This window comes from Aestuariimicrobium ganziense (genome assembly GCF_015352975.1).
Classification (GTDB): domain Bacteria; phylum Actinomycetota; class Actinomycetes; order Propionibacteriales; family Propionibacteriaceae; genus Aestuariimicrobium; species Aestuariimicrobium ganziense.
Genome location: NZ_JACYIZ010000002.1, coordinates 115344 through 229060 on the forward strand (window position 1 = coordinate 115344; position 113717 = coordinate 229060).

Annotated in this window: 108 protein-coding genes, 3 tRNA genes and 5 pseudogenes (2 of these 116 cut by a window edge); 48 read left to right on the plus strand and 68 right to left on the minus strand. The window is 68.5% G+C overall.

The genetic code is table 11. The features are described from left to right. The 3 genes in view from IE660_RS04155 to IE660_RS04165 are tightly spaced (at most 26 nt apart) and all read right to left on the minus strand, a layout consistent with a single transcriptional unit that may run on beyond the window. Positions 1-66: the 5' end (the start) of a VWA domain-containing protein gene (locus IE660_RS04155; RefSeq protein ID WP_407928995.1), read on the minus strand. The gene continues 912 nt to the left of window position 1, outside the view; 66 of the gene's 978 nt are visible here — the first part of the coding sequence; the start codon lies at positions 64-66; its stop codon lies beyond the left edge, outside the window. A 26-nt stretch (positions 67-92) separates the two neighbouring features. After that, the gene (locus tag IE660_RS04160) at positions 93-1178 is read right to left on the minus strand and encodes a DUF58 domain-containing protein (RefSeq protein WP_203567092.1); all 1086 of its coding nucleotides are present in this window, start codon (positions 1176-1178) and stop codon (positions 93-95) included. Between the two features lie 5 nt (positions 1179-1183). Continuing rightward, the gene (locus IE660_RS04165; protein ID WP_407928991.1) at positions 1184-2248 is read right to left on the minus strand and encodes an AAA family ATPase; all 1065 of its coding nucleotides are present in this window, start codon (positions 2246-2248) and stop codon (positions 1184-1186) included. A gap of 155 nt (positions 2249-2403) precedes the next feature. On the opposite strand from IE660_RS04165, the gene IE660_RS04170 reads away from it, so the two are divergent. The 6 genes from IE660_RS04170 to IE660_RS04195 all read left to right on the plus strand — a co-directional run bounded on the left by IE660_RS04170 (position 2404) and on the right by IE660_RS04195 (position 7881). Further along, positions 2404-3411: a hypothetical protein gene (locus tag IE660_RS04170; protein WP_407928996.1), complete on the plus strand. Its 1008-nt coding sequence runs from the start codon at positions 2404-2406 to the stop codon at positions 3409-3411. Then, positions 3411-4214, plus strand: coding sequence for an HAD family hydrolase (locus IE660_RS04175; RefSeq protein WP_203567094.1), 804 nt, complete (start codon positions 3411-3413; stop codon positions 4212-4214). The genes IE660_RS04170 and IE660_RS04175 overlap by 1 nt, the downstream gene beginning before the upstream one ends. Positions 4215-4226: 12 nt before the next feature. Then, positions 4227-4303: transfer RNA gene (locus IE660_RS04180), tRNA-Ile, on the plus strand. Positions 4304-4615: 312 nt separating this feature from the next. Then, positions 4616-5698 carry a Gfo/Idh/MocA family protein gene (locus IE660_RS04185; protein WP_203567095.1) on the plus strand — a complete coding sequence of 361 codons (1083 nt, stop codon included), beginning with the start codon at positions 4616-4618 and terminating at the stop codon, positions 5696-5698. A gap of 170 nt (positions 5699-5868) precedes the next feature. Further along, on the plus strand, positions 5869-7299 hold the full coding sequence (locus IE660_RS04190; protein WP_203567096.1) for an FG-GAP-like repeat-containing protein: 1431 nt from the start codon (positions 5869-5871) through the stop codon (positions 7297-7299). Between the two features lie 39 nt (positions 7300-7338). Next, the gene (locus IE660_RS04195; protein WP_203567097.1) at positions 7339-7881 is read left to right on the plus strand and encodes a MogA/MoaB family molybdenum cofactor biosynthesis protein; all 543 of its coding nucleotides are present in this window, start codon (positions 7339-7341) and stop codon (positions 7879-7881) included. On the opposite strand, the gene moaC is transcribed toward IE660_RS04195, so the two are convergent. The 4 genes from moaC to IE660_RS04215 are packed head-to-tail and all read right to left on the minus strand — an operon-like array spanning position 7840 to position 10716. After that, on the minus strand, positions 7840-8316 hold the full coding sequence (moaC, locus tag IE660_RS04200) for a cyclic pyranopterin monophosphate synthase MoaC (protein WP_203567098.1): 477 nt from the start codon (positions 8314-8316) through the stop codon (positions 7840-7842). The genes IE660_RS04195 and moaC overlap by 42 nt on opposite strands. Continuing rightward, a complete protein-coding gene (locus tag IE660_RS04205) occupies positions 8313-9539 on the minus strand; it encodes a molybdopterin molybdotransferase MoeA (protein ID WP_203567099.1) in 1227 nt (408 codons plus the stop codon). The genes moaC and IE660_RS04205 overlap by 4 nt, the downstream gene beginning before the upstream one ends. Beyond that, entirely contained in the window at positions 9536-10297 is a 762-nt protein-coding gene (locus IE660_RS04210; RefSeq protein WP_203567100.1) for a HesA/MoeB/ThiF family protein, read from the minus strand. Before IE660_RS04210 ends, IE660_RS04205 begins: the two co-directional genes overlap by 4 nt. Further along, entirely contained in the window at positions 10294-10716 is a 423-nt protein-coding gene (locus IE660_RS04215; protein ID WP_328701831.1) for a molybdenum cofactor biosynthesis protein MoaE, read from the minus strand. The genes IE660_RS04210 and IE660_RS04215 overlap by 4 nt, the downstream gene beginning before the upstream one ends. A 46-nt stretch (positions 10717-10762) precedes the next feature. Between IE660_RS04215 and IE660_RS16520 the strand changes: the two are divergent. The 3 genes and pseudogenes from IE660_RS16520 to IE660_RS04230 all read left to right on the plus strand — a co-directional run. Then, positions 10763-10846, plus strand: a pseudogene (locus IE660_RS16520) (NTP transferase domain-containing protein); the annotation flags it as partial. Between the two features lie 20 nt (positions 10847-10866). Beyond that, the gene (locus IE660_RS04225) at positions 10867-11373 is read left to right on the plus strand and encodes an NTP transferase domain-containing protein (protein WP_203567101.1); all 507 of its coding nucleotides are present in this window, start codon (positions 10867-10869) and stop codon (positions 11371-11373) included. Then, complete coding sequence (locus tag IE660_RS04230) at positions 11286-12218, plus strand: NAD-dependent epimerase/dehydratase family protein (protein ID WP_203567102.1); 933 nt, start codon at positions 11286-11288, stop codon at positions 12216-12218. The genes IE660_RS04225 and IE660_RS04230 overlap by 88 nt, the downstream gene beginning before the upstream one ends. Before the next feature lie 2 nt (positions 12219-12220). On the opposite strand, the gene IE660_RS04235 is transcribed toward IE660_RS04230, so the two are convergent. Together IE660_RS04235 and moaA are read right to left on the minus strand one after the other, a co-directional pair. After that, complete coding sequence (locus tag IE660_RS04235) at positions 12221-12463, minus strand: MoaD/ThiS family protein (RefSeq protein ID WP_203567103.1); 243 nt, start codon at positions 12461-12463, stop codon at positions 12221-12223. A 17-nt stretch (positions 12464-12480) separates the two neighbouring features. Beyond that, positions 12481-13524, minus strand: coding sequence for a GTP 3',8-cyclase MoaA (moaA, locus tag IE660_RS04240; protein WP_203567104.1), 1044 nt, complete (start codon positions 13522-13524; stop codon positions 12481-12483). A gap of 50 nt (positions 13525-13574) precedes the next feature. On the opposite strand from moaA, the gene IE660_RS04245 reads away from it, so the two are divergent. Continuing rightward, entirely contained in the window at positions 13575-14237 is a 663-nt protein-coding gene (locus tag IE660_RS04245) for a helix-turn-helix transcriptional regulator (RefSeq protein ID WP_203567105.1), read from the plus strand. A 5-nt stretch (positions 14238-14242) separates the two neighbouring features. Here IE660_RS04245 and IE660_RS04250 read toward each other — a convergent pair. From IE660_RS04250 to IE660_RS04270, 5 genes are all read right to left on the minus strand, one after another. Next, positions 14243-14318 (minus strand) — tRNA-Asn (locus IE660_RS04250). Positions 14319-14363: 45 nt separating this feature from the next. Then, positions 14364-14873, minus strand: a complete 510-nt coding sequence (locus tag IE660_RS04255; RefSeq protein ID WP_203567106.1) for a hypothetical protein — start codon at positions 14871-14873, stop codon at positions 14364-14366. Beyond that, a complete protein-coding gene (locus IE660_RS04260) occupies positions 14870-15523 on the minus strand; it encodes a sigma-70 family RNA polymerase sigma factor (protein WP_203567107.1) in 654 nt (217 codons plus the stop codon). The genes IE660_RS04255 and IE660_RS04260 overlap by 4 nt, the downstream gene beginning before the upstream one ends. Positions 15524-15599: 76 nt before the next feature. Continuing rightward, the gene (gene dnaG / locus IE660_RS04265) at positions 15600-17474 is read right to left on the minus strand and encodes a DNA primase (protein WP_203567108.1); all 1875 of its coding nucleotides are present in this window, start codon (positions 17472-17474) and stop codon (positions 15600-15602) included. A 454-nt stretch (positions 17475-17928) separates the two neighbouring features. Continuing rightward, entirely contained in the window at positions 17929-18576 is a 648-nt protein-coding gene (locus IE660_RS04270; protein ID WP_203567109.1) for a hypothetical protein, read from the minus strand. A gap of 194 nt (positions 18577-18770) precedes the next feature. Here IE660_RS04270 and IE660_RS04275 point away from each other — a divergent pair, with 194 nt between their 5' ends. Further along, positions 18771-19529, plus strand: a complete 759-nt coding sequence (locus tag IE660_RS04275) for an ABC transporter permease (protein ID WP_203567110.1) — start codon at positions 18771-18773, stop codon at positions 19527-19529. On the opposite strand, the gene IE660_RS04280 is transcribed toward IE660_RS04275, so the two are convergent. Further along, entirely contained in the window at positions 19526-20647 is a 1122-nt protein-coding gene (locus IE660_RS04280; protein WP_407928992.1) for an HD domain-containing protein, read from the minus strand. The two genes, IE660_RS04275 and IE660_RS04280, sit on opposite strands and share 4 nt — an antisense overlap. 76 nt (positions 20648-20723) lie before the next feature. Between IE660_RS04280 and IE660_RS04285 the strand changes: the two genes are divergently transcribed. Beyond that, a complete protein-coding gene (locus IE660_RS04285) occupies positions 20724-21377 on the plus strand; it encodes a hypothetical protein (protein WP_203567112.1) in 654 nt (217 codons plus the stop codon). A gap of 19 nt (positions 21378-21396) precedes the next feature. On the opposite strand, the gene dusB is transcribed toward IE660_RS04285, so the two are convergent. Further along, entirely contained in the window at positions 21397-22545 is a 1149-nt protein-coding gene (gene dusB / locus IE660_RS04290) for a tRNA dihydrouridine synthase DusB (RefSeq protein ID WP_328701832.1), read from the minus strand. 9 nt (positions 22546-22554) lie between these two features. Next, the gene (locus tag IE660_RS04295) at positions 22555-22863 is read right to left on the minus strand and encodes an antibiotic biosynthesis monooxygenase family protein (RefSeq protein WP_203567113.1); all 309 of its coding nucleotides are present in this window, start codon (positions 22861-22863) and stop codon (positions 22555-22557) included. 36 nt (positions 22864-22899) lie between these two features. Between IE660_RS04295 and IE660_RS04300 the strand changes: the two genes are divergently transcribed. Beyond that, positions 22900-23304, plus strand: coding sequence for a Fur family transcriptional regulator (locus IE660_RS04300; protein ID WP_203567114.1), 405 nt, complete (start codon positions 22900-22902; stop codon positions 23302-23304). A gap of 27 nt (positions 23305-23331) precedes the next feature. Here IE660_RS04300 and recO read toward each other — a convergent pair whose 3' ends face one another. Further along, entirely contained in the window at positions 23332-24075 is a 744-nt protein-coding gene (recO, locus tag IE660_RS04305) for a DNA repair protein RecO (RefSeq protein WP_203567115.1), read from the minus strand. Positions 24076-24110: 35 nt separating this feature from the next. Between recO and IE660_RS04310 the strand changes: the two genes are divergently transcribed. From IE660_RS04310 to IE660_RS04320, 3 genes are read left to right on the plus strand one after another with little or no spacing between them, the layout of a single operon-like run. Next, positions 24111-25223, plus strand: a complete 1113-nt coding sequence (locus IE660_RS04310; protein WP_203567116.1) for a substrate-binding domain-containing protein — start codon at positions 24111-24113, stop codon at positions 25221-25223. 29 nt (positions 25224-25252) lie between these two features. Beyond that, the gene (locus IE660_RS04315; RefSeq protein ID WP_203567117.1) at positions 25253-25741 is read left to right on the plus strand and encodes a glutathione peroxidase; all 489 of its coding nucleotides are present in this window, start codon (positions 25253-25255) and stop codon (positions 25739-25741) included. Then, positions 25738-26514: an isoprenyl transferase gene (locus IE660_RS04320; protein ID WP_203567118.1), complete on the plus strand. Its 777-nt coding sequence runs from the start codon at positions 25738-25740 to the stop codon at positions 26512-26514. Before IE660_RS04315 ends, IE660_RS04320 begins: the two co-directional genes overlap by 4 nt. A gap of 4 nt (positions 26515-26518) precedes the next feature. Here the strand turns inward: IE660_RS04320 and IE660_RS04325 are convergent, their stop codons facing one another. Both IE660_RS04325 and leuA read right to left on the minus strand, forming a co-directional pair. Beyond that, the gene (locus IE660_RS04325; protein ID WP_203567119.1) at positions 26519-26869 is read right to left on the minus strand and encodes a hypothetical protein; all 351 of its coding nucleotides are present in this window, start codon (positions 26867-26869) and stop codon (positions 26519-26521) included. Further along, positions 26862-28598, minus strand: a complete 1737-nt coding sequence (gene leuA, locus IE660_RS04330; protein WP_203567120.1) for a 2-isopropylmalate synthase — start codon at positions 28596-28598, stop codon at positions 26862-26864. Before leuA ends, IE660_RS04325 begins: the two co-directional genes overlap by 8 nt. A 365-nt stretch (positions 28599-28963) precedes the next feature. Between leuA and IE660_RS04335 the strand changes: the two genes are divergently transcribed. From IE660_RS04335 to IE660_RS04350, 4 genes are read left to right on the plus strand one after another with little or no spacing between them, the layout of a single operon-like run. Next, positions 28964-29842 carry an LCP family protein gene (locus IE660_RS04335; protein WP_203567121.1) on the plus strand — a complete coding sequence of 293 codons (879 nt, stop codon included), beginning with the start codon at positions 28964-28966 and terminating at the stop codon, positions 29840-29842. Positions 29843-29900: 58 nt separating this feature from the next. Further along, the gene (locus IE660_RS04340; RefSeq protein ID WP_203567122.1) at positions 29901-31403 is read left to right on the plus strand and encodes an amidohydrolase; all 1503 of its coding nucleotides are present in this window, start codon (positions 29901-29903) and stop codon (positions 31401-31403) included. A 32-nt stretch (positions 31404-31435) separates the two neighbouring features. After that, positions 31436-32470: an ATP-dependent DNA ligase gene (locus tag IE660_RS04345; protein ID WP_235997025.1), complete on the plus strand. Its 1035-nt coding sequence runs from the start codon at positions 31436-31438 to the stop codon at positions 32468-32470. Further along, positions 32454-33296 carry a sugar phosphate isomerase/epimerase family protein gene (locus tag IE660_RS04350; RefSeq protein WP_203567124.1) on the plus strand — a complete coding sequence of 281 codons (843 nt, stop codon included), beginning with the start codon at positions 32454-32456 and terminating at the stop codon, positions 33294-33296. Before IE660_RS04345 ends, IE660_RS04350 begins: the two co-directional genes overlap by 17 nt. Here IE660_RS04350 and era read toward each other — a convergent pair. Genes era through IE660_RS04370 form a run of 4 tightly spaced genes read right to left on the minus strand, consistent with a single transcriptional unit; the run spans position 33293 to position 37058 of the window. Beyond that, the gene (gene era / locus IE660_RS04355; RefSeq protein WP_203567125.1) at positions 33293-34231 is read right to left on the minus strand and encodes a GTPase Era; all 939 of its coding nucleotides are present in this window, start codon (positions 34229-34231) and stop codon (positions 33293-33295) included. The two genes, IE660_RS04350 and era, sit on opposite strands and share 4 nt — an antisense overlap. Continuing rightward, positions 34224-35528 (minus strand): hemolysin family protein, encoded by a 1305-nt coding sequence (locus IE660_RS04360; RefSeq protein WP_235997026.1) that lies wholly within the window; start codon positions 35526-35528, stop codon positions 34224-34226. The genes era and IE660_RS04360 overlap by 8 nt, the downstream gene beginning before the upstream one ends. A gap of 2 nt (positions 35529-35530) precedes the next feature. Then, positions 35531-35989: an rRNA maturation RNase YbeY gene (gene ybeY / locus IE660_RS04365; protein ID WP_203567126.1), complete on the minus strand. Its 459-nt coding sequence runs from the start codon at positions 35987-35989 to the stop codon at positions 35531-35533. 10 nt (positions 35990-35999) lie between these two features. Beyond that, on the minus strand, positions 36000-37058 hold the full coding sequence (locus tag IE660_RS04370; RefSeq protein ID WP_203567127.1) for a PhoH family protein: 1059 nt from the start codon (positions 37056-37058) through the stop codon (positions 36000-36002). A 90-nt stretch (positions 37059-37148) separates the two neighbouring features. Between IE660_RS04370 and IE660_RS04375 the strand changes: the two genes are divergently transcribed. After that, on the plus strand, positions 37149-38426 hold the full coding sequence (locus IE660_RS04375; protein ID WP_328701833.1) for an MFS transporter: 1278 nt from the start codon (positions 37149-37151) through the stop codon (positions 38424-38426). A gap of 1 nt (position 38427) precedes the next feature. On the opposite strand, the gene IE660_RS04380 is transcribed toward IE660_RS04375, so the two are convergent. After that, positions 38428-38877 carry a DUF5709 domain-containing protein gene (locus IE660_RS04380; RefSeq protein ID WP_203567128.1) on the minus strand — a complete coding sequence of 150 codons (450 nt, stop codon included), beginning with the start codon at positions 38875-38877 and terminating at the stop codon, positions 38428-38430. A 142-nt stretch (positions 38878-39019) separates the two neighbouring features. Beyond that, complete coding sequence (locus IE660_RS04385; RefSeq protein WP_203567129.1) at positions 39020-39466, minus strand: hypothetical protein; 447 nt, start codon at positions 39464-39466, stop codon at positions 39020-39022. A gap of 23 nt (positions 39467-39489) precedes the next feature. On the opposite strand from IE660_RS04385, the gene IE660_RS04390 reads away from it, so the two are divergent. Continuing rightward, complete coding sequence (locus tag IE660_RS04390) at positions 39490-40185, plus strand: queuosine precursor transporter (protein WP_328701834.1); 696 nt, start codon at positions 39490-39492, stop codon at positions 40183-40185. Then, positions 40182-41351, plus strand: a complete 1170-nt coding sequence (locus tag IE660_RS04395) for a pyridoxal phosphate-dependent aminotransferase (protein WP_203567130.1) — start codon at positions 40182-40184, stop codon at positions 41349-41351. The genes IE660_RS04390 and IE660_RS04395 overlap by 4 nt, the downstream gene beginning before the upstream one ends. Here IE660_RS04395 and IE660_RS04400 read toward each other — a convergent pair whose 3' ends face one another. Next, entirely contained in the window at positions 41352-41777 is a 426-nt protein-coding gene (locus IE660_RS04400; RefSeq protein ID WP_203567131.1) for a hypothetical protein, read from the minus strand. It abuts the gene before it with no gap. A 102-nt stretch (positions 41778-41879) separates the two neighbouring features. Here IE660_RS04400 and IE660_RS15650 point away from each other — a divergent pair. Beyond that, positions 41880-43039, plus strand: a pseudogene (locus IE660_RS15650) (SulP family inorganic anion transporter); the annotation flags it as partial. 147 nt (positions 43040-43186) lie between these two features. Then, positions 43187-43609 (plus strand): STAS domain-containing protein, encoded by a 423-nt coding sequence (locus tag IE660_RS15655; RefSeq protein WP_235997066.1) that lies wholly within the window; start codon positions 43187-43189, stop codon positions 43607-43609. On the opposite strand, the gene IE660_RS04415 is transcribed toward IE660_RS15655, so the two are convergent. The 5 genes from IE660_RS04415 to hrcA form a co-directional block, all read right to left on the minus strand. Then, on the minus strand, positions 43610-45652 hold the full coding sequence (locus IE660_RS04415) for an NPCBM/NEW2 domain-containing protein (RefSeq protein WP_203567134.1): 2043 nt from the start codon (positions 45650-45652) through the stop codon (positions 43610-43612). It abuts the gene before it with no gap. A gap of 170 nt (positions 45653-45822) precedes the next feature. Next, positions 45823-47040: a tRNA guanosine(34) transglycosylase Tgt gene (gene tgt / locus IE660_RS04420; RefSeq protein ID WP_203567135.1), complete on the minus strand. Its 1218-nt coding sequence runs from the start codon at positions 47038-47040 to the stop codon at positions 45823-45825. Further along, entirely contained in the window at positions 47037-47774 is a 738-nt protein-coding gene (locus IE660_RS04425; protein WP_203567136.1) for a 16S rRNA (uracil(1498)-N(3))-methyltransferase, read from the minus strand. Before IE660_RS04425 ends, tgt begins: the two co-directional genes overlap by 4 nt. Continuing rightward, positions 47771-48955, minus strand: coding sequence for a molecular chaperone DnaJ (gene dnaJ, locus IE660_RS04430; RefSeq protein WP_203567137.1), 1185 nt, complete (start codon positions 48953-48955; stop codon positions 47771-47773). The genes IE660_RS04425 and dnaJ overlap by 4 nt, the downstream gene beginning before the upstream one ends. A 12-nt stretch (positions 48956-48967) precedes the next feature. After that, positions 48968-49981: a heat-inducible transcriptional repressor HrcA gene (hrcA, locus tag IE660_RS04435; RefSeq protein WP_203567138.1), complete on the minus strand. Its 1014-nt coding sequence runs from the start codon at positions 49979-49981 to the stop codon at positions 48968-48970. Positions 49982-50081: 100 nt separating this feature from the next. Here hrcA and IE660_RS04440 point away from each other — a divergent pair, with 100 nt between their 5' ends. Next, positions 50082-50990: an MBL fold metallo-hydrolase gene (locus tag IE660_RS04440; RefSeq protein ID WP_203567139.1), complete on the plus strand. Its 909-nt coding sequence runs from the start codon at positions 50082-50084 to the stop codon at positions 50988-50990. 3 nt (positions 50991-50993) lie between these two features. On the opposite strand, the gene IE660_RS04445 is transcribed toward IE660_RS04440, so the two are convergent. Together IE660_RS04445 and IE660_RS04450 are read right to left on the minus strand one after the other, a co-directional pair. Then, positions 50994-51779 carry an inositol monophosphatase family protein gene (locus IE660_RS04445; protein ID WP_203567140.1) on the minus strand — a complete coding sequence of 262 codons (786 nt, stop codon included), beginning with the start codon at positions 51777-51779 and terminating at the stop codon, positions 50994-50996. Next, on the minus strand, positions 51779-52636 hold the full coding sequence (locus IE660_RS04450) for a DUF3097 domain-containing protein (protein ID WP_203567141.1): 858 nt from the start codon (positions 52634-52636) through the stop codon (positions 51779-51781). Before IE660_RS04450 ends, IE660_RS04445 begins: the two co-directional genes overlap by 1 nt. 89 nt (positions 52637-52725) lie before the next feature. Here IE660_RS04450 and IE660_RS04455 point away from each other — a divergent pair, with 89 nt between their 5' ends. Next, positions 52726-56265, plus strand: a complete 3540-nt coding sequence (locus tag IE660_RS04455) for an ATP-binding cassette domain-containing protein (RefSeq protein WP_203567142.1) — start codon at positions 52726-52728, stop codon at positions 56263-56265. Positions 56266-56269: 4 nt separating this feature from the next. Continuing rightward, entirely contained in the window at positions 56270-56848 is a 579-nt protein-coding gene (locus tag IE660_RS04460; protein WP_203567143.1) for a GNAT family N-acetyltransferase, read from the plus strand. Here the strand turns inward: IE660_RS04460 and IE660_RS04465 are convergent. From IE660_RS04465 to hemW, 3 genes are all read right to left on the minus strand, one after another. Beyond that, a complete protein-coding gene (locus IE660_RS04465) occupies positions 56814-58484 on the minus strand; it encodes a DUF222 domain-containing protein (RefSeq protein WP_203567144.1) in 1671 nt (556 codons plus the stop codon). The genes IE660_RS04460 and IE660_RS04465 overlap by 35 nt on opposite strands. Positions 58485-58575: 91 nt before the next feature. Beyond that, on the minus strand, positions 58576-59001 hold the full coding sequence (locus tag IE660_RS04470) for a GNAT family N-acetyltransferase (protein WP_203567145.1): 426 nt from the start codon (positions 58999-59001) through the stop codon (positions 58576-58578). Positions 59002-59100: 99 nt separating this feature from the next. Beyond that, complete coding sequence (gene hemW / locus IE660_RS04475) at positions 59101-60318, minus strand: radical SAM family heme chaperone HemW (RefSeq protein WP_203567146.1); 1218 nt, start codon at positions 60316-60318, stop codon at positions 59101-59103. A gap of 58 nt (positions 60319-60376) precedes the next feature. Here hemW and IE660_RS04480 point away from each other — a divergent pair, with 58 nt between their 5' ends. The 3 genes from IE660_RS04480 to IE660_RS04490 are packed head-to-tail and all read left to right on the plus strand — an operon-like array spanning position 60377 to position 63524. Next, positions 60377-61690 carry an ABC transporter substrate-binding protein gene (locus IE660_RS04480; protein WP_203567147.1) on the plus strand — a complete coding sequence of 438 codons (1314 nt, stop codon included), beginning with the start codon at positions 60377-60379 and terminating at the stop codon, positions 61688-61690. An 11-nt stretch (positions 61691-61701) separates the two neighbouring features. After that, the gene (locus tag IE660_RS04485; RefSeq protein ID WP_407928993.1) at positions 61702-62688 is read left to right on the plus strand and encodes a carbohydrate ABC transporter permease; all 987 of its coding nucleotides are present in this window, start codon (positions 61702-61704) and stop codon (positions 62686-62688) included. Further along, positions 62685-63524 (plus strand): carbohydrate ABC transporter permease, encoded by an 840-nt coding sequence (locus IE660_RS04490; RefSeq protein WP_235997027.1) that lies wholly within the window; start codon positions 62685-62687, stop codon positions 63522-63524. Before IE660_RS04485 ends, IE660_RS04490 begins: the two co-directional genes overlap by 4 nt. Positions 63525-63530: 6 nt before the next feature. Here IE660_RS04490 and IE660_RS04495 read toward each other — a convergent pair whose 3' ends face one another. After that, positions 63531-63950 carry a hypothetical protein gene (locus tag IE660_RS04495; RefSeq protein ID WP_203567148.1) on the minus strand — a complete coding sequence of 140 codons (420 nt, stop codon included), beginning with the start codon at positions 63948-63950 and terminating at the stop codon, positions 63531-63533. 45 nt (positions 63951-63995) lie between these two features. Continuing rightward, positions 63996-65834: a translation elongation factor 4 gene (gene lepA / locus IE660_RS04500; protein WP_203567149.1), complete on the minus strand. Its 1839-nt coding sequence runs from the start codon at positions 65832-65834 to the stop codon at positions 63996-63998. 241 nt (positions 65835-66075) lie between these two features. On the opposite strand from lepA, the gene rpsT reads away from it, so the two are divergent. After that, a complete protein-coding gene (gene rpsT, locus IE660_RS04505; protein ID WP_203567150.1) occupies positions 66076-66342 on the plus strand; it encodes a 30S ribosomal protein S20 in 267 nt (88 codons plus the stop codon). A 114-nt stretch (positions 66343-66456) separates the two neighbouring features. Here the strand turns inward: rpsT and holA are convergent, their stop codons facing one another. The 6 genes from holA to IE660_RS04535 form a co-directional block, all read right to left on the minus strand. Further along, on the minus strand, positions 66457-67449 hold the full coding sequence (gene holA, locus IE660_RS04510; RefSeq protein ID WP_203567151.1) for a DNA polymerase III subunit delta: 993 nt from the start codon (positions 67447-67449) through the stop codon (positions 66457-66459). 37 nt (positions 67450-67486) lie between these two features. After that, complete coding sequence (locus IE660_RS04515; protein ID WP_203567152.1) at positions 67487-68125, minus strand: hypothetical protein; 639 nt, start codon at positions 68123-68125, stop codon at positions 67487-67489. Positions 68126-68153: 28 nt separating this feature from the next. After that, the gene (locus IE660_RS04520; RefSeq protein ID WP_203567153.1) at positions 68154-70499 is read right to left on the minus strand and encodes a ComEC/Rec2 family competence protein; all 2346 of its coding nucleotides are present in this window, start codon (positions 70497-70499) and stop codon (positions 68154-68156) included. Then, positions 70486-70914, minus strand: coding sequence for a helix-hairpin-helix domain-containing protein (locus IE660_RS04525; RefSeq protein WP_203567154.1), 429 nt, complete (start codon positions 70912-70914; stop codon positions 70486-70488). The genes IE660_RS04520 and IE660_RS04525 overlap by 14 nt, the downstream gene beginning before the upstream one ends. 409 nt (positions 70915-71323) lie before the next feature. Further along, on the minus strand, positions 71324-73810 hold the full coding sequence (gene leuS, locus IE660_RS04530; RefSeq protein ID WP_203567155.1) for a leucine--tRNA ligase: 2487 nt from the start codon (positions 73808-73810) through the stop codon (positions 71324-71326). Positions 73811-73923: 113 nt separating this feature from the next. After that, the gene (locus IE660_RS04535; RefSeq protein ID WP_203567156.1) at positions 73924-74889 is read right to left on the minus strand and encodes a DUF4192 domain-containing protein; all 966 of its coding nucleotides are present in this window, start codon (positions 74887-74889) and stop codon (positions 73924-73926) included. A 311-nt stretch (positions 74890-75200) separates the two neighbouring features. Here IE660_RS04535 and IE660_RS04540 point away from each other — a divergent pair, with 311 nt between their 5' ends. Continuing rightward, positions 75201-75746: a hypothetical protein gene (locus tag IE660_RS04540; protein WP_203567157.1), complete on the plus strand. Its 546-nt coding sequence runs from the start codon at positions 75201-75203 to the stop codon at positions 75744-75746. Positions 75747-75805: 59 nt separating this feature from the next. Here the strand turns inward: IE660_RS04540 and IE660_RS04545 are convergent, their stop codons facing one another. Next, positions 75806-76954 (minus strand): L,D-transpeptidase family protein, encoded by a 1149-nt coding sequence (locus tag IE660_RS04545; RefSeq protein ID WP_235997028.1) that lies wholly within the window; start codon positions 76952-76954, stop codon positions 75806-75808. A 262-nt stretch (positions 76955-77216) separates the two neighbouring features. On the opposite strand from IE660_RS04545, the gene IE660_RS04550 reads away from it, so the two are divergent. Continuing rightward, a complete protein-coding gene (locus tag IE660_RS04550) occupies positions 77217-77735 on the plus strand; it encodes a DUF1707 SHOCT-like domain-containing protein (protein WP_203567158.1) in 519 nt (172 codons plus the stop codon). 234 nt (positions 77736-77969) lie between these two features. Here the strand turns inward: IE660_RS04550 and IE660_RS04555 are convergent, their stop codons facing one another. Continuing rightward, entirely contained in the window at positions 77970-78851 is an 882-nt protein-coding gene (locus IE660_RS04555; protein ID WP_328701835.1) for a 3-methyladenine DNA glycosylase, read from the minus strand. Between the two features lie 92 nt (positions 78852-78943). Between IE660_RS04555 and ald the strand changes: the two genes are divergently transcribed. Next, positions 78944-80065, plus strand: a complete 1122-nt coding sequence (ald, locus tag IE660_RS04560) for an alanine dehydrogenase (protein ID WP_203567159.1) — start codon at positions 78944-78946, stop codon at positions 80063-80065. Here the strand turns inward: ald and IE660_RS04565 are convergent. Beyond that, the gene (locus IE660_RS04565) at positions 80052-80252 is read right to left on the minus strand and encodes a hypothetical protein (protein WP_203567160.1); all 201 of its coding nucleotides are present in this window, start codon (positions 80250-80252) and stop codon (positions 80052-80054) included. The genes ald and IE660_RS04565 overlap by 14 nt on opposite strands. 171 nt (positions 80253-80423) lie before the next feature. Between IE660_RS04565 and IE660_RS04570 the strand changes: the two genes are divergently transcribed. Together IE660_RS04570 and IE660_RS04575 are read left to right on the plus strand one after the other, a co-directional pair. Next, the gene (locus IE660_RS04570; RefSeq protein WP_203567161.1) at positions 80424-81050 is read left to right on the plus strand and encodes a carbohydrate kinase family protein; all 627 of its coding nucleotides are present in this window, start codon (positions 80424-80426) and stop codon (positions 81048-81050) included. Between the two features lie 32 nt (positions 81051-81082). Continuing rightward, positions 81083-82060, plus strand: a complete 978-nt coding sequence (locus tag IE660_RS04575; protein ID WP_203567162.1) for a class I mannose-6-phosphate isomerase — start codon at positions 81083-81085, stop codon at positions 82058-82060. Here IE660_RS04575 and IE660_RS04580 read toward each other — a convergent pair. From IE660_RS04580 to IE660_RS04585, 3 genes and pseudogenes are all read right to left on the minus strand, one after another. Further along, positions 82009-82797 (minus strand): IS3 family transposase, encoded by a 789-nt coding sequence (locus tag IE660_RS04580; RefSeq protein ID WP_328701836.1) that lies wholly within the window; start codon positions 82795-82797, stop codon positions 82009-82011. The genes IE660_RS04575 and IE660_RS04580 overlap by 52 nt on opposite strands. A 132-nt stretch (positions 82798-82929) precedes the next feature. Then, positions 82930-83190: pseudogene (locus IE660_RS16525) on the minus strand (transposase); the annotation flags it as partial. 89 nt (positions 83191-83279) lie between these two features. Then, positions 83280-86372 carry a hypothetical protein gene (locus IE660_RS04585; protein WP_203567164.1) on the minus strand — a complete coding sequence of 1031 codons (3093 nt, stop codon included), beginning with the start codon at positions 86370-86372 and terminating at the stop codon, positions 83280-83282. A 364-nt stretch (positions 86373-86736) separates the two neighbouring features. Between IE660_RS04585 and IE660_RS16115 the strand changes: the two genes are divergently transcribed. The 4 genes and pseudogenes from IE660_RS16115 (at position 86737) to IE660_RS04605 (ending at position 94739) form a co-directional block, all read left to right on the plus strand. Beyond that, positions 86737-93087, plus strand: a complete 6351-nt coding sequence (locus tag IE660_RS16115) for an RHS repeat domain-containing protein (protein ID WP_203567165.1) — start codon at positions 86737-86739, stop codon at positions 93085-93087. A gap of 568 nt (positions 93088-93655) precedes the next feature. Continuing rightward, positions 93656-93874, plus strand: coding sequence for a transposase (locus IE660_RS04595; RefSeq protein WP_203567166.1), 219 nt, complete (start codon positions 93656-93658; stop codon positions 93872-93874). Between the two features lie 146 nt (positions 93875-94020). Beyond that, positions 94021-94164: pseudogene (locus tag IE660_RS16530) on the plus strand (transposase); the annotation flags it as partial. An 89-nt stretch (positions 94165-94253) separates the two neighbouring features. Continuing rightward, positions 94254-94739 (plus strand): IS3 family transposase, encoded by a 486-nt coding sequence (locus IE660_RS04605; RefSeq protein ID WP_328701837.1) that lies wholly within the window; start codon positions 94254-94256, stop codon positions 94737-94739. A gap of 1163 nt (positions 94740-95902) precedes the next feature. On the opposite strand, the gene IE660_RS04610 is transcribed toward IE660_RS04605, so the two are convergent. The 4 genes from IE660_RS04610 to IE660_RS04625 all read right to left on the minus strand — a co-directional run bounded on the left by IE660_RS04610 (position 95903) and on the right by IE660_RS04625 (position 100553). Then, on the minus strand, positions 95903-96658 hold the full coding sequence (locus tag IE660_RS04610) for a TatD family hydrolase (protein ID WP_203567168.1): 756 nt from the start codon (positions 96656-96658) through the stop codon (positions 95903-95905). Next, positions 96655-97935, minus strand: coding sequence for a hypothetical protein (locus IE660_RS04615; protein WP_203567169.1), 1281 nt, complete (start codon positions 97933-97935; stop codon positions 96655-96657). Before IE660_RS04615 ends, IE660_RS04610 begins: the two co-directional genes overlap by 4 nt. A gap of 8 nt (positions 97936-97943) precedes the next feature. Then, on the minus strand, positions 97944-98297 hold the full coding sequence (locus IE660_RS04620) for a hypothetical protein (RefSeq protein ID WP_203567170.1): 354 nt from the start codon (positions 98295-98297) through the stop codon (positions 97944-97946). A 501-nt stretch (positions 98298-98798) separates the two neighbouring features. Next, the gene (locus IE660_RS04625) at positions 98799-100553 is read right to left on the minus strand and encodes a KAP family P-loop NTPase fold protein (RefSeq protein ID WP_203567171.1); all 1755 of its coding nucleotides are present in this window, start codon (positions 100551-100553) and stop codon (positions 98799-98801) included. Positions 100554-100861: 308 nt separating this feature from the next. Here IE660_RS04625 and IE660_RS04630 point away from each other — a divergent pair, with 308 nt between their 5' ends. The 5 genes and pseudogenes from IE660_RS04630 (at position 100862) to IE660_RS04645 (ending at position 103399) form a co-directional block, all read left to right on the plus strand. Continuing rightward, positions 100862-101140, plus strand: coding sequence for a sulfate permease (locus tag IE660_RS04630; RefSeq protein ID WP_235997031.1), 279 nt, complete (start codon positions 100862-100864; stop codon positions 101138-101140). Between the two features lie 135 nt (positions 101141-101275). Then, a complete protein-coding gene (locus IE660_RS04635; RefSeq protein WP_203567172.1) occupies positions 101276-101959 on the plus strand; it encodes a DNA-processing protein DprA in 684 nt (227 codons plus the stop codon). 293 nt (positions 101960-102252) lie between these two features. Beyond that, a pseudogene (locus tag IE660_RS15675) lies at positions 102253-102510 on the plus strand (M23 family metallopeptidase); the annotation flags it as partial. Between the two features lie 424 nt (positions 102511-102934). Next, a complete protein-coding gene (locus IE660_RS15680) occupies positions 102935-103126 on the plus strand; it encodes a hypothetical protein (RefSeq protein WP_235997032.1) in 192 nt (63 codons plus the stop codon). A gap of 6 nt (positions 103127-103132) precedes the next feature. Continuing rightward, positions 103133-103399 (plus strand): DUF6112 family protein, encoded by a 267-nt coding sequence (locus IE660_RS04645; RefSeq protein WP_203567173.1) that lies wholly within the window; start codon positions 103133-103135, stop codon positions 103397-103399. Positions 103400-103706: 307 nt separating this feature from the next. Here IE660_RS04645 and IE660_RS04650 read toward each other — a convergent pair whose 3' ends face one another. The 5 genes from IE660_RS04650 to IE660_RS04670 all read right to left on the minus strand — a co-directional run bounded on the left by IE660_RS04650 (position 103707) and on the right by IE660_RS04670 (position 106894). Beyond that, positions 103707-104129: a hypothetical protein gene (locus tag IE660_RS04650; protein ID WP_203567174.1), complete on the minus strand. Its 423-nt coding sequence runs from the start codon at positions 104127-104129 to the stop codon at positions 103707-103709. A 63-nt stretch (positions 104130-104192) separates the two neighbouring features. Continuing rightward, positions 104193-105278 carry a hypothetical protein gene (locus tag IE660_RS04655; RefSeq protein ID WP_203567175.1) on the minus strand — a complete coding sequence of 362 codons (1086 nt, stop codon included), beginning with the start codon at positions 105276-105278 and terminating at the stop codon, positions 104193-104195. 58 nt (positions 105279-105336) lie between these two features. Beyond that, positions 105337-105897, minus strand: a complete 561-nt coding sequence (locus IE660_RS04660; protein WP_203567176.1) for an NADPH-dependent FMN reductase — start codon at positions 105895-105897, stop codon at positions 105337-105339. Next, positions 105810-106487 carry a dihydrofolate reductase family protein gene (locus IE660_RS04665; protein ID WP_203567177.1) on the minus strand — a complete coding sequence of 226 codons (678 nt, stop codon included), beginning with the start codon at positions 106485-106487 and terminating at the stop codon, positions 105810-105812. Before IE660_RS04665 ends, IE660_RS04660 begins: the two co-directional genes overlap by 88 nt. Beyond that, a complete protein-coding gene (locus IE660_RS04670; protein ID WP_203567178.1) occupies positions 106484-106894 on the minus strand; it encodes a hypothetical protein in 411 nt (136 codons plus the stop codon). Before IE660_RS04670 ends, IE660_RS04665 begins: the two co-directional genes overlap by 4 nt. Positions 106895-107565: 671 nt before the next feature. Between IE660_RS04670 and IE660_RS04675 the strand changes: the two genes are divergently transcribed. Both IE660_RS04675 and IE660_RS04680 read left to right on the plus strand, forming a co-directional pair. Then, complete coding sequence (locus IE660_RS04675; RefSeq protein WP_328701838.1) at positions 107566-107856, plus strand: DUF6112 family protein; 291 nt, start codon at positions 107566-107568, stop codon at positions 107854-107856. Positions 107857-107918: 62 nt separating this feature from the next. Further along, positions 107919-108125 carry a hypothetical protein gene (locus IE660_RS04680; RefSeq protein WP_203567179.1) on the plus strand — a complete coding sequence of 69 codons (207 nt, stop codon included), beginning with the start codon at positions 107919-107921 and terminating at the stop codon, positions 108123-108125. 47 nt (positions 108126-108172) lie between these two features. Here the strand turns inward: IE660_RS04680 and IE660_RS04685 are convergent. From IE660_RS04685 to proB, 8 genes are all read right to left on the minus strand, one after another. Then, positions 108173-108245 (minus strand) — tRNA-Ala (locus IE660_RS04685). Positions 108246-108386: 141 nt separating this feature from the next. Next, positions 108387-109019, minus strand: coding sequence for a histidine phosphatase family protein (locus tag IE660_RS04690; protein ID WP_203567180.1), 633 nt, complete (start codon positions 109017-109019; stop codon positions 108387-108389). Next, positions 109016-109405, minus strand: coding sequence for a ribosome silencing factor (gene rsfS, locus IE660_RS04695; protein WP_203567181.1), 390 nt, complete (start codon positions 109403-109405; stop codon positions 109016-109018). Before rsfS ends, IE660_RS04690 begins: the two co-directional genes overlap by 4 nt. After that, a complete protein-coding gene (gene nadD / locus IE660_RS04700) occupies positions 109402-110112 on the minus strand; it encodes a nicotinate-nucleotide adenylyltransferase (RefSeq protein ID WP_203567182.1) in 711 nt (236 codons plus the stop codon). Before nadD ends, rsfS begins: the two co-directional genes overlap by 4 nt. 144 nt (positions 110113-110256) lie before the next feature. Then, positions 110257-111498, minus strand: coding sequence for a glutamate-5-semialdehyde dehydrogenase (locus IE660_RS04705; RefSeq protein WP_203567183.1), 1242 nt, complete (start codon positions 111496-111498; stop codon positions 110257-110259). Positions 111499-111522: 24 nt separating this feature from the next. Continuing rightward, entirely contained in the window at positions 111523-112185 is a 663-nt protein-coding gene (locus tag IE660_RS04710; protein ID WP_203567184.1) for a PQ-loop repeat-containing protein, read from the minus strand. Positions 112186-112244: 59 nt separating this feature from the next. After that, a complete protein-coding gene (locus IE660_RS04715) occupies positions 112245-113117 on the minus strand; it encodes an exodeoxyribonuclease III (RefSeq protein WP_203567185.1) in 873 nt (290 codons plus the stop codon). A 10-nt stretch (positions 113118-113127) separates the two neighbouring features. Next, positions 113128-113717 carry the 3' portion of a glutamate 5-kinase gene (proB, locus tag IE660_RS04720; RefSeq protein ID WP_203567186.1) on the minus strand. The gene runs 571 nt beyond the window's last position, so only the last 590 of its 1161 coding nucleotides appear in the window; the start codon falls outside the window, past its right edge; its stop codon occupies positions 113128-113130.

Consider the following 113717-nt stretch of genomic DNA (forward strand, 5'->3'; position numbering starts at 1 on the left):
CAGCAGCGTCCACAGCCTCTGCTCGTCGCTGAACGACGGCAGGAAGCCCAGGATCATCGGGTGCAGGGTCAGCGGGTGCAGCGTGGTCGACGTCATCGGCTCACTCCCTGGGGCGGGGCGTGAAGCATGCTGGCCACCCGCCGGTACCCCAAGACGAATCGGGCAATGTCCTGCACCCAGTCTCTGTCGGTGCGCAACTGGATGTGTCCGCAGCCCGAGCGGCGCAGGGCGATCTTGATGCGTTCGCGCTGCGCGGTGGTGGCCGCGTTCATCCGTTCCCGGGCGGCGTTGTCACTGGTGTTGACGTAGCGGGCGAAGTCGGTCTCGGGGTCCTTGATCAGCATCTCGCCGACATCGGGGAAGTCGAGTTCGTGGGAGTCGACGACCTCGATGCACAGCACCTGGTTGCGCACCGCGAGCCGGCGCAGTGGCCGCTCCCACTCGGTCTCGACGTTGGGGTCGAGTTCGTCCTCGCCGGGGGTGAGGAAGTCCGAGACCACCACGCGCATTCCGCGTCGGCGCTGGGTGCGCACCAACTGCTCGATGCCTGCGGCCAACGTCATCGACCCGGGCGCGTGGTCGGGGACGATCGGCTCGTCCAGCATGGTGCGCAGCAACCCGTACAGCGCGGTCCGACCCGATCGGGCGGGCAGGCGCCGGATGGAGTCCTGGCGCATGATCATGCCGCCGAAGCGGTCGCCCATCTTCTGGGACAGGAAGCCGATGGTGGCGATGGCGGCGATGCCCAGGTCACGCTTGGTGACGCCCTCGGTGCCCCAGTTCATCGAGGGGGTGGCGTCGAGCAGGGCCCAGACCTCGAGTTCGCGGTCGGCGATCGTGTCTCGCACGTGCGGGACGGTCGTCCTCGCCGTCACCGCCCAGTCCATCCGACGCACGTCGTCCTGGCCGGGTTGGTACTGGCGGGCGTCGTTGGTGTCGGATCCGGGGCCGGGCAGCAGACCCATGTGGTCGCCGTGCAGGAACCCCTCGAGGCGTCGGACGACGGTCAGTTCGAGCCGACGCAGCGCCGCCTCGGGCGCCAGCTTGCTGAGCGGCACCGAGGGCCCGGTCGGGGGCCTGAGCACGGTCTCGGCGACGCCGACGTCAGGCCGGGCACGCCCCAGGAACCCCTGCTGCTGGCCCGTCGGTGGGGCGAAGTCGGGTGGGGGTTGTGTCATGGCACTCAGTTGCGGAACTCGGGGCTGTGCCGGTGCTGGCCGTGCTGGGCCTGGCGCTGCTGGGCGTTCCACACCGGTGTGGGCGGGGGCACCATGGCCAGGATGCGCTCGACCACCTGCGCGGGCTGGATGTTGTCGGCCACGGCGTCGAAGCCGAGCACCAGGCGGTGGGCCATCACGTCCTTGGCGACAGCCTGCACGTCGGTGGGCAGCACGTAGTCGCGGCCGTGGATCAGGGCGAGCGCCCGGGCGGCCGAGACCAGGCCGAGGGTGGCGCGCGGGGAGTTGCCGATCTGGATGACCGAGGTGAGGTCGGGCATGCCGAACTCACCGGGGGTGCGGGTGGCCAGCACCAGGCGGACGATGTACTCGGCGACCAGGTTGTGCACGAACACGTTCGAGGCCATGTCCTGCAGCGCGATCACCACGTCGGGGTTGAGCACCGGCTGCGCTTCCGGCGGCCGCACGCTCATCCGGCGCAGGATCTCGAACTCCTCGTTGCCGCGCGGGTAGGGCACGTCGACCTTGAGCAGGAAGCGGTCACGCTGGGCCTCGGGCAGCGGGTAGACGCCCTCGGACTCGACCGGGTTCTGGGTGGCGATCACGATGAACGGCTTGTGCGCGGGATAGGTGACGCCGGCGATCGAGACCTGCTTCTCGGCCATCAGCTCGAGCATGGCCGACTGCACCTTCGCAGGCGCACGGTTGATCTCGTCGGCCAGCACGAAGTTCACGAACACCGGGCCGAGCTCGATGTCGAACTCCTCCTTGGTGGCCGAGTAGATCCGGGTGCCGACGATGTCGGAGGGCACCAGGTCGGGGGTGAACTGCACGCGCGAGAAGGTGCCGCCGACCACGGTGGCGAACGAGCGCACCGCGAGGGTCTTGGCGACGCCGGGCACACCCTCGAGCAGGATGTGGCCCTTGGCCAGCAGGCCGACCATCAGCTGCTCGACCATGTGCTCCTGGCCGACGATGACCCGCTGCACCTGGCCGATCGCCTCACCCAGCAGCCTGGCTGCGTCCTGGGTGGTGGTCGGGGCCTGGGGGTTCGCCGCGGTTGTGCTCACTCGAGTACTCCTGGTCAGGGGCCGGTGGTGTCGCCACCACACGGTGACAGACCTGTTTTCAACCTTAGCGCCCCCGGTGGCCACCGGCCCCGGCGTCGTCGCGCGGTCGGGTGGCGACACTCTTGGTCTGGGCTGGCGATGTGGTGAGATGGACAGTGATGTCCGATCCCACGCCACCAGTTGTGCCGCCGATGGGCGGCCCGGCGGTCTTCCCGGTCCCCCTGACCACCGACGACCCGCCGCGCATCGGTGACTTCTGGTTGGACGCGCGCCTGGTGGCCGGCCCCAGCGGGGTCGGCTACCTGGGCCATGACCCGGACGACACCCCGGTGATGCTGCTGCACCTCAACGACGGTGCTGCCCGCGACGCCGCCGCCCGTGACCGTCTGGCCGGTGAGGTGAACAAGTTGCACCTCGACACCGTCGTCGCCCGCGGTGGGCAGGGTCAGGACGAGGGGCGACTGGCGGCCCTGTACCGCAGCGAGGACGACGACCCGGTGGGGCCGGACGCGCAGCCGTTGGCCCCGTGGGTGGCCCTGGCCTACGACGGGTCGCCGGCCGCGGTGGCCGAGGCGGAGCGGATCCTGCGTGAGGTCGACCTGTCGCGGTTGGGTCCGCTGGGTGCGCCGAAGGGCCCTGCCTACGAGATGCACTGGTACACCTCGACCAAGCCGGGCACCAGCCGGTTGTGGCCCTTGCCGTGGCCGGGACGAAGGGACCGGGCGGGGTGGGTGACCATCCTCGCCTCCGGAGTGCTGATGATCCTGATGACGTTGGTCGCGCTGCTGATCGTCGTCCTGATCTTCCAGAACAGTCCACCGCAGCCACCGCCCCCGCCGGTGCCGACCGACGGCAGCGGGACTCCCCCGCCCAGCCAGCAGTCACAGAGCCAGAGCCAATCCCAGAGCCAGTCGCAGTCTCAGAGCCAGAGCCAATCCCAGAGCCAGTCGCAGTCTCAGAGCCAGAGCCAATCCCAGAGCCAATCCCAGAGCCAGTCGCAGTCTCAGAGCCCGAGCCCGTCACAGAGTGGTTCTGAGTCCGAGAGCCCGTCTCCCAGCGATGGGGACGCCTCGCCGACGAAGACGCCCAGCATGGAGAGCCCCGACCCGTCGGGCACCGACTCGGGCGGTGGAGGCTCGCCCACACCCAACCGGAGGTTGTGATGGCACGTCCCCGGCTGCTGGCCACCGACCTCGACGGCACCTTCCTCGACAGTCGGGGCCGGATCTCGTCCGAGAACGAGGCCGCCTTCCGTCGTGCGGCCGACGAGGGTGTCCACCTGGTGGTGGCCACCGGGCGTCCGTGGCGGTGGTTGAGCGTGCTCGAACCGTTGCACGACCTCGACCTGCACGTGCTGGCGAGCAATGGTGCGGTCCGCTACGACCTCGCCGACGACAGGGTGACCAGCCACGATCCGATGGACGTCGAGGTGATCCGTGAGGTGGTCGACGACCTGCGCGGGGCGGTACCGGGACTGGGTTTCGCCCTGGAGCACGTCGACGGCTGGTCGTGCGACGAGGCCTACACCGTCGACCACCACGAGGTGGAGCCGGTGCCCTTCGTCGGCCCGATCGAGGAAGGGCTGCAACGAGCGCCCGCGGTGAAGCTGCTGGTGCGCAGCCAGACCATCGCCAGCGACGCCCTCGCCGACCTGATCACGCCGGTGGTCGGTGACCGGCTGAACCCGACCTGGTCGTTCGTGGTGGCCAAGGGCCTGATCGAGATCAGCAGCCCCGGCATCAGCAAGGCCAGTGGGTTGCGCCGACTGATGGACGACCTGTCGGTCTCGCCCGACGACTCGGCGGCCTTCGGTGACATGCCCAACGACATCGCGATGCTGCAGATGGTGGGCAGGCCCTTCGCGATGGCCAATGCGCACCCCTCGGTGCTCGACCTCGGCTTCCCGGTGGCCGGCCACCACGACGAGTCGGGGGTGGGCAGGACGGTCCAGGCCCTGCTCGACTAGGCTGCCCGACTGGGGGCGTTAGCTCAGCAGGTCAGAGCAGAGGACTCATAATCCTTCGGTCGCGGGTTCGAGCCCCGCACGCCCCACCAACTCCCGCTGGGAAAGCGTGTTCCGCGCCACTCCGTGGGAGGTCTCGCCCAAAGCCGTGGGGTCCGTTACGGTCGGGTGGATGAACGGTCACTACATCCCCAGTTCGCCCTGCACCGACGGCTGCACCTACTGCCAGCTGCTCAAGGAGTCACCGCAGGTGCCCTGAGCCGCTCCGGCACGACGCCGTGCCAACGTGAACGAACGCTCAGAAACGGCCGATCCGCCGCGCGGCGGAGCCCACTGCTGTGGCAGGCTAGTCGGAGCGTGCGACACGCTCCACAGACCACCCACTTCTGCCAGGGGAACACACCATGAAGCACTCGGTCCTCATCGTCGGTTACGGCACGATGGGCATCGTCCACACCAAGAAGCTCTCGGCCATGCCGGACGTCACCGTCAAGGGAGCGGTCGACATCGACCCGCGGGCCCTTGACGAGGTGCGCGCCGCTGGAATGGTGGCCTACGAGAGCCTGGAAGAGGGTCTGGCCGACCCCGAGATCGACCTGGTGGTCATCTCGACCCCCAACGAGGCCCACAAGCCGATCGCCCTGGCCGCGCTGGCTGCCGGCAAGAACGTGATGACCGAGAAGCCGGCCATGCTCGACTCGGCCGAACTGGAAGAGGTCATCGAGGCTGCCAAGGCGTCCGGCAAGGTCTTCACCGTGCACCAGAACCGTCGCTGGGACGAGGACTACCTGGTGATGAAGAAGCTCTACGACGAGCAGACCATGGGCCCGGTGACCTACATCGAGTCGCGGATCGACGGTTCGCGCGGCATCCCCGGTGACTGGCGTCGCGATCCCGAGCGCGGCGGTGGCATGGTGCTGGACTGGGGCGTGCACCTGGTCGACCGCCTGCTGCTGATGGTGCCCTCGCCCGTGACCCGGGTGTTCGCCCGCTACTCCTACGCCAAGGGCCTGCCCGTCGAGGACGGCTTCCGCATCCAGATGTCGTACGCCAATGGCGTCGAGGCGCTCGCCGTGTGCACCACCAACAACTTCATCGGCCTGCCCAAGTTCCACATGGAGGCCGTGCACGGCACCGCCCAGATCGAGGACTGGCAGATGAACGGCAAGATCGTGCGCCTGTTCGACAAGGAGAACGACGCCGACGCCACGCCGATCCTGGCCGGCCAGGGCATGACCAAGACCATGGCCCCCCGCCTGATCGACTACGCCGAGCGCGCCAAGGTGCAGGACAACGTCGAGATCCTGTCGATCCCGCGCATCGAGACCGGCATGGACGAGTTCTACGACAACCTGATCGCCTCGATCGAGGGGCGCGAGGAGCCGGTCGTCCAGGTCGACAGCGTGCTGCGCTGCCTGCGCGTGCTCGAGGCCGCCCGCCAGTCGCACGAGACCGGCGAGGCGATCGCCTTCGAGTCCGCCGACTGACCCACTGCGCAGAAACACCGACTGTGGCCCGTCCCTGAGGGACGGGCCACATTTCGTTACTTCTCTCAGGACAAGGGTCACGTGTGTCGTGACAACCGGAAACCCTCGCTTGACGTGTCATGGACAAACGTCGCCCAGCCCGGTCGGGCTGCGAGGAGAGAAGGCCCGCCATGCGTCCGGTCAAAGTCTGTGCCCGCGTGCTCGTCGCGCTGGCCATCGCCCTCACCGGCCTGGGGTTCGCCCCAGCGAACATCGCCCACGCCTACGACCAACTGCGTGGCGCCAACACCTCGTCGCGCATCGTGCTCAGCTATGACGACTGCCCGAACTCGCTGGCCGCCTTCAAGGCCACCGTGCTCGCCGCCGAGAGCCTCGACATCGGTCTGGCGCTGTTCCCGACCGGTCAGTGCCTGGTGCAGGGCAGGTTCGACGCCGCGTTCGCCCGCGCCCACGGTCACCACGTCTTCAACCACTCCGTCACCCACCCCGACCTGCGCACCCTGAGCTACTCACGCATCCTCACCGAGCTGAGCGCACCAGGTGTGGTGACCAGCTACGGTCGTCCCCCGTTCGGGGCACTGAACTCGACCGTGACAGCGGCCTATGCCGCCAAGGGCATGAAGATCTGGCTGTGGAACCTCGACACCCTGGACTGGCAGAGCAAGTCACAGGCGAGCGTGGTCAACCACGTCGTGGCGAACGCTCGGGCCGGCGACACGGTGCTGATGCACATGCAGTGGAACGCCTTCAACGGTACCGCCCTCGGCCAGATGAAGTCAGGACTGGCTGCCCGGGGGCTGGGGGTCTGCCGCAACTACGTGGGCACCGCTCCGGTGGCCCCTGCGAGCATGAACTGCAACCCGACGGCCGCCCCGCCTGCCGCTCCCGCCGCCCGACTGCTGTCGGTCAACACCGCCGGCCAGTTGGTGCGCCACCCGTTCACGAGTGCTCGAACCTTGGGGACCCCGATCACGGTCGGCAGCGGATGGCACCGCATGACCTGGATCGGCCAGGTGCCCGACCTCGACGGCGATCGGCGCCCCGACGTGCTGGCCCGCCGCGACGACGGGACGCTGTGGCGCTACCTGAGCACGAGCACCAATGGTCTGGGCCACGCCACGCAGGTGGGCCATGGATGGAACTCGATGTCACTGATGACGGTCATGCCCGATGCCGACCGAGACGGTGCACCGGAACTCATCGCCCGGTCCAGTGATGGGTCCCTCCACCGGTACCGGATCAACCCGAGCAGCGTGTGGAAGGAGGCGCGGATCGGCAGCGGCTGGGGCAGTGTCACCCACCTGACCTGGATCGGTGACCACGACCGCAACGGCACCCCTGACCTCGGGGCGATCATGACCGATGGTGCGCTGCGCCGCTACGGGTTCAACACCTCGGGGTCGATCTCGAGCAGCGTGCAGATCGGACGAGGCTGGTCGGGCACCGAAGCCCTGGTCGGCATCGACATCAACGGCGACGGCGCGATCGACCTGGTCCGCAAGACCTCCAGCGGCGCCCTGACCGGCTACCAGAACAGTTCAGGCAGGTGGCAGGGTCCGTGGACCGTGGGTTCGGGGACAGCCATGCGGCTGCTGGCATGAGGACGCCACCCTGTGACCGGCTCGGGTTAGTCTGGCCGGGTGATCGAGTTCGCTGTCGTCACCGTGTCGGACCGTGCGTCGTCCGGCGTCTACGAGGATCGCTCGGGTCCGGCTGCCGTGGCTGCCCTCACCGAGGCAGGCCACCGGGTGGTGCACACCGCCGTGGTGCCCGACGACACCACCCAGATCCAGCAGGCCGTGGCGCAGGCACTCAGCTCTGGGGCCAGGGTGGTGCTGACCACCGGCGGCACCGGCATCACCCGCCGCGACGTCACCCCGACAGCGGTCGAACAGATGTGCCAGGTGCTGGTGCCGGGGATCTGTGAGGAGATCCGGCGTCGTTCGGTGCCGACCGTGCCGACGGCCATGCTGTCGCGGTCCGTGGCCGGCGTGGTCGAGGTGGAGGCCCGCCGCGCGTTCGTGCTGACCTGTCCCGGCTCGACCGGTGGGGTGCGTGACTCGATCGCGGTGCTGCTCGAGGTGGCCGACCACCTGGTCGCCCAGTTGGACGATGGCGACCACCCCACCCCGCCGGACGGCTCAGTCGGCAGGCCTGGTCCAGTCCCCCGACCGACCGCCTGACTTCGCCACCACGCGACAGTCGACGATCCTCGCGCCGCGGTCTCGTCCCTTGACCATGTCGACCACAGCGAGGGCTGCCACCGTCACCGCGGTCAGCGCCTCCATCTCGACGCCGGTACGGTCGGCGGTGCTCACCTCGGCCTCGATCAGCACACCGTCATCGACCACCTCGAGGTCGACCCGGACGCCGTGAACGCCGATGACGTGGGCCAGCGGCAGCAGGTCGGGCACCTTCTTGGCCGCTGCGATGCCAGCGATCCGGGCGACCGCGAGCACGTCACCCTTGGGCATCGACTCGTCACGCAGGGCCGCCACCACCTCGGCGCTGACCGCGACGCGCCCACGGGCAGTGGCGCGTCGCACCGTCGGCTGCTTGGCCGTGACATCAACCATGCGGGCCTGACCCCGCTCGTCAAGGTGGGTGAACTCACTCATTGCTGCCCCCTCACGTCGATGACCTCGACCTCGTCGCCCTCGCCGACCATGTCGACCTCGGCGTCGACCACGGCCAGCACCTCGGCCCGGTGCAGGGCTGCCACCAGGTGCGATCCCGAGCCGAGCCGATGGGCGGGGTGCACACGGCCGTCCTGGACGACCGCCGGCAGGTACTGGCGTCGTGCCGGCGGGGTGCGCCAGGCCTCTCCCGCCGGCAGGCGACGGGTGGGCAGGTCGGTGGGTCGTCCCGCCATGACGGCCAACAGCGGACGGACGAACAGCCAGGCCGACACGAACACGCTCACCGGGTTGCCGGGCAGTGCCAGCATCGCCACGGTGCGACCGGCGACGTCGACGGTGCCCGCCCCCTGGGGCTTGCCGGGCTGCATCGCCACCTCGCTGAACTCCACCGTGCCGGCGGTCACCTCGCGCACCACCTCGAAGGCGCCAGCGCTGACGCCACCGGTGGTGACCACCAGGTCGACCTCAGGCCCCTGCCGGAGCGCCCCAGCGAATCCCTCGAGGTCGTCGGTCACCCGGTCGACGGCCACGACCTCGGCCCCGAACTGCTCGAGCAGACCGGCCAGCAGCAGTCCGTTGGAGTCAGGGATCATGCCCGGCGACAGGTCAGCACCGGGATCGACCAGTTCACTGCCCGACGAGATCACCCAGACCCGGGGTCTGGGCACCACACTCAGAGTGCCGTGCCCCACGCTGACCGCCGACGACAGCAGCGCCGGGGTGACCAGGCTACCGGCCCGTGCCACCAGGTCACCCGGGGCGGTGTCGTCGCCGGCCCGGCGCAGGAAGCGACCCGGCTCGGTGGACGCCCGCACCTCGACCCGGTCGGGCAGGGCGGCCGCACCGCGCGGCTGGTCGGTGTCCTCGACCGGGACGATGGCATCCGCGCCGGAGGGCATCGGTGCACCGGTCATGATCCGCACCGCGGTTCCCGGTGCCACGGCCACCTCGACTGCTGGACCCGCGGGCTGGTCGCCGACCACCGCCAACACGACCGGGGCGTCCGGACTGGCCCCGGCGACGTCGGCAGCGCGCACCGCGTAGCCGTCCATCGAGGAGTTGTCGAAGGCGGGCACGGCGAGTCGTGCCGTCAGGTCGTCGGCGAGCACGAGGCCCAGGCATGCCCTGCCTGATGCCTGCACCGGGGCCAGGCGGCGCCCCTGTGACAGCACGGCCGTCAGGTGTTCCTCCACGGTCCTCATCGGCCCACCCTCACCTCGATCACGTCGTAACGGCTGCGGGCCCCGTCGATCAGCAGCAGTCGCCCGATCAGAGGGTCACCCCACCCGGTGACCAGCTTGATCACCTCGGTGGCCTGGGCGGTGCCGACCTGGCCCACCACCGAGCCCAGCACCCCGAGTTCCACGGCACGTGGGTAGTCCTCGGGTGCTGGCTCCTCGGGCACGAGGTCGCGCAGGTGGATCGGCTCGGTGCGCTCGGAGGCGATCCCGAAGACGCTGCACTGTCCCTGGGTCGAGACCGCGGTCGCCCAGACCAGGGGCACCCCGGTGCGTTGAGCGGCGTCGCTGAGCACGTACTTCGCGGCGAAGGTGTCGGTGCAGTCGACCACCAGGTCGTGGCGGACGAACAACTCGTCACACGCCTGCGGGTCGAGCATCGTGGTGATCGCCTCGAACGTGACGTCGGGGTTGAGCAGTCGCAGCCGCTCGACGGCCGAGAGCGCCTTGTTGTGGCCGAGTTCGTGGTGCAGCACCTGGCGTTGCATGTTCTTCAACTCGACCGCATCACCGTCGGCGATCGTGATCGCCCCGATCCCTGCGGCGGTCAGGTACGGCAGCACGGCCGAACCCAGGCCCCCGGCTCCGACCACCAGCACCCGCGCGTTGAGCAGGCGGCGCTGCCCCAGCTCGCCGATGCCGGGCACGTCGATGTTGCGCTGGTAGCGCTCGCGCTGCAGCTCGGTCAGCGCCGGACCGGCTTCGACCAAGGAAATGGTCACGGGCAGTTGCTCCACTCGTCGGTGCCGTCGGTGAAGACCTGGCGCTTCCACACCGGCAGTTCCTGCTTGATCCGGTCGACCAGGGCCGAGGCGGTGGCGAAGGCCTCAGCCCGGTGGGACGAGGTGACGGCCAGGCTGAGCGCGACGTCGCCCACCTCGAGATGCCCCACGCGGTGCACCACCGCGAGGGCATGCACCCCGTCGGCCTCGGCGAACTCGTGGGACACCCGGGCCACCACGTCAGCCGCACTGGGATGGCCGACGTACTCGATCGAGGTCACCGCTCGTCCGTGGTCGTGGTTGCGCACCACGCCGCTGAACGTCACGGTGGCGCCACCTCGGGCATCTGCCACGGCCGCGACCACAGCAGCTTCGTCAATGGGTTCGCTGGACACTGTCGCCAGCTCGATCCGGGTCACCGGGCTGAGACTACCTGCTTGGAGTCGGCGCCTGGACTCGCCCACCATGGGCGAGCACGCGATCATCCTGGCCGGCGGCCGATCGAACAGGATGGGTACCGACAAGACCATGCTGGTACTGCGGGGACGCACCCTGCTGAGCGTGCCGTGGTGGCCAGCGCCGATCGGGAGCGTGTGGTCGTGGTGGGACCCGACTCCCCCATCGACATGGGCCGAGACGTCGAGTTCGTGCTCGAGGACCCGCCCTTCGGTGGCCCGGTGGCGGCCGTGGCTGCTGGGGTGGCCGCCCTGGACGATGCCGACCCCGAGGGCACCGTGCTGGTGCTGGCCTGTGACCTGCCGCAGGTCGCGGAGGTCGTCGAGTTGCTGTCGTCGGCCGATCTGGGCGCCGACGGGGTGGTGCTGGTCGATGACCGCGACCAGCCCCAATACCTTGCCGGGCGCTACCGACTGGCTGCGCTCCGTCATCGACTGGGCAATCTGGCCGACGCCGACGGCAACGGCGGACGACCTGCTGCGTCGTGTCATGGCTGCCGCGGCGACCCATCCGCCGAAGTAGCGTGGGCGGCATGCGCGTCCTGGTCATCGGTGGCACCGGTCACATCGGCACCTACCTCGTCCCCTCACTCGTGCGAGCCGGCCACGAGACGGTGGTGATCTCGCGAGGGCAGCGTTCGCCCTACCATCTGGACCCAGCTTGGGACGACGTCGAGATGATCACCTGCGATCGTGAAGCGGCAGAGGCCGACGGCAGCTTCGCCGGGGTGGTCAGCGCCACCCGGCCCGAAGCGGTCGTCGACCTGACCTGCTTCAGTCCGCAACAGGCCGAGCACTTGGTGTCAGCCCTGGACGGCCAGCACCTCATCCACACCGGCACGATCTGGTCGTACGGGCCGAGCGAACTCGTCCCGACCCGCGAGGACGCCCCCAAGCACCCGTTCGGTGACTACGGCACCAACAAGCTGTCCATCGAGCGCTACCTCGGTGAGCAGCACCGGGTGCCCTTCTCGGTGGTGCACCCGGGCCACATCAGTGCCCCGGGGTGGCTGCCGATCGGCCCGGCCGGCAACTTCGACGAGACCGTGATCACCCAGCTGCGCGACGACGGCAGTTGCGTCCTGCCCGACCGCGGCGGTGAGACCCTGCACCACGTGCACGCCGACGACGTGGCCGGACTCCATCAGGCCTGCCTGGAGAACCCCCAACAGGCGGCGGGCGAGAGCTTCAACAGCGTCTGCACCGAGGCCCTCACGCTGCGTGGGTATGCGCACCTGGTCGCGCGCCACTTCGGCCACGAGCCCAAGGTGTCGTACCTGCCCTGGGACGAGTTCGCGGCCCGCGTCGGCGACAAGCACGCGGGAGTCAGCATGGAGCACATCTCGCGCTCACCGCTGTTCTCGATGGACAAGGCGCGCGACGTGCTCGGCTTCGTGCCCAGGCACAGCATCACCGCCACCGTGCTCGAGGCGATCGACGCGTTCCTGGAGACCGGGCGACGCTGAGCTCAGCCCCCGGCGAACGGCGGCAGCACGTCGACCTGTGCGGTGTCTGCGACGGCCTGCCCGCGATTGATCACCCGGACCCCGTCGGCGAGCAGCGCCGAGACCCGCAACACCTTGGCCAGGTGCTCGTTGCCGTCGGCGAGCTGCGACTCGAGGTCGGCGAAGGTCGCGTCGTCGGCGAGCTCGATGCTGCGCTGGTCGACGCCTGCGGCCGCTGCGGCCCCGGCGAAGAATCGGACGATCATGGCTGACTCCTCGTCTCTCATCCGCCGATGGCGCTCATCGGGCGGTCGGGCTGGTGGAAGCCCGGCAGGTCGATGCCGTGCCCGGGACCCTTGGTGAGATGGCTGCCTCGCCAGGCCAGGGCCAGCTCGTCGTCGGTGGCGCCGCGTCGCAGCAGGCCGCGCAGGTCGGTCTCGACTTGGCTGAACAGGCAGTTGCGCACCTGTCCGTCGCTGGTGATCCGGGTGCGGTCGCAGCTGCCGCAGAACGGGGCGCTGACGCTGGCGATCACGCCGATGATCCCGCCGGGAGTCTGCTCGGTGGGATGCACCTGCCAGAGCTCGGCCGGGGCCGCCCCGCGCGGCTCGTCCAACGGGGTGAGTGTGAAGTGCTCGCCCAGCGCTTCGAGGATTTCGGCGGCGGTGACCATCTGGCGCCGGTCCCAGGAGTGCTTCGGGCCCAGTGGCATCTGCTCGATGTAGCGCAGTTGGTAGCCGCGTTCGAGGGCGAAGGTGGCCAGCGGGACGATGTCGTCGGTGTTGACCTCACGCATGATCACGGCGTTGACCTTGATCGGGGTCAGCCCGGCCTGTTCGACCGCCCGCAACGAAGCGAGCACGTCGGGCAGTCGGTCGCGACGGGTCAGTGCTGCGTAACGCTGCCGGTCGAGTGAGTCCAGTGAGACGTTGACCCGGTCGAGGCCGGCAGCGACCAGGCCCGACAGCCGCTTGTCGAGCCCCAGGCCGTTGGTGGTCAGGGTGATCTCCGGTGGGCGGCCCTCGTGGGTGACCAACTGGTGGGCGCCTGCGACCAGGCGTTCGAGCGAGGCCCGCAGCAGCGGCTCTCCCCCGGTGAATCGCAGCTTGCGCACACCCAGTCGTTCGACCGCCACAGCGAGCAGCCGCAGCACCTCGTCATCGGTCAGGGTCTGCTCGTCCGGCAGCCATGGCAGGCCCTCGGCGGGCATGCAGTAGCTGCAGCGCAGGTTGCAGCGGTCAGTCAGCGACACGCGCAGGTCGCGGGCTGTTCTACCGAACGAGTCGGTCAACAGCCCGGTCTCGGTGTCCACCTCGCTCGCCGGCATGCGGGCCACTGTAGTCGAAGCCCTTGAAGGGTCCGTGACACACTGGTGGGGTGAGTGTCGACGGGGCTGGCCACGGACTGGGACCCACCAAGGCCAGGGTGATGGAGGTCCTGCTGACCGATGGCGTCCCGGTGGACTGCGAGACCGTTGCCGAGCGGGTCGGCCTGCACACCAACAGCGCCCGCTTCCACCTGGACGGCCTGATCGCCGCCGGATTCGTGCAGAAGTCGTTCGAGAAACGGGTCGGCAAGGGTCGTCCCCGCGCGCTCTACATGGCCACGCAGCAGGCTCCGCAGGTGAGCGAGGCGCACTGGTCGTCGCTGACCAGGGCGATGATCATCCACCTGGTCAACCAGCAGCCTGATCCGCTGACCAAGGCCAAGTCGGCCGGACGACGCTGGGGCGAGTCGATCGCGGTGGGGTCGAGGAAGGGTCAGGAGGCCATGGTCGGCCTCGCCGACCACCTCAAGCGAGCCGGATTCGCGAGCACCGTCGACACCGACGACAAGCGGGTGATGTTCACCCACTGTGCCTTCCAGACCTGGGACAGTGCCGAGCAGGACCCCGTCTGCATGATGCACCTGGCCATGATCGAGGGCTACCTGGAGGCGGCGGATGCGCCGCTGGAGGTCGAGGTGCTCACCAGGCAACCGAGGATCTGCGTCGCGAAGTTGCGGCAGCGGACGGCCGGCCACGATGCGCCGCTGACCTGAGCCTGTGGCTCCCCCACCTGGACTCGAACCAGGAACACACGGATTAACAGTCCGATGCTCTGCCAATTGAGCTATGGGGGATGAACTCCCTCGCGGGAGCACTACGAGAAGTTAGCAGATCCCGACTCAGAACCCGTAATCGGCCCGGAGCCTGGCGGTCGTGTCGAGGACGAACTCGCGTACCTGGGGATCGGAGAGCTTCGCTCCCCCCTGCGTGACCGCCTGCCAGACCGGCTCCTGGTCGCCACGACCCGGGACGAGGCTGCGCCGCCCGGCGATCATCACCCGTCCGCCGCCAGGGGCGTCGTAGGTCTGCTGGATGATGATCGAGGCGTTCACCCGCTCCTGGAAGGTCTCTGGCACCCGACCCGGCTCGCTGAGCTCGACCCGGTCGCGACTCTGGTCGGCGAGCCGCCACTCCAGCCGGCCTCGCTCGGCCCGCCAGCCACCGCTCTGGACGAGGTGCCACTCGATGATGGTCCAGTGCCCGTCGCGTTGCACAGCCAGGGCCTCGACCAGCGTCAACACCTCGACGCCGGGACCAGTTCCGCGCGCCAACACGCGGGGCCTGCGACCCAGATGGGTGGCCAGGTCGTCGGTCAGCGCCGTCGGGGGCTTGGAGCGAAAGAGTCTCACCCGGCCATTGTGGCCCAGCGGCGGGCGCGCTCGACTGCCTGACGCTCCAGCCTGCGCACCGAACTGACGCTGGTCCCCAGGTCGTCGGCGACCTGGGGCGCCGGGGTGGGCTCGACCCCGTGGCGGCGAAGCAGCACGTCACGCTCGCTGGGGCTCAACCGTTCGAACCAGGCGGGCAGCACCTGGCTCAGGCAGTGCTCGACGTCCTCCTCTGCGGCCGGGTCAACCATCTCGGGAACCGCCCCGTAGCGCGACAGCTCATTGCGTTCACGACGTTGGGCCTTGGTGGTCGCCTCGAGCTGCCAGCCGATCCAGCGCCACGCATGGGTCGAGAGCCTCGTTCCCCGGGTGTGGTCCCAGCGCATCAGGGCCTGAGCGAGCGCCACCTGCGCGTCCTGCCCCAGGTCGTCGAGGCTGCCTCCGAAGCGGCGGTGGGCGCGTCTGGCCAGCCACCACGCCAGCCGGACGTTCGCCTGCCACAGTCGCTGCCAGGCCAGCTCGCCACAGGCGGCCAGGGCCTGCAGCTCCGCGTCGGTGGCCTCGACGTCGTGGGGCGTGGTGTCGTCCAGCAGAGCACGGGCGAACAGGCCGGCCTCGATCTCGATGGCCAGGTCGATCTCCTGCTGGGCGGTCAAGGTGTCGGTGTCCATGCACGACAGCCAACTGGGGCGTCGGCTCGTGGGTCACGGGTTCACAGGCCGCGGGCAACACCCGGGCAACACCGGCTCAGTCCAGTGGCCCGATGGACTGGTGCTGCAGCGCCTTGCGCTGGGTCTCGAGGGTGAGCAGCGTCGAGAACATCTGGTTGTACTCGCTGGTGTGCTCGACCGGGTTGGTGCGCTGCAGCCTCGACTTGAGTTGGGCGATGTCGTGGGTGACCCGCAGCAGCCGCAACCGGGCAGCGTGGGCGTCGGCGTAGTGCTCGTCCGGTTCGCGCAACAGCGACTCGACCAGCAACTCGGTCTCGAGTCCGCGCACCTGGTCGTCGGTGGTGAGTTGGCGCACCCCCTCGGCCCACCGCTGGCTGCCGTCGAACGGGTGGGCCAGGATCGCCTCGAACACCGCGCGGTAGGCCGGGTGAGAGAAGTCGTCGGGACGCACCTGGTTCCAGTCAGCGGTGAACAGCGTGGGGTGCTGCAGCATCAGCTTCAGGGTCGAACGCTCCACGAGCAGCCCGCGGTCATTGGGATCGGGCAACGCGATGCCACTGACCAGCGCGGGGGCGTCGTCATCGTCGGGTGGTGGGGCCACGGCGCGGGCCTGCACCGGCTCGCTGATCCTGCGACGACCGACCCGCTGCACCTCGGCGCGCACCTCGTCCACGTCCATGCCCAGCATCGAGGCGAGTTCGCGCACGTAGCCGCTGACCAGCGAGGTGTCGCGGATGCTGCTGATCAGCGGGGCGGCCTGCCGCAGCGCGGCCAGGCGACCGTCGACCCGGTCGAGGTCGTGGCCGTCGAGCACGTTGCCCATCACGAAGCGGTACAGCGGCACCCGTCGTCCGACCAGTTCGCGGACGGCGGCATCGCCGTGCTGCAGGCGCAGGTCGCAGGGGTCGAGGCCGTTGGGCTCGACCGCCACGTAGGTCTGGGCGATGAAGTTCTGGTCGCCGGAGAAGACCTTGAGGGCCGCCTTCTGACCGGCCTCGTCGCCGTCGAAGGTGAAGACCACCTCGCCGTTGAAGGCGTCGTGGTTGCCCATCAGGCGTTGCAGCAACCGGGCGTGGTCGTCGCCGAAGGCGGTGCCGCAGCTGGCCACCGCGGTGTCGATGCCGGCCAGGTGGGCCGCCATCACGTCGGTGTAGCCCTCGACCACCACCGCCTGGGACTTGCGTCCGATCGGCTGACGGGCCAGGTCGAGCCCGTAGAGGACGGTCGACTTCTTGTAGACCGGCGTCTCGGGGGTGTTGACGTACTTGGCCGGCATCCGGTCGTCGTCGTGCAGCCGCCGGGCGCCGAACCCGAGGGTGGAGTTGGCAGCGTCTCGGATCGGCCACAGCAGCCGGCCCTGGAAGAAGTCGTAGCCGGCCTCGCGCACCAGGCCCGCCTTGACCAGCAGGTCGTCGCGGAAGCCGGCACGGTTGAGGTGGTGGCGCAGTTCTCGTCCCCCACGTGGGGCGTAGCCGACGCCGAAGTGTTCGGAGGCGGTGCGGTCGAAACCTCGTCCGTCGAGGAACTGGCGCGCGGCCAGCGCGTCCGGGCTCATCAGCTGGGCGGCGAAGTACTCGGCGGCAGCGGCGTTGGCGTCCAGGATGCGGCTGCGCAGCCCTGGCTCGATGCGCGGGCCGGTGCCGTCGTCACTGATCCGCAGTTGGACGCCAGCTCGGTCGGCCAGTTGCTGCACGGCCTCGACGAAGCTGAGGTTGCCGATCTTCTGCAGGAAGCTGATGGCGTCGCCGCCCTCGCCACAGCCGAAGCAGTGGAAGTACCCGCGCGACGGTGTCACGTGGAAGCTGGGGGTCTTCTCGTCGTGGAAGGGACACAGGCCCTTCAGCGATCCCCCACCGGCGGGGCGCAGGTGCACATGGGCCGAGACCACGTCGTCGATCCGGGTGCGTTCACGGACCAGCGCGATGTCGTCGTCGTTGATCCGCCCGGCCATGGCCGTGAGTCTACTGAGCCGTCCCCAGCCAGGAGCACACCTCGACCTGCAGCCTCGCCTCGGTGATCGAGTCGTGCCGGAACGTGCCCTCGGGGCCCGTGCTGTAGCAGTAGCCCAGCGGACTTCGCCAGGTGTGGCGGCCCGGGTGGGGCATCTCGAGGGCCCACTGCTGGCGGGTCTTGGCGCGATGGGGGCGTCTTGACAGCGGGGTCAGCCTGTCGCTCGCGGTCTGGCCCGGTGGGCCCGTGTGCCGGTACTCCGGTGACGTGGTCGAGGTCGCACGCTCCAGCCCGACGAACCCCGAAGGGGAAGGCGTCGTGGGTGGTGCGGGTGGTCACCGCCCGGCGGATGCGGTCGGGGATCTCGTAGCTGTCGACCGCGAGGGTGTCGTTGAGGTCGACGACCGGCCGGACGACGACCTTGGAGTTGGCCAGCAGCGCGGTCAGCTCGGCGGTCACGACCGGTCCGAGGCCGTCGATGCGTGCCACGGTGCCTTCAGGCTGCTTGGCAGCCTCAGGCGAGAGGTGCACGACCAGGGTCGCGGTGTCGGCACCGCGGCGGGCGGGTTCGCCGTCGTGCAGGAACGCGGCGGCACGCAGAGCCCTTTGACCAGCGACATCACCCGTCCGAACGGCAGGCGCTCGACGTGCGGGGTGATCTGCCGGTCGACCCACCGGGCCGCATCGAGGTCGAGGCAGGCGGCCGAGGTGGCCATGGTGATCCTGTCGGCCTGCCACAGGCGCACCCGACCTGCCCGCACCTGGGCCAGGAGCTCGGGGTGACGGTGGACGAGGTCGAGGGCTCGCCAGAGCTTGGAGGCGGCCGCCTCGGGAGAGATGCCCAGGATCGCGCCCAGTTCGAGGCACAGGAACTCCGAGACGCCGGGCGTCCCGTCGGAACCGGAGCGCACGACCTGCTCCATCAGTGGCCCGAAGTCATCGCTGTCGACCCGGTCGTACAGCCCGCACAGTCGGATGGTGGCCTCGAGTTGGGCGATCTCGGCCTTGGTCTGGGCAGCGACGGCGTCGCGCAGCGCGGTGAACTCGGCCCGGCGCAGGTCGTCACGCGACTGCTCCTGGACTGCTCCACCACTCTCGTTCATGTGTTCTATTCCAGTGGCTGTCAACTCCGTTTGACAAGGAGAGACGAGACATTCCTTCAACTCTGTGACATCTGTCACTCACGTCACAACTCCATGCGTTCCAGGGGTGCCAACTTGGGCCGCGGAGCCTCCCGCGAGGGCCTCCAGAGACGCCGCCGCGACGACGTGTTCAGCGCGGCGCTAGATTCACCTGCGTGAACATCGAACCGACCTGGCAGCTCGCGGTGGCGCTGGTCGTCCTGGTGGCGATCGCGGTCGCGATGTCGGGCGTGGGTGGCCTTCGGCTGGGACGGTCCCTGCTGGTCGCGGCCGTGCGTGCACTGCTGCAACTGGCCGCCGTGGCCGGCATCGTGGTCGCAGCCATCGGACACCTGTGGAGCGCGGCGCTGTTCGCCCTGGCGATGTTCGTCATCGGGGTCTGGACCACCACCGGACGCACCGGCACCCGCCGGGCCTGGCCATGGGTGGTGGTGGCGATGGCCGCGGGGGTGCTGCCGGTCCTGGCAGTGATCTTCGGGCTGGGTGTGGTCCCGCTGAACGGGGCGGCGCTGATCCCGCTCGCCGGCATCATCACCGGCAACGTGATGACCGCCCACACCCTGACCGGGCGCCGGTTGTTCGACGAACTGCGCAGCAACGTCCCGACCTACGAGGCCGGGTTGTCGATCGGACTCCTTCGTCGCGACGCGATCGCCGAGGTGACCTCCCCGCGGATCGCCGAGGCACTCTACCCCGCGCTCGACCAGACTCGCACCGTTGGCCTGGTCACCCTGCCGGGAGCGTTCATCGGCGTGCTGCTGGGCGGTGGCACTCCCCTGCAGGCCGGAGCGGCCCAGGTGCTGGTGCTGATCTCGGTGCTGTGCGCGCAGACCATCACGATCGTGGTCGCGCACCTGTTCGTCCGGCAGGCCCGGTTGTTGCCGGACGACCTGACGGACAGGCTTCGTCCCTAGGCGCCTCGTCCGATGCCCTTGGGCAGACGGGTCTCGACCCAGCCCAGCCTGGCGGCGGCCTGTTCGAAGGCGAACCGGTCGGTCATGCCGGCCACATAGGTGACCGCCCCGCGGGTGAGGTCGGCATGACGGTACTCCTCGGGCATCTGGTCGGGGTTTCGCCGGTAGTACTCGACCAGGTCCTGAAGCACCTCGACCACCGCGTGCGACTGCGCCACCGACTCCGGCCGGGTGTAGATCCGCTCGTAGTTGAACGCCCGCAGCCGCCCCAGGGCAGCGGCGGTGTCGGCGTCCATGCCCACGGTGCCGGTCTCACAGGTGGTCGTGACCACGGCCTTGATGAAGCTCGCCAACTGCGGACGACGGCTTCGTCCGACCACCTCGGTGATCTCGGGCGGCAGGTCGGCGGGGTGCACGATCCCGGCGTGGATGGCGTCCTCGAGGTCGTGGGCACAGTAGGCGATCCGGTCCGACCACGACACGATCTCGCCCTCCAGCGTGCTCGGCGCCGGACGAGACCAGGAGTGGTTGCGCACACCGTCAAGGGTCTGGGAACACAGGTTCAGGCTGGTCAGCACGACATCAGCCCCCCAAGGGCCGTGGTCGTAGCCCTCGGGCAGGAAGGCATCGAAGGCGTCCTCGGAGGCGTGACCTCCGGGGCCGTGCCCGCAGTCGTGGCCCAGCGCGATCGCCTCGGCGAGGGTCACGTTGGCCCCGACTCCGCGCGCGATCGAGGTCGCCACCTGCGCCACCTCCAGCGCGTGGGTGAGACGGGTGCGCTGGTGGTCTCGTGGATAGACCACGACCTGGGTCTTGCCGGCCAGCCGCCGGAAGGCGGTGGAGTGGATGATGCGGTCGCGATCACGCTCGAAGCAGGTGCGCTCGGGGTCGGGCTCCTCGGGAATGGCCCGGTCGCCGGCGCCAACCGCCAGCGAAGCACCCTCGCGCAACGAGGCGTGTTCGATCTGCTCGCGCTGCTCGCGGTTGATCGGTGGACCACCCACGAGCCGGGCATGGGTGTCGGAGTGTGCGGTCACCACGTCGTCGCCGTGGCCCTGGTGGGTCGAGGCCCAGGCCTTCGCGCGCGGCAGCGGCTCTGGGCTCGTCGCCTCGTTCACCCGACCCTCCAATCGTGGTCCAACCCTGTCATCAGGCATGCTAGCGAGTGAGCAAGTCGTGACAGTGAGGACCAGCGTGAGCCAGCAGTCGTGGGACAACCAGCCCAGCCCGTGGAGCCGACAGGGCAGTGACAACCCTGCCCCGGCGCCTGAGCAGTCGTCCCAGGAGGCCTGGCGCAACGCCCCGCCGCCGCAGCCGCAGCCCAGCGCCCCGCCGGCGAGTTCGCAGCCGTCCGCCGGCTCCTACCCCCAGTACCCAACCCAGCAGCCGGGCGCCGGGGGCTACCAGCAGGCGCCGTCGCCGTACGCCGCGAACCCCTATCAGCCCTACGCCTACCCGACCGGGCCGGTCGATGACGGCACCTCGAAGAAGGGTGCTCTCGGGCTGGGCATGGCGTTGTCGGCGCTGGTGATCTCGCTGCTGCTGAGCTGGTTCACCGCCAAGGCCTATGTCGACCTGATGCAGGCCCAGGGCACCGCCGAGATGACCACCGAGAACCTGCCGCCAGAGCAGAACGCGATGCTGATGCGCGCGGGCATGGGCGTGCTGGGACAGGTGCTGCCCACGATCCTGGGCATCCTCGGCCTGATCTTCTCGGTGCAGGCGATGAAGATCGCCTCACAGCGATCCAAGGGGATCGTCGGACTGATCGTGGCCATCGGTGCCCCGATCGTCAGCTTCATCTTCTGGATCGTGCTGATCATGCAGGGCGCGGCCGAGTACTTCTGACCAGCGCTGCGGCGGGCGGTCAACCGCCGGAGGTGTCGAGTTCGGCCTCGCTGAGGTCGAGCTCGCACCCCGAGGTCGAGTCGAGCCACCCGTAGGGCAGCACGACCTTGTGCCGTGGACTCCCCTGCCGGCCGCGGGGTCGTCCCAGTTCACCCTCGGGAAAGGACGCGTCCTGGTCGAGTTGGGCGAGCAGGGCGTCGAGTTCGTCCAGTGACGAGACCATGGCCAGGCTGCGGCGCAGGTCGCCACCGACCGGGAAGCCCTTGAAGTACCAGGCCATGTGCTTGCGCAGGTCGGTGAGTCCGTGCCGTTCGCCCATCAGAACGGCGAGCAGCTCGGCGTGCCGGCGGACGACCGCGGCCACGTCACCCAGGGTGGGCAGCGCCCGGCTGGTGCCGCCGGTGAAGGCGTCGGCCAGGTCGGCGAACAGCCAGGGACGACCCAGGCAGCCTCGTCCGACCACGACGCCGGCGCAGCCGGTGCCCTCGACCATCGCCAACGCGTCGGAGGCCTCCCAGATGTCGCCATTGCCGAGCACCGGGATGTCGACGTGCTCGACCAGCGCGGCGATGGAGTCCCAGTCGGCATGGCCCGAGTAGGCCTGGGCGACGGTGCGTCCGTGCAGCGCGATCGCTGCACAGCCGGCCTGCTCGGCGATCCGGCCGGCGTCGAGGTAGGTCAGGTGGTCGTCGTCGATGCCCTTGCGGGTCTTCATCGTCACCGGCACCCCGTGCGCGTCGGCGGCCTCGACCGTGGCCCGCAGGATTGCCTCGAGCCGGTCACGCTTCCAGGGCAGCACCCCTCCCCCGCCCTTGCGGGTCACCTTGGGCACCGGGCAGCCGAAGTTCAGGTCGACGTGGTCGACGCGGTACTGCTCGCACAGGATGTGGGTGGCCTCGGCCATCATCGCCGGGTCGACCCCGTACAACTGCACCGAGCGCACGGTCTCGTTCGGGGCGAAGGCCAGCATGTCCTTGGTCTTGTGGTCGCCGACGACCAGCCCCCGCGAGGTGATCATCTCGCAGACGTAGAGCCCGGCCCCCTGCTCGAGGCACAGCTGCCGGTAGGACGCGTTCGTGATGCCGGCCATTGGCGCCAGCACGACGGGCACGTCGACCGAGACCGCGGCGGGGCGGCTCGGCGCGTCGAGGACGAGCGGGGCATGCACCGGGCCACCCTACCGGTGCGCACCCCTAGGCCGGTTCTCACCGACCTCGTCCGGGTCACCGTAGGCGCTGGGTTCGTCGATCGAGGTACCCAGGAACGGCTGGACGACCATCTTCGAATCCAGTCCCCCCAACGCCCGGCGGTAGCTGCCGACATCGGCCCAGCTCGACACCAACGCCCACAGCTGGGGGTCGTCCAGGTTGCGGACGAGGTCGAGACCCAGGCAACCGGGCTTGCCGCGCAGCAGGTCGAGGGCCGGCTGGGCCTGGGCCAGGAACCGGTCACGGTCGACGACGGCGAAGCGGTTGACGACGATCACGTGCCCAACCTAGCGGGCTGGCAGACTGGGAGGACCATGACCAGCCAGACGCCCGCCACGCCCGTGCGCGACACCCGCCAGCGCCGTGCCGTGCGTGAGCTGATGGCCAGCACCGATGCCTTCCGCACCGCCCAGCAGGTGCACGACGACCTGCGCGCCGCCGGTGAGTCGGTGGGTCTGGCCACGGTCTACCGCACGCTGCAGTCGCTGGCCGAGGCCGGTGAGGTCGACGCCCTGCGCCAGCCCGAGGGCGAGATGGCCTATCGGCGTTGCTCCGACGGTCACCACCACCACCTGATCTGCCGCAACTGCGGACGCACGGTCGAGATCTCGGCCACCGAGGTCGAGCGCTGGGCCGAGCGGGTCGCCTCGCAGCACGGATTCCGTGACGCCGGGCACGAACTGGAGATGTTCGGCCTCTGCGATCGCTGCCCCGACTGAGCCACCGCAGACCACGGGCCCGACCGCTCAGCTTCGTTCGAGGTGGCTGAACGAACGCAAGCCCCGATCGAGGTGCCAGGCCACGAACGCGGCCACCAGCCCGCTGGCCTCACGCAGCACTCCCGACGGCAGGTCACGAGTGGCCTCCCATTCGCCGGTGAGCTCGGCCACCAGCAGCGCCAGCGCGGCAGGTGAGACCCTGGCCGATCCGGGCGGTCGGCACCGGTCGCAGACCACACCACCGCTGACCGGCGCGAACCAGGGGTGCGGGCCCTCCGCACCGCACACCGCGCAGTCGCTCAGCGAGGGCGCGTAGCCCGCGATCGACAGGGCCCTGAGCAGGTAGGAGTCGAGGATCATCTCCGGCGGCCTGGGACCATCAGGGGTGCCCTCGCCCAGGGTGCGCACCGCCCCGGCCAGCAGCAGATACTGCTGCACCGCCGGCTCGTACTCGACGGTGACCAGCTTGTCGGCGGTCTCAAGCATCACCGTGCCCACGGTGTAGCGCTGGTAGTCGACCATCAACGGCTCGGCCCACGCGTGCAGTTGCACGCACTGGGCGACGATGTCGAGGGTGCGCCCTGCGACCAGTTGCAGGTCGACGTGGCTGAACGGTTCGAGCCGCCCGCCGAACTTGGACGAGGTGCGGCGCACCCCCCGCGCGACTGCACGCACCTTGCCGTGGCGGCGGGTGAACAGGGTGATGATGCGGTCAGCCTCACCCAGCTTGTGGGTGCGCAGCACGATCGCCTCGTCACGGTAGGTCGGCACGCTTCCATCCTGACAGCAGCCAGTACGCTGACGACGTGACCCGCCGCCCGCTGACCCGTGCCGGCCACCTGCTGACCGTGCTTGTTGCCCTGCTGCTGGTTCTCAGCGGGTGCACGTCACGCCAGACCCGCGCCGAGGTCACCATCGGCGCCCCTCGCGACGGACAGGTCCTGGTGCTGGTCACCGACCAGGCCCAGACAGTGGGCACCACGGCTGGCGACGAGGTGTTCAGCCAGGCCCTGTCCAGCGCGTCGATCCCGGCCGAGGTGAAGACCTCGTCCGACGCCGCCGAGCAACTCGAGCAGCTCCTCGCCCAACCGCCCGGTCCCGGCATCGTCGTCATCCAGCCGTGGCCCGACGCCCGGGTGAGCAGCCAACTGCGCCGGATGCGCGAGGCCGGGACGACCGTGCTGGTCGTCCTCAACCGGCCCAGTTCGCCCGACGACGCCGACCTGGTCATCGGATGGGACGAGTTCGGGGCCGGCGAGCGCCAGTTCGCCACGCTGCTGCAGGCGATGCAACAGCAGTGGCCACCGGGGCCCCCGCCGCAGGACTTCTACAACGTCGAGCACACCGCCGGGAACGTCGACGGCCAGGCCGACCGGCTCCGCTTCACCGGCACGATGTGGGCACTCAAGCCCTACGCCAAGCGCGGCGAGGTGGTCACCAAGTCAGGGCAGACCTCGTGGAGCCAGGTCACCACGCCCGACGACGACCAGACCCTGCTGGCCAAGCGCCTGGCCACCACCTTGGAGGCCACCTACCCGGTGCAACCGCTGTCGGGAGTGATCACCGGCTCGCCGGCCGAGGCCGACACCGTGCGCACCGCGACGCAGGGCCTGCAGCGCAGACCGGTGATCGTCACCGACGGCGCCACCGTCGAGTCGGTGACCCAACTGCACCGGGGCGACCTGGCCGGCATCGTCTATCGCGACCCCGCCCGGATCGTGCAGGCCACCGTCGATGCCCTGACCGCGATCCGTTCGGGTGAACCTGTGGTGGTGAACCCCCACATCGCCGGCCACAACAAGCTGCACACCCTGTTCGTCCGGACGCCGGCGCTGATGGTCACCCCCGACGTGCTCACCCCGGGCAACGCCGCCGACCTGCTGCAGGGCAACGCCGAGTTGAGCCGGGCGCTGCGCTGAACCTCGTCCGGTGCGAGACAATCAACGCCATGACCACCCTGCACGACTTTCACGCCGAGGCCCTGATCGGCGGCGACATCGACCTGGCTGACCACGCTGGACGCGTGGTGCTGGTGGTGAACACCGCCTCCAAGTGTGGGTTGACCCCCCAGTACGAAGGCCTGGAGGCGCTGTGGCGAGACCTCGGTGACGACGGGTTGGTCGTCCTCGGTTTCCCGTGTGACCAGTTCGGCCACCAGGAGCCCGGGGACGCTGCCGAGATCGAGCAGTTCTGCACCCGCAACTACGGCGTCAGCTTCCCGATGTTCGCCAAGGTCGAGGTCAACGGCGACGAGGCCCACCCGCTGTTCGCCTGGCTGAACGCCGAGCGCCCCGGCCCCGATGGTGAGGACATCGAGTGGAACTTCGCCAAGTTCCTCATCGACCGTGACGGCACCGTCGTCGAGCGCTTCTCGCCCATGGTCACGCCCGAGGAACTGCGTCCCGCGGTCGAGGCGCTGCTCGGGCACGACCAGTGACGCCCCGCCCCCCCGACCCGCACCCCAGCGGCGCTCGTCCGCCGGCGATCCCGGCCGCTGAACTGCCCCGCCACGTCGCCATCGTCATGGACGGCAACGGACGCTGGGCCAAGCAGCGTGGCCTCAAGCGCACCGAGGGCCACGCCCGCGGCGAGGACGCCCTGTTCGACGTGATCGCCGGTGCCATCGAACTCGGCATCCCCTACCTGTCGGCCTACGCCTTCTCGACCGAGAACTGGAAGCGCTCCCCCGACGAGGTGCGCTGGCTGATGGGGTTCAACCGCGACGTCATCCACCGCCGCCGCGACCAGTTGGACGCGATGGGCGTGCGAATCCGCTGGGCCGGGCGTGAACCGCGACTGTGGAAGTCGGTGATCAACGAACTGAAGACGGCCGAGCAGCAGTCACGCGACAACACCACCCTCACCCTGCAGTTCTGCGTCAACTACGGCGGACGAGCAGAGCTCGTCGATGCGGTCCGGCAGGTCGCCGCCGAGGCCGCAGCCGGGCGCATCGACCCGTCACGGATCACCGAGAAGACCCTCGCGACCCACCTGTACTGCCCCGACGTGCCCGATGTCGACCTGTTCGTCCGCTCATCGGGCGAACAGCGCACCAGCAACTTCCTGCTGTGGCAGTCGGCCTATGCCGAGATGGTCTTCCTCGACCGGCTGTGGCCCGACTTCGACCGCCGTGACCTGTGGCGGGCCGTCGAGATGTACGTCGACCGCGACCGCCGGTTCGGCGGGGCGATTCCCAACCAGGTGCAGTAGAGCCTCAGCCAACCGGAGGCTGGAAGTCCTGGACCGCCTTGGCGGCAGCCAGGACCACCAGCCCGATGCCGAGCAGGGGCCACAGGCTCCGCGACGGCAGCCTGCGCGCCATGGCCGCGACCGCGGCGACCAGGTAGGCCAGCGACGAGATCGCTGCGGCCGCCCCCCAGGCGATCATCGAGTCGTTGCGCACCGTGAAGCCGCCGGCAACCCCGTCGGGGTTCAGGTTGTACACCTCGGTGGTGGCCCGGGCGAAGGCCGCCGCCGCGACCAGGCCGGCCAGGACCGCTGCCAGCAGCAGGGCGATCCTGACCAGCCACGCTCGCCAACTGGTGGGGCGCTGCGGGTCAGCCACGCGCGCGGTTGACCGCCGAGACCACAGCCTTGAACGAGGCGGTGAGGATGTCGGGGTCGATGCCCACGCCCCAGTGGATCTCCTCGTCCTCATCGAGTTCGCACTCGACGTAGGCGGCGGCCTGGGCGTCCCCACCCGAGGTCATCGCATGCTCGGAGTAGTCCAGAACCCGCACGTCGCCGAGGATGCCGAGGGCGTCGACGAAGGCCGAGAGCGGACCATTGCCCTCACCCTCGATCACCTTCTCCTCACCGCGGTGGCGCACGGTGGCGGTGACGTGGTGCACCCCGTCCTCGCTGCTGGAGCTGTGCTTGAGCAGTTCGAGCGGGTGAGTGCGGTCGAGGTACTCCTGGGTGAAGTACTCATACATCTGGGCGGCGGTCACCTCGCCACCCTCGGTGTCGGTGTGGCCCTGGACGACGCGGCTGAACTCGATCTGCAGCCGACGGGGCAGGTCGAGCTTGTGCTCGGTCTTCATGATGTAGGCCATGCCACCCTTGCCGGACTGGCTGTTGACCCGGATCACGGCCTCGTAGGTGCGGCCCACGTCGTGCGGGTCGATCGGCAGGTAGGGCGCCTCCCACTCGATCTCGTGGATGCCGACACCCTGCTCGGCGGCGCGGCGCTCCAGGTCTTCAAGACCCTTCTTGATCGCGTCCTGGTGCGAGCCCGAGAACGCGGTGTAGACCAGGTCACCGGCGTAGGGATGGCGCGGATGAACCGGCAGGCCGGTGCAGTACTCCACGGTGCGGCGCACCTCGTCCACGTCGGAGAAGTCGACCTGCGGGTCGATGCCCTGGCTGAACAGGTTGAGCGCCAAGGTGACCAGGTCGACGTTGCCGGTGCGCTCACCGTGGCCGAACAGGCAGCCCTCGACCCGATCGGCACCGGCCATCAGCGCCAACTCGGTGGCCGCCACGGCGGTGCCGCGATCGTTGTGCGGGTGCAGCGAGACCGCGACGTTGTCGCGGTTGCGCACGTTGCGGATGAAGTACTCGATCTGGTCGGCGTAGGTGTTCGGGGTGGAGCGCTCGACGGTGGCGGGCAGGTTGAGCACGATCTCTCGTCCGGCCTCGGGCTGCCAGACGTCCATCACCTGGTTGCAGACCTCGACGGCGAGGTCGGTCGGGGTCTGGGTGAAGATCTCGGGGCTGTACTGGTAACCGAACTCGACGTCACCCAGGTTGGCCTCGGCGTGCTTCATCACCATCTGGGTGCCCCGGGTGGCCATCGCGATGCACTCGGCCTCCGAGATCCGGAAGACCACGCGGCGGAACAGTTCGGCGGTCGCGTTGTACATGTGGATGGTGGCGCGCCTGGCACCCACCAGCGACTGGGCGGTGCGCTCGATCAGGTCTTCACGTGCCTGGGTGAGCACCGAGATGGTGACGTCGTCGGGAATGACGTCCTCGGTGATCAACTGCCGGACGAAGTCGAAGTCGGTCTGCGAGGCCGACGGGAAGCCGACCTCGATCTCCTTGTAGCCGAGCCTGACCAGCAACTCGAACATCCGGCGCTTGCGGGCCGGGGTCATCGGGTCGATCAGGGCCTGGTTGCCGTCACGCAGGTCGGTGGACAGCCAGCGCGGCGCGTGGGTGATCTTCCTGCTGGGCCAGGTGCGGTCGGGCAGGTCGATCGGGACGAACGGGGTGTAGCGGCTGAACGGCATCGGGCTGGGCTGCTGCACCGGGACGGGCTGCACGCGGGTGCCGAACTGGTTGGTGGTCATTCGGGAGTCCTCACTGGATGGGTCGTGGTTGGCGGGCACGTCCGGTCTCCGCAGCGAGGGGGCCGCCGGACCTGTTACCGGGCCTCGCTGCGGCGAGCAAGGAGCTGCAGCCGCGCACACGTCATGCAGGTGAGGGTACACGCCCGTGGGCCGGCACCGACACTGTCTTGCCGGGGTGTTTGCCCTCGGCGGGTACGGTGCTGGGCGTGCGACTACGACGGCGAACAGTGTTGGGCCTGCTGGGTCTGGCTGGGTGCTCGAGCGCTGCTCGGACGAACCAGACCCCCACGCCCACCCTGCCGGTGAGCCCGAGATCCACCGCGTCCGCCTCCCCGACCGGAACCGTGACCACGCCGGCTGCCTCCGTGCCGAGGCCCTCGTCCCCCACCCCGACGGCTTTGGCCTCGCTGCCCCCTGACCCCTTGCCCAAGGGCGTGGTCAACGTGCTGTTCTTCGGCACCGACGCCCGTGACGGGTCGCTGCGGGGCAACGCCGACGTCATCCTGGTCGCCCAGGTCTCGTCCGACCGGCGCTCACTCACCCTGGTCTCGATCGCCCGCGACACCTATGCCGCCTACGCGGGCGGGGGCCGCGGCAAGATCAATGCCGCGTTCGTCCGCGGTGGCACCGAGGGCCTGCGCCGGACGGTCTCGTCCCTGCTGGGTGGGCTGCCGATCCACCTCACAGCCCAGACCAACTTCGTCGGCATGAACGCCCTGGCGAAGCTGCTCGAGCCGGTGACGGTGGTCAACCGGCACCGCACCACGGTGCAGCTCAGCAGCGACTACCCGCCGCAGACCTTCGAGAAGGGGACGATCACCCTGCGTGGTCCGCAATTGCTGCTGTTCGCCCGGGAGCGCAAGTCGATGCCGCTGGGCGACCTCGACCGGGCCGAGCGCCATCGCGCGATGATGATCGGCATGCTCAAGGCGCTGCAGCAGCGCCTCGAGAAGAACCCCGTGGCCGCCGCGAGACTGCTGCGCGAGGCGCGCCGACGGGTCAAGGTGACTGGGCCGGTCGACCTCGACCAGCTCACCGGCCTGGTACCGGCGATCCGCAGCGCGCGCGCCGACCGGGTCACCTCGCTGATGGTGCCGATCGCCCGCTTCGGCACCGTCGGTGGCGCGTCGGTCAACCTGGTCGACCAGACGCGCCTGGACGCGCTGTCGGCTGCGCTCAAGGCCGGTGACGTCTCCGGCTACGTCACCAGGTACGGCACCAGCCACGCGCCCACCCGTAGGTAGGGCCCACGGGCTGGGACGTGCCTGGGCGGCCTGCGGGCGTGCGGCCAGAATGACTGGCATGGCGTTCACCGCAGAGCTCCCCGCAGGCCCCGACCTGGTGGTCCGCAGGGCGCGGCTGCTTGACCTGGTGACCGGTTCGGTCGGGCCCGAACAGGACCTGCACGTGGTCAACGGACGGGTCGCGCGCTCGTCCGGCTCGTGGGCCGGCCCCGACGTCGACCTCGAGGGCGGCATCGTCATGCCGGGACTGTGGGACGCCCACGTGCACCTGGGCCAGTGGGCGCTTCGCCAGAACTGGGTCGACCTGAGCCCTGCGACATCGGCGCGCCACGCCGCCAGCCTGTTGCGCGAGGCCCTGGCCGACCGACCAGCTGACCAGGTGCTGGTCGGCTACGGCTTTCGTGACTCACGGTGGCCCGACGCGCCCAGTGACCAGGTGCTCGCCGACGCCGTGTCAGATCGGCCGGTCGTGGCCATGTCGGGCGACATGCACGCGGTCTGGGCCACCCACAGCGCATTGGCCAGGCTCGGACTGGACCATTCCAGCGGCCACCTGGTCGAGGAGGACGCGTTCGAGGTGCACCGGCGGGTCAACACCCTGCCTGATGAGCAACTCGACGCCCTGGTCACGTGTGCCGGACGCGAGGCCGCGGCGCGCGGCGTGGTCGGGGTCGTCGACCTCGAGATGGTCGACGGTGTTCCGGCCTGGCAGCGACGCTTCGAGGCGGGGTTCGACAGCCTCGCTGTCCGGACCGGCATCTATCCCCAGTGGCTGCCCGCAGCCGTCGAACGTGGCCTGCGCAGCGGCGACCTGCTCGACGACCTCGGTCTGCTGGCCGTGGGTCCGCTCAAGGTGATCGTCGACGGGTCGCTCACCGCCCGCACGGCGTGGTGCAGCGAGCCGTACGCGGCCTCGACCCTGGGAGCGGCGAACCCCGACCACCCCTGTGGGCTGGCCAACGTCGAGCACGACGACCTGGTGCACCTGATGTCGATCGCGGCCGCCCAAGGACTGGAGTGCGCCATCCACGCCATCGGCGACGCTGCGGTCAGCGATGTGCTCGACGCCTTCGCCGAGACCGGTGCCAGCGGCTCGATCGAGCACGCCCAACTGGTCACCGACGACGACATCACCCGGATGGCCGACCTGGGGCTGCGGGCCAGCGTGCAACCGGCCCACCTGCTCGACGACCGCGCGGCGATGGACGACCTGTGGCCCGGACGCACCCGACACGCCTTCCCGTTGGCGTCGATGGCCCGCGCCGGGGTCCGGCTGTCGCTGGGATCGGACGCCCCGGTGGCCCCCCTGGACCCGTGGCTCGCGATCGAGAGCGCCGTTCTTCGCAGCGACGACAAACTCGATGCGTGGCACCCCGAACAGGCGCTGTCACTGTCGCAGGCGCTGGTGGCCAGCTGCCGTGGGGTCTCCAGCTTGGTCGCCGGCGCCGAGGCCGACCTGATCGTGCTGGACGAGAATCCCTTCGACATCGATCCCGACCGGCTGCACCGGATCCGGCCCAGGATGACGATGCTGGCCGGGCGGGTCACCGCACAGGCCTGACCAGCGCATCGTCCTGCCCCACAATGGAGCCCATGCGCCCGATGCTCGCCGTCCACTCCCCCGCCGGCGTGCCGCGCGGCGACGAGTGGGTGCACGAGGTCAAGTGGGACGGCATCCGGCTGATGGTCGAGGTGGTGGACGGTCGTGTTCGCCTGACCAATCGCAACGGTGTCGACGTCACCGTCACCTACCCCGAACTGCACGACGTCTCGCACCTGCCCGCCGACCTGCTGCTCGACGGGGAGGTGGTGGTCGCCACTGCCGACGCATCCGGTTTCGCGGCGGTGATGCCCCGTATGCACCAGCGCGACCCCCGCAGGATCACCCAGTTGGCCGCCAGCCACCCGGTGCAGTACATGGTCTTCGACCTGCTGCGCCTCGACGGACGAGACCTCACCCGGCTGCCGCTGACCGAGCGTCGCGCCCTGCTGGACGAGGTGGGCCTCGGCTCTGGGTCGTCAGCGTGGCAGCTGCCCCCGCAGTACGACGACGGCGACCTGCTCGCCCAGGCCACCCTCGAGGCCGGCCTGGAAGGTGTGGTCAGCAAGCGCCGCTCGTCGCCCTATGCCCCCGGTGCCCGCAACGGCGACTGGGTCAAGGTGCCCCACCGCAGCGAGTTCGTCGGGGTGATCGGCGGTTGGGTGCCCGAGGCGGGCAGCACGCGCAGGCTGGGTGCGCTGTGGATCGGGCACCCGCACGACGAGACCACGTTCGACGACGACGGCCTGTTGCACCTGGTCACCCGGGCCGGCTCAGGGCTGGGTCATCGTGAGCGTGACGACCTGCTGGGGGTGCTGCGTGAGATCGAGACCGACCGTTGCCCCTTCGTGGTGCCACCGGTCGGTCCGGATGCGCGCCGCACCCACTGGGTCGAGCCGCTTCTGTGCGTGCAGGTGCGCCACCTGGGCAGCCCCGGGGCGCCGCTGAGTCGTGACCGTGCCCAGACGCCCAGTGAGTTCGGGCAGTTGCGCCAACCGGTGCTGCGCAGGCTTCGTCCCGACGTGACACCGCTGGAGGCCTCGGCGATCACCTTCGACGAAGGAGGGGTCAGTGCCGATCAGGGCTGAGCAGCTGCTGACCTCGACCGGGGCGATCACCCGCGACCACGGCGCCAACAGCGTGGCCGTCCTCGCCGACGACATCGCGCGGCTCGGCGCACGCCCGCTCGAGGTCATGGTGCACCGGGTCTGGGACGATCTCGACCAGGTGGCCGAGACGCTCAGGGCCACTGGTGCGCCGATCCCCGTCGTCCACGCCGACAAGGGCATCGGGCCGGACCTGTCGTCCGGTGAGCCCGACGACCTCGACCGCACGTTGGTCGCCTTGGAGCGCAACTGTCGCTTCGCGCGCGCCCTGGGCGCTGAGCGTGTGGTGGTGCACCTGTGGGGGCTGCCCGGCTCCGACGCGCACCTGCACCACAACCTGGCCGCACTGCCGCGGTTGCTCGACGTGACCGACGCGTTCGGGCTGAGCCTGTGCGTGGAGTCGATCGTCTGCCTGGCCTCGACGCCGCTGACAGCGCTGCGCCGGGTCGTCGAGACCGACGAGCGAGCCCGGATCACCCTCGACCTGGAGTTCCTCGCCTTCCATGGCGAGCTGGACGATGCGCTGGCCGCCGACTGGCTGTGGCCCCACGTCAAGCACATCCACGTCAAGGACTTCGACGGCGTCCTCAACGACCCCGAGACCGGGCGTCGCCGCTACCTGCACCCCGGTGAGGGCACCCTCGACCTGGACGGCTTCCTGCGACACGCGGTGGACGGGCGCGGGCACGACGGCACCATCACCCTCGAGGTGGCTGCGGTCAACGGCGACCGCCAGATCGACTGGGACAGGTTGGGCCGCACCCTGGCCTGGTTCGACGGGCTCAGCGGTCCGGCCCGTCCGACCTAGAACCCCAGTCTGTTGAGGAACTTGGGGTCTCGCTGCCAGTCCTTCATCACCTTGACCTTGAGGTCCAGGTGCACCGGCGTGCCGAGCAGGGCGGTGATCTGCTGGCGGGCCCTGGTGCCCACGTCGCGCAGGTGCGAGCCCTTGTGGCCGATCATGATCCCCTTCTGGGAGTCACGCTCCAGCACCATCGAGGCGTAGATGTCGAGCAGCGGCTTGTCGTCGGGGCGTCCGTCACGAAGACCCATCTCGTCGATCACCACGGTGATCGAGTGCGGCAGTTCGTCCCGCACCCCCTCGAGCGCGGCCTCGCGGATGAGTTCGGCGACCAGGGTCTCGGTCGGCTCGTCGGTGGCCTCGTCGTCCAGGTAGTACTTCGGCCCGGTGGGCAGCAGGCTGACCAGCACGTCGGCCACCTCGTCCACCTGGTCGCCGCTGACCGCCGAACAGGGCACGACGTGTGCCCAGTGGATGCCGAGCTTCTCCTCCAGCGTCATGATCTCGAGCAGGTGCTCGCGCAGACGATCGCCGCTGACCAGGTCGGTCTTGGTGGCCAGCGCCACCAGGGTGGGGCGTTGCTTGAGCTTGGCGATCTCACCGATCAGGTAGGCGTCGCCCGGGCCGATCTTCTGGTCGGCGGGCAGGCAGACCCCGATCACGTCGACCTCGGTCCAGGTCGAGCGCACCAGGTCGTTGAGCCGCTCACCGAGCAGGGTGCGCGGCTTGTGCAGACCGGGGGTGTCGATGACCACCAACTGGGCGTCGGGGCGGTTGACGATGCCACGCACCGAGTGCCGGGTGGTCTGCGGCTTGGACGAGGTGATCGCCACCTTCTGCCCGACCAGCGCGTTGGTGAGCGTCGACTTGCCGGCGTTGGGTCGTCCGACGAAGCAGGCAAAGCCGCTGCGAAAACCCTCGGGAGCGGTCTGCTCAGTCATCGTCACCGTCCTGTTCGGGCAGGGGCTCAGGGGCACGGCGGACGAGGCAGGTGTCGATCTGGTGGCGTCGTCCGACGGCCTTCTCAGCGGTGATCTCCAGGCCTTCCCACTCGATCACCGAGCCGGGGATCGGCACCATGTTGAGCACCTTGGCCATCAGGCCGCCGACGGTCTCGACGTCGTCGTCGTCGACGTGCAGGCCGAACAACTCGCCAAGGTCGTCGACCGGCATCCGCGCCGAGATCCGGAACTGGTCCTCGTCCAGTTGCTCGGTCAGGGTGGGTTCTGCGTCGTACTCGTCGACGATCTCGCCGACGATCTCCTCGAGGATGTCCTCGATCGAGACCAGGCCGGCGGTGCCGCCGAACTCGTCGACCACCACCGCCACATGGTTGCGGGCCCGCTGCATCTCGCGCAGCAGGTCGTCCACCGGCTTGGAGTCGGGGCAGAAGATCACCGGGCGCATCAGTTCGCCCACGGTCTGGTTGCGTTCGGCGTCGTGGTTGTCGTAGACCCGGCGCTGCACGTCCTTGAGGTACATCACCCCGTGCACCTCGTCCAGGCCACCCTCACCCACCACGGGGATGCGGCTGAAGCCCGAGCGCAGCGCCAGCGACATGCCCTGGCGCAGGGTCTTGCCCTCCTGGATGAAGACCACGTCGGTGCGCGGCACCATCACCTCGCGCACGATGGTGTCGCCCAGTTCGAACACCGAGTGGATCATCCGGCGTTCACCGGCCTCGATCAGTTCGGTGGCCTCGGCCAGGTCGACCATCTCGCGCAGTTCGGCCTCGGAGCTGAACGGGCCGTCGGTGAAGCCCTTGCCGGGGGTCATCGCGTTGCCGATCAGGATCATCAGCTGCGGGATCGGGCCCAACAGGGTCTCGATCGCCATCACCGGGCCCGACATGGCCCGGGCGATGCCCTCGGCACGTTGGCGTCCCAAGGTGCGGGGTGCGACCCCCCACAGGATGAACGAGACCAGCACCATGGCGCCGCCGGTGACCAGCAACTGCTTCCAGATGGCGTCGAACCAGTCGGCGACGACGATGCCGACCGCGACGATCGAGACGATCTCGAACAGGATGCGGGCGAACATGGCCGCGTTCAGGTACGGCGCCGGGTCGGCCACGATCTTGGCCAGCCTGGGCGCCCCGGCCTTGCCCTCGGCGACCAGGCGTTCGGCCCGCGACCGGGAGAACGACTGCAGGGCGGAGTCGGCGGCGGCCAGCACGCTGGCCAGGATGGCGCAGACCAGCGCGGTGATGATCAGCGCGATCTCGGTGACGTCGAGCAAGGTCAGTCACCCAGCCGATGTTGCTGCCAGGCGGCGATCAGTTGGTCGTTGAGGCCGAACATGACGGCCTTCTCGTCGGGTTCGGCATGGTCGTGGCCGAGCAGGTGCAGCAGGCCGTGGACGAGCAGGTACTCCGCCTCCTCCGAGGCGCTGCGACCGTTCTCGGAGGCTTGGCGCTCGGTGACCGCCGGGCAGAGCACGATGTCACCCAGGTGGCCCTCGGGCGGGTCGTCCTGGGCGCCGGGGGAGCGCAGTTCGTCCATCGGGAAGCTCATCACGTCAGTCGGCCCCGGCAGGCCCAGGAACCGTTCGTGGTAGCTGGCCATCGTGTCTTCGTCGACCAGCAGGATCGACAGTTCCGACTGGGGGTGGATGCGCAGTTGGGCCAGCGCGAAGGTTGCCAGCGCGATCAGGCCCTGTTCGTCGGCCTCCTGGCCGGACTCGTTGTTGAGGTCGATCACCTACGGCCCTTCAGTTCGGACGACGGGCCGCGGAGCGTCCCGGACGACGGCGGTTCTGGTGCTCCTGCTCGCTGACCGTCGACTCGAACTGGTCGTAGGCGGCCACGATGCGTCCGACCAGCTTGTGGCGGACGACGTCGTGGCTGGTCAATTGGCAGAACATGATGTCGTCGACACCGTCGAGGATGTGCTGCACCTCACGCAGGCCACTGCGCATGCCGCCGGGCAGGTCGATCTGGGTGACGTCACCGGTGACCACGATCTTCGACCCGAACCCCAACCGGGTGAGGAACATCTTCATCTGCTCCATCGAGGTGTTCTGCGCCTCGTCGAGGATGATGAACGCGTCGTTGAGGGTGCGTCCACGCATGTAGGCCAGCGGGGCGACCTCGATGGTGCCGGCGGTGAGCAGCTTGGGCACGCTCTCGGGGTCGACCATGTCGTGCAGCGCGTCGTAGAGCGGGCGCAGGTAGGGGTCGATCTTGTCGTTGAGGGTGCCGGGCAGGAAGCCGAGCTTCTCGCCGGCCTCGATCGCCGGGCGGGTGAGGATGATGCGGTTGACCTGCTTGGACTGCAGCGCCTGCACCGCCTTGGCCATCGCCAGGTAGGTCTTGCCGGTACCGGCTGGGCCGATGCCGAACACCACGGTGTGGGCGTCGATGGCATCGACGTAGCGCTTCTGGTTGAGCGTCTTGGGACGAATGGTCTTGCCGCGGCTGGACAGGATGTTCTGGGTGAGCACCTCGGCCGGGCGCTGCTCCTCGGCGGCCTGGCTCATGCCGACCACCCGCTCGACCACGTCGCCGGTCAGGCCCTGGCCGGTGCGCAGGATGGTGACCAGTTCGGTGAACACGTCGGCGGCCAGGGCCACCTGCTCGGGGGTGCCGTCGAGGGTGACCTCGTTGCCGCGCACCAACAGGTCTGCCTCGAGCTCTCGCTCGAGGATGCGCAGGAAGGCGTCTCGCGGACCCAGGATGTTGACCATCGGGATCGAGCCGGGAATGGTGAGCCGTCGACTGGCCACGCTCTGGCGGCGCGCGGGCTCCCCTCGCTCGGGACGGGGACTCATGGCTGAGCTGGTCAGGGTTCCTCCTGGATCGACGACTGCCGACCATCCTACGTGGTCAGGGCCGGTGGTGGCGGGCGCTAGCCTCGTGCAGTGCCCCTGCCGTCCAGCCTGCGCCAGCACCTGATCGACACCAGACCGCTGGCCAACGACCACTTCCGCAGGCTGTGGATCGCGGGCATCGCCACCATGATCGGCGCCCAACTCACCGTGGTGAGCGTGCCGGCGCAGATCTGGACGCTGACCCAGGACTCCGGTTTCGTCGGCCTCACCGGCCTGTTCGGCCTGGTGCCGTTGCTGGTGTTCGGGCTGTGGGGTGGCGCGATCGCCGACGCCTTCGACCGGCGCCGGGTGTTGATGGTGACCACCACCGGGCTGATCGTGACCAGTTTCCTGTTCTTCGTGCAGTCCTGGCTCGACATCGGCAACGTCTGGGTGATCCTGACGATCTTCTCGTTGCAGCAGGCCTTCTTCGCGGTGAACTCCCCCGCCCGCACCGCGATCACGCCGCAGTTGGTGCCCGCGGGGCAACTGCCTGCCGCGAACATCCTGTCGACCACGGTCTTCTTGCTCGGCGGTGTCGCCGGTCCGATGGTGGGGGGCACGCTGATTCCGGTGCTGGGTTTCACCTGGTTGTACTTCGCCGACTCGATCCTGCTGTTCGCCACGCTCTACGCGGTGGTCAAGCTGCCGGCGATGGTGCCCGAGGGTTCGTCGGGGCGCAAGGCCGGGCTGGCCAGCATCGTCGACGGGCTGCGCTACCTGCGCTGGCACCACGTGCTGCTGTTCAGCTTCGTCGTCGACATCATCGCCATGGTCTTCGGCATGCCCCGGATCCTGTTCCCGCAGGCGGCGAACCTCGACTTCGGCGGCCCGGTCGAGGGTGGGCTCGCTCTGGCCCTGCTGTTCGCCGCGATCCCGCTGGGCGGTGTGCTGGGCGGGTTGGTGTCGGGCTGGGTCTCACGGGTGGAACGTCAGGGACGAGCGGTCGTGCTCTGTGTGCTGGTCTGGGGAGTCGGCGTGGTCGTCTTCGGTGCCGCGGTCTGGGTGGCCGGCGGGACGATGTGGCCCTGGCTCGGCGTCGGACTGGTCGCCCTGGCGATCGGTGGGGCCGCGGACACCGCCTCGTCCGCCTTCCGCGGGACGATGCTGCTCGAGGCTGCTGGGGACGACGTGCGCGGGCGCCTGCAGGGCGTCTTCTTCATCGTGGTGGTCGGCGGTCCGCGGATTGCCGACGTGCTGCACGGGGCGGTCGCTGCCAAGCTCGACGCCGGACCCACGACCCTGTGGGGCGGCGTGCTGGTGGTGCTGGGCATGCTGGTGATGCCGTGGGTGGCGCCCGCGCTGTGGCGCTACCGGGTCAAGCGCTGACTCAGCGCCAGTCGTCCTCGTCGGGCTCGTCGGGGGTGAACACGTGCATGGCGGCTTCCTCGGCGCAGGCGGCACCACCGGCAAAGCCGACGTCGTGTCCCACCTCCTGGTCCTCGTCGTCGGGGCCGTCGTAGCCCTCGCCGGGGGCGACCAGCCGGCCGGCGCGCTGGCGGCCGACCTCACGTGGCTCGTGGGCGGCGTTCCAGTAGTCGTCGGAGGCCTCGACCTCCGGCTCCTCCTGCGCCAGCCGCATCTCGAGGGTCTCGCCCTGGCGCTGCTCCTCGGCGGTGTTGCCGAATCGCTCGGCGGCCGAGTAGTTGTCGGGGGCCACCCAGCCCTCGTCGAGCACATCCTCGACCCCGCGACGGATCAACGTGTCGTCGCTCTGCAACTGGTCGAGCTGCTCGGACTCCTCCGGGACCATCTCATCGGTGTCGACAATCGCTTCCATGACCCGATTCTGCCAGTCATCCCCGGTTGTGCAAGGGATCTTGGCCCGATGCAGCAAACTTCACAGCGCCCTCTCACACTGGCCGTACTGGGCGGCCAGAATCCCTACCCAACGGGTGGTCTGGGCACCTCTGAAGGCGAGGTCAGGGTGGGTCGTCAGCCAGGGAAGTGACTCGACTCCGACCACGGTCCGGGTGGTCACCAGGAAACGCGTGGTTGGCCTCCCGCGCCCGGCGGTAGCCGTCGAGCCAGACCCTCGGCCGCACCACGTCGTGGTCGGTCGCCAGCCGCTGCAGGGCCTCGAGCACGCCGGCCTCGAACTCGTCCTGCGGCATGCCCGCGGGCAGCGGGACCACACGCGGGTCGACCTCGGCCCGGTGCAGGGCGGCCAACAGAGCGAGCACCTCCTCCACGTCTGCAGCGCCGTAGCCGATGCTGGGCAGGTGCTCGAGTGCCAGCACCTCCCGCCCGTCCACGACGTTCGCGTCGAGCAGTCGTGGCAGCCGAACCCCGGCATCGGCCAGCGCCCGGTACGCCTCGATCTCGCGACCACGGCTGCGCTTGACGAATCGCGTCGGCTCACCGGTCATGGCGCTCACCCTAGGATGCACGAGTGACCACGACGACCCGGCCGGCGGTGTACGCCTCGCGTGCCGGGGCACGCCACTTCGACCTGCTGCTCACCGCGATGTGCGTGGTGATCATCCTGTCGAACATCGGCGCGTCCAAGGGCGTGCAACTGGGCCCGGTGGTCACCGACGGCGGCTTCTTCCTGTTCCCGGCCGCCTACATCCTGGGCGACGTGATCTCTGAGGTGTACGGCCCACGTGCCGCCCGCCGCTCGATCATCGCGGGTTTCGCCTGCTCGGTGCTGGCCGTGCTCACCTTCTGGGTCGTGCTCGCCCTGCCCGGGCTGGGCGACGACCAGGCCGCAGCGAAGCAGGCCGCCCTGGAGGGGGCCCTGGGTCCGGTCTGGCAGATCGTGCTGGCCAGCGCACTCGGGTTCGTGGTCGGGCAGACCAGCAACGCGCTGGTGATGGTGCGGATGAAGAGCCGGTTCGGCGAGCGAGGGCTGGCCGCGCGGCTGATGGCCTCGACCGGGGTCGGGGAGTTCCTCGACACCCTGGTGTTCTGCTCGGTGGCGGCCACCGCCATCGGGATCAGCTCGTGGGGCCAGTGGGCCAACTACGTGGCCTTCGGTTTCCTGTGGAAGACCGCCGTGGAGTACCTGCTGGTGCCGGTGACCAGCCGGGTGATCGGCGCGATCAAGCGCTCAGAACCCAGCTACCGGGAAGGACTGCTGCGATGACGACACCGTCTCTGGGCCACCCCACCCTCGCCGAGTTCGGGACGACGATCTTCGCCGAGAGGTCGGCGCTGGCCAGCGCCCTCGATGCGGTCAACCTGGGTCAGGGCTTCCCCGACCACGATGGCCCCGCCGAAGTGCTGGAGGCCGCCCGTGCCGCGATCGCCGAGGGCCACAACCAGTACCCGCCCGGCATCGGCGTGCCTGCCCTGCTGCAGGCGGTCGCCGACCACCAACGCGACTGGTACGGCATCGACCTCGACCCGACCAGCCAGGTGCTGGTCACCGTGGGGGCGACCGAGGCCATCGCCTCGGTGGTGCTGGCGCTGCTTCGTCCCGGTGACGAGGTGGTCGTCTTCGAGCCCTACTACGACTCCTATGCGGCGACCATAGCGCTGGCCGGCGGGGACCGCCGGACGGTGCCGTTGCGGTTCCCCGACTGGGCGGTGGACGAGGCAGCGCTGCGGGCGGCGTTCTCGTCCCGCACCCGCATGGTGCTGCTCAACAGCCCGCACAACCCCACCGGCAAGGTGTTCACCCGCGACGAACTCGAACTGGTCGCCCGACTGGCCCGCGAGCACGACGCCCTGGTGGTCACCGACGAGGTCTACGAGCACCTGGTCTTCACCGACTCCCCCACCCCGCACGTCCCGATGGCGAGTCTGCCCGGGATGCACGAACGCACTTTGACCATCGGCTCGGCGGGCAAGACGTTCTCGGTGACGGGCTGGAAGGTGGGCTGGGTGAGTGGTCCGGCCGACCTGGTGGCCGCGGCCCGGGCGGTCAAGCAGTTCCTCACCTATGTCGGCTCCGGGCCCTTCCAGCACGCCACCGCCACCGGCCTCGGCCTGCCTCGGCCGGTGTTCGACCGGATCGCCGCCGACCTGCAGGCCCAGCGCGACCGGCTGTGTGTCGGGCTGACGTCGATGGGACTGCCGATCTCGCGGCCCGATGGCGGCTACTTCGTGATCGCCGACCTGGCCGATTGGGGTGTCGACGATGCCCTGGCCTGGTGCCGCGCCCTGCCCGAGCGGGCAGGCGTGGCAGCCATCCCGGTCAGCGTGTTCAGCGACGACAAGGAGTCGGTGCGAAGCCTCGTCCGGTTCGCGCACTGCAAGCGTCCCGAGGTGCTGGACGAGGGGTTGCGCCGGCTGGCGAAGGCCCGCTGATCAGACCGTTCGTTCCTGCGGGGACGAGCCGAGCAGCCAGAAGGCGGTCGCTGCCACCAGCAGCGCCACCGCGACCCAGCCGAGCACGCTGGCCCCGCCGGCCATGGCGAGGGCGGCGATGGCGCAGGCGGCCGCGATCGCGGCGGCCACCCCCGGCGAACGGGGACCACCCGGTGAGCGCCCACGCAGCAGCCAGAGCGCCCCGAGCACCAGCGCCACCGCTGCGGCGATGGCCGCAAGAGGGGCGACCACCAGGGCGCTGCCGAAGGCCACCACCGGGTCGAGCCAGCTGTGCCTGGTGACGAGCAGGTCGTTGCCGTCGTTGATGGCGCTGGTGAGTGGGTAGGTGCGGGCAACCATGAGCACCAGCGCCGCACCCACGGCCGCCAGACCTGCCACGTTCCACGCGCGCTCTGTTCCAGCCATCCCCCCACGCTACGTCGGTCGCAGACACAGGGCTGTGGCAACACGGGACCCGACACCAATCCGTGACCGGCGCACAGTAGCCTTCCGCCCGGAGGAACATGCATGCCCGACCATCGGATCCAGCCGCCGCGCAACACCCCTGGTGAGAACCTGACCCAGGCCTGGGACGCGCTGGGTGACCACATCATCAGCCTCAAGGAGCTGTGGCCCACCCTCGACGACTACCGCGGGCTGCGGCGCAGTTGGCGCCGCGACCTGCTGGCTGGGCTGACCGTCGGCATCGTCGCCCTGCCGCTGGCGCTCGGTTTCGGTGTCGCCTCGGGTGCTGGTGCCGCCGCCGGGCTGGTGACCGCGTCGTCGCAGGTCTGGTGGCCGCGGTGTTCGGCGGCAGCCACATCCAGATCTCGGGACCGACCGGGGCGATGACCGTTGTGCTGCTGCCGGTGATCGCCGCCTACGGGCTGCAGCAGGTGCCAGTGCTGGCGGTGATGGCCGGCGTCATCCTGGTCGTGATGGGCATGACCGCGCTGGGACGAACGGTCGACCTGATCCCCTTCCCGGTCGTCGAGGGCTTCACCTTCGGCATCGGCGTGATCATCCTGCTGCAGCAACTGCCCCTGGTGCTCGGCACCGAGAAGGTCGACGCCGACTCGTCGCTGGTCGCCGCCTGGTTGACCCTGGCGCACACCGACTGGGTGAAGGCGATCGCCCCGCTGGCGATCACCCTGCTGGTGGTGCTGCTGCACGTGGCCGGTGAACGGTTCGCCAAGGGGGTGCCGATCTCGCTGCTCGCCATCGTGGTCGCCACCGTGGTCGTGGAGGTCACCGAGCTCGACGTGGCCACCATCGGCACCCTGCCCCAGTCACTGCCGGCTCCCTCGATGCCGGCGCTCGACCTGCGCACCCTGCAGGGGCTGGCCGCCCCCGCGTTCGCGGTGGCGGCGTTGGCTGCGCTCGAGTCATTGCTGTCGGCGCGCGTGGCCGACGGCATGGTGCCCGACCTGCCCAAGACCAAGCCCGACCGCGAACTGGTCGGCCAGGGCCTGGCCAACCTGGCGTCCGGGGTGTTCGGTGGTCTGCCGGCCACAGGTGCGATCGCCCGCACCGCGGTCAACGCGCGCACCGGTGGCCGCAGCCGGCTCGCCTCGATCACCCACGCCCTGGTGCTGTTCGCGGTGATGATGGTCGCCGGCCCGGTGGTGTCACGGATCCCGATGGCCGCGCTGGGCGGCGTGCTGGTGATGGTGGCCTGGCGGATGATCGACCTGCACAAGGCCGGGACGATCATGCGATGCACCCGCGCGGACCGCAACACCCTGATCCTCACCTTCGTGGCCACCGTGGCACTCGACCTGGTGATGGCGGTGCTGCTCGGCTTCGGCATGGCTGCCCTGATGAGCCTTCGACACATGTCGCGCTACTCGGTGGTGCGCCGCCAGCACCTGCCGGCCGACACTCGCGAGGGACGCGTCGACCTGCCCGCCGAGGCCGAGCACCTGCGCGAGAGGATCGCGGTGTACCGGATCGACGGCGCCCTGTTCTACGGCGACGCCCGCCGGTTCGCGGCCGAGGTCGAGTCGGTCGAGGACGGGGTCGACGTGGTGATCATCCGCTGTCACCGGATGAGCATCTACGACGCCTCCGGTGGCGAGGCGATGGGCGAGGTGGTCAGGTCGCTGCGGCGACGCGGCATCCAGGTCGTCGTGCAGGGCATGACCGCCGCCCAAGTGCGCACGAGCTCACTGCTCGATGCCGTGCCACCGCACCGCCAGGTCCGCGAGTTGTCGCAGGCGCTGGCGATGGCGGTGGACGACCTCACCGTCGAGGCGTGATCAGGAACAGACCACCTGCAGGTTCATCCAGTTGGCCCGGTCGTTGTAGCCACCGTCGCCGGCATCGCCCACGAGCAGGCGCAGGTCGCGCACACCGGACACGTCCAGGGTGAAGCTCTGCAACTGGTCGCGTCGGACGACCCCGGTCTGCCACAGCACCTCGCCGTCGCCGACGACCTGGAAGGTGACCGTGGCGCCCTGGGGCTCCCACTTCACGGCGTCGTCAATGGCTGCCAGGCCGCTGAGCGAGGTGCACTCACCGCCCAGGTACCAGCGGATGGTGCTCGGGCTGGCGATGCCGATGCCGGTCGGGTAGGTCACCCCCGACACGATCAGCGCGGACCAGCCACCGACCGAGGCGTCGATGGTCGGGCTCATCCAGCCGCTGGTGGCACTGATCCACGGGTGGTGGGCCAGGTTCACCGTGCCGTCGGGAGCCGCCGGGGCGACCAGCACGGTCAGGTTGACCGGATCACCAATGGCTTGGCCGGACGCGGTGGCCCGGAAGGCCACCTGGTGGGTGCCGACGGTGGCTTCAGCGGGAGTGGTCACCTGAACCGTGAAGGTGGTCGACTTCTGCGGGGCGAGGATCCGCACCGCAGCCGGGTCACTGATCGTCCACCCCGACGGCAGCGTGGCCGCCGGGTCGACCTGGCGCAACGGCTGGTTGCCGTCGTTGGTGACGGTCACCTTCACGGTCAGCGTCGAGCCGACCCCAACCAGAGCCTCGCTCACCGCAGTGACCGGCGTGCCGTCGATGGCGACGACCTGCGGCGCCGACAGGGTCACCCGTGGCGTCTGCGGCTTGCCGGTGATCGGGCTGACGACCAGCAGCACTGTGCCATGGCGGGGCACGGTGGCAGCCACTCGTCCCAGCGAGTCACCCGTGGTGTCGGTCCACACGTTCTTGACCCGCAGCCGGGAGTCGCCGAAGCCGAGCGCGGCGCCAGTGGTCGAGACGGTGGCGCTGGTGGTGCCCCGGTTGACCAGGGCGACGGCCTTGGAGCCGTCGGCCAGCGGCTTGGTCCACACCTCGAGGGTGCCGGCCGAGCCCAGCCTGGTGCCCTGGATGCCCAGACGGTCCTGATTGATCGCCAGCATGTCGGGGTCGGTGAGCATGGCGATCGAGGTGTCGCTGAGAGTGCGCGGGTCGCTGCCGATCACCAACGGCGCCGCGGCGATCGCCCACAGGCTGATCTGGGTGCCGAACTCGGTGGTGCTCATGCCCAGTTCGGGGCCGAGGTAGTCGGGGTCGTTCCAGTGACCGGGTCCGGCTGCTTCGGGGTGTCGGGCGTTGGCGTCGAAGTTGCGCATCACGTCGCTGTAGAGGATCGCTCCCTGCCAGCCGACGTCGGTGTAGGTGCGCCACGACTCGGCGATCTTGGGCGCGTAGGCCCAGCTGCCGATCGACTGCTGGTCCTCGGGGTACTCGCCCCAGTAGGGCGAGGTCACCGGGTTGCAGATGTTGATGATCATGTCGCGGCCCGAGGCGTTGTTGCGGATCGCAGTGGCGACCTTGGTCATTGCCTCCTCGGGGTCGGTCTTGGCGGCCCAGCCACACAGGAAGTCGACCTTGACCGCGTCGAACCCCCAGGCGGCGAACTGGTCGGCGTCGGCCTGTTCGTGGCCGAGGCTGCCCAGCGCACAGCTGGAGTTCTGCGGCCCAGCGTCGGTGTAGATGCCCACCTTGAAGCCGAGCGCGTGCACCTTGTCGGTGAACGCCTTCATGCCGTTGGGGAACTTCGCGGGGTCGACGGCGAGGCTGCCGTCGGCGTTGCGGGCCGGATTGGCGGTCCAGCCTCCGTCGAGCCAGAGGATGTCGTAGCCGGCGGCGAGCAGGCCACGTTCCTTCATCGACTCCGCGACCGCGAGCACGTCGGCCTCAGCCGGACGCACCTTGCCGTAGTAGGTGTTCCAGCCCATATAGGGCGTGGGGCTCAGCGAGGGGTCGACCGTTGAGGCCGAGGCTGGACGGGCCAGCAGCGACCCGCTCAGTGCGAGGACGATCGAGGCGATCAGGGCCAGCAGACGGGAATGACTCACGAGAGACCTGCCTTCGTCGTTGAAGATGGGTACCGAGCGTGATGCGGGGTGTGCGCAGACGTTAACCCCGCGCACTGACCATTGAGGCTCAACAGGGACGAATCCACGGCTCGTCCAGCGCATCCACCATGGACGATCCACCGCCGGTCCTCCCGGCTCAGGCCGGCGGGTCAGCCGTAGAAGCGGCCCAGGAACTCGTCCTTGAACGCGTCGAAGTCGCCGATGGCGAGCGAGGCGCGGATGCGGTCGACCAGACGGATCGTGAAGCGCTCGTTGTGGATGGTGGCCAGCGTCGAGGCCAGCATCTCCTTGGCCTTGAACAGGTGGTGCAGGTAGGCCCGTGTGAAGTGGGTGCAGGTGTAGCAGTCGCAGCCGTCCTCGAGGGGGATGAACGACCGGCGCTGTGAGGCGGTGTTGACGTTGTAGCGGCCGTCGGCGGTGTAGATCGCGGCGTTGCGGGCCACCCGCGACGGGTTGACGCAGTCGAAGGTGTCGGCGCCGTTCTCGATGGCGGTGAAGAAGTCGTCGGGTTCTGAGATGCCGAGCAGGTGGCGTGGCTTGTCGTCGGGCAGCTCGTCGGCCATCCAGCCGACGATGGTGCCGAGGTTCTCCTTCTCCATCGCCCCACCCAGGCCGAAGCCGTCGAAGCTCTGCCCGCCCACGACCATCGTGCCCAGGTCGCGGGCGGCCTTGCGACGCAGGTCTTCGTACTGGGCTCCCTGCAGCACCCCGAACAGGGCCTGGTACGGCTTGTCGGCGCGCTGCTCGGTGAGGCGCCGGTGCTCGGCCAGGCATCGCTCGGCCCACAGCCTGGTGCGCTCGAGCGACTCCTCCTGGTAGCCGCGGGTGTTCATCAGCGTGGTCAGCTCGTCGAAGGCGAAGATGATGTCGGCGCCCAACTGGTGCTGCACCTGCATGCTCACCTCGGGGGTGAACCGGTGGCGGCTGCCGTCGAGGAAGCTCTTGAAGGTGACCCCGTCGTCATCGACGTGGGCCATCCGCTGCTTGCCCTCAGCGATCACCTCGTCGGACGAGACCCGGCTGGCATCCATCGCCAGCACCTTCTTGAACCCCACGCCGAGGCTCATCACCTGGAAGCCACCGGAGTCGGTGAAGGTGGGCCCGTCCCAGCCCATGAACCGGCCCACTCCCCCGGCCTCGTCGACGATGTCGGCGCCCGGCTGCAGGTAAAGGTGGTAGGCGTTGGCGAGCACCGCCTGCGCCCCGAATTCGCGCACCTGGGCCGGCGTGGTGGCCTTCACCGTGGCCTTGGTGCCGACCGCGACGAACGCCGGGGTCTCGATCACGCCGTGCGGGGTGGTGATCACCCCGGTGCGGCCCCGACTGTTGTCGAGGGTCTGACCGACCTCGAACCCGAAGCCGGTCACCGGCGGCTCCGGGCAGCCAGGAGAGCGACGCCGACCGCCCCTGCGCTCGAGGTGCGCAGCACGGCGTCTGAGACCAAAACGAGCCGCGCGCCCGCAGCGGTCAGCTGGTCGAGTTCGCCAGGTGAGATGCCGCCCTCGGGACCGACCACCAGCACGACCTCGCCGTGGTCGGGCAGGTCGACCTGCTCAATCCAGTCGGTGGCGTCCTCGTGCAGCACCAGCACTGGGCCGGGGTGCTGCTCGACCAAGCGCACCAACTGAGTGGTCGAGAGCACATGCTCGGTGACGGCCGGCACCCAGTGGCGGCGTGACTGCTTGGTGGCCTCGCGGCAGACGGCCTGCCACTTGGCGAGGTTCTTGGCCGCCCGCGCGGCGTCCCAACGGGTGATCGAGCGGTGTGACTGCCAGGCGGTGACCACCGTGGCACCCAGCTCGGTGAGCAGTTCCAGAGCGAGGTCCTGCCGGTCGCCCTTGGCGAGGGCCTGGACGACGTGGAAACGCAGTGCTGGCTCAGGCCGGGTGAGGTCATCGGTCACCGCGCCGGCCACACCGGAGCGGGTCACCTCGTCCACCAGTACGCGCAGGGCCCGCCCGGCGCCGTCGCTGACGGTGATGGCCTCACCGGCGGTGATCCGCTTCACCACAGCGGCATGGCGTCCCTCATCCCCGTCGAGGACGAGGCGGTCGCCGACCGCGAGCCCGTCGAGGTCGGCGAGGAACAGCGGGGCGGTCATCCGCCGAAGGCTTCCTTCATCCGTCCGAAGAAGCCCTTGTCCTTCTTCGAGACGGTCGGGCTGACGCTGGTCTCGTCGCGCAGTTCGGCCAACCGTCGCAGTAGATCGCGCTGCTCGTCGTCCAGCTTGGTCGGGGTCTGCACCAGGAAGGTGATGCCGAGATCGCCTCGTCCACCCTGGCGCAATCGGGGCACGCCTCGTCCACCCATCGCGATCCGGGTGCCGGACTGGATGCCCGAGGGGATCTCGACCTCGACCGAGCGGTCACCGGGGTCGGAGTCGTCGCGTTCGGCCTCCAGAGTCTGGATGTGCACGGTGGTGCCCAGGGCAGCGGCGGTCATCGGGATGCGAACCACCATCTCGAGGTTGTCGCCGTCGCGGGTGAACACCTCGTGCTGGGCCACGACCAGTTCGACGTAGAGGTCACCGGCCGGTCCACCGCCGGGGCCGACCTCGCCGTTGGCCTCGAGGTGGATCCGGTTGCCGGTGTTGACGCCGGCGGGGATCTTGACGTTGATGGTGCGCTTGTGGCGTACCCGGCCCTCACCGGAGCACTCACCGCAGGGGTTGCGGATGGTGGAGCCGTAGCCCCGGCAGGTCGGGCAGGGCTGTGAGGTGCGGATGTCGCCCAGGAACGAGCGCTGCACCGTGGTGATGTCGCCGTGGCCGTCGCAGGTGGCGCAGGTGGTGGGCTCCGAACCGTCCTCGGACCCCTTGCCGGTGCACGTGGGGCAGACCACCGCGGTGTCGACCACCAGCGGCTTGGTCACCCCGAATGCGGCCTCGGCCAGGGTGAGTTGCTGGCGCACCAGCGCATCCTGACCGCGGCGCACCCGGGATCGTGGGCCGCGCGAGGTCTGGGCCCCGAACATGGCGTCGACCAGGTTGGTGAAGTCGAAGCCACCCTGGAAGCCACCCGCACCGCCACCGAAGCCGCCGAAACCGCCCATGCCCGAGTAGCCAGAACCCATCGGGTCGCCGCCGCGGTCGTAGACGGCCCGCTTCTGCGGGTCGCTGAGAACCTCGTAGGCCTCTTGGACCTGCTTGAACTTCTCGGCCGAGTCGGGGTCGGGAGCGACGTCGGGGTGCACCTTCATCGCCATCCGGCGGTACGCCTTCTTGATCTGCTCGGCCGTGGCGTCTCGTTGCACGCCGAGCAGTTCGTAGTAGTCAGCACTCATGAGTGAGGTCGGTCATCCTTCTGCGAGCAGACGGCCCAGGTAGCGCGCGACCGCGCGTACCGAGGCGATGGTCGAGGGGTAGTCCATCCGGGTCGGACCCACCACACCCAGGCCCGACCACGATTCCGCATCAGCATGGTAGGCGCTGGCGACCAGAGAGGTGGAACTGAGCTGGCTGTAGGGGTTCTCCTGCCCGATCCGCACGGTGACGTCGCCGGTGGTGGCCTCGCCGAGCAGGCGCAGCAGAACCACCTGCTCCTCGAGCGCTTCGAGCACTGGACGCACCGTGGTCTCGAACTCCTCACCGAAGCGGGTCAGGTTGGGCACGCCACCGACGACGACGCGGGTGGCAGCGGCGTCCGAGGTGAGCATCTCGAGCAGCACCGCCACCACGGCGGCGCCGTGCAGTCGGTCTTCGGGACGAAGATCCAGAGCCAGCGAGTGCAGCCGCTGCGCGGCTTGGCTAGAGTTCTGGCCGACCAAGGCGGCGTTGAGCGTGTTGCGCAGGGTGGCCAGGTCGTCCTCGGTGTGGGTGGGCAGGTCGAGGGCGTGCTGCTGCACCCGTCCCGAACTGGTGATCAGGATCAGCAGCACCTTGTCGGAGGTGAGCCCGACCAGTTCGACGTGGCGGATGACCGCGGCATTGCTCACCGGGTACTGGACGATCGCGACCTGCTGGGTGAGTTGGGCGAGCAGCCGCACGGTGCGCGTGACGATGTCGTCGAGGTCGGCGGCACCACTCATGAAGGTCTGGATGGCGCGCCGCTCCCCCAGCGACAGCGGCTTGATGGTGGCCAGCCGGTCGACGAACAGCCGGTAGCCCTTGTCGGTGGGGATCCGCCCGGCCGAGGTGTGCGGCTGGGTGATGTAGCCCTCCTCCTCGAGCACGGCCATGTCGTTGCGCACGGTGGCCGGCGAGACGTTGAGCTGGTGACGGTCGACGAGCGCCTTCGAGCCGACGGGTTCGCGGCTGGAGACGTAGTCGGTGACGATGGCCTTCAGCACCTCGAGCTTGCGGTCGTCCACCCTGTCACCTCCTGTTCGTCCTTGCGGGGGATGACCCCCCGCACCCCCACGGGTTGGCACTCGAAATGGGCGAGTGCCAGTCTAGCGCTAGGCTCACGGCATGGACCTCACCCCGCACCTGGGCCCGTGGCAGCAGCTTCGTGACGGCGTGTACCGCGCGGTCGCCGAACCTGCCACCGTCAACGTCGGCCTGGTCGTCGGAACCGATGGCGTCCTGTTGATCGACACCGGGTCGACGCCCGCCCAAGGACGTGCGATCGCTGAGTCGGCCGCCGAGCTCACTGGTCGTCCGATCAGCCACGTGATCATCACCCACGACCACTGGGACCACTACTGGGGACTGTCCGGCGTGCTCGAGGTCTGTCCCGACGCAGTGGTGATCGCCCACGAGTCGGTCGCTCCCCCGCTCAGTGACGATGCCCGCGCCACGATGATGGCCGGGCACCTCGGCGTCGACGTGTCGCAGGTGGCCGTGCCGAACACCCCGATCGCGTTGGCCCGAGGGGTCAACCTGGGGGGCCTGCGGGTCGAGGCTGTGCACCTGGGTGCGGCCCACACCGCCGGTGACCTGATCGTCGTGGTGCAGGAGGCGCGCGTGGCGTTCGCCGGTGACCTGTACGAGACCGCCGGCCCACCCTGCTTCGGGCCTGACTCGACCGTGGGCAACTGGCCCAACGCCCTCGACGGGGCGCTGGCCGGCGCGAAGGAGGAGACGCTGGTCGTCCCCGGGCACGGTGACCCGACCGGGCCGATGACCGCGTTCCAGCAGCGGGCCGAGATCTCAATGATCTTCGGTGCCGCCGAACGACTGGTCGCCCGTGGCGTGCGCCTGGACGATGCGCTTGCCGCCCTGGACCAGCCGGTGGACGAGTCCGGGCAGCCGGTCGAGGCGGCCTTGGAGTGGGAGTGGCCGTTCGACACCGACACCATCAAGGACGCCCTGCCCCTGGCCTACGCCGAACTCAAGTCGAAGGGCATGGAGCCGCGTCGTCAGCTGCCGCTGGTCTGAACCTCAGCCCCGATCCGCGGCCCAACTGGCCCGGACGAACTCCGCCAGTTCAGGGGTGGCCGCAGCAATCAGCCCCTGCCCGCTCGAGGAGGCACCGTAGCGGCCACCCTCGAGCATCAGCACCTCGCCGCCGAGTTCACGCAGCATCAGCGCGCCGGGCAGGTGGTCCCACGGCTTGAGGTTCCAGTAACACAGGAAGTCGACCCCACCAGTGGCCAGCCACGGGTAGTCGACACCGCAACACCAGCGCGACTTGCCGATCGGTTCGATCCGTCCCCCGAAGTCCTGACCGAGCAGGTGGCGCCGGGACGACGCACCGCGTGGCACCTGCGGCCGAGTCGCCGGCCCGAGCGGCTCGCCGTCCAGCAGGACTCCGGCCCCACGCTCGACGACGAAGGAGTGCTGGTGCTGGGGCTGCCAGATCCAGGCCCGCACCACCTCGCCGCGGACGAGTTCGGTGAGCATCATGGCGTGGTCGGGGCTGCCGTTGGTGAAGTTGCGCGTGCCGTCGACCGGGTCGACGGTGAAGGCGTGCTCGGCACGGGCCAGTTCGGTGACCAACGCGGGCTGGTCGAAGCTGGCCTCCTCCCCCACGACCAGGGCGCCCGGAGTCATCCGCAGCAGTTCGGCGGTGAGCACCTGTTCGGCCTCACGGTCGGCCACGGTGACCAGGTCGCCGGGCTGCTTCTCGTCCACGTCATGGCTGGCCAGCCGACCGAACCGCGGCTCGACCACCTCGGCCGAGACCCGGACGAGCAGGTCGAGCACACCTTGGGTGGTGACGGCCATCAGGGCTCCAGGGTGTCGAGGTGATCGGCGGTGACGAAGTCGATCAACTTCTCGACCTCGGTGACCAGGCGGCCGTCGAGGTCGCGCCAGGACTTCACCCGGGCGAGCATGGCCTGCCAGGCCCGGGCGATGTCGGCCTGGTCGGCGTGCGGCAACTGGAGTCGCTTCAGCGTGCCCTTCTTGAAATCCTCGTCCATCGGCACACTCGGCCATGCCTTGATGCCCAGCACGCCGGGCCGGATCGCCTGCCAGATGTCGATGTAGTCGTGGCCAGTGATGAACACGTGGTCACCGAAGCCCGAGCGAGCCACCTGGGCAGCGATCCGGGACTCCTTCGAGCCAGCCACCAGGTGGTCGACAAGCACGCCGAGACGTCGTCCGGTCTCGGGGCGGAAGTCGGCGACGATGCCGGGCAGGTCGTCGATGCCACCCAGGTACTCGACCACCACCCCGACGTGGCGCAGGTCGTCGCCCCAGATCTTCTCGACCAGTTCGGCGTCGTGGCGTCCCTCGACGAAGATCCGGCTGGGCAGCGCCACCTTCGCCGGGGTGGGGGCGCTGCTCGTCCTCGAACCGGACGCGGTGGTCGTCGACCTCGCCGCACCCTGGCGGGCGGGGATCCGGACGCTCACCGGTTGGCCGTCGAGCCAGAAGCCCGGCCCGACCGGGAAGCCGCGGCGCTTGCCCTTGCGGTCCTCGAGCAGGACGATGCCGTTCTCCCAGCCGACCACCGCGCCGACGAAGCCGCTGGAGGGGTCCTCGAGGACGAGGTCGCGCTCGAGCGCCACGTCACGGCTGGTCGGCTTGCCGCGCTGCTGCCAGCCCGGGCCGAGCACATCTGCTGAGTAGCGATCCACCCGGTCGAGAGTACGCGGTCGTGTCGCCCGGGGGCGGCAGGGAAATCGAGTGTCACCAGCCGGGGTCCACGCCCTAGGCTCAGCTGTTGATGAGTACTCCCACCTCTGTCGCCCCGGCCGTGCCGGGCGTCGACTCCCCCACCCAGCACGACACCGTCGACCGCACCGTCACCTGGCGCCGCGCCATCACCCCGGTGAACACGGTGGCGCTGGTCGTGCTGCTGATCGGTTCGGTGGCGGCGGTGATCGGCAACGTGTTCGCCGGCCAGATCGCCGAGTCGCCGTCGTGGGACCTGGTGCGCTGGCTCGCGCTGGCCATGGTCGGTGGGTCAGTGCTCGACATGACCGGTCGCTACCTGTGGTTCGGTGAGATCGACCGGGTCGAGGGCGGGCTGCGCCGCGACCTGCTCAGCGCTGCCCTCAACCAGCCCTTGGCCCAACTGGGTGAGCAGGCCGTCGGTGAGGTGCTCGACCGGGTCGATGACGACACCCGCGAAGTCGGCAACCTGATGCGCTGGCAGTCGTGGATGGTGCTGCGGGCGGTCTTCGGTGCGGTGCCGATGTGGATCATCGCCGGCCTGACCTGGTGGCCGGCGTGGTTCATGTTCCCGGTCTTCGCGGTGATCACCTGGCTGGGCATGCGCTCGTTGCTCGAGCCGATCCGGCAGCGCAAGATCGTCGAAGAGGTGGCCTGGACCGACCACGCCGCCGCCCTCGAGGAGGGCATCGCCGGTCGCGACGACCTGCGCACCAGCCTGGGGCAGTCGTTCGCGATCCGCCGGCTCGCCCAGTTGTCAGCCGACGTGCACCGCAAGTTCAAGGCCGTGCTCGAACTCGAACGCAAGATCCTGCTGCGCGGCATCCTGCTGCTCAATGGGCTGCTGGTGGCGGTCGCCGTGGTCGGTGTGCTGATGGCCACCCGGGGCCAGACCTCGGTCGCCCAGTTGGTGACCCTGTTCCTGATCACCGCCCAGTTCGTCGGCGTGGTCGGGTTCGTGGCCGAACAGATGCCCGACATCCAGGCCGGCCTGGGTGCGGTCACCCGGTTGCGCCAGATGCTGGCCCTCGATCCCGAGCCGATCGGCGGCAAGAGGCTCGAGGACGATCGCGTCGACCTGCGCTTCGAGCACCTGCACTTCGCCTACGACGAGGGCACCTTTGCCCTGCAGGACGTGCACCTGACCGTGCCTGCGGGCCAGACCCTGGCGCTGGTCGGTCGTTCCGGATCGGGCAAGTCGACGCTGGCGTCGCTGATCTCTCGCGCGGTCGAACCGCCGCCAGGCTCGGTGTTCCTGGGTGACGTCGACGTGCGTGACCTCGACCTGCAGTCGTTGCGACGCCAGGTCGGTGTGGTCACCCAACGCACCGAGATCCTGGCCGGGTCGCTGGCCGACAACATCACCCTGTTCGCCGAGCTGCCCCGCACCCGGGTCGAGCAGGTCGTGGACGAACTCGGCCTCACCGACTGGGTGGCCGGGCTCGACGACGGCCTCGACACCGTGCTCGGCCCCGGCGGCACGACGCTGTCGGCCGGCGAGGAGCAGTTGGTGGCCTTTGCCCGGCTGCTGATCCGTGACGTGCACGTGGTCGTGCTGGACGAGGCCACCGCTCGGATGGACCCGTTGACCGAGGCGCGCGTGGTGGCGGCCTCTGACCGGTTGCTGCGCGGCCGCACTGGAGTGCTGGTGGCCCACCGGTTGTCGACCATCGGCCGCGCCGACCTGGTCGCGGTGATGTCGCACGGGCAGGTCGTCCAGTTCGGACCGCGGCGCACCCTGGCCCGCACCGAGGGCGCCTACCGCGAGTTGCTGCGTTCGGCGAGCGCTGAAGAGATCGCCGGTGTCGCCGACGTCAACCCGGCTGAGCCCGCCCCCGAGCGAGCCTCGGCTGAGGCGGTCGGATCGGTCAGGCGCAGGCGCGAGGTGCTGCAGCGCTCCGAGACCGGCACCGGACCGTCGCTGGCCAAGGGCATGATCTCGGTGCTCAAGGTGCGCCCAGGCTGGGGCCTGTTCGCGGTGTTGCTGTTCCTCGGCGTCTCGCTGACGGGTGCCGCTGGTGCGCTGACCGGCTTCGCGTGGGGCCACGCGGTCGACGCGGTGGCCAAGGGCGAACGTCCGTGGTGGTGGGTGGCCGCGGTGGTGGTGTCGGTGCTCGCCGCTCCCCTGATGCTGGCTGAGGCGATCGCCCGCTACCCGCGGTGGTGGGTGGAAGTGCTGCTGCGGGTTCGGCTGTCGGTGCTGGTCGGCCAGACCGCCCAGCGGCGCCTGGAGAAGGTGCCCGCCGGCGAGGTCGTCGCACGCGCCATGGACGCCGACCGTTACGCCCGCTACGCCGACCGCTGGGTCGACTTCATCAACGGCCTGATCGTGGTGCTCGTCACCACCATCGCGGCCTCGAACCCGCTGGCCGGCTTGGTCATGTTCGCAGTGATCGTGGCTGCCACCACCACAGCGACCATTGGTCGTCCGATCGCCGGACGTACCGCGACCAAGGCCTCGGCGATGCGCGCCACCTTCGGACGCACGTTGGTGTCGGCCCTGGAGTCGGCCCGCACGGTCAAGTTGGCCGGACGCACACCTGAGGTGCACCGCTACCTGCTCAAGGTCGACTCCGGACGCGTCGACGCCGCGGTGCGAGAGCACCACGTGCAGGCCGTGCTCGACTCGGTGCCGGTGGTGATGATCAAGATCGCCGTGGTCTTCGTCTGGGCCGCCGTCGTCGAGGGCTGGTGGGGTCTGGCGACTGCGTTGCTGGTGGTCAATGCCCTCAACGGCTTCGAGTGGTTCGGACGCGTCGCCGGTTCGGTGGTCACCGAGGCGCCCGGCACCAAGTCGTGGCAGCAGGCCACCAGCCGGATGGCCGGCGGTGTCGACATGATGACGCTGCCACCGGGTGTCGACCTCGAGACCGGACAGGCGCCTGCCGCACCCGAGGTGCGCAAGGTGCCGCTGCAACAGTTGGTCGCACGCGGGGTGACCGCGGTGCACGAGGACGGCACGGTCGGTGTGGAGGACGTCTCGCTCACCGTCGACCGTGGCGAGTTGGTGCTGCTGCTGGGCCAGGTGGGGTCGGGCAAGTCGAGCCTGCTGCGCACCTTGGCCGGGCTGATCGACTACGAGGGCGAGGTGTTGTGGAACGGCGAGGTGGTCAGTGACGCCGAGTTGTTCATGCGCCCCGGACAGGTCGCCTACGTGGCCCAGGTGCCGCGGGTGATGTCGGGCAGCTTCGCCGACAACGTGCAGTTGGGCTTCACACGCGCCTTCGACGCCCCGGTGTCTGATGCGCGGCTGCAGGTTGACGTGGACGACGCGGGTGGCCCTGCCGCCATGGTCGGGCACCGCGGGGTGCGGTTGTCGGGTGGTCAGGTGCAGCGGCTGGCGCTGGCCCGGGCACTGGCGGCCGAGGCTGAACTGCTGCTGGCCGACGACGTGTCGAGTGCTCTTGACGCCAAGACCGAGATCGAACTGTGGGACGCGCTGCGCAAGCGCAACGCCACCGTGGTGGGCGCCACCTCGAAGAGGGCAGCCCTGGCCCAGGCCGACCGGGTGATCGTGCTGGTCGACGGCCGGGTCGTGGCGCAGGGCACGTGGGACGAGCTGTCGTCCGACTGGTCGCACCTGGCCGGCTGACGACATGCCTGCCTATCCGATGCGAACCGAACGGCTCGTCCTGCGTCCACTGCGTGACGACGACATCGAGGTGATCATCGCCTACCGCAACGACCCCGAGGTCGCTGCACTGCAGGACTGGGACCTGCCGGTCACCCGGGAACGGGTGGAGTCTCATGTCGCCCGACAGTCGGACTGGACCGACATCGAACCCGGCGAGCCACGTCAGATCGGGATCGAACTCGACGGTGAGCTGGTCGGTGACCTGTACGTGGCCCTCGACGAGCACGGCGGCGTCGCCGAGATCGGCTTCACCCTGCGCACCGAGCACCAGGGCAAGGGCTACGCCCACGAGGCCGCGTCGGCCGTGGTCGAGGACCTGGTCGAGCGCCTCGGCTGCCACCGCATCTTCGCCCAACTCTCTCCCGAGAACGAGCGGTCGAAGCGTCTACTGCAGCGACTCGGGATGCACGTGGAGTCACTGGCGCCGAAGTCGTACTGGTGCCGCAGCGCTTGGGACGACAACCTGGTCTGCGCGATGAGTGCGGACGAGTGGCGCGCCCGCCAGGTCAGCGATCCGGATCAGCAGCGATCGGCACCCTGACCCGGGCGGCCCCGCTCGGCGTGACCATGTAGACCAGACCGAGCGGACTCGTCCACAGGTAGTGACCGGGCAGCGGCTGCTGGACGTGCCACAACCGTGCCGTCTTGGCGCAGTGCTGGCGACGCCCCAGCGGACCCAGACCGGCGGGCCGGGTGGCTCCAGCAGTGCAGGAGCGCCACGGCACGGTGTGGTCGAGGTCGAGGTGGGCTGAGCGGAAGGAGCTGCCCGGGAACGCCGCGAAGAGGTCACGCTGCAGCACGGCATCGCGGGTGAGCGCCGGGATCTCGTAGCGGTCGACGCTGGGCACCTGGTTGAGATCGACAGTGGGCACGATCGTGACCCGAGCCTCTCCCCCGAGCTGCTCGACCAACGTCTCGAACGACATGGGCCCGTGGCCCTCGACACGGGCGACTCCCCGCACCTCCTCGGCGGTGGCCTGCGACACGTGCACCACCAACCGCACCCGAGGCAGCAGCTTGTTGGCAGGCACGGTGACCTGGCCACAGGTGTGGCCGGCGCAACGGATGCCCTGTGGGTCGAGCGTTGGAGGGTCGAGCGGTGGGAGGTCGGGCGGTGGTGGATCGGGGTCGAGGGCGTCGTCGGCCCACCACCACGCCGGTCGCCACACCTGGGCGCCGGACTCACGGACCTGCCGAGCTGCATCGTCGGCGTCGAACGGGTCGATCGGGCGCTCAGGGGGTGCGAGGTCATCCGGTGCTTCGGGCGCGGGCAGGTCTGTCGGTGCCGGCATGGCGTCGGGCCGGGCCGGCGTGAGCTCCATCTGGCGGACCAGATCGGCCAGACCGGCAACCAACTCGGGATCGATCGCGGCCAGGGCTTCGTCATCAAGCGCCGGCTGCAGGGCCCGCTGCTGCAGGGCCAGCGCCCGGGCGGGACTGGCGAGCACCCCCACGGCCTTGGCACGCAGTACCTGCTTCGAGCCGCAGGCGCCCTGCTGTCGCAGGATGTCGGCGATCCGGTCGGCCATGGCATCGAACTGGTGGGCGTCGAGCACATCGAGCCGAGCCGCCAAGCCAGCGGCACCATCGGGCAGCACCCGCACGCTGACGAAGCGATCCTGCGCTGCCTGTTCGGCGCGACGTGAGGCGCCATCGGGGTCAGCATCGATCACCAGAGCCTCGGCCAGGGTGAGTTGGCGTCCTGACGGCAGCCGCCCGGCCAACCGGGCGAACCGCTGGTCGAACCACTCGGCCTGGGCAGCCGTGAGCACGCGGGTCTGGTCGGCCACCTTGCGGGCCACCCAGACCATGATTCGACCCTGCTGGCACAACGACCAGGTCTTCGGCAGCCGGTGGACGAGCTCCAGGGCTTGGCGCATCTGGTGGTCAGCATGACCCTCGTGCACGTTGAGGAAGGCGCCCAGCTCGAGCCCTGCGTAGCTCGACACCAGCGGTGCCCCGTCGCCGGCCAGTGCCACGAGCCGTTCGTCGACCACCGAGAGCACGGGCCGATGGGCCGCACCGCTGGCGCGGTAGGTGGCTGCGAATGCGGCCACCAGCTCCACCTCCTCGACCTCGGCGGCATGCACCGCCGCCCGTGCGGTGGTGACACCGTCGAGCAGCGCGAGGCTGTCGCGCTGGGCCGGCGTCAGTGCCGGGTTCGAGGTGTCGAGCATGCCTCGATTCTATCGATCCCTTGTTCGATAGGCAATGGTTGATTGACCCCCGTGGACAAGTGATGATGCTTGTCACAACGCTGTTGCGGGGTCAGGAACTGTACACGTGCCAGACGTCGTCACCGCTGAATCCGCAGGCTCGACAGAGCCTCTCAGGGCCGACGTCCTCGACTCGTCCCGAGACCGTCGCGAACCCGGCTCCCGCCTCCTTCGCCCGTGCCAGCGCGGCGCACACCAGGGCGCGGCCGACTCCTCGTCCGCGCTGTGAGGTGAGCACCTGCACCCACTCGAGCGCCACCTCCCCGACCGCGGCATCGAACTCGGCGATCACCGACCCCACCAGGCCGCCGGCGGGGTCGACGGCGCCGATCCACAACTGCGGCGCAGCCACCTGACGAGTCCGCCACCGGCCCACCTCGTCGGCGTCGACAGCCATGTCGTCGTAGGAGGCAGCGATCTGGGCGACGATCGCCGGCTCGGGATCGCCCACGCGGCAGCCGTCGGCAGCGTGCACCACCCACACACCGTCAGGCACCGGCCACCGGCCACGCGGTCTTCCACCAGGCGGTGGCTGCGCTTCGTCCGGGGTCAGCCCGATACTGCTCGATGGTGACCATCAGTCCAACAGGTCGCGGATGACGGCATCGGCGAGCAACCGTCCCCGAAGGGTGAGCACCAGGCGGTCGTCGCTCACCACGGCCAGACCCCGGTCCGCCGGGTCACCGACTCGCTCCCGCTCGGTCTCGGTGAGCACCGACAGCGGCAGCCCGTCGGCCAACCGGAGTTCGAGCAGCACCCGTTCGACCCGGCGCTGCTCGTCGTCCAGCACCTCGCGCCCGGCGCCGGGCGTTCGCCCCTCGGCGAGCGCTGCGCCGTAGCGACGGGGATGCTTGTGGTTCCACCACCGCACTCCGCCCACGTGGGAGTGGGCACCAGGGCCGAAGCCCCACCAGTGGTGGCCCTGCCAGTAGGCCAGGTTGTGTCGAGAGCGGTGCGGGTGGCCATCGCGGGGACGGGCCCAGTTGCTCACCTCGTAGTTGACGAACCCTGCGTCGGTCAGCACCTGCTCGGTCAGCAGGTACTTGTCGGCGTGGTCGTCGTCGCTGGGCCAGACCACCTCACCGCGTCGGATCCGCGCCGCCAGCCGTGTTCCCTCCTCGACGATCAGCGAGTAGCACGACAGGTGATCGGGCTCGACCGAGAGCGCCTGGTCGAGAGAGGCCCGCCAGTCGTCGATCGACTCCCCCGGCGTCCCCATGATCAGGTCGAGCGAGATGTCGTCGAAGCCGGCTGTTCGTGCCTGGTCGACGACCTCGAGTGCTCGTCCCGGCGTGTGCTTGCGGTCGAGCACGGCCAGCACGTGGGGACGAGCCGACTGCATACCCAGGCTGAGCCGGTTCACCCCCACCTCGAGCAGACCGTCGAGCAGTGCCGGCGTGGTCGACTCGGGGTTCGCCTCGGTGGTCACCTCGGCGTCACCGGCGAGCCCGAAGGACGAGCGCAGGTGGTCGAGCAGTTCACCGAACTGGGCCGCGGTGAGCAGCGACGGCGTGCCACCACCGACGAAGACCGTCGACAGTGTCAGGGCCTCGTCCCCCAGCACCCGCGCGGCCAGGTCGATCTCTCGATGGGTGGCGACCAGGTGGTCGTCGATGGTCAGCCCGCCGAGTTCGGAGGGGGTGTAGGTGTTGAAGTCGCAGTAGCCGCACCGGCTGGTGCAGAACGGCACGTGCAGGTACGCCGACAGCGCAACGCTGCCCACGCCGTCGAGCGCAGCCAGGGGCAGACTCCCGTCGTCCGGGACCGCCTCGCCGTCAGGTTGCGCACCAGCCATGGCGTCCAGACTAGGTGCAGTGGTGGCGGGTGATTCCCGGCAGTCCTATGGTGTGCCCATGAATCTCTCACGTCGTCATCTCTTCGCCGCCGCTGGCGGCATCGCCGCGGCTGCCACCGTCAGCGCCTGCGGCGACAACTCCGGCGGGGTCGGCACCACGACCTCCCCCACCGCGGCGACCTCGGGCAGCGCCACCGGGGCCAGCAGCCAGGCCTCCAACGTCACCCTGCAGCAGTGGTACCACGAGTACGGCGAGGCGGGCGTGAAGGAGGCCGTCGAGAAGTACGCGGCCGAGTACACCGATGCCAAGGTGACCGTCACCTGGAACCCCGGCGACTACGGCAAGAAGCTCTCGGCGGCGCTGCTGACCAACGACTTCCCCGATGTCTTCGAGGTTGAGCAGGGTGGCTCGCTCGACATGATCCAGGCCGGCCAGCTGGCCGAGCTGAACGACATCTTCGACCCGGTCAAGGACCAGTTCAACCCGGCCGTGGTCAAGCGCTTCACCTACGACGGCAAGATCTACGGCATTCCGCAGGTCGTCGACATGCAGCTGCTCTACTACCGCAAGAGCGCCCTGGAGAAGGCCGGCAAGCAGCCCCCGAAGACCTTCGCCGAACTGGTCGACGTCGCCAACGCGGTCGCCACCGGTGACATGGGCGGCTTCTTCGCCGGCAACGACGGTGGTCTGGGCGTGCTCGGCACCATGTTCATCTGGGCTTCGGGCCACGAGCAGTTGGACGAGGGCCGCACCAAGGGGGCCTTCCTCACCCCCGAGTTCTACGACGCGGTCAAGGCCTACGCCGACTTCTACAAGAACGGCAAGGGCCTGCTGAAGTCAGCCTCCAAGGAGTGGTACGACGGCACCCCGTTCGCCGACGGCGAGACCGCGATGCAGTGGGGTGGCCTGTGGTCGGTCACCGACATCAAGGCCAAGCTGGGCGACGACTTCGGCGTGCTCCCCTTCCCGGCGATGGGAGCCAAGGGACGCCCGGCGGTGCCGTTCGGTGCCTTCGGGGCCTGCGTGGCCGCCAAGGGCAAGAACGTCGAGGCCGCCAAGGCCTTCGTCAAGTGGCTGTGGATCGACCAGGAGGAGAAGCAGATCGACTTCGCCGACTCCTACGGCACCCACATCCCCAGCAAGACCGCGCTGGTTCCCAAGGCCACCAAGCTGGCCGACGGTGCCGGTGCCGACGCGGCGAAGTTCGTCGCCGAGAGCGGCTTCACCAACGACATCATGTGGTCGGGTGCGCTCGGCGAGGCCTACGGCGCCGCGCTGTCGAACGCGATCACCAAGGGCGTCGACCCGGCCGAGGCCTTCAAGGGCTTCGCCGACAAGGTGGCCGCTGAGCTCAAGCGCCTCAAGGGCTGAGCCAGCACGCCATGAGCCAGGGCTCCGCGACCGTGCGGGGGACGAGCGCCTCGTCCCCCGCCGGTCGCACGCCCTCACTGTGGCGCCGAATGCGCGGACCGCAGGGACGCAACCTGTGGTACGCCGCGTTCGCGGCCCCGTTCATCATCGGCCTGCTGGTCTTCGTCTACATCCCGATCGGCTGGAGCACCTACCTCAGCTTCTTCGAGGCGCGGGCGACGATTCGTCCCACCAAGTTCGTCGGGCTCGACAACTACACCTACCTGCTGAGTGACCCGATCTTCCGCAGTTCGCTGGTCACCTTCATGATCTTCGCGCTGTTCATCGTGCCGGTGACCTACGTGTGCTCGCTGGGGCTCGCGCTGCTGCTCAACGGGGTGCGCTGGGGCCAGGCCTTCTTCCGCTCGGTGTTCTTCATCCCGACGGCGGTCTCGTACGTGGTCGCCGCGATGGTGTGGCGGCTGTCGTTCTTCAACGGCGCCCGGTTCGGCCTGGCCAACTCGATGCTTCGCCAGTTCGGCGGTGAGAACAAGGCCTGGCTGCTGGGCGGCGACAACTACTGGTACTGGTTCGTGGTCATCTCGCTGCGGCTGTGGCTGCAGGTCGGCTTCTACATGATCCTGATCATCGCCGGGCTCAACCGGATCCCGTTCGAGACCTACGAGGCGGCCGCGATCGACGGGGCCACCGGCTGGAAGCGGCTGCTGTACGTCACCCTGCCGCAGTTGCGCACCACCACCGTCGCGGTGCTGATGCTGCTGCTGATCGGCGCATTCCAGGCCTTCGACGAGTTCCTCAACCTGTTCGGCGGCATCGGCACCTACCCCAACTTCGCCCGGCCGCCGCTGGTTCACCTGTACCTGATCAGCCTGGGTGGCAGCCAGCAGGACCTCGGCCTGGGTGGTGCGGGCACGATCATCGTCACCGGCCTGATCGTGCTGTTCGGGCTGGCGCAGACCTGGCTGGTCAACCGCAGTGAACGCAAGGAGCGCCGATGAGCATGGTGCAGTCCAAGCGTGACCGCGGCCTGATCGGGCTGCGGTACGTGGTGCTGGTCGTCCTCGCGGTCTTCTTCCTGCTGCCGTTCTACGTCATCGTCCGAAACGCCTTCAGCGACAACTCCACGATCGTCGCGGCGCGCTGGCAGTGGATTCCCGAGAAGTTCGACTTCTCGGTGCTGCAGCGGCTGTTCGCCGACGAGCAACTGGGCATCCTCAAGGCGCTGGGCAACTCGGCGGTGGTCTCGGTGCTGCAGACCTCGCTGACCGTGTTCGTGGCGCTGCTCGCCGGCTACGCCCTGTCGCGGCTCGACAACGTGGTCGGCAAGATCCTCACCAGCCTGACGCTGTTCACGCTGATGGTGCCGGCCGCAGTGACCTTCCTGCCCACCTTCGTGATGACCGCCCAGTTCGGCTGGATCGACTCGATCCGCGGCCTGGTCATCCCGGTGATGTTCTCGGCCTTCGCCACCTACCTGTTCCGCCAAACCTTCCTCAACTTCCCGCGCGAACTCGAGGAGGCCGCCGCGATCGACGGCGCCAACCCGTGGACGACCTTCTGGCGAGTCGTGGTGCCCAACTCGATGGGCATCATCGGTGCCGTCGGCACGATCACCTTCATCGGGTCGTGGAACGCGTTCCTGTGGCCACTGCTGATCAGCCGCAGCCAGACCCCCACCATTCAGATCGTGCTCAGCCAGTTCATGACCTCACAAGGGGTGAAGTACCCCGAACTGTTCGCGGGTGCGCTGGTGGCGATCGTGCCCGTGGTGCTGGTCTTCCTGTTCCTGCAGCGCTTCCTGGTGCAGGGGGTCGAGACCTCGGGCATCAAGTGAGCGCGCTCAGCTGCTCGGGTCGACGCCCAACTGCTGGCGCAGACGGTCGATGACGGCCTCCTCGGAGTCACTGGTGCCCTGAGCAGCATCAGCCACCCGCACGGCGGCGTAGAGCAGCGCGGCGTCGAAGGCGGCGGTCTGGTCCGGCAGTTTGCGGGCCACCACCTCGCGGGCGGCCTCGATGACCGCTTCGAGGTCTTCTGGCGGCTCCCCCCAAGCCACGGACGACGGGCTGTCGCCCAAGGCATCGCGCAGCGCGACCGGGAGCGCCTCGAAGGCGTCGGAGCCGGTGCTCACCTCGCGCAGTCCTCCGGCCAGGCCGGAGTCGCCAGCCGCACCGAGGGCGGCGAGCAGTCCGAAGACACCGGTGCGCACGACGGCGAGGTCGTCCTTGGACAGTTCAACGCAGGGGGTGGACTCGTCCATGGACCCCAGCGTAGGGCCCATCACCACCCTCGCGCCCAGATCTGGTCACTTGCTCTTCGAGCTGCCCTCACCGGTCTGCAGGGCGGCGACGAACGCCTCTTGGGGCACTTCGACGCGGCCGACCATCTTCATTCGCTTCTTGCCCTCCTTCTGCTTCTCCAGCAGCTTGCGCTTGCGGCTGATGTCACCGCCGTAGCACTTGGCGAGCACGTCCTTGCGCATGGCGCGAATGGTCTCTCGGGCGATCACGCGGGCGCCGATGGCGGCCTGGATGGGCACCTCGAACTGCTGGCGCGGGATCAGTTCCTTGAGCTTGCCGGCCATCGCCAGGCCGTAGCTGTAGGCCTTGTCCTTGTGGACGATGGCGCTGAAGGCATCGACCGGGTCACCGTGCAGCAGGATGTCGACCTTGACCAGGTCGGCGACGGCGTCACCGATGGGCTCGTAGTCGAGTGAGGCGTAGCCCTTGGTGCGCGACTTCAGCGCGTCGAAGAAGTCGAACACGATCTCGGCCAGGGGCAGCTCGTAGCCGATCTCGACGCGGTCCTCGCTGAGGTAGTCCATGCCCTTCTGGATGCCTCGGCGGGTCTGGCACAGCTCCAGGATCGTCCCGATGTACTCGGCCGGGGCCAGGATGGTGGCCTTGACCATCGGCTCGTGCACCTCGGCGATCTTGCCCTCGGGGTACTCCGAGGGATTGGTGACGGTGTGCCTGGTGCCGTCCTCCATCACCACCTGGTAGACCACGTTCGGAGCCGTCGAGATCAGGTCGAGGTTGAACTCCTGCTCGAGGCGCTCGCGGGTGATCTCCATGTGCAGCAGACCCAGGAAACCGATCCGGAAGCCGAAACCGAGCGCGGCCGAGGTCTCGGGCTCGTAGGTGAGTGCGGCGTCGTTGAGCTGCAGCTTCTCCAGCGCCTCGCGCAGTTCGCCGAAGTCGTCCCCGTCGATCGGGTAGAGCCCGGCGTAGACCATCGGATTGGGGTGGCGGTAGCCCCCCAGCGAGTGCGCTGCCGGTCGGGTCGAGACAGTGACGGTGTCACCCACCCGGGACTGGCGCACGTCCTTCACCCCGGTGATCAGGTAGCCCACCTCGCCGACGCCCAGGCCCTGGGCCTTGGTCGGTTCGGGTGAGATCACGCCCACCTCGAGCACCTCGTGGGTGGCCTTGGTCGACATCATCAGGATGCGTTCACGGTGGCTGAGTTCGCCGTCGACAACCCGTACATAGGTGACCACGCCGCGGTAGGTGTCATAGACCGAGTCGAAGATCAACGCACGCGGCGGGGCGTCGAGCTCACCGACCGGAGCCGGCACCTGTTCGACGATCGCGTCGAGCAGTTCGCGCACTCCCTCGCCGGTCTTGGCCGAGACCTTGAGCACGTCGGAGGGATCGCAGCCGATGATGTGGGCCAGCTCGGCGGCGTACTTCTCGGGCTGGGCGCTGGGCAGGTCGATCTTGTTGAGCACCGGGATGATGTGCAGGTCGGCCTCGAGCGCCAAGTAGAGGTTGGCCAGGGTCTGGGCCTCGATGCCTTGGGCGGCGTCGACCAGCAGCACCGCACCCTCGCAGGCCGCCAGCGAGCGGCTGACCTCGTAGGTGAAGTCGACGTGGCCGGGGGTGTCGATCATGTTGAGCACGTGGGTGGTGCCCTCGACGGTCCACGGCATGCGCACGGCCTGGGACTTGATGGTGATGCCGCGTTCGCGCTCGATGTCCATCCGGTCGAGGTACTGGGCGCGCATGGTGCGGGCGTCGACCACCTCGGTCAACTGCAGCATCCGGTCGGCCAGCGTCGACTTGCCGTGGTCGATGTGGGCGATGATGCAGAAGTTGCGGATGACGTGCGGATCGGTGCGTCCGGGCTCCGGGGCGACGGGCATGTGTTCCTTGCTGGACGAGGGGCGTCTGGACGAGGATCGCACGTCGGTGCGGCACCGGCACGCGCGAGACATGCCATTGTCTCACGAGGGCCCCGTCACCGACGAACCCGTGACGGTCGGGGCGAGCCGAGGGGATTTGGGCCTGCCGGAGTGCCGCTGATAGTGTGAGTGGTCGCGCCAGCGCGCTGAATGCGGGCGGCCGACCACCCAGAGACGTTACTACCCAGTTGGAGCTTGCCCCGTGGCGAACATCAAGTCGCAGATGAAGCGCATCAAGACGAACGAGAAGTCCCGTCAGCGCAACAAGGCCGTCAAGTCGGCCCTCCGCACCCACGTGCGTCGTTTCCGTGAGGCCGTCGAGGCGGGCGACACCGAGAAGGCCACGCAGCTCGCCCAGGTCGCGAACCGCCAGCTCGACAAGGCCGTCAGCAAGGGCGTCATCCACGCCAACCAGGCCGCCAACCGCAAGTCGTCGATCGCGTCGGCTGCCGCCAAGCTCGGCTCCTGAACTTCACCGGGCTGTGCCCGGTACCTGTGACCAGCGTCCTCGATCCACTGGGTGATCGGGGGCGCTGTTCTGCGTTCCCCGGTCTGCGTCCTGATCTGGTCGGACGACCGCGGCTCAGCCCCGCGGACCGCGCCGTGCGGCGTCGATCGCCAACAGCAACTGCTCCAGGGCGAAGTCGGGATCTGTCGCAGCGCCCTTGACCGCGGCGTCGGCGCGGGCCACTGCCGCGATCGCCGAGGCGACACCCTGTGGGGTCCAGGTGCGCGCCAGGCGTTTGACGTCCTTGACCTTCCACGGCGGGATGCCCAGCTCACGAGCCATGTCGGGATCGGAGATCCGCCGCGACTGCAGGTCGAGATACTTGCCCAACGAACGCAGCGACCCGGCCAACGCCGAGGTGACCAGCACCGGTGAGACCCCGGTCTCCAGGGCCCAGCGCAGCTTCTCGAGTGCCTGGGCCGGGTGCCCGCCCATCACGTCGTCGGCCACGGCGAAGCTCGAGACCTCGGCTCGTCCCCCGAAGTAGCGGGCGACCACGTCGGCCGTGACCGGTTCACCTGCCTGGTCAGCCCCCAACTGGCCGACGGCAGCGGCCAGAGCCCGCACGTCGGATCCGATCGCGTTGACCAGCGCCTGACCAGCCCGTTCGTCGAGGACGACGTGCTGGCGCGACGCCTCGTCCGCGACGAACTTGCCCAGCTCCCAGGTCTTGACCGGGCTGGCGTCGAACTTCTCGACCTTGCCCTTGGCCAGCCGGTCGAGCAGCCCCTTGCCCTTGACCCCGCCGGGGTGGACGAGGATCAGCGCGACGTCCTCGGCCGGACTGATCGCTGCCCCGGCCACGAGGTCGAACAGGTTCTGGTCGAGCCCGGAGACGTCGTGCAGCACCACTGCCGAGCGACTGCTGAACAGCGACCCCCCGATCAGTTCGGTGAACTGTCCGGCGGTGAGCTCGGCGGCCTGCATCTGGTGCACCTCGACATCGGGTGCCTGCTTGAGCACCTGTGCCAGACGGTGCGCGACGGCCCGCTCGGCGAACAGCGACTCGGCACCGGCCACGAGCAGCGCGCTGCCGAGACCTACTCGGGACGGGCTGGCGGGGCTCATGTCGAGCAGTCTGCCAGCCGCGACTGACGAACGTCGATCAGGCGGGTGTCACCTGGAGGTCGGCGAAGAAGGCCTCAGTGCCGATGTCGACGAACAACCCGACGGTGCCGATGCTCGGCTCGGCCAGCGGCTGGTCGACCTGGAGCACCACCTGGTCGTCGATCCGGACGACGACACCATCAGCGGCGACGTCGACGCTCAGCTGGATCCACTCGTCCGGGCCGATGTCGGCGGCCGACTCGTACAGGCCGGGACGCTCCTCGCGCAGCCGGTCGAACGGCCAGTCGGGGTAGGCGAAGTGCTGCACGGCCCGCTGACCGCGGGGCCCGGGCGGATCGACCTTGAGGCCGTTGAGCGGGCGCAGGTAGACGCTCTCGAAGGCCTTGGTGCCGTCCTTGATGCGGTAGGCGAGCCCGGCGAACGCGCGGCACTCCTCGGGGCCCTTGCCGTTGAGCCTGCTGCGCAGGGCGACGTCGATCCGTCCAGTGGTGAACTCGATCGGGAGTTCGACATAGGTCGGCTGGTCGACGAAGTCCACACCCCAGGTGCCGTTGAACGTGAGGTCGTCGGTCAGCTCCACGCGCAGGCAGGGGCGACCGTCGAGGTCGACGGGTTCGGCAGTGACGCCGTGCAGGACGGCACCCTCGGGCAGGTGGTCGAGTGTGTGGGTGGGCATGCCCCGAGCCTACGCCCTGCCCTCGGGGTCACGGCGGTCGCCCGCCGCGCAGGGCGACCCGCAACGCGCCGTCTCGCCAGCCCACCGCGACGCTGCCATCGAGGTCGGTGCGTACCGTGCGCATGCCCAGACCGCGGGCCAGCGAGAGTGCGGCTCCACTGGGGTGGCCGTAGTCGTTGTCGAGCCCGGCCGAAGCCACGGCCAGGCGAGCACCGGTCGACCGCCAGAACTGCTCGTCCTGCCGCGCCGAGCCATGATGCGGCATCGCGATCACCTGCGCCCGCAGGTCGGTGCCGCTGGCCACCAGTTGGCGCTGGGCTGCGGGCTCGGCGTCACCGGCCAGCAGCACGCTGACCTCCCCCGATGTGACCAGCCCGATCACCGAGGAGTCATTCTCGACCGAGCTCTCGGCCCTGTCCACGACGGCCAGCACTGTGGCCGTCGATCCGGCCTGCAAGGTGGTCCAGGTGGCACTGCCCACGTGGAGGCGTTCGCCCGTGGCGGCGGGACGAACCGAGGCACCGTGCGAACGCGCAGTTGTCGAGACGCTGTCAGCGGTTGCGGCAGGCGAGAGCAGCGGTGAAGTGAGGACGAGTCCCACACGCCGGCTCGCGAGCACCGCCTCCACTCCCCCGATGTGGTCGGCGTGGAAGTGCGTGAGCACCAACAGAGGCACCTGCTCGACGCCGAGCGAGTCGAGACAGGCGAGCGCCACCCTCGGCTCAGGACCGACGTCGACCATGATCGCCGCACGGGGACCGGCGCGGATCACCGTCGCATCGCCCTGACCTACCGAGCAGAACACCACACGCCAGTCCCCTGGCCAACCCGGCACCAGCGGTGGCCGCGCCATGCCGATGACCACCGCCACCGCGGCCAGAAGCGCCAGCCAGCGACGTCGCACCAGCCACGGCGTCAGCAGTGCCACGACCAGGCTCAGGCCCACCAGCACCACCATGGCAAGTGCACCCGGCGGCCAGGCGTGGGTCGCCCCCGGCAGCCCGGAACCCCTGGCCGCCACCAGCAGCAACGGCTCCACACACCACCCGGCCACCCAGCCGAACGGCACCCCCAGCGGCGTCCAGACCGCACCCGCGAGGGCGGCCACGAGTCCCAGCACGGTGGCCGGACCGACGAAGGGTGCCACCAACACGTTGGCCACCAACCCGCTGACCGGAACCTGACCCGACAACGCCACCACCAGCGGCGTGGTGACCACCTGCGCAGCCCAGGGCACGGCCACCGCCTCCGCGACGCTGCGCGGCAGCCACTGCATCGCCCGGAGCATCGGGGGTGCAATCAGCAAGATTCCGGCCGTCGCCGACACCGACAGCGCAAATCCCCACGACCGCGACAACGGCGGGTCGAGCAGCACCAGGACCAGCACCGCCACGCAGAGGTGGCGGATTCCGCGACTGGAGTCGCGGGTGCGCCCCAGCGCGGCCATGGCGACCAGCCCCATGGCCGAAGCACGTAGCACGCTGGGCTCGGCCCGGCACAATGCCACGAAGGCCGCCACGCCCACCACCTGCACCAGCCACAGCCAGCGCCCCCTGACGCAGGCCCAGCGGGCCACGGTGAGCAGGAACACCAGCAACAGGGTGAGATTGGTGCCCGACACCGCCGTCAGATGGGTCAGGCCGGTCGCGCGGAAGTCGTCGGTCACCCGTCCCGGCAGCCCCGAGGTGTCGCCCACCACCAACGAGGGCACGAGCCCGGCCTGGTCGGGCGGCGAGTGCGCCATCGCTGCCACCAGTGCCCCGCGCACCCGGTTGACAGCCCGGTGGGCCACCGAAGGTGCGACGGCACCACGGACGGGCTCGAGCAGTTGCAGCCTGGCGGCCACCGGGTCACCGGGCTCGGGGCTGGAGAGTCGTCCCACCACCTCGACCACCGCCCCTGCGGGCTGGGCACCCAGACTGCCGGCCAATTCACCGGTTGCCCTCAGCTGCACCGGCGTCCGGCCGGCGAAGCGCCGCCCGCGGGCATCGAGCCAGACCATCGAGGCTGGCACAGTGGCCATCTCGGGACGAGCACCCTTGCGCTCGTAGAGCCTCACGTCGCTGGACAGGCGCAGCTGAGCTCGCACCACCGCCCGCTCTCGGGCGAGGTCAGCCACCGGCGAGCGGTCGAGGATGACCTCGCGCACCCCGACTGCTGCGGCCGAAGCCACCAGCGCCACGCCGACCATCGCGACCGCCAGCTTGCCCCGGAGGATCGAGCTGACCAGCACGGTTGCACCGACCACCGCGAGCACCAGCAGGGAGCGTGGCTCCTGGACCAGCCCGGCCCCGACCACCAGCCAGGCGGTCGCGGCCGCCGGGACCAGGCGAAGGTCCAGCTCCGCCGCGGGGCGCTGTTCAGACGGTGACATGCTCGGCCAACCTGGCGTAGGTCTTCGGGCCGATGCCGTCGACCTCCTGCAGCTCCTCGATGCGGGTGAACCGGCCGTGCTGCTCGCGCCAACTGACGATGCTGGCCGCGGTGACCGGCCCGACGCCGGGCAGTTCCTCCAGCTGGGCCACTGTGGCGGTGTTGATGTTCAGCTTGCCCGAACCCGGTTGCCCCGCCGGGCCTCCCGCATCGGCGTCCGGTGCCTGCGAGACCACCGATGACGGGCCACCCCTTCGCCCCACGACCACCTGTGAACCATCGGTGACCACCGCGGCGAGGTTCAGCGACCCCAGGTCGGCCTGACCGGTCGTACCGCCGGCAGCGGTCACGGCATCGTGCACCCGGGCTCCGGTCGGCAGCCTGACCACCCCGGGCTTGCGCACCTGCCCGGTCACGTGAACCTGGATGAGGGGCGGCGCGGTCGAGGACGAAGACGCGGGCGCTGGCGCGTGGGCAGGCAGGCTACCTGCAGACGCCGAACTGGGTGCTCCGGTGGTCAGCTGCAGTGGCACCGACTCAGTCCGCGCCCGAAGCACCATGGTCGCCCCTGCAACCAGGGCCACGACGACGACCAGCAGCAGCGCCTTGAGGTGCGCAGGTTCCAGACGAGGGCGCGGACGAGCCCGAGCGTCCGGGACACCTTCCTCCTCGGAGGTGGTGGACGGCCTCAGCAGACGGCGAAGCCGCTCCCGGGCCAGGTCAGAGGTCGACACACCTCACTGTGGGCACGTGGAGCCCTCGCCGACCATCTTCCTCTTCGGCTGTGGATGACGCTGCCGGCGGCCTCGCAGCTGTGGACAGCGCTCAGGCGGGGACGATGCTGACCATCCGCGGCAGGCGGCAGATCACCTTGGCGACCTCTCGTCCGTCGAGCGAGCGCTGCACGTTGGCGTCGGCCAGGGCAGCGGCGGTGGCCTCGTCCTCGGTGATGTCGGGTGAGACCTCGAGCTTGGCGCGCACCTTGCCGGCGACCTGCACGACCATGGTCACCGACTCGGCGACCAGCAGCGTCTCGTCGGCGGTGGGCCAGGTGCTCTCGGCCACCGACGGCGGCAGACCGAGCGCCTCCCACATCTCCTCGGCGACGTACGGGGCGACCAGCGACAGTGCCTGGGCGACGAACTGGCTGGCCTCACGCACGGCCGGGTCAGCGCCACCGGCGCCGGAGTCGACGGCCTTGCGGGTGGCGTTGACCAACTCCATCACCCGGGCCACCACCACGTTGAACCGACCCGAGTTCAACAACTCGGTGACCTCGTGGATGGTGCGGTGGGTGACCTGGCGCAGCGCCCGGTCGCCGCTGGTGGGGTCGGCGTCGACCGGAGAGCTCACGTCGAGCGCCAGTCGGTGGGCGCGCTGCAGGAACCGCAGCGTGGCACCGGGGCTGACCGCGGCCCAGTCGATGTCCTCGGCCGGAGGGCCGGCGAACACGACAGTGGTGCGCACCGCGTCCACCCCGAACTGGTCGATCTGCTCACCGAGGTCGACTCCGTTGCCCAGCGACTTGCTCATCGCCTTGCCCTCGTTGATCACCTGCCCTTGGTTGAGCAGGCGCAGGAAGGGCTCGTCGAAGTCGACCATGCCCATGTCACGCAGCACCTTGTTGAAGAAGCGGCTGTAGAGCAGGTGCATGGTGGCGTGCTCGACGCCGCCGACGTACTGGTCGACCGGCATCCACTGCTTGACCGCCTCGACGTCGAAGGGGCCCTCGGTGAACTGCGGTGAGCAGTAACGGTAGAAGTACCAGGACGAGTCGACGAAGGTGTCCATGGTGTCGGTGTCGCGCGAGGCCGCTCCCCCACACTTCGGGCACGTGGTCGAGACCCAGTCGGTGGCCGAGGCCAAAGGCGAGGTGCCCTTGGGTGCCAGATCGGCGCCACGCAGGTCGGGCAGCAGCACCGGCAACTGGTCGTCCGGCACCGGCACCTCACCACACTGCGGGCAGTGCACGATGGGGATCGGGCACCCCCAGAACCGCTGCCGGCTGAGCAGCCAGTCACGCAGCCGGTAGGTGACGGTGCCTTCGCCGACCCCGTCACCCTCGAGCTGCTCGGTGATCCTGGCGACACCTTCGACCTTGTTGGTGAGCCCGTCGAGCAGGCCGGAGTTGACGTAGCGTCCGTCGCCAGCGGTGGCGACACCGGTCTCGGCAGGATCACCCTCACCGGTGTCGATCACCATGCGCACGGGCAGGTCGTAGGTCCGGGCGAAGTCCAGGTCTCGCTGGTCGTGGGCGGGCACGGCCATGATCGCGCCGGTGCCGTACTCGGCCAGCACGTAGTCGGCCGCCCAGATCGGGATGCGTTCGCCGTTGACCGGGTTGATCGCGTGCCGACCCAGGAACACGCCTGTCTTGACGTGCTCGGTCGACTGGCGCTCGATCTCGGTCTGCTTCTTGACCTTCTCGAGGTAGGCGTCGAACTGCTCGCGCTGCTCGGGAGCGCACAGCTCGTCGGCCAGCTCGGCATCCGGGGCGACCACCATGAAGGTGGCGCCGAACAGGGTGTCCGGACGGGTGGTGAAGACCCGGACCGGCTGCTCACATCCCTCGATGGTGAAGTCGACGTGGGCGCCCTCGGAGCGTCCGATCCAGTTGCGCTGCATCGCCAGCACCCGCTCGGGCCACCCGCCCTCGAGCTGGCTCATGTCGTCGAGCAGTTCCTGGGCGTAGTCGGTGATCTTGAAGTACCACTGGGTGAGCTGTCGCTTGGTCACCTGGGTGCCGCAGCGATCACACAGGCCTTCCTTGACCTGCTCGTTGGCCAGCACGGTCTGGTCGACGGGGCACCAGTTGACGTAGGAGTCCTTGCGGTAGGCCAGTCCGCGCTCGTGGTAGCGCAGGAACAGCCACTGGGTCCACTGGTAGTACTCGGGGTCGGAGGTGTGCAGTTCGGTGCGCCAGTCGAACCCGATGCCGTAGCGGACGAACGACTCGGCCTGGGTCTTGATGTTGGCGTAGGTCCACTCGGCCGGGTGGGCGTTGCGGGCGATGGCGGCGTTCTCGGCCGGCAGGCCGAAGGAGTCCCAACCGGTGGGGTGCAGCACGTCGTAGCCCTGCATCTTCCAGAACCGTCCGAGCACGTCGCCCATTGCCCAGGCCTCGGCGTGGCCCATGTGCAGGTCGCCCGAGGGATAGGGGAACATGTCGAGCAGGTAGCGCTGGGGCTTCGACCCGTCGCCGAGGGCGGCGAAGGTGCCGTGCTGCTCCCAGTAGGCCGACCACTTCTGCTGGGCGGCATGGATGTCGTACCCGCGACGGTCGCTGGTCTCGGCCTCGTGGCTCTGGGTCACTGTCTTTCCTCCTGCAGGGCAGGTCGAGGTCGACCCGCCGATCACCCCCAGAGGGTATCGCGACTCACCAGAGCTCCCCCATCCGGTTTCCGCCGCTGGTCACCGCGGGCGGGTCATCCGCCGGTGAGCAGGTCTGCCTCGTCGTCGTCCACGGTGCGCCACACCGTGGCGGGGGTTGCCGTCCAGCTGATCTGGCGCAGCAGTTCGGCCATGCTGTACGTCGTGCCGAGGTGCTCGCCCACCTCCCTGCAGCGCTCCAGGACGCAGTTGAGCAGGGCACCGTTGCCGCCGATCCAGCCGGCCATCCCGGCCAGGCACAACGGCGCCATGGTGAGTTCATCCGGTGAGACCGACAGCACCTGGCTCCAGAGCACCTGGTGCGCCTCGGCGTTGTCGGGCCGGATCATCAGCCAGGCCCGGTCTCGCACCGGCACGTCGGCCACGAGGTGGGCCAGCTCAACGAGTTCGGCATCGCCGAGTCGCGTGGTCGTCCCACGGTTGACGAGGTCGACCACGCGTCGCCGCTTGGTGTTGCGCCCTCGGCGCCGTGACTTCTCCCGGCGGTGCAGGGGTGCGAGTTCGTCCAACCGTTGCGCCGACGGCCCTTCCAGCATCCGGGTGAGCACCAGGCGACTCGGCAGCGGGCTGATGCCTGCCGCGATTGCCGCCACCACTGCCGGGGTGGCTCGGTCGAGTGGACGACCCTCGGCTGGGCAGCAGTCACCGTTGCACAGCCGCGACCACCACCGTCGTCCGTCGGTGAGCAGCGAGTCGACCAGCACCTCGGGGTCGACCATGGTCTCGATCAGGGCGAGGCTGTCGTGGCACACGTCCAGGTCGTCGCCGAAGGCGGCCAGCACGACCGAACAGTCCGGGTGCTGCGCGAGGACGACGTCGACTCGCGACCTCACTGCCTCGACGTCGACCAGAGAGCCGTGGTCGAGCCGGGCGGTCATCGCCACCCGGCCGTCGCGCAGCATCACCACCACCAGCGACTCCTCGATCTCGAAGCCGACCACGTAGGGCAGCAGCGCCAGCAGGTCTCCGCCAGAGGAGACGCGAATGATTTCCGATGTCATGCCCTCACTCATGCGCGGCAGTCCCCGGAATGGGTCAACCGGTTCAGCGCCTGTGGACAACCCGTCATGCGCCGCGGAGGCTGTGGAGAAACCTGCGTCGGTACTCTGGTCACACCATGTCGCAGCATCCTCCGGCGCAGGGCTGGCCGCCGCCCCCACACCCCCAGCAGCCTCCGCAGCGTCCCCAGCAGCCTCCGATGCAGCCCCAACAGCAACCACCGGGCTCAAACCCGTGGTACCCCCAGGACCCGCAGAGGCCGCTTCGGCCTCCGACCTGGAACCAACCACCGGCACACGACCCACGTCGTCCGATGTCGACCGACGAACACGCCAAGGTGTCGATCGAGTCGTTCGAACCGCCGCGCAACCGGGCGCCGTGGATCATCACCCTGGTCGTGGCGCTGGTCGTCCTGGGTCTGGCCTTCGCCGCCTACCTGGCCAGCCGCCAGCCCGAAGCGCCAACGCCGACCCCGACCCCGGTGGTGACCCCCTCGGCCACCCCCACCGAGCAGGCCAGCCACGACCCGAACACCATCCCGTTCCACTCCGAGCGGGACGACGCTGACGGCATCTGGCGCATCCTGGGGCACCGCTGGACTGACAAGGGCCTGGAACTGACCATGTCGATCGAGGTCACCCGAGGCACCTTCGAGTTCATGTTCTTCTGCCTCGACAACGCCACCACCGACGACTACAACCCGTCGCCCAGCGGGGCGAACTCACTCAACGAAGGCATGGTGCGCGAGGGCGAGACCGTGCAGGGCATCGTCATCTTCGACAAGCCCCGTGGCGACACCACGGTGATCCTGGCCGACGGTCGGGGCCGCCAGATCACTGCCCTGGTCGCCACCGGCTGAACGACGCGGGCCCGTCCTGGTCTGGACGGGCCCGCGTTGTGGCTCGGGTGCCGGTCAGCTCAACGGTAGACGACCACCTTGTCGCCGACCTTGACCTGGGTGTCGAACAGCCACTTGATGCCGTTGTAGTCACGCACGTTGACGCAACCGTGCGAGGCTCCGGCGTAGCCGCGGGCGGCGAAGTCGGACGAGTAGTGCACGGCCTGCCCACCGTCGAAGAACATCGCGAACGGCATCGGCGAGTCGTACTGGGTCGAGTGGTGGTCACGCGACTTCCAGTAGACGCTGAAGACGCCCTCGCGGGTGGGGGTGCGCACCGAGCCGAACCGCACCGAGTAGCTCTCGATGACCTTGCCGTCGATCATCCACATCATCCGGCGGCTGTCCTTGCTGATGCACAGCACACGGCCGGTCATGCAGCGCTCGTCGATCCGGCCGAGGTTCACCTTGGGCGGCTTGTTGTACATCTCCTCGGCGGTGGGCGTGCGGGTCATGCCGACGAGCAGGTCAAGGGTGCGCTGGTCGATCTCACCGGTGACGGGGATCTCTCGCTTGGCCTGGAACCCCTTGACGGCCTCGACCGTGGTGGCGCCGTAGACGCCGTCGATCTTGGGTGAGAACCAGTCGAGTTGCTTCAGCCGTACCTGGATGCGACGCACCGGATCGCCAGTGGCGCCGGCCTTGTACAGCGCCGGACCGGGGCGAAGGATGTTGTGCATCTGGTCGTGGGTGGGCTTCTTGGTCATCTTGACCAAGGTGTCCCAGGTGCGCTGGTCGACCTTGCCGGTCGGCTCGAAGTTGCGCTTGCGCTGGAACCCGGTGACCGCCTCGGTGGTGGCCGGCCCGTAGTTCTCGGTGATCTTGCCGTCGTACCACTGCAACTGCAGCAGTCGGTGCTGAAGTTCGCGCACCTGCTCGCCGCTGTCGCCGGGGGCCAGCAGAGGCTTCACCGTGGGTGTGGGTGTGGGTGTCGGGGTCTGCGTGGTCGCCGAGGGCGAGGCCGAGACAGTGCCGGTGGGCAGTGATGGACGCGCGGTACTGGGCACCGCGGACGTCGCACCGGTGGTGCTCGGGGCACTGGCAACCTGGGTCGGCTGCTCCCCCGCAGTGGACCTCCCCGCGGTGAGGTCCTTGGCGCAGCCGGCGGTGACGCTGAGGGCCAGGGTGAGCCCGATCAGGGCTCCGACTCGCTTGGCGAACGGGTTCATCGCAGTTCCTTCGCGGTGCGGCTGGAGGGGAAGTTGCGCCGCGGAGCACCAATCTACGGTCGCTGTCTGTCACCTTGGGTACGCCACACCGGGGCGCAGGGTTGCGTGAATCCACCCATGAGTTCGCTGAGATTCTCTTACTACTGTGGTCTGACCTCGGACGATGCTGACTCGGCCGCTCGTCCTCAAGCTCTGCGACCCCCGTCGGGAGGTGCTGGCTCCTCCCCCATTCGGGCCACTTGCACGGGTCAGGCTGGGAACCATGACGACCTCGCCTCGCCCCCTGTTCACCCCCGTCCCGGACGCACCACTGGCCCCTCGACCCGCACCTGTGGGCCGCCACGGGCTGCTGATCGGCGACCTCGAACGTGACGCCACCTGCCAGCAGCTCGCGCAGCACTTCGCCGCTGGACGCCTGACCGCCGACGAGCTCGACCAGCGGGTCGACGCGAGCATGCGAGCGCGCACCAACATCGACCTCCACCTGCTCACCGCAGACCTGCCCGGTGGAGCTGGCCCCGGGCTCGCGATGGTGGCTCCCCCGGTCTCTGGCGCGGCTGTGAACCCACTGCGCACCTTGGCCGAGGGGCTGGCGTTCTGCCTGACCCTGGCGGCCATCGGCTGCACAGCCCTGTTGCTGCTGGGGCTGCTGGCCGGCGGTGGCAGTTACGCATTCGTGGCCTGGTTGGCCGCGTTCGGGGCGTCGGTCAGCGTCGCTGGCGCGTTCCACTTCGCCAGGCGCTGGCGCTCGACGTCCCCCGGTACTCAGCCCCTGGGGTGAGCCGTACCGACGGTGCGCCCAGAGGCGGCGAGCGTGGGCGTTCGCAGGATGACCGGTACCACGCTCGTCGCTGTCTCGGAACGAACCAGCCCGGAACGCTGCGAGTGAAAATGGCACCCGTTCACATCGCCCAGACGTACAGCGAGCTGTCTGGGGCGAAATTGTGTCCTTGTTGTGACGACCATTGACCACCGTCGGCACTGGCGATCCTCCTGCCCCAGGAACGCACCGTGGTCATGGGTGGGGCGTTGCGTATCTGAGCTGCGCAGTGAGTTCGACCAGGCGTCGTCGCAGCGGTTGGGCACGTTCGGTGAATCCCCGCTGCTGGGCGACGTAGTCGGCTCGTCCGGCCGGAGTCTCGACCGGCACCGGGCTGTGGCCCAACGAACTCACGTCGTAGGCACTGGCCCGCATGTCGAGCAGCCGAATGTCGGCGGCGAGCTCGAAGCAGTCGAACAAGAACTCCGAGCTGGTCAGCGCAAACAGCTTGCCGGCCCACTTGTACAGGTCCATGCCGACGTGCAGGCAGCCAGCCTGGTCGCGCTCGACCTGGTCGGCACGAGTCAGCTGGGTGGCATTGAGCGGACGAGCCGAGTCGGTGAAGAAGCGGAAGGCGTCGAAGTGGCTGCAGCGCAGGCCCACCCGGTCGACGATCGCCCGGATCTCGTCGGGCTCGAAGCGCAGCGGCAGTCCGGTGTGGCGCACCTGGTCGGGATCGAGCCCGTGCACCATCGCCCACTCGTGCATGCCGAAGCAGCCGTGCTGGGCGGGCCTGCCCTCGATCGAGGTCAACAGGCGTTGCACGAAGTCGATGGTCGATCCCCGGGCGGCGACCAGCGCGTCGACGTCGAGCCTGACCAGGTCGCCGTCGGCGAGGTACCAGCGGCGCCCGACGAACTCCGGTGCGTCCTCCAGCACGACGTGGGCGCCCGGTTGCCAGTCGAGCAGGTCGCCGGGACGAAGTCGGTAGTAGTCGAACAGGAAGTCCTCGATCGGGTGCCTGGCGCCGCGGCGTCGACGTTCGACCACTTCGGCGAGCCGTCGGCCGGCGCGCTCACGGTGGGCCTCGGCACGCGCTGTCCACTCCGCACGGGTCAGGCGCTGCAGGTCGGGCACGACCCCACAGTCTAGGCGTCGGCCTGACTGGCGGGTGTGGCAGAGTCGGGTGAGGTGGTGCGGCTGGCGCCCACTGTGCGAGGAGGATGTCAATGCGCATCGCCGTGCCGACCGAGGTGAAGAACCACGAGTACCGGGTCGCACTGACCCCGGTGGGGGTGGCGGAGTTGGTTGCCCACGGTCACCAGGTGGCCGTCCAGGCCGGCGCGGGCGTCGGGTCGTCCTTCACCGACGAGGAGTACCGCGCCCAAGGGGCGACCATCATCGACGATCCCGACGAGGTCTGGGGCTTCGGAGAAGTGGTGGTCAAGGTCAAGGAGCCGCTGCCCGAGGAGCACCACCGCCTGCGCGACGACCTGGCCCTGTTCACCTACCTGCACCTGGCCGCCGCGCCGGAGTGCACCGAGGCACTGCTGGCGGCCGGCACCACGGCGATCGCCTACGAGACGGTCCAGCTCGCCACCGGTGCCCTGCCGCTGTTGCAACCGATGAGCGAGGTGGCCGGTACGCTCGCCCCCCAGGTCGGGGCGATGACGCTCACCCGGCACCGCGGCGGACGGGGCATGCTGCTCGGTGGCATCAGCGGTGTCGCCTCGGCGAAGGTGCTCGTGCTTGGCGGTGGCACGGCGGGACAGACGGCGGCCAACATCGCCGCCGGCATGGGAGCAGACGTCACGATCCTCGACACCGACATGGACAAGCTGCGCACCAGCTTCTGGCGGTTCCAGAACCGGGTGCATCAGCTGGCCAGCTCACGGCTTGCCCTGGCCGAACTCGTTCCCCAGGCCGACCTGGTGATCGGCACCGTTCTGATCCCGGGCGCGAAGACGCCGAAGCTGGTCACCGACGAGATGGTGCAGGCCATGAAGACCGGAGCGGTGCTGGTCGACGTCGCGATCGACCAGGGTGGCTGCTTCGAGCACTCCCGCCCGACGACCCACGCCGACCCGACGTTCACCGTGCACGACACGGTCTTCTACTGCGTGACCAACATGCCCGGCGCAGTGCCGAACACCTCCACCTACGCACTGACCAACGCCACGCTGCCCTACCTCACCCGGATCGCCGAGCACGGCTGGCGCGAGGCGATGCGCCGGGACGAGGCGCTCGCCAAGGGGCTCAACACCCACGCCGGTGCGATCGTCCACCCGGCGGTCGCCCAGGCCTTCGGCCGCGACCACACCGACATCGCCGAGGTGCTCAGTCCAGCCTGATGCCCATCGAGACGGCGGGCAGTTCGAACCACCGCAGGGCGTCGAAGCTGGACGAGAGTGTGTCGATGCCGCGGAACCACTCCAGCGCCGCCGGGTTGATGTCGCAGACCGGGGTCAACCGAGGCTGGACGGGGTGGTCGATCAGGGCGGGCCAGCGGCGCAGGTCGGGGGCGATCTCTCGTGCCATCAGCCCACCGCCGACGATGCCGACGTTCCGGTGCGCATCAGGAGGCCTCGACCATCGCCAGTGCCTCGTCGACGCCGGCACCGTCGCGCACCACCGCAGTCAGGGCCTGGGTGATCTGGGTGGGGCGCTCGTGCTGGACGATGTTGCGCCTGGAGACACGAGGTGCTGCACGTGGGTGACCCGCCAATGTTGCCCGCGCTGCTGGACGACGACGCGCCCGCGCTGATGGCCCTGCTCGAAAGGGCCAGGGCCGCAGGGGTGACCACCTCGCTCGACTTGGTGGTGATCGATCCGGCGAGCCCGGTGGCCGGTCTGGACTGGCCAACGCTGCTGCCGCGGATCGTCGAGCGTGGTGACGTGCTCTCACCGAGGGTGGACGACCTGACCAGCGCCCGCACTCCCGGCGCCCAGCCCAGCCTGGAGTTGGCCCAGCAGCATGCCGGCGCCCTGGTCGGCTGGGGCGCGGCGGTGGCCGTGGTGTCAGCCGGTCCGCACGGCGCGGCGCTGCACACCGGTGACCGGGACCGGGTGGCCCGGATGCTGCTGGGCTCTCGCGGTGGCGCCTGCATCGAGCAGTGGGCAGATCGGTCGCTGACCACCGCTGCGGTCGTACCGAACCGGATCGTGTCGACCAACGGTGCGGGCGACGCCGCGTCCGCCGGGCTGTTGTCGGCCCTGCTTCGAGGCCTGGGCCCCGAGGTTGCACTGCACCAGACCGTGCACGCGGCCGCGGCCGTGATCGAGGGATCCCGACCTCGCCCGCTGCCCGACGAGCCGGCCACGGACCACCACGACTGAAACAACAACCAAGGAGAACGACTGTGCGACCCGTGCTGCTGCCCGCGAACCAGCCGCTGGCCCGCTTCTACGCCGGCGGCGAGCAGATCGCCGCCTTCCGTGGCGACCCTCCCCCACCGCCGAACACTCCAGAGGACTGGGTGGGGTCGACCACCACCGTGCGCGGCGATGCGTCCACTGGGCTGACCACCCTGCCCGACGGGCGGTTGCTGCGCGAGGCGGTGGCCGACGACCCCGAGGCGTGGCTGGGTGCAGCGCACGTGTCTCGCTGGGGTGCCGACCCGAAACTGCTGGTCAAGTTGCTGGATGCCGGGCAGCGGCTGCCGGTGCACGCCCACCCCGACGGGGAGTTCGCGCGCGTGCACTTGGCCGCGGCCCACGGCAAGGCCGAGGCCTGGTACCTGTTGGAGCCGGGAACGGTCTACGTGGGGCTGTCGCGCGACATCAGCGCGGACGAACTCGCCGCGGTGGTGGCGCAGCAGCGCACGGCCGACCTGCTTGCGCTGCTGAACCCGATCGAGTTGTCAGCCGGCCAGAGTGTCTATGTGGCGCCGGGCACCCTGCACGCCATCGGACAGGGTGTGCTGCTGGTCGAGGTGCAGGAGCCGGAGGACCTGTCGATCCTGCTCGAGCAGGACGGTTTCGACCTGGTCGGTGTCGACGGGACGCTCGGTCTGGGTTGGCAGACAGCCCTGTCGGCGCTCGACCTCGAGGCCGTCGATCCGGCCAGCCTGGTCGGACCGTCCCGCGATGGCGGTGAGTGCCTGGTCGAGGCGGCTGACGAGTACTTCCACCAGCAGTTGGTGAGCGGCCCCGCACAGCTGGACGCCGGCTTCGCGGTGTTGGTCGTCACCGGCGGCGAGGGCGAGCTGTCGGGTGTGGGTGCCGACGGCGAGCCCTGGCAGCAGCCGTTGCACGCAGGTCAGACCCTGCTGGTGCCCGCGGCGGCAGGAAAGTCTCAGCTGACCGGTGAGGTGCACGTCCTGGCCTGCCGTCCCCCACGACCCTGAACTGACAAGCACGAAGGCCCGGTCATGGTGACCGGTCTTTGGGCCTGAATGGCGGTAGCGCGAGTTGGCGGCGGAGCCGACATCCCCCGTGGGGCTGGGACGCACCCTTGGCCGCCGCGCTGGGACAAGCGGGACATGCAGCGCCACGAGCATCGTGCGGTGTTCTGGCTGCCGGCGTCACAGTGGTGGACCAATCCGGTCACGTCCTGACCGGCGCGTTCGCGGCACCACAGCGCCATTTCCAGCGCGTCGGGTGGCAGTTCGGTCGGCATCCGGTGGTGGGTGCGCCAGCCCACGATCCGGCGCGAGTAAGCGTCGGTCACGAACGCGGTGAACCCCAACACTTGCCCAGGTCGGGACGTAGGCGAAGTCCACGACCCCGCAGCCGGTTCTCCCCCGGCCACGGCGAAGTCACGCATGACCAGGTCGCCAGGCCTCACCATCAGCGCGTCATCGGGCTTGGTGGTGACCACCTCCCGGCCCCTGACCACGCCCTTCATCCCATGTTCGGCCATCAACCGGGCGACCGTGCAGCGGGCAACGCTGACCCCCTCGCGGCGCAACAGGTGCCACATCTTGCGATACCCGGCCACCCCACGACCCTTGCCACGGTCGGCCTGGACGGCCTCGATCCGCTCCCACAACACCGCATCCGAGACCGCCCGCCGGCTGGGCGGGCGGGTCTTGGCGGCGTAACAGATCGACGAGGCGATCTGGCAACCGTGCGCACTCAGCACCCGCCAGATCGCACACGTCCTGCAAACCTTGACTTGTTCTCCTCGATGAACGAGGTCACCACGAACGTCGCTCACCCGAGCTGGCGCGCGAAGAAACTCGAAGCGGCCAGCCAAGATTTCGTTGGCCCGCTTCAACCCCTTCACCTCCTGCTCCAACGCCTTGATCCTGGCCGCATCAGTGCTAGTGGTCCCGACACCTGCCCCGGTGTCGATGCGATGCTGCTTGACCCAGCCCCGCAACGTGTCCGGGTTCACCCCCACCCTCGACCCGACCCTGATCACCGCCAGGTTCAACGACAACTCCGGCTCGGCCGCCGTGGCCTCCGCCACCAGCCGCACCCACCGCTCCAGCAACACCTGCAGATACCTGCTCGGTGCTGCCACGATCCTCATCGTCTGGGGGAATCAGACCATCCACCAGACCCAAGGCGCTTCAGTTGCGCCTAGAAGAAGCCACCCTGGAGCGGGCGGATGGAGGTGGGTCATTCCAGTGGTGTGGTTGTGGTGGTGATGTTGAAGATGTGTAGGGCGTTGGTGCATTGGGTGGTGTTGGTTTCGATGGTGCCGATGTTGGGCAGTGTGAGGGATTGGATGTGCAGGTTGCCGTAGTTGTTGGGTTCGACGGGGATGCGGAGGTGGTAGAGGTTGACGGGTTGGGTGTTGTCGGGGGCGGATTGGGTGAGTCGGTGGCTGGTGGTGCGGGCGGCGACGATGGTGGCGGGTTCATCGAAGCCCGGGGTTGGGGGTGGTGCTGTGGTGTTGAGTCCGGTGGGCAGGTCGGTCCAGCTCTTGATGTTGGGGATGGGCTTGTCGGTGCGGAGGGGGTCGTTGGGGTCGTCGGGGTTGGTGTAGTTGATGGTGAATTGCCGTGTGTTGGTGGCGCTGATGGGCTGGCATGAGCCGACGAGCACGTTGATGTAGCGCTGTTGTCCCTCGGGTGCTGGGTCGATGTTCAGGGTGATGTCTTGGCCGTAGGCGATGGTGTTGTCGAGGGGGCTGGTGGGGTTGGTTATCTGCCAGACGTCGGTGTTGGTGGTGGTGATGTTCTGGGCTTCGAGGGCGGCTTGTGAGTAGGAGTTGCCTGCGCCATCGAAGTTGGCGGCGGTGGTGCCGTCTTGGCCGATGCCGTTGTTGTTGAAGGATGCGGTGAGAGTGGTGGCGGTGTGGAGTTTGAGTGGGGCGATGGTGAAGTAGTCGATGCCGATGGCGTAGCCGTTGTCGGTGGTGCCGTCTGGGACGTCGGGGATCTGGGTGTAGGTGCGGCTGCCGGCGGCGGGGTTCTTGCCCACGATGTCGACGGTGATGTGGTGGGTGCCCTGCTTGAGTCGGTACCCGCCGATCTGTACGTAGGAGCGTTCGCCAGTGACGCTGGTGTAGCCGTCGAGTTCGATGATTTCGTCGTTGTTGGGGTTTCGCAGGTAGTCACCGTTGTTGAGCTTGAGGCGGATGACACCGAAGTGGTTGGCCTTGCTCCAGTGCATTCCGATGGCGTAGTAGCCGTCGACGGGGGTGGTGATGGTGAAGGTGTGCGGGCCTTGACCGATCAAGTGGGACTGGGTGCCACCCGACATGGTGTGGCCGGCCTCGTCGTAGTTGTAGGCGCCATCTGGTGAGTTCACCTGTTGGGCTTCTGCCTCATACAGGTTGGTGGTGTTGTTGTCCGCGATGGTTGGCGAGACATAGAAGCTGTAGGTGACAGTCGAAGTCATGTTGTGGGCATGGTCGAAGGCTTTGACGCTCAGGGTGTGGTGTCCTGGCTGGAGGTCGGTGGGGGCAGTGAGGGTTGCTTTGCCGGAGGTGGCGGGAATGTAGCCAGTGCCGGTGTAGGTGCAGGTGGTGGTGGTCGGTGTGGGTGGGGTGAGGTTGTCCCAGGCGTAGCTGAAGGCGGCGGTGTCACCGCTGCTCGAGAGCTGGAAGCTCCCGGGTTGGTTCTGGGGTGATCCCCAGAAGTTGGGCGGGTAGTGGTAGCTCCGAATTGGGGTGGATGACAGGGTCGGTGGAGTGGTGTCGACGGTGAAGTCGAGCCAGGTGCTCCAGCCGCTCAGCATTCCGGGTGTGTCGCTGGAGACGCTTTCGGCTCGTACGCGGGCTCGGTGCGCGCCGGGTCCGAGCGGGGCGGTGCGGGTGGTGTTGGAACTGTTGGTGGTCCAGGCGATGGACTGGTTGTCTTGACCTTGAACGGCTGTGGGGTTCTTGACGACCAGCGACGTGGCGTTGGCGTTCCAGACTTCGAACCACATGCCGATGTTGTTGCTGGAGGTGTTGCTGGACTTCGCGGCGAAGTTTGGTGTGGCATCGGTGGTGTAGAGGGTTTGACCCTGTGCTCGGCAGTCGACCAGCACGCCTTGGGTGGCGCTGATCCCGAAGGCCGAGGGGGCTGAGGGTGGGGTGTTGAAGGTGACCTCCAGGCTGGGGTTGTTGGCGAACTTCTTCCACTGCCAGGCATCACCCTCGTCGGGGGCTTTGAGTCCGAAGTTGATGGTGTTCGAGGCTTTGTTCTGTGCGACGTAGTCGCGGACGGGGGTGCTGTCGAATTCCAGAACCTTGGCTGGGTTGGTGTTGAACCCGGCGATGTCGGTGATCGACTCCAGCGATGTCGACGTGGGCCCGGGCCATGCCACACCTGAGCCGAACGCCCCTGCCTTGGTCAGGCTGACAGGAGTGGCGATCGATGAGGCACTGTGGATCTGGTTGACATAGACCGCCGCGGTGTAGACGGTCGCATTGTCGGGCAGGGCGGAGATGTCGAGGGAGAAGTAGGAGCGGGCCACGCCCTGGGTGGAGTTGTTGCACTCGCTCCAGCCGCATCGTCCGACGCGCATGGGCTGGGTGGAGTCGTTGTAGTAGTTCCAGCCCAGGGAGTGGACCGTGGCGAAGTTGAGTCGCGACTTGGACATGCCGGGGTCAATGTAGATCGGGTAGACGGTGTCGGCGGCGCTGATGAGGTCGCTGCTGGGGTTGATCGTGATGGCGCTCTGTGTGGTGGTGGCCGGTGTCAGTTCCAGGGCCACTGGTTCGAGTGGGCTTTCGCCGGGGTCGGTCGCGGATGGTGTGGTCTGGTCGGGATCGGCGGTGGCGGAGTCCCACATCACCGGGGAGTGCCCTGCCAGTCGGGTGCCCTTGCTGCTGGTCGCTGAGATGGTGTCGTCACTGGTTTGGCTCAGGCTGCCGCCGGTGGTGGTGAGGCTGAGGGTGACGGGATCGGCCACCAACTCTGTGGCGGCTTCGGGAGTGTGGACGATGAGTACTTGGCTGTAGCCCTCGGGATGGGCGGTGAGCATCAGGTCCACATCGGGGCGCACGTCGTGGTAGGTGGCTGAGGACCCATCCAGTGTGGGCTCGGGCAGAGCACCTGGCCAGGTCATGGTGACCGTTTGGTTGTGGTCGCTGATGCTGAGCAGGGGCTGGCTTCCCCCGGCGGAGAAGGACAGATCGACCGCGGCGTTGCCGGGACGAACTCGGCTGCTGTCGGAAACCAGGGTGGTCTCGATCGGCGCCCAGACGCCATTCTTCTTCGCCCGCACCGCCTCGCGATGGGTGATCAACTTGAAACTGCCGTCGGGCAGTGTCTCCACGATCGTGTTCTCGGTGGTGTATTGCGACCAGTCCACCGGCGCGGGGGCAGGATCGTCTGCCGCAGCTGGCACCACGGGAAGCACCGCCATCCCCACAACCAGCGCGGTGACTGTCGCCAAAGAAGGCGTCCAACGAGGGGTGGGGCTCATAACGGAGGCCTCTCAGGAGAGCTGTTCGTGCGGATGGCCCTCGCATCATCAGAAGCGGCGGGCGCAGCTGTAAACAGCCAGCCACGATTCGCTCAATGCACGTGAGCGAAATTTGATTGTGGCATTTGTCACGCTCAGAAAGCGTTGTGGTTGCCAGGTTTGGTGTGTTTCAATGCGTCCACTTTGGTCGCTGGTGAGCCTTGAGGAGGCTGCGATGTCGAGGTGGGCTGGCAGGTCTGTCGCCACGTTGGTGGCGTTTGCGTTGGTGGTCACTTCGTTTGGGCAGGCGGCGGCCAAGGAGCCGCCCACGAAGCCCTACATCCCAGAGCCGCCCCAGGAGAAGGTGGTCGCCAGCACGCAGGTGGTGTCGGCGTCGGCGGTGCGGATCCCTCAGACGAAGCGCACCACAGCCAAGCCGGTCAGGGTGCAGGCTGCCGTGACCACACAGACCGTCCTGTCGGGCGGGGAAGCGTCGGTGGTGCCGGGTACCCCGGTGGTGGTCGCCGGCAAGGCCAAGGCGAACAGCTCACAGACCGTGCGGGTGAAAGTCTTGGACACCACGGCAGCCACGAAGGCGAAGGTGCGCGGTGTGGTGTTCGCGGTCTCCAGCGCGCAGGCGCTTGCCGAGGCCTCGGTGGGGGTCGTGCCTGGGCAGCTGGAGGGCACGGGATCGGCTGACTGGCATCATCGGCTTCGGCTGGTGCAGCTGCCAGAGTGTGCGCTGACCACGCCGGAGAAGCCCTCGTGCCAGACCCAGAGCCCGGTGGCCGCCTCACTGGACGATGGCCGGCTCACCACGACCGTCAGCGCCGCCGCAGACCAACAGGTGGTGTTGGCGGCGGTCGCCGACGCCGCTGGAACGCAGGGTGACTTCGGCGCGACCAGTTTGTCGCCATCAGGCTCGTGGAGCCAAGGCGGTGCCACGGGCGGGTTCTCGTGGAGCTACCCGATCACCATGGTGCCAGCAGCCACCGGGACAGAACCCAGTCTGGCCCTGTCCTACGACTCCCAGGCCGTCGATGGGCAGAACTCGATGACCAACAACCAGTCGTCGTGGGTGGGGCAGGGCTTCTCGATGGCCACCGGCTACATCGAACGCACGTACCGCACCTGCGCCGACGACACCTCACTGCCCTCTGATCGCAAGACGCTCGACCAGTGCTGGGCTGGCCAGATCATCACCCTGCAAATGCCTGGTACCGAGTCAATGAGTCTGGTGCGAGACGACACTGCGGGTCAATGGCACCCGGCCAAGGACGCAGGCGAACGAATCGAGCTCCTGTCCGGTGCGAGCAATGGCAGCTACAACGGCGAGTACTGGCGAGTGACGACCACCGATGGAACTCAGTACACCTTCGGGATGGACGTCCTGCCCGGGGGGTCGAGTGCAAATCGCACCAACTCTGCGTGGACCGTGCCTGTCTATGGAGCCAAGGCGGGGGATCCGTGCTATTCGGGGGCCTCGTTCGCGGCGTCGCGCTGCGAGCAGGTGTGGCGGTGGAACCTGGACATGGTCGTCGACACCCACGGCAACGCAATCACCTACCGCTACGCCAAGGAGACCAACTTCTACGGCGCCGGTGGGGGCAGCACCCCGGTTGGGTACGTGCGCGGCGGCCACCTCACCACGATCTTCTACGGTCTGCACGTCTCCGAAGGTGGTGGACTGTTCGCCAATGCCCCGCAGCGCGTGGCGTTCACCGTGGCCGAGCGCTGCTTCCCGTCGGGAACCATCACCTGCAGCGATGCCCAATTCGTCCTGGTCAACGCCAACTCCTGGCCAGACACCCCCGTTGACCTGAACTGTGCGGCCACCGGTTCCTGTGACCAGCACGCACCATCGTTCTGGACACGCAAACGGCTCACCAGCATCTCCACGGCCTACTGGAACGGCACCGGCTACCAGCCCGTTGACGTGTACAACCTGACCCAGTCCTTCGCCGGGGATCGCGAGCTGATCCTGGACAAGATCGTGCGGGTCTCGCACATGGTGGGCCAGACCACGATCACCTCAGCGCCGGTGACACTCGCCTACTCCACCCGGGCCAACCGTGTGGCCGGCTACAACGGTCTCCCGTCGATGTACCGGCTCCGACTGAGCTCGGTGCTCAGCGAAACCGGATCACTCACCTCGGTCTACTACCAAGGCGACCCGGGCCAGTCGGGCCGTGCCGCGGGCTTGTGTACCCCCAGCACCGTCCCCAGCGATGTCGCCAACAACACCACAGCCTGCTACCCAGTCAACTGGACCCTGCCCTACAACACCACCCCGACTGTGGACTTCTTCCACAAGTACGTGGTCACCCAGGTCGATGTCGCCGACAAGAACGGCCACGCCCCGACCCAACAGACCACCTACACCTATCTCGGTGCCCCGGCGTGGCACTACGACGACAACGAGGTGACCAAACCCAAGGCACGCACATGGGGCCAGTTCCGCGGCTACCAGACCATCGAAGTGCGCACCGGCAACCCCAACGTCGCCGCCAACGGCACCGCCGACCAAAGGACCCTGGACAAGATCACCTACTTCCGGGGCATGAACGGCGACAAACTGCCCACCGGAGTTCGCAACGTCACCATCACCGACTCCCATGGCACCATCCACACCGACGACGACTGGAAGTCAGGCAGCGTGCTGGAGACCCGCAGTTACCTCGATTCGGGTGGGTCTGTGCTGGCAGAGTCCAGCACCAACATTGACAGTCTCCTAGCCACCACGGCGACGCGTGCCCGCAGCGAGCTGTCTCCTGCCCAGGCGCGTGTCGTGCGTCCCACTACCACCACCACGTGGACGCACGCCACCGGCGGCTCCACCACCAGCACGTTGTGGGCCACCACGACCAGCACCTACGACGCGCAAGGCCGGCTGTCCACCGTCACAGCAGCGGCAAGCAACGCGATGACCAGCTGCGTCCACACCAGCTACGCCGACAACACGACACAGTGGGTCAGGCAACACCCAGCACAGGTCACCAGCTACGCCCAGACCTGTCCCACCACTTCCACTCCTTCCCCCACCATCCTGGCCGCCAACCGCACCTACTACGACGGGGCTACCACTCAAGGTTCAATCACCAGGGGCGACGCCACGCGCACCGAGACAGCCACCGGTGGAACATCACTACCCGCGCTGACATGGACAGCAGTCACCGCCGCCTACGACACCTTCGGTCGGCCCACCAGTACCACTTTCCACAACCCCGGAGCCACCCCCGCCACACGGGTCACCACCACCACCTACACCCCCTCCGGCACGGGCCCACTCAGCAAGACCGTGACAACTCTGCCTGGCGCGACGATGAGCACCACCGTAGAGGTCGAGCCCTCACGAGGGCTGACCACCAAGGTGGTTGACAAGACCGGCCGGGTCAGTGAAGCCACCTACGATGCGATCGGGCGAACCACTGCCGTCTGGCGCCCGGGCCAGGTCAAGGACGTGAACAGCGCCACGCAGACGTACAGCTACCTGATGGGCCCTGATGCGCCGCTGGCGGTCACCACCAAGACCCTGGTTGATGTCGGGAACGGCACAACCCCCGGCTATGTCACCTCCATTGCCATCTTCGACGCGTTGGGGCAGCTGCGCCAAGGCCAGTCCGACGGTGTCGGTGGAGGCCGGGCCGTGACCGACATCTTCTACGACTCCCACGGCTGGGCGGTCAAGAAGTCGGACCACTGGTACACCACCGGTGCCCCCACCACCACCTTGATCACCACCGCAGAATCGGGAATCGATGACCGCTCGGTGAGCATCTTCGACGGGTTGGGGCGCGAGATCCAGACCACGCGGTACAAGGGCACCACCGCCGGGGCAACTGTCAAGACCATCTATGGTGGTGACCGAATCACCGTGCTCAATCCTGCTGGCGGGATCACCACCACCACCCTGAGTGACGGCCGCGGCCTCAAACGTGAACAGTGGCAGTACACCACCCTTCCCACTGTCAGCGGCACCACCGTCACCGGCGGCACCTACACCACTTTGGCCTACGGCTACGACGCCCTGGGCCGCAACACCAGCTACTCCACCGCCGTCGGCACCCCCCAAGCTGCGACCTGGACCACCAGCTACGATCTCGCCGGGCGCGTGGTCAGCCAGACCGATCCCGACTCGGGCACCCTCACCACCAGCTACTACGACACCGGCGAGGTCAAGACCACCACCGACGCCGCCGGTCGAGCCGTGTCACACATCTACGACGTGCTCGGCCGCCCCACCAGCCGCCTGTCAGGAACCCCAACCGGCACCCAGCTCGCGTCCTGGACCTACGACACCGCACCCGGTGGGCTGGGCCAGCTCGCCTCTCAAAGCGTCTACGTCGACGGCAAGACCTACACCCAAACCGCCACCGGCTACGACGTCGGCGGCCGGCCGACGGGAAGCACCGTCTCGCTCGACGTGACAGGGTTCAAACCCACCTACACCACCAGCCAGACCTGGACCAGCACCGGACTGCTGACCAAGACCCTGCTGCCCTCCACCATCGCCACCGGGGGAGGAAGCGGCGCCGAACAACTGAGCTTCACCTACAACGCACAGGGCCTGCCGATCGCGATGCAGGGCATCAACGCCTACGTGTCCGCGGCCACCTACACCCCCTACGGCGAACCCACCCAGTACGTGCTGGGAGTCAACAACGCCACAGGCTCGATCACCTACACCCGCGACGCACAGACCCGCCGCATCACCGACATCCTGTTCTCTGGCCAGGCCGCCATCCCCCAACTGGAGAAGTTCTCCTACAGCTACGACGCCGCCGGCAACATCACCAAGTCGGTCGACGTTCAAGGCGGCGGTAGCGGGGCACCGGTGCAAACCCAGTGCTTCACCTACGACAACAAGCGCCAACTCACCCAAGCCTGGTCAGCCAACGACAACTGCGCAGCCAACCCCTCAGTCTCGGGCAACACGACCGTCGCCGGCCCGCAGCCCTACTGGCACACCTGGACCTTCGATGCTGCAGGCAGCCGCACCCAGCAAGTGATCCGCGCCCCCAAGGGCGTCACCACACCCAACACCACCACCACCTACCACCACACCACCCCCGGCCACCAACACGCCCTGACCTCCACCACCACCACCGGCGGCGCCACCGGGTCCTCCTCCTACACCTACAACGCCGACGGCGCCACCAACACCCGCACCATCAACGGGGTCAACACCACCTTCAACTACGACTCCCAAGGCCAGCTCGCCTCCACCACCAGCGCCAACGGCACCACCTCCACCTACATCCGCGATGCCTCCGGAGCGATCCTGCTGCGCATCGATCCCGACGCGACCACCCTCTACCTGCCCCTCCAAGACATCAAACGCACCACCGCCGGAACGATCACCACCACCAAGACCTACAAGTTCAACGGAACCAACGTCGGCGTCCGCCAAGGCCTGGCCAACGTCCAATACGTCCTGTCCGACCTCAACGGCACCAACCAGATCGCAGTCAACCCCGGCACCTGGGCCGTGCAGCGACGCTACTACGACCCCTACGGCAACCCCTTCACCGGAGGCTCCACCACCTTCCCCGGCGCCGCACGCACCTTCCTCAACGCCCCCAACAACCCCACCAACGGCCTGACCGACATCGGCGCCAGACACTACGACCCCCTCATCGGCAGATTCACCTCCGTCGACCCCATCCGCCAAATCGACAACCCCGAACAAAACAACGGCTACACCTACGCCGACAACAACCCCACCACCTTCAACGACCCCACCGGCCAACTCACCAACCACAACGGCACCATGCTCTCCGACGATCAAGGAGGCTGGATACCCAAGAGCCAAATCGTCAAGACCAGACCAGGGACCGTCAACGACAACGCTGGCAGACCCCTTCCCATGCCCTCACCCTCAGGTGACGAAGACTCCGTCGTCCAAGGCATCAAAGACGGAGCCAAGGGCCAAGTCACCGACATCATCAACACCCCAGAGCAGATAAAGCAAGCAATCCACGAACTCAAGAGCAACCCCAAGAAGTTCATCAAGCTCCTCGCCATGGACATGATCAAGGGGGAGTTCTTCCCCCTCAAGGAGTACACAGACCTACTTTCAGGAATCATCACCCACTTCATCCGCGGCCAAGACTACGAAGCCGGAGTCCTCATCGGAAAACTCCTCGTCATCGGCAGCGCCGAACTCGCAACCTTCATCCTCGGCGGCGCCGCCGTCAAAGCCGCGGGCAAAGCCATTAGCAAAACCACCACACTAATCGCCAAGGGAGGCCGAACGACAAAAGCTGGGGGCGCATGGGATTTGCCGCCTGGCGGTGGCGGTTCGTCCATCGGTGGACGTTGGTACACCGAGCACGCTCTCGAGCGGGTGGCACCCAATACACCTGAAGTCATGGCAATACTTGAGCGCCGCGCACTCGCCCGCGCCAGAGCGGCGGGACTATCTCCGGGGACTCCTGAGTTCGGGGCGTGGTGGGCCAAGAATGGCCCGGCGCCGCGGGGGGTGCCTCCAATGGTGGTAGAGGCTGAGATCGCCAGTCCCGGGTCGACAAGCGTACGCGTTATTACCAATGCTAACGGTGATGTAGTGACGGTGATCCCGCGATGAGCGAGCAAGAAGACCTTGTGTTCGAGATTGATCAGTTGAGGCAGGTGTTTGGTTCGCCTCTCCCCTTATCGAACCCGGATCTCTTGGACTACTGGTTCCGGTATGACCGTTCTGATGGCGGGTCAATCTTGCTGACGTTGGCGGGATTCGAACGATCGGTTGCAGTTATCGTACGTGGCAAGGGTGGAGTTGTCTCATGCTCCATTGGGATCGCACGCTGTAGCTCGGTTCGGGTTCTTGAGCTGGAGCGTAGGACAGTGGAGATAGTCGGATATACCCCCCCATTGCGTTGCTTCTTAGCGCTGGATGACGATGACGTGCTAGCGCTGTCAGTGGAGTAGGCGAGTGACAGACGTGGTGAGGGCGCAGATCCTGACCGCATTTCGGACACGGTATCTAAGGGTGGGACCCCAGCAGAGGAGTCGGTGGTGCACGGAGCCTGACCCGCTTTCCCGGACACCGGTTCTGAAGGGGGTGTGATGACCTCAGGAGAGGAGTCTGTGATGCCTGCTGCCAAGTCGCCGGAGTTCCGGCGTCGCGGTTGGACCTGGTCGGGCAGGGTGAGCCCGTGGCGCGGGTCGCGAGGGATCTGGGGATCAGCGAGTCGTGTCTGCGGCGGTGGATGGTCCAGGACGAGGTCGACGGCGGCCGCGCGGAGGGCCTGGGCAGCGCGGAGAAGGGTGAGCTGGTCGAGCTGCGTCGCCGGAATCGGGTGTTGGAGACCGAGATCGAGATCCTCAAGCGTGCCTCGGCCCATTTCGCGTGGGAGAACGTCCTCCCACAATGATGTTCCGGTGCGTCCAGGAGCTGGCCGGGCAGGGGTTCGGCGTGGCGATGATGTGCCGGGTCTTGCAGGTCTCGCGCTCGGGATACTACGAGTGGGTTCGACGCGGCCCCAGCAACCGTGAGCTCGCGGATTGGCGGCTGCCGGTCATGATCGGTGAGGTCCATCGGATGTCGCGGGGCGCGTATGGGGCGCCCAGGGTTCATGCCGAACTCAGGTTGGGGATGGGTCTGGCGTGCGGGCGCAAGCGGGTCGCGCGGCTGATGGCTGCCGATGGTCTGGCCGGGATCTGTCATCGCCGCAAGCGCGGTCACAAGCCGTTGCCGGCAACCCCTGACGACCTCGTCGGGCGGCAGTTCAGCGTGGACGGGCCGGACCGGTTGTGGTTCACCGACATCACCGGGCACCGCGCCGCGGACGGCTGGGTCTATTGCTGCGCGTCATGGATGCTTGGAGGCGACGGATCGTGGGCTGGTCGATCGCTGACCACATGCGTTCCGAGCTGGTGGTCGACGCCTTGCAGATGGCCCGCTGGCAGCGCCAGCCCGTCGCCACGATCGTGCGTGCCGACCGAGGAGCCCAATACACCTCGTGGATGTTCGGACACCGGCTGCGCGAGGCCGGTCTGCTGGGCTCGATGGGGCGAGTCGCCTCGAGTCAGGACAACGCCGCGATGGAGTCGTTCTGGTCGGTCATGCAACGCAAGTTGTTTGACCAACACAGCTGGGCCTCCCGCACCCAACTCGCCTCAGCGATCTTCGAGTGGATCGAGGGCTGGTACAACCCAAGACGACGTCACACCAGCCTGGGAATGCTGTCCCCGCACGAGTTCGAAACCCTTGCCGCGACCGCCCAACCCGCGGCATGATCACCACACGCCAACTGTCCGGGAAACCCGGTCAGGCTCCTGTCCAGGGTGGCTTCTTGTAGGCGCACCCCCATTCATCAACTTGTTGTGTGAGCGCCCCAGGGGGCTCGAAGCGTGAGTGGGCGGCTTCATCCTGGGCTGGGAAGACGAATCCAAGGTGAGGGTGGAACCGGCGCCGGTTGGGATCACAACACTGACAGCACATCCAGCTCGAGGTCGTCGATCGGTGCGGTGCCGACATGCGGGCCAGACCGTCCACTCGGACGTACCCGGCCTGGTAGAGCCCGATGATCGATTCAGCCATGGGTCGCAGGGGTTCCATAGGTGTGAGCGAGGGGTTGCCCCAGACCAGCGAGCCACCTCACAGTGGATGCACACCTGCGGCCACGACCCGACCCTCCCGCTCTACCCAAGGTGTCAAGAAGGGCGGTTTCGGTCCGATGCGGGATCCCCAGCCTATCGATCGCCGGAGTGCACGACCTTGACGAACGCGGTGGCCACGGCGAGTTGACCGATCTCGACGCCGACACCGCGGCCTGGCATCAGCCGCTTCGCGCTGCCGTACCTGTTGGTACCCGGGGCGGCAGGCAGCCGACAGCTGATCGGTGGCATACGGGTGCCGGCCTGCCGTTCCCCACACGCGAGACCCGCGAACCCACAGGCCGTCACCAGCACGAGGGCCCGGTCACGGTGACCGGGCGCTATCGTGCTGAGGCGTCTCCCGGTTCGGTGCGACTTGGTCCAGCCAGGCACCTGACCGGGTCGTTCGCCTCCCGCTGATCGACCACTTGATCTGATAGATCGGGGTCCTCGAGGCGTCGACCACTGCCCAATCATTGCGGCCGTCAATGGCAGCGGGGGGCCGCCATTGGCCTACCGGAGTGGCATCGAGATGTAGTCGGAGAAGCTGGTTACAGCAGCGTGTTGACAAGTTCCTGGAAGACGTGATCGCCGACGCGCACGTTGGTACGGTTTCGACTCTCGGGCAATTGTCAGCCCTCTGCACAAGCGGAAGATCTCGCAGAACGCCCGGAGAGCTCGCAGCTGCTGCGCCCATTGACCGACGTGCGCTTCATGGATGCCCACCAACTTGCGGACCGCTTGATGGGCAGCAGCATCTCGTGGGCGCCTTGTGATGCCGGGCATAGGCCAAGTGGTAGTCGCTACAGGAGGAGCAGGGTCTCGGCGACTGCCTCGGGCAGACGTTCGATGGCGCCGGATCGTTCGCTGAGGGTGCGCAGGTTCCACCACGTTCGGAAGCGGACCTCTTCGGGGGTCTTGTTCCAGATCTGGCTGAGCAGGTGTTCGATGCGCTCTGTGTCTGCAGGTTTGCGGGCGCGGATCCTGCGTGCAGGGAAGTCCGTCTCGCATATTACTCGCTCGGGGGGCAGTTGTCTGATCTGGTCCTCGGACATTGCGGCGTTGACCGAGAAGTACGCGTCGGTCTCAACTGCGCCGGCGATGTCGGCGGAATCATCGTTGAACCAATGCAGGATCGCACCGCGCATGCCAGCAGTCTGGAGGTGTTCGACGACCTCGGTTGCGACGCCGCTGCTGTGGATGGAGACGAGTACCGGTTCGCTGCGGACGATGCTCAGTACATCTTTGAAGATCGAACGCTGGCGCCCCAGGTCGCCGCCTCGGCGGTCGAGACCGACTTCTCCCACCAGGGCAAACGAGTCGAGCAGAGCGGTGAACTCTTCGGGGTCCCATGCCTCGCGCGCTGCCGCTACTCCGGGGTGGACGCCGATCCCCCAGACGAGTGCTGAGTCGCGCCTGTTCTTGACTTGGCGGGCTTCGTCCAGGCTCCGGGTCATGGCGAACACGACGGATTGTCCGAGAGCCGCGACCTGTGTCGGTGTGACGTCCGGCGCGATGTGGGCGTGGGCGTCTAGTGCGGGGAGAGCAGAGCTGCTCATGTCACGACCACCTTTCCGAGTTCGGCGAGACCTCGGCGGGCGAGGTCGCTGATTTCGTCTAGGTCGGCTTCTGGGGGCCAGGTGCCTGCGTCGATCACATCGTCGTCGATGCCGCGAGTTGTTGCGTATGAGATGGCGGCACGGTCGCTGTAGCGGCGTTCAAGGAGCTTGTGCCGCGCGTTTCCAGTGAGTCCGTCGGACAGGTAGATGGTCGAGTCGTTGACGCCGGCCGCGATGAATGCACCCCTGCGGGTGACGCATGCGTAGCAGAGGCCGCAGTTGAGGGTGGAGTTTCCGCCCTTGATCCGAGCGCCGTCGAGTTTGCTACAGGACACCGTGAGCCCAACAATGCGCTCCCAGCCACTCGGTGGGTGGCTGTCGGCGACCAGCCGCATCTCCTCCCCCTTGGTGTAGGTGGCGAAGGGATTCGTCACGGCGAGTGACAGGTCAAGGCTCTGGAGGAGCAGGTTGACCCGATAGAAGGTCTCGGGGTGGGTAGAACGAGTTGAGAGCGCGCCGGCGCGGTTGGGGTGCAGGGGGAGGTTGAGACTGGTGAATCCGTTCTCCGGCACGAAGAGCTTGGAGGCGCCACGGCTGGTGCCCACGGCGGTTCCGAGCGCGAGGAAGAGCAACGAGCGACTGCGGCTGGAGCTTTCCTTCTTGGCAGCGACTTGGGTGAACTCGATCTGCGTGTACGAGGGCGGTGGAGTGTTTGCTTCCTGCAGCCAGCTGTGAACGGTGTTCTGGGCTCGACGGACAGCGGTGGCGGTGTCGTAGTGACCCACGAATAGCGGTGAGTCACTCCGAGTGGAGAGCAGGTGCAGCGCTCCAAGATAGGAGTCGAGTCCTCCACTGAGGAGTGCGACAGAGTCCGCACCATCAGCAGCTCCTACGACTGGGTCATCTGGGGTGGTGGGGTCCTGGACGAGCTGGAGTTCCCATGTGTCGCCGGTGAGCCAGAAAAGTAGCTGAGCGAGTTGGTCAATCGCCCCGCCCTCCCACGGCTCGGGATTGGCGACCTCGACTGTGAGGTGAAGTCGCCGAGTGAAGGTGCTGGGTCTGCCAGAGATCCGGTCGACGAGGTAGGCACTGCCCGCGATACGGACCAGATCGATCGCCTGCGTCGGGACTGGGCCCAGCGAGGGTAACCACCAGCCGATGGCGCTCTTGACAGTGTCTGTCTCGCCGGCGGTGGTGGGCCACCGAAGAATGTGACGGTCGGCCGGGGGCTGATTGGTGGAGGCCTCGCCACAGACATAGAAGCGCGTGAGCGGCATGTCGTCGTCTACCTCGCTCTCAGAACGCGAACGGCTCGTTGGGCAAGATCAGCGGCCGCCTGGTGAAGGGCGTTAGCTGAGAGCGCCGGACTGGCGTCGATGTCGAGAGCACGAACCTTCGCGTCGATCCAGCCACGCAGCATGCGCTCGCGCACTAATGCCTCGTTGCCGTCAAGCGTTCCGTTGGTGATTTGGTCTTGGAGTTCAACAAGTCCCAGCTGGAAGATGTACGAGCTGACGAAGCCTTTGACTGCCTCGGTGGCGGTCGGGGGCTCGCCTTCGGTCCTCACGATCTTCTTGACCTGTTCCGTGGCCGCTTGGCGGATAGCTCGGTCATCGGGGTGTCCGTCGTCGCCGATCATGAGGGTGACGAGTCTGCTGATCCGAGCGCGAGGGCTGAGGGAGTCGAACTCGGCGAGCGACAGCCCGTAACAGCCAGCCGCTGAGCGTCACGATCCCGCAGTGCGTAGGCCGCGCCGATCGTCGCGCCACCGCGTGAGGCTCCGCCAATCACTTGCCGAGTGGACCGGCTCCCGGACCGTCCGGCGCCTGCGGAACCCCCGCCTGTTCCTCCTGTGCCTCCTGCACCGGCGCCACGGCGGCCGGGAACACGTGGGCGCGGAATCGTCGGGACGACGTTGCCTCTGGTGGCCGGATCGTCGCGCCAGAGGGCATCGATGAGCGCTTGCCCTACTCGGTCGAGATCGGACGCAGGTTGCGCCGGCTCGAAGAGCTGATCGGAAGGCTGGGAGGGGCCTGGTTTTCCAGTGTCACCGCCGGTGCCGGTGGTACCTGAACCGAGATCGGACCACGCCTCTCGGAAGTCGTTCCATTCGGCGGAGTTGCTGCCGCCGTAAGCGCCGCTAGTTCCCACCGACATGCTCCAACTCTTCGCGCGCGGCGGCCTGCGTCGACGGATGAAGCGTGGTGTCCTGAGAGGCACGGCTCACGAGCTGCATGAAAGTAGCTCTTCCGCTGGTCGCGAGTTCGACGACCGCACCTGGAGTCAGTCGTGATCCCCAGCAGTGGGCTTCGACTCCAGCTGACACTTCCTGCTCCAATGCGGGCGTCTTCCCTACCCAGAGCACTGCGCCACGGACCACTGCTTCGCCATCATCTAGGCGTTTGGCCGTGGCGAACAGAACGTCGAGCGCTGCCAGCTGCTCGTCCTCACCGCGCTCGCTGAGAGCTTCGGCGGCCACGTTCCGCGCGGCTTCACTCTCGCCAAGCAGATCGTTGATGAGCGCCAGCACCTCGTCGGACACCTGGGCGCCCATACTCACGTTGATCAGACTCGCAGCGAGGGTGAGATACGGGTCAAGATTCTCGTTTCGCAGAGACGGAGGGGCTGTGGCCCACTCCTTCGTCGCTTCGTCGATGCCCTCTGGAAGGGTCGCGTCTTCACCTTCCTCACCGGAAGGGTTCGCCCATGCCTCCCACCGCGCCACGATGGACTTGCGCTCTTGAACCGGCGCTCCAGCCAGCGTATTGAAGGAAGTGCGGTGAAGTTCTTCCAGCAGCAACATCTTGATCATCACAGCCGGCGGGATCGTGACGCCGCGAGCGCGCGCGATCGACTCCCGGACGCCAGACGCGTTGAGGAAACGCTTGATCTGGCGTGGGTTCGAGCGCCGATCCGCACTGAGCCCTTCGGCAAGCTGAATCGCAAGCGCGAGGTCGTCCTCGGCCGGTTTGACAGCGAGGTCATCGAAGTCATGCAGCAGCGGAGACTGGTGGGCATTGCGCCGCTCACGAACGTGCCCCGCGAGGGCGCGCAGGTCTGTCTGCCCCATGGAACGGCCAGCGATGAGTAGACCGATGTAGGCTTCCGCGTCGGCGGCGGACAGACGCGGTAGCGCGATCGGGAGCTGAACGATCTTCTCCAAGTACCGCTTCGCAAAGATATCTCCCCTGCGGGCGCCATCGAGGCTGACTGAGATGGCGTCGCGGACCATGTCTTGATCGGCGGCCAGAACGAAGACCATCTTCTCGGTGGAGAGGAACAGCTTGATCGCCTCCAGCGTCGCGGTCACTGCGTCCGGCAAGCAGCGGTCAAGGTCATCGACAAGGACAACCACGCGCTCAACCCTCGGAATCAGCGCGAGCAGCTCCTTGTAGGCGTCATTGAAGCTCGCCATCGAGTCCGGTCCGCCCGGGTCTTTGGGCTGGAAGATGTCCGCGATCTGCGCCGGATCAACCTGGAAGGTCAGTGCTCCTTTGGCGATGGCGACTGCGGCGCGGCTCCAGCTGATGCGCCCCAGCAGTTCCTTGGCCTTCGCTGCGACCTTTTCCCTGGTCGTCGAGTCAGGTATCTGGCTCTCGATGCCGTGCAGAATCTCGGAGATCAGCGTTCCCTTGACGTCCCCCTGGTCGTCGTAGGCCCACGGGTTTGTTGAGACAACGAAGCACGTGTCGTCGTCCTCGAACTCGGTCTCGATAAGCTTCAGGATCGTAGACTTTCCGCCACCCCAAGGGCTCTGCACGGAGAGGGTCAGCGGGTGGATGTCGCGTTCGCGGACAGCAGCGATGATCGGCTCGACCACAGCGTCGAAGCCAAGCAGGTCCAAGGTGCTGGGGTTGTCGTCCCAGAGCCGGATCTGTGGAGGTGCCGCCGCCATTGCCTGCCTCGCTCTCCGGCGATGGCTCGGCTGCGCGAACTCGCCTAATGTCAGAGATCCATGTCATCCATCAGTATCTCGAAGAGAACGCCTGTAACACTGGAGGACACGGCCACGCACCGCTGGAGCACTGCCGTGAGGCTAGAACCAACAGGTCTTCCGTCGGTCGGGCGACCGGAGTGTTATCGGGCGCAGGCGGCCTCTACCTGCGTGACCCACCGCCGGACGTGGTGGGACGACCAGTTGGCTTCGGCCGGAGCGGTCCTTCGTGATTCCTTGTCGCCGGAGACAAGGAGAGGACTGTGCTCATGTTCCGCCTGATCTGGATCGGCAGCGTCTACACCCGCTACTTCCTGCGCCGGTACATGCCCACCAATGTGCTGCTGGACGGGATCCGCACGCGGCGCGGGCTGAAGTGGGGTGTACCGGCGATGCTGCTGGCCATCCCCTACCTGTACGTCGCGCACCTACTCATGGTGTTCATTAGTGACGGAGCGCCTGGCTGGCTGCATGTGCTGGTGGTGCTGTGCATCTGGAACGCAATGAAGTTCGCGTTCATGGGCCCGGTCAGCGCGTCCTGCTGCTGAGGGCTCGCGCTTCCGAGTGGCAGGAGCGTCGGATGCTGCGCCGCTCAGCCACCGTCGTGGCCTGACTCTGCGGCCAGTAGAAAGGGCGTGACAGGCGCACCTTCTCGGCATGATCGACCGAGAAGGAGCACCTCCATGTCTGCCATTACAGACCTCTCTCCGGATGAGCGCCGCGCTCGGGTGATGCTGTCGCTGCTGACCGAGCCTGACGATCCCCTCACGGGTCGGCTGGTCCGGAAGACCGGTGCAGTCGAGACATTGAGGCGCCTCGACGGTGACGGCCAGGTGCCCGGGCTGAACCGTGTCGATTCGCAGGTGTGGCGTGACCGGCTGTCTCCGCGGACGCGGCTTGACGGTGTCGCTGGGCGCCTGAACAGTATCGAACGCAGCCGGATCACCGTGTTGATCCCCGGTGACGAGCACTGGCCTGGCGCGCTGGGTGATCTCGGTGACCGCGCCCCGTACGTGCTGTTCGCGCGCGGGGCGACATCATTCCTGACACGGCCGATGAGCGACCTGGTGACCGTCACCGGTGCTCGCGCCTCAACGGCCTATGGGGAGCACATTGCCGCAATACTTGCTGGCGGACTGGCGGCGAACGAACGAGTGACGGTCGCTGGTGGTGCGTACGGGATCGAAGGTGCCGTCCACCGTGCGACGCTCGCGGCGGGTGGCGACACCATCGCAGTCCTGGCAGGAGGCGTTGATCGCCCGTATCCGAATGGACATCGGGAGTTGCTACCGACGCCCTGTACTCGGGCAGCCGATGCGCGCCAGCGTCTCGGGTGGGGCCACCACAAGCGGCACGGGATCCCGTGAGATGTCCTCACGAATCCAGCCCAGGATGGGAACGCCTGGACAAGGGCGAGGCCGCACAAGCCGTCGAAGTCAGTGCCCACCCCGACCGGTACCGCACCTACGAACCCGTCGCCGAGACCATCCTCGCGACTCTCACCGGCACCACCACCTCGACGGCCGACACAGCCACGACCGGAGCGCCGGCCGACACCACCGTGGCTCCCGTGGTGCGGCCGGGCGCGGTGGAGTCGTCCCGGGTGGTGTTCCCGGTCCCGGAAGGCACGTGGGTGCTCACCAGCGAGTACGGGCCCAGGGTGCATCCGATCAGCGGGGAGAGGTCGTTTCACACCGGCACCGACTTCGCCGCCCCCGATGGCACGCCGATCCTGGCCGCGGCCGACGGCACCGTCACCGTCGCCGAACTCTCCGGCGGCTACGGCGGCCTGATCGTGATCGAGCACCAGATCGGCGGGCAGACGGTGGCGACTGCGTACGGGCACATGTGGCAGACCGGCATCCACGTCACCGCCGGAGACCAGGTCAGCGCCGGGCAACACATCGGCGACATCGGCTCGGCCGGCAACAGCACCGGCCCGCACCTGCACATCGAGGTCCGCACCGGCGGCACCCACGGAGACCACACCGACCCCGCCGCCTGGCTCAACGAACACCACGCCGCCGACCTGCCCGAACCCGACACCGGCGCCCCCACCGGCTGCGACCCCAACACCGGCACCCCCGGGGCTGAGCCGGCCCCGATCGACGGCGACCCGGACGCGCTCGTCGATGACCCCACCTCCGGTGGGCAGATCACCGCCCGGATGCTTCACCTTCACACCCAGGCCACCGCGGCGTTCCCCGACACCTCGTGGGCGTGCTACTCACCCCGCCCCGGCACCCGCTCCGAGCACCCCCCTCGGCCGGGCCTGCGACCTCACCTTCGGCAACGCCATCGGCCACCACCCGAGCCCCGCCCAGCTCGAAGCCGGATGGGCAATGACGAACTGGATGAAAACCCACGCCGAGGTGCTCGGGGTGGACTACCTCATCTGGCAAGGCCGCATCTGGTCAGCCGCCCGCAACGCCGAGGGGTGGCGGCCCTACAACGGCGGCGGCATGCACGACCCCGGCGACATCACCGGCGGACACTACGACCACCTCCACGTCACCGTCCGGACCGGGAGCTGAGCGGTCATGGATGTCTTCCCCGACTTCGACGGGCTCGGCGACATCGCCGCCCTGCGCATGGTCATCGGCGCACTGCTGACCTTCGTGCTCATCACCGCCGTGCTGATGCTGATCGTCTCCGCTCTCATGTGGGCCATCGCCGCCGCGAACGGCAACCACAGCGCCGCCGCGAAAGGCCGCACCGGTGCCCTGGTCGCCCTGGGCGCGGCAGCGCTGGCCGGGGCCGGCGTGGCATGGATGAACTGGCTCATCGACCTCGGCCAACAACTCTGATCACGATAGGGAGACTGCCGGCAGCATCCCAGGACCGATTCTCACCGTGATCGGGGAGGTTCTGGGTCCAGCGGTCGCTCGGGGAACGCGCTGAGTGGTCAGCCGTCGTCCAAGGTCGGGTCTGTGCCACAGTGAGAGCGAGGGCGCGGGCGTGCAGGCCGGAGGCGAGGGCGACATGCCATCGACCGAGGTTGTGTCTGTTCGCGTCGATGTCCAGTGCCGGCGCCATGTCGCGATTGTGCGCGACCCGATGAGCGATCGTTGACTTGCTGGACCCGGACGCGCCGTTGATGAGTACGAGAATGGCTCACGGAATCTCTCCAACGCCGTGCTCCGACGACACTCGGGCGTAGCGTTTCTGCGCGGCCTGTGCCGATCCAAGTCCGAGGGCGAAGCCGATGCGGGCCCAACTGAGGCCGAGTCGGCGGGCGAGTTCGATAAGTGCGGCCTCGGTGGCGTCGAGCTCGGCGTCTGCGTGTGCAGACAGAGTCAGTGCGGCGATCACATCCTCCACGTCAACCGGATCCTCACCGTCGACGAGCTCTTGTGCTCCCCCGCCAAGCAGGGCAGTCAGGCGCACCGCTTCGCTGGGGCCGATCGCGTCCGGGTGCCAGGCACGAACGCGCTGGGCAGGGGTGCTGGCATGCCGGTCTGAGAGTCGTTGAAGGCTGGCGAACGCCCTTTGCTTGCGGAGGACTTCTGGGTCGGTAGTGCTGCCGTTCTCGTCCATGAACTCAGAATGCCTCCGTCAACCATGAGATGTCAACCATAGGTTGAGAACGAGGGGCCGCTGTCACGCTGCACGGGTTCGTCGTCGGGAGAGGAGGGTGAGGATGATCAGGGTTGCCGCGGCGGCTGCGGTGGTGATGAGGATGATGTGGTGGACCGGCAGGAGGGGCAGGATGAGCATGCTGGCGGAGGTGCCGACCAGGCCGGAGACCCCGATAAGGACTTCCCCGAGTCCCGCGGCGTCGAGACGACCGAGGGAGGCGTGGGCGAGGATCACGCCGGTGGACATGACGGCGGCATTCCAGGCCAGGCCGATCAGGACGAGTGCGGCCACGGTCGTGGCGGTGCCGTGGCCGGCGAGCATGGTGCCCGCCGCCAGGGCGCTGCACAGGGCGGCCAGGCCGTAGCCGGTCCTGGTGCCGCACGTGGCCAGGAGTCTCGCTGTCAGTGGGGAGGGTGCGAACATCGCGAGAACGTGGGCGGAGATGACGATGCCCATCGGGCCGGGGCCGAGGTCACGCTCGAGGTGGATGGCGCCGACGGTCATCACGGCCACCATGGCGGCGTTCGCGACCGCGAGGACGGCCAGCGCGGACCTGGTTCCACCGGCGCGGCCTGACCTGGGGCGGCCGGGTGCGGGTGCTGCTCGGGCCTTGCCGGTGAAGGACAGCACCACGCTGGCGCACAGGTAGAGGACCGCGGTGACCAGCAGGATCCCGGCCACGGCTGAACGTGCCCCGGCCAGTACGGCACTGGGTCCGATGAGCAGTGGGCTGAGGACGGCACCGATCGAGGTCGCGAACAGGACATGCCCAATCGCCCGCTCCGACGCCGTCCCTTCCTGGCGGGCTGCGACATACCTGCTGAAGAAGATGGCCGTGTTCCCCGCGCCCAGGAGTAGACAGCTGAGGGTCAGCGCTGGCAGGGATCCCCAACCGGCGCTGAGGTAGGCCAGGGCTGCCCCTGCCGCTCCGATCAGGTAGCCGGCGCGCAGCCCGGCGACCCCGCCCGGTGCCAGGACGGCGGGGACGGCCACCGCGGCGCCAGCGACCACTGCGGCTGGCGGGATCGGCGCGAGGTGGGCGGGGAAGGTGAGCGAGCTCAGCACGGCGATGGCCGTCCCGCCGCTGGCCAGGCCGAGGCTGCCCACCAGGCTTGCGAGGACGACCCTGACCCGCGGGGAGGGCGTCAGGCTGGCGGGTCTTGGACTAGTCAATGTCGCCGGAGCGGATCGCGCTCATGGCACGCGACCAGGTGCCGAGCCGATCGAGCATGGGGGCCAGCGCGGCCTGGGCGAACGGTGTGGGGCGCAGATCGGTGAACTCGTGGAAGTCGTGGAAGATCGAGAGCAGGGTGCTCTCGCGCACGTGGGCGATGTGGTACTCGGACAGGATCCCGCGCAGGTGCTCGGCGGCGCGGGCACCCATCGCTGAGCCGTAGGAGACGATCGCTGCGGCTTTGGTGTGCAGCTCTGGCTGCAGGTGGTCCAGGGCGTTCTTCAGCACTCCCGGGACGGAGTGGTTGTACTCGGCCAGGACGAAGACGTACCCATCGAACCGGGCCATCGCCTGGGCGAACTCGTGCCCCTGCGCGCTGGGCGGGGGCTCGCCGGGTCGGCCGGCCCAGACCGGCAGGTCGTAGGCGGCGATGTCGATGATCTCGAACTGCTCCCGGGCACGGGTCACGCCCTCCTGCAGGACCCAGTCCGCGACCTGGGCGCCGACTCGGTCTGGGCGCACCGTGCTGGTGACGATGGCGATCGAGGCCATCGGGCGGCCTCTTCCTCGACGGTGGCCGCGCCCGGTCGAGAGACTCGGTAGGTCGTGTGGACCATGCCGCTGTCGCTGACATGGTTGGCTCGCAGTTCCAGGAGCACGTCGGCGGGTAGGGCCCCGAACAACGGCAGTCCTTCACCGATCAGCACCGGGGCCACCCCGACGGTGAGCTCATCGACCAGACCGGCCGCGAGGAACGCCTGGACCACCTGGCCACCGTCGACGTAGACCTGCTCCGCGCCCGCACCGTCCAGGGCCGCGACTGCTTCCTCCAGGGTGCGGACCACCTGCACCCGCTCGTCGTCGCCGGCCAACGTCGTGGACAGCACGAGGACCTGCTTGTCCGGGTAGGGCCAGCCGTCGAAGGTCAGCACCTTCTCGTACGTGCCGCGCCCCATCACCAGGTGGTCGACATCGGGGTAGAAGGTGTCCCACTCCAGCGCCGGCACCGTGCTGGGCACTGCGACGTGGTCCCTGCCACCAGGCGGATCGGTCAACCAGTCCAGGGAGCCGTCCCGGCGGGCGATGTACCCGTCCAGGCTCACCCCGATGAACACCCGGCCATGCCAGGTACGTGCTGTCATGTCCAAACCTCCAAGAACGTCGTCAGAATCTGTTGCGGGTCGGTGTGGTCCTCATCACCGGTGCCGGCCCGCAACCCGGCCCCGGTCAGGCAGTCCAGAAGCAGCGCCGCACCCACCATGGGGTCGGGAAGACCGGGCAGGTCCAGCTCGCCCAGCAGCTCGGCGACGTACTCCCTCTCCCGCGCCCACCCCTTCACCAGCAGCCCGGTCAGGACCGGGTCGGCCAGATCAGCCACCAGGTCAGTCAATCGGCCAATCAGCGGCCGCCCACCGGCACCCTTGGCCGTGACCCACCCGGTCAGCTCGACCAACGGGTCACCGCCGGCGGGGCCGGTCGGGATCTGCTCGATCCACCGGGTGCTCAACGCGACCAACATCCCCTGCCGGGACCCGAACCGCTTGAGCAAGCCCGCCGGGGTGAGCCCGACCTGCCGACCAGCCTCGGCCAACGTCCACGGCGAGACCCCGTCCCGGCTGGCCAAGAACGCGCCAAGACGGTCCAGGATGACCTCGTCGGTCAGGGTACGGGGGCGAGACACCCGGTTAGTAAATCCCCCTTCACTAACTCTGTCAAGTCGCTACCAGGTGAACATCGGCCCAGGCGGTTGATGGTGATGCATGGTCGCTCACGTCTTACTGGCTACTCGCTGGAGCACCACGCACTTCGCCGCATTCGTCGAGGTCTCGCAGACCGGACACCACACGGGGCCGGCTGAGTTTGGACGTCACCGAACGTTGCTTCACGACTCACGAGCTCCGAGCCCAGCAGTGAGGGACGGGCAGGCGTCGCGGGCCAGATTCGCGCTCAAGCATCCAAGGGACTCAGGCCTGCCCTCAATCCACCCCGCGTTGAGCACCTGTCGATGCCAAGCGCCACCGAGTGCGCGAACGCCCTCGGTCACCTGGCGGTTGGCACGCAGTTCAATCCCCCGTCCGCCCGAGCGAGCACGCAGACCAAGAAGGGATGCCCAGCCAACGAGCCGGGCATCAGCCTCCGGGATGACCAAGTGCACCTGTCCTGCGAACCACCCGTCCGTGTGTGCCCGCTGTTAGGGGCTCGTTCGTCAGGAGACTCACCGTGTTCGAACTCATCATCGCTCTGCCCGCCCTGCTGCCGATGGATGTCAACATCAGCCCCAACGAGGACGGCCTGCCCGGCATCGCCCAACTGCGCACCATCGTCGGCGCGGTCATGACCGTCGGCCTGATCCTGTCGGTGCTCGCGCTGATCATCTCCGCGATCGTGTGGGGCTTCGGCGCGAACTCCTCCAACCCGCACCTGGCCGGCCGCGGCAAGGTCGGCGTCCTGGTCTCCTGCGGAGCCGCGGTGCTCTGCGGCGCCTCGGTGACGTTGATCAACTTCTTCTGAGACGTCGGCCAGCAGGTCTGACCCCACCCGCCGGCCGTCTCGAAGGTGTGAAGGAGTGATATGTGGTGGGTGTGTGCGATATCCCCGTCATCTCGAATGTGTGCGACAGCGCCGGTGAAGCGGCCACCGTCACCATCCTCGCCGATGACACCACCGTCACCGTCTTGGCCACCACCACCGGAGAAGTCCTGTCCGAACACGACATCGACCCCACCCGCGCCTACTGGCGCAACAAGAACAAAAGCCCAGGCCGATGGCCCAGGCTATGAACGATGACTCGACTCATATATGAACGACGACTCGACTCATCACAGCGTGGAGCTAAGGGGATTCGAACCCCTGGCCTCTTCCATGCCATGGAAGCGCGCTACCAACTGCGCCATAGCCCCAGATCCCGCCCGGGTGGTGCCGTTTGGGACTACAAGAGATTAGCGCAGCCCTCGTCCCAATGTCACATCGCGCGGGTCACCAGTGCAGGTGGTCTCGACACGCCGCTCGTTCCTCGCGGCCACTCGACCAGCCGAGGAGCGTCAGGCGCTGAGGTTCCAGCCCTCGAGGCGCCAGCGCTGCTGCGGGGTGCCCGGGCTCCACAGCCTGACCTCGGCCCAGTGGCAGTTGCCCATCGCCCCCAGCCACCACGCGGTGCTGAAGTCCCAGCCCAGCAGGAACCCCATCCCCATCCGGATCGCCAATCCGTGCGAGGCGACCACGACGGTCTGGCCGGCGTGGGCGTCGGCGATGTCGCGCAGGGCCTCGCACATGCGCTCACCGGTCTCGGTGGCGGTCTCCCCCTCGGGCGATCGCCGGTAGTCCTCGCCGTTGCGGATCGCCCGTCCGAACGCAGGATCGACCTCGCCCATCACCGCGGGACTCAGTCCCGACCACGACCCGACGTTGATCTCGGCGAGCCTGGCGTCCTCGACCACCGGGAGCCCCGAGGCGGCAGCCACCTCGTCAGCGGTCCGGCGTGCGCGTGACAGCGGCGAACTGCAGAGTGCGTCGGGACGGTAGCGGTCGACGACCACGGGGGCGACCGCCCTGGCCTGGGCGAGGCCCACCTCGTCCAGTGCGACATCAGCCTGGCCTTGGTAGCGCCCGGTGGCATTCCACTCGGTGCGACCGTGGCGCAGCAGGATCAGTCGGGTACCGCTGGAGGGCCTCACGCAGACTCGGGGCTCTCAGCCGGCTTGCCGTCGATGGTCAGCGGGATGCGCGGGCAGTCCTTCCAGAGCCGCTCCAGGGCGTACAGCTCGCGCTCCTCGGTGTGCTGCACGTGCACGACCATGTCGAGGTAGTCCAGCAGTACCCAGCGCATCTCGGTGGTGCCCTCGCGCCGGGTCGGCTTGTGCCCGGTCTTGAGCAGGGCCTCCTCGATGCCGTCGACCACCGCGTCGACCTGACGCTCGTTGCTGGCGCTGACCACCAGGAAGATGTCGGTGATCGCCAGGTGCTCTGACACGTCGATGGCGACGATCTGGGTGGCGAGCTTGTCCGCCGCGGCCTGGGCGGCGATGGCGGTCAGATCGATGGACTCCTGTGTTGCGGTCACTGCGCTCCTGCGGCAATCGGGGTGGGTGCGGGTTGGTCGTTGTCAGGATTGGCGAAGCCGGTCTCGTACAGGCCGCGCTTGTTGATGTACTGCACGATGCCGTCGGGCACCAGGTACCAGATCGGCTTGCCCTCGCTGACCCGCTCACGGCAGTCGGTCGAACTGATCGCCATGGCGGGAATCTCGATCAGGGTGACCTTGTCACCGGGCAGGTGGCCGAGGTCGTCGGCCGACAGGTTCACCCCGGGCCTGGAGACCCCGACGAAGTGGGCGAGGTCGAACAACTCCTCGGCCCCACGCCAGGTGAGGATCTGCGACAGCGCGTCGGCGCCGGTGATGAAGAACAGGTCGGTCTGGTCACCGCGCTGGGCCCGCAGGTCCTTGAGGGTGTCAACGGTGTAGGTGTCGCCCGGACGATCGATGTCGACCCGGCTCACCGAGAACCGGGGGTTCGAGGCGGTGGCGATGACCGTCATCAGGTAGCGGTCCTCGCCGGCCGAGACCAGGCGGCCGGCCTTCTGCCACGGGACGCCGGTGGGGACGAAGACGACTTCGTCCAGGTCGAAACGGGCTGCCACCTCTGAGGCGGCCACGAGGTGGCCGTGGTGAATGGGGTCGAAGGTGCCACCCATCACCCCGAGGCGGTGCCGACCGTCACGTCGGCGCGCCAGCCCGTGGGGCGACGCAGCGGACGAGGGTGAGGTCACGAGTGGGGACGACCCTTGCCGATGTTGATGACGGCCAGCAGCGCGCCGACCATGATCACCAGCACGATCAGGCCATAGACCAGCGGCGGGATCGAGGACTCCAGGAGTGCAAGCATGCCGTGCAGTCTAGATCAGTCCGGCGAGTCAGCCGCGCACCTGGCCCTGGCCGACCACCACGTACTTCGACGAGGTCATCTCGGCCAGGCCCATCGGGCCGCGTGCGTGCAACTTCTGGGTGGAGATGCCGATCTCGGCCCCGAAACCGAACTCTCCCCCGTCGACGAACCGGCTCGAGGCGTTCACCAGCACGGCTGCAGCGTCGATCCGGGCGACGAACTCATCGGTCACCGCGGCGTCGTTGCTCACCACGGTCTCGGAGTGCCCGGTGGAGTGCGCCTGGATGTGGGTGATCGCCTCGTCGACCGAATCGACGACCTTGGCTGCCAGGTCGAGGCTGAGGTACTCCCCGTCGTACTCGCCCTCGGCTGAGGCGACCGCCGCCGGCACCAGGCCTAGCGTGGCGTCGTCCCCGTGCACCGTCACGCCGGCCCCCTCGAGCAACGGGGCCACCCTGGTCCAGTAGGCCTCGGCGACGTCGCGGTGCACCAGCACGGTCTCGAGGGCATTGCAGACGCTCGGCCGCTGGGTCTTGGCGTTCATGGTGATCGCCGCGGCGACGTCGAGGTCGGCAGCCGCGTCGACGTAGAGGTGGCAGTTGCCGGTGCCGGTTTCGATCACCGGCACCTTCGACCCGGTGACCACGGCCTCGATCAGTCCCGCTCCCCCGCGAGGGATCAACACGTCGACCAGTCCGCGGGCCGCCATCATCTCGGCGGTGACGTCGCGCCCGCCCTCGACCAGGTTGACCGCATCGGCGGGCAGGCCGGCCTTCTCGAGCCCATGGCGCAGCGCGACGGTGATCGCCCGGTTGGAGTTGATCGCCGAGGACGATCCGCGCAGCAGGGCCGCGTTGCCCGACTTCAAGCAGATGCCGGCCGCGTCCGCCGTCACGTTCGGGCGGGCCTCGTAGATGATGCCGACCACCCCGAACGGCACCCGCACCTGCTCGATCTCGATGCCAGAAGGCACGTCCCACTGTCGGATCCGGGTGCCCACCGGGTCGTCCAGACCGGCGAGGTCACGCAGGCCCTGGGCCATCGAAGCGACGCGTGACCCGTCCAGCCGCAGCCGATCGACCAGCGACGCGATGGTGCCAGACGCCTCGGCGGCCTCGACATCGACTCGGTTGGCGGCCAGCACCTCGTCCTGCGCCGCGAGCAGGGCATCGGCCATCGCGTACAGGGCGGCGTCCTTGGCTGCGCGGTCGAGCAGGACGAGTTGGCGCGCCGCGAGTCGGGCGGACTGGGCTTGCTGGACGAACGACATGGCGCCCAGCCTAGGCGAGCCGAGTCAGGACGCCGCGACCAGTTCAGGCTGTGGCTCGGCCACCGGCTGAACAGCCGGTTCGACCTTGGAGCCCAGCGGGCCGACCAGGCCCTTGGTGCGCAGGAACCACCAGGTGCAGTTGACGATCGTCATCACGCCCAGGCTCGAGGCGGCCAGCATCAGGGCGGCGTCGGCGGCCCAGACACCGAAGATGAACCAGACCAGGTTGACCAGCACCGAGTAGGCCAGGAACGGGAACGAGACGCCGCGGATGTCACGCGAGCGCAGCAGCACCAGGAACTGGGCGATGGCGCCGACCAACTGCGGGATCGAGATCAGGATGCCGAAGACGACAGTGCCCAGGGTCAAGTCGACCGTGGCCAACACCGCGAAGATGGTTGCCGGCAGCAGGAAGGCGCGAAGCAGCGGAATCTGGCGGTCACGGCTGATGTGGTAGAGGATCAGCGCACCACAGGCGCCCATGATGGCGTTGGGAACCAGCAGGTTCCAGAACTTGAACAGCGAACCGTGGACGAGCCAGGCGGTGTTGACCGACAGGCTCAGCTGCCACATCAGCAGCGACAGGCCGGCGCTGGTGCGGGCGCGAAGGAGTTTGAAGAGTTGGGGGAAGGCGGTGGCGGCGCCGATCAGCGCACAGAACCAGCCGTAGATTTCCATCGCCGACATGGGCGGTTCTTTCTCTCGCGGTGGACGCCTCAAGCATAGGAGACTGAACGGTCGTTAAGCTAATCGGCGACGGGTGCCTGGGGCAGCCTCACGGTGCGTCCCGGACGGGCCGGTCGCGAAGGCGGTGGCACCATCGGCCCGATGTCTCCATCAGGGGCCTGGTCGAGGTCGACGATGACCGGGGCATGGTCGCTGGGACCACTCCCCTTGCGGGCCTGGCGGTCGACCCACGTGGCTTCGACGCGGGCCGCGACGGGGGTCGAGGCGAGCACCAGGTCGATGCGCATGCCCAGGTCCATGTGGAACATCCCGGCCCGGTAGTCCCAGTAGCTGAAGACCCTGCTGTCTGGCCAGCGGTCACGCACCACGTCGTGCAGCCCGAGGTCGATCAGCCGGGCCAGCGCGGCCCGCTCCGGCGCGGTGACATGGGTCTGGCCGATGTAGGCCGCGGGGTCGAAGACGTCGGCATCGGCCGGTGCGATGTTGACGTCGCCGCACAGCGCGACGTCGTCCGGACCGGCTTCGACCACGAGTCGCAACGCCTCCAGCCAGGCCAGCTTGTACTGGTAGTGGTCGGAGTCGGGGGTTCGTCCGTTGGGCACGTAGAGGCTGTGCACCCGCACACCGCCGCAGGTGGCGCTGATCGCCCGGGCCTCGAGGTCGGGGAAGCCCGGCTCACCCTCGAAACCGCGCTGCACGTCGTCCAGGCCGACCCGTGACAGCAGCGCGACACCGTTCCACTGGGGCTGGCCGTGGCTGGCGTACTCGTAGCCCAACGCGGTGAGCGGCTCGTCGAAGAGGTCGGCGAAGGCCTGTTCGGTGAGCTTGGTCTCCTGCAGGCAGACCACGTCGGGGCGGCGCTGCTCGAGCCAGAGCAGCAGGCGGGGCAGGCGCTGCTTGGCCGAGTTGACGTTCCAGGTCGCGATCCTCATCGGCGGGTCCTCATCCGCGCTTCCGGCGCAGGACGACCAGCACGTCGCGGTGGACGACCTCGCGCTCGTACTCAGCCCCCAGGGCCTCGGCCAGTTCGTGGCTGTTGCGGCCCAGCATCTCGGGCAGGTCGGCCGACCCGAAACCCGACAACCCACGGGCGACCACGATGCCGTGGGGGTCGACCAGTTCGACCGGGTCGCCGGCGACGAAGTCGCCCTCCACGGCACGGATGCCGGCGGCCAGCAGCGAGGCCTTGCGTTCGGTGACCGCTCGCGTGGCGCCTTCGTCCAGGAGCAGCCGGCCACGCGCCTGGGACGAGTGCGCCAGCCACAGCAGCCGCCGTGGACGGCGCTTGTCGATCGGCTCGAACCAGGTGCCGACCGGGTCGCCGCGGAGCGCTGCGCGAGCGTCGTCGGCGCTGGCCAGCACCACCGGGATGCCGGCGCTGGTGGCGATCTGGGCGGCCTCGAGCTTGGTGGTCATGCCACCGGTGCCGACATCGGATCCGCCGCGGTGGGTGTCGACCTGCAGCGCCTCGACGTCGTCCACGTGGCTGAGCCGCCGGGCCTGCGGGTCGCAGGGATGGGCGGTGTAGACCG

Coding starts and splice junctions, on each gene's coding strand:
- ald (WP_203567159.1), top strand. CDS start 78,944: ATGCGCATCGCCGTGCCGACCGAGGTGAAGAACCACGAGTACCGGGTC.
- IE660_RS04490 (WP_235997027.1), top strand. CDS start 62,685: ATGAGCATGGTGCAGTCCAAGCGTGACCGCGGCCTGATCGGGCTGCGG.
- IE660_RS04445 (WP_203567140.1), bottom strand. CDS start 51,779: ATGGCCGTCACCACCCAAGGTGTGCTCGACCTGCTCGTCCGGGTCTCG.
- dnaG (WP_203567108.1), bottom strand. CDS start 17,474: ATGGCCGGGCGGATCAACGACGACGACATCGCGCTGGTCCGTGAACGC.
- IE660_RS04455 (WP_203567142.1), top strand. CDS start 52,726: ATGAGTACTCCCACCTCTGTCGCCCCGGCCGTGCCGGGCGTCGACTCC.
- era (WP_203567125.1), bottom strand. CDS start 34,231: ATGACTGAGCAGACCGCTCCCGAGGGTTTTCGCAGCGGCTTTGCCTGC.
- IE660_RS04495 (WP_203567148.1), bottom strand. CDS start 63,950: ATGGACGAGTCCACCCCCTGCGTTGAACTGTCCAAGGACGACCTCGCC.
- IE660_RS04260 (WP_203567107.1), bottom strand. CDS start 15,523: ATGGACACCGACACCTTGACCGCCCAGCAGGAGATCGACCTGGCCATC.
- IE660_RS04465 (WP_203567144.1), bottom strand. CDS start 58,484: ATGCTCGACACCTCGAACCCGGCACTGACGCCGGCCCAGCGCGACAGC.
- IE660_RS04615 (WP_203567169.1), bottom strand. CDS start 97,935: ATGCCGCTCACGCGCTTCTATGTCTGTGGCGAGGCCTCCACCAATCAG.
- dnaJ (WP_203567137.1), bottom strand. CDS start 48,955: ATGAGTGCTGACTACTACGAACTGCTCGGCGTGCAACGAGACGCCACG.
- IE660_RS15680 (WP_235997032.1), top strand. CDS start 102,935: ATGACGAACTGGATGAAAACCCACGCCGAGGTGCTCGGGGTGGACTAC.
- IE660_RS16115 (WP_203567165.1), top strand. CDS start 86,737: ATGTCGAGGTGGGCTGGCAGGTCTGTCGCCACGTTGGTGGCGTTTGCG.
- IE660_RS04400 (WP_203567131.1), bottom strand. CDS start 41,777: ATGGCTGGAACAGAGCGCGCGTGGAACGTGGCAGGTCTGGCGGCCGTG.
- moaA (WP_203567104.1), bottom strand. CDS start 13,524: ATGCCGGCGAGCGAGGTGGACACCGAGACCGGGCTGTTGACCGACTCG.
- IE660_RS04315 (WP_203567117.1), top strand. CDS start 25,253: ATGACCACCCTGCACGACTTTCACGCCGAGGCCCTGATCGGCGGCGAC.
- IE660_RS04440 (WP_203567139.1), top strand. CDS start 50,082: ATGGACCTCACCCCGCACCTGGGCCCGTGGCAGCAGCTTCGTGACGGC.
- IE660_RS04520 (WP_203567153.1), bottom strand. CDS start 70,499: ATGTCACCGTCTGAACAGCGCCCCGCGGCGGAGCTGGACCTTCGCCTG.
- IE660_RS04610 (WP_203567168.1), bottom strand. CDS start 96,658: ATGAGCAGCTCTGCTCTCCCCGCACTAGACGCCCACGCCCACATCGCG.
- IE660_RS04550 (WP_203567158.1), top strand. CDS start 77,217: ATGACGACCTCGCCTCGCCCCCTGTTCACCCCCGTCCCGGACGCACCA.
- IE660_RS04190 (WP_203567096.1), top strand. CDS start 5,869: ATGCGTCCGGTCAAAGTCTGTGCCCGCGTGCTCGTCGCGCTGGCCATC.
- IE660_RS04545 (WP_235997028.1), bottom strand. CDS start 76,954: ATGAACCCGTTCGCCAAGCGAGTCGGAGCCCTGATCGGGCTCACCCTG.
- IE660_RS04460 (WP_203567143.1), top strand. CDS start 56,270: ATGCCTGCCTATCCGATGCGAACCGAACGGCTCGTCCTGCGTCCACTG.
- IE660_RS04565 (WP_203567160.1), bottom strand. CDS start 80,252: ATGGCACGAGAGATCGCCCCCGACCTGCGCCGCTGGCCCGCCCTGATC.
- IE660_RS04625 (WP_203567171.1), bottom strand. CDS start 100,553: ATGGCGGCGGCACCTCCACAGATCCGGCTCTGGGACGACAACCCCAGC.
- IE660_RS04650 (WP_203567174.1), bottom strand. CDS start 104,129: ATGGACGAGAACGGCAGCACTACCGACCCAGAAGTCCTCCGCAAGCAA.
- IE660_RS04645 (WP_203567173.1), top strand. CDS start 103,133: ATGGATGTCTTCCCCGACTTCGACGGGCTCGGCGACATCGCCGCCCTG.
- IE660_RS04370 (WP_203567127.1), bottom strand. CDS start 37,058: ATGAGTCCCCGTCCCGAGCGAGGGGAGCCCGCGCGCCGCCAGAGCGTG.
- IE660_RS04230 (WP_203567102.1), top strand. CDS start 11,286: ATGCGCGTCCTGGTCATCGGTGGCACCGGTCACATCGGCACCTACCTC.
- IE660_RS04660 (WP_203567176.1), bottom strand. CDS start 105,897: ATGGCCTCGATCGCCATCGTCACCAGCACGGTGCGCCCAGACCGAGTC.
- IE660_RS04270 (WP_203567109.1), bottom strand. CDS start 18,576: ATGAACGAGAGTGGTGGAGCAGTCCAGGAGCAGTCGCGTGACGACCTG.
- IE660_RS04340 (WP_203567122.1), top strand. CDS start 29,901: ATGGCGTTCACCGCAGAGCTCCCCGCAGGCCCCGACCTGGTGGTCCGC.
- IE660_RS04205 (WP_203567099.1), bottom strand. CDS start 9,539: ATGAGGACCGTGGAGGAACACCTGACGGCCGTGCTGTCACAGGGGCGC.
- IE660_RS04540 (WP_203567157.1), top strand. CDS start 75,201: ATGTCGACCGACGAACACGCCAAGGTGTCGATCGAGTCGTTCGAACCG.
- IE660_RS04710 (WP_203567184.1), bottom strand. CDS start 112,185: ATGTCGGCGATGGAAATCTACGGCTGGTTCTGTGCGCTGATCGGCGCC.
- IE660_RS04235 (WP_203567103.1), bottom strand. CDS start 12,463: ATGATCGTCCGATTCTTCGCCGGGGCCGCAGCGGCCGCAGGCGTCGAC.
- IE660_RS04715 (WP_203567185.1), bottom strand. CDS start 113,117: ATGAGGATCGCGACCTGGAACGTCAACTCGGCCAAGCAGCGCCTGCCC.
- hemW (WP_203567146.1), bottom strand. CDS start 60,318: ATGGCTGGTGCGCAACCTGACGGCGAGGCGGTCCCGGACGACGGGAGT.
- IE660_RS04705 (WP_203567183.1), bottom strand. CDS start 111,498: ATGTCGTTCGTCCAGCAAGCCCAGTCCGCCCGACTCGCGGCGCGCCAA.
- IE660_RS04535 (WP_203567156.1), bottom strand. CDS start 74,889: ATGACATCGGAAATCATTCGCGTCTCCTCTGGCGGAGACCTGCTGGCG.
- holA (WP_203567151.1), bottom strand. CDS start 67,449: ATGAGCCCCGCCAGCCCGTCCCGAGTAGGTCTCGGCAGCGCGCTGCTC.
- IE660_RS04665 (WP_203567177.1), bottom strand. CDS start 106,487: ATGACAGCACGTACCTGGCATGGCCGGGTGTTCATCGGGGTGAGCCTG.
- IE660_RS04485 (WP_407928993.1), top strand. CDS start 61,702: ATGAGCCAGGGCTCCGCGACCGTGCGGGGGACGAGCGCCTCGTCCCCC.
- IE660_RS04395 (WP_203567130.1), top strand. CDS start 40,182: ATGACGACACCGTCTCTGGGCCACCCCACCCTCGCCGAGTTCGGGACG.
- IE660_RS04635 (WP_203567172.1), top strand. CDS start 101,276: ATGTCTGCCATTACAGACCTCTCTCCGGATGAGCGCCGCGCTCGGGTG.
- IE660_RS04620 (WP_203567170.1), bottom strand. CDS start 98,297: ATGATCGGCGACGACGGACACCCCGATGACCGAGCTATCCGCCAAGCG.
- IE660_RS04345 (WP_235997025.1), top strand. CDS start 31,436: ATGCGCCCGATGCTCGCCGTCCACTCCCCCGCCGGCGTGCCGCGCGGC.
- lepA (WP_203567149.1), bottom strand. CDS start 65,834: ATGCCCGTCGCCCCGGAGCCCGGACGCACCGATCCGCACGTCATCCGC.
- IE660_RS04380 (WP_203567128.1), bottom strand. CDS start 38,877: ATGGAAGCGATTGTCGACACCGATGAGATGGTCCCGGAGGAGTCCGAG.
- IE660_RS04630 (WP_235997031.1), top strand. CDS start 100,862: ATGTTCCGCCTGATCTGGATCGGCAGCGTCTACACCCGCTACTTCCTG.
- moaC (WP_203567098.1), bottom strand. CDS start 8,316: ATGAGTGAGTTCACCCACCTTGACGAGCGGGGTCAGGCCCGCATGGTT.
- IE660_RS04385 (WP_203567129.1), bottom strand. CDS start 39,466: ATGACCGGTGAGCCGACGCGATTCGTCAAGCGCAGCCGTGGTCGCGAG.
- IE660_RS04300 (WP_203567114.1), top strand. CDS start 22,900: ATGACCAGCCAGACGCCCGCCACGCCCGTGCGCGACACCCGCCAGCGC.
- IE660_RS04175 (WP_203567094.1), top strand. CDS start 3,411: ATGGCACGTCCCCGGCTGCTGGCCACCGACCTCGACGGCACCTTCCTC.
- IE660_RS15655 (WP_235997066.1), top strand. CDS start 43,187: ATGTCGCGCTACTCGGTGGTGCGCCGCCAGCACCTGCCGGCCGACACT.
- IE660_RS04480 (WP_203567147.1), top strand. CDS start 60,377: ATGAATCTCTCACGTCGTCATCTCTTCGCCGCCGCTGGCGGCATCGCC.
- IE660_RS04185 (WP_203567095.1), top strand. CDS start 4,616: ATGAAGCACTCGGTCCTCATCGTCGGTTACGGCACGATGGGCATCGTC.
- IE660_RS04515 (WP_203567152.1), bottom strand. CDS start 68,125: ATGCCCACCCACACACTCGACCACCTGCCCGAGGGTGCCGTCCTGCAC.
- IE660_RS04160 (WP_203567092.1), bottom strand. CDS start 1,178: ATGACACAACCCCCACCCGACTTCGCCCCACCGACGGGCCAGCAGCAG.
- leuA (WP_203567120.1), bottom strand. CDS start 28,598: ATGACCACCAACCAGTTCGGCACCCGCGTGCAGCCCGTCCCGGTGCAG.
- IE660_RS04425 (WP_203567136.1), bottom strand. CDS start 47,774: ATGACCGCCCCGCTGTTCCTCGCCGACCTCGACGGGCTCGCGGTCGGC.